Origin of the sequence: Ketogulonicigenium vulgare WSH-001 (genome assembly GCF_000223375.1) — a bacterium.
Lineage (GTDB): Bacteria > Pseudomonadota > Alphaproteobacteria > Rhodobacterales > Rhodobacteraceae > Ketogulonicigenium > Ketogulonicigenium vulgare.
Genome location: NC_017385.1, coordinates 57,672 through 173,014, shown reverse-complemented (window position 1 = coordinate 173,014; position 115,343 = coordinate 57,672). Strand labels below are relative to the sequence as shown.

General features: G+C 62.0%; 97 protein-coding genes and 1 pseudogene (2 of these 98 cut by a window edge). 37 read left to right on the top strand and 61 right to left on the bottom strand.

Going from position 1 to position 115,343, the window contains the following annotated elements; all coding sequences use genetic code 11:
• The 7 genes in view from KVU_RS15740 to KVU_RS15710 are tightly spaced (at most 49 nt apart) and all read right to left on the bottom strand, a layout consistent with a single transcriptional unit that may run on beyond the window.
• Positions 1-1,716, bottom strand: partial view of a hydantoinase/oxoprolinase family protein gene (locus tag KVU_RS15740; RefSeq protein WP_013385793.1) — the 5' portion only. 318 nt of this gene lie to the left of the window's left edge; only the first 1,716 of its 2,034 coding nucleotides appear in the window; it begins with the start codon at positions 1,714-1,716; its stop codon lies off the left edge, out of view.
• Entirely contained in the window at positions 1,703-3,526 is a 1,824-nt protein-coding gene (locus tag KVU_RS15735; protein WP_014538197.1) for a hydantoinase B/oxoprolinase family protein, read from the bottom strand. Before KVU_RS15735 ends, KVU_RS15740 begins: the two co-directional genes overlap by 14 nt.
• Entirely contained in the window at positions 3,526-4,539 is a 1,014-nt protein-coding gene (locus KVU_RS15730; RefSeq protein WP_014538196.1) for an ABC transporter ATP-binding protein, read from the bottom strand. Before KVU_RS15730 ends, KVU_RS15735 begins: the two co-directional genes overlap by 1 nt.
• Positions 4,536-5,549, bottom strand: coding sequence for an ABC transporter ATP-binding protein (locus KVU_RS15725; protein ID WP_014538195.1), 1,014 nt, complete (start codon positions 5,547-5,549; stop codon positions 4,536-4,538). The genes KVU_RS15730 and KVU_RS15725 overlap by 4 nt, the downstream gene beginning before the upstream one ends.
• Positions 5,550-5,552: 3 nt before the next feature.
• Positions 5,553-6,500 (bottom strand): ABC transporter permease, encoded by a 948-nt coding sequence (locus KVU_RS15720; protein ID WP_013385788.1) that lies wholly within the window; start codon positions 6,498-6,500, stop codon positions 5,553-5,555.
• Positions 6,484-7,461 (bottom strand): ABC transporter permease, encoded by a 978-nt coding sequence (locus KVU_RS15715; protein ID WP_013385787.1) that lies wholly within the window; start codon positions 7,459-7,461, stop codon positions 6,484-6,486. The genes KVU_RS15720 and KVU_RS15715 overlap by 17 nt, the downstream gene beginning before the upstream one ends.
• Positions 7,462-7,510: 49 nt before the next feature.
• Positions 7,511-9,187, bottom strand: coding sequence for an ABC transporter substrate-binding protein (locus KVU_RS15710; protein WP_013385786.1), 1,677 nt, complete (start codon positions 9,185-9,187; stop codon positions 7,511-7,513).
• Positions 9,188-9,388: 201 nt separating this feature from the next.
• Here KVU_RS15710 and KVU_RS15705 point away from each other — a divergent pair, with 201 nt between their 5' ends.
• Complete coding sequence (locus KVU_RS15705) at positions 9,389-11,098, top strand: M28 family peptidase (RefSeq protein WP_013385785.1); 1,710 nt, start codon at positions 9,389-9,391, stop codon at positions 11,096-11,098.
• A gap of 27 nt (positions 11,099-11,125) precedes the next feature.
• Here KVU_RS15705 and KVU_RS15700 read toward each other — a convergent pair whose 3' ends face one another.
• The 5 genes from KVU_RS15700 to KVU_RS15680 form a co-directional block, all read right to left on the bottom strand.
• Entirely contained in the window at positions 11,126-12,772 is a 1,647-nt protein-coding gene (locus KVU_RS15700; protein WP_013385784.1) for a hydantoinase B/oxoprolinase family protein, read from the bottom strand.
• Positions 12,765-14,831, bottom strand: coding sequence for a hydantoinase/oxoprolinase family protein (locus tag KVU_RS15695; protein WP_014538193.1), 2,067 nt, complete (start codon positions 14,829-14,831; stop codon positions 12,765-12,767). The genes KVU_RS15700 and KVU_RS15695 overlap by 8 nt, the downstream gene beginning before the upstream one ends.
• Positions 14,828-15,934: a M20 family metallopeptidase gene (locus tag KVU_RS15690; RefSeq protein WP_013385781.1), complete on the bottom strand. Its 1,107-nt coding sequence runs from the start codon at positions 15,932-15,934 to the stop codon at positions 14,828-14,830. Before KVU_RS15690 ends, KVU_RS15695 begins: the two co-directional genes overlap by 4 nt.
• Entirely contained in the window at positions 15,924-17,315 is a 1,392-nt protein-coding gene (locus tag KVU_RS15685; protein WP_014538192.1) for a M20/M25/M40 family metallo-hydrolase, read from the bottom strand. The genes KVU_RS15690 and KVU_RS15685 overlap by 11 nt, the downstream gene beginning before the upstream one ends.
• A gap of 121 nt (positions 17,316-17,436) precedes the next feature.
• Positions 17,437-18,216: an IclR family transcriptional regulator gene (locus KVU_RS15680; protein WP_013385779.1), complete on the bottom strand. Its 780-nt coding sequence runs from the start codon at positions 18,214-18,216 to the stop codon at positions 17,437-17,439.
• Between the two features lie 106 nt (positions 18,217-18,322).
• Here KVU_RS15680 and KVU_RS15675 point away from each other — a divergent pair, with 106 nt between their 5' ends.
• Positions 18,323-20,002, top strand: coding sequence for a M28 family peptidase (locus tag KVU_RS15675; protein ID WP_013385777.1), 1,680 nt, complete (start codon positions 18,323-18,325; stop codon positions 20,000-20,002).
• Positions 20,002-20,979: an alcohol dehydrogenase catalytic domain-containing protein gene (locus KVU_RS15670; protein WP_044008269.1), complete on the top strand. Its 978-nt coding sequence runs from the start codon at positions 20,002-20,004 to the stop codon at positions 20,977-20,979. Before KVU_RS15675 ends, KVU_RS15670 begins: the two co-directional genes overlap by 1 nt.
• Here the strand turns inward: KVU_RS15670 and KVU_RS15665 are convergent.
• The 17 genes from KVU_RS15665 to KVU_RS15585 all read right to left on the bottom strand — a co-directional run bounded on the left by KVU_RS15665 (position 20,965) and on the right by KVU_RS15585 (position 41,617).
• Positions 20,965-22,395 (bottom strand): UdgX family uracil-DNA binding protein, encoded by a 1,431-nt coding sequence (locus KVU_RS15665; protein WP_014538190.1) that lies wholly within the window; start codon positions 22,393-22,395, stop codon positions 20,965-20,967. The genes KVU_RS15670 and KVU_RS15665 overlap by 15 nt on opposite strands.
• The gene (locus KVU_RS15660; protein WP_013385774.1) at positions 22,392-23,615 is read right to left on the bottom strand and encodes a putative DNA modification/repair radical SAM protein; all 1,224 of its coding nucleotides are present in this window, start codon (positions 23,613-23,615) and stop codon (positions 22,392-22,394) included. Before KVU_RS15660 ends, KVU_RS15665 begins: the two co-directional genes overlap by 4 nt.
• 40 nt (positions 23,616-23,655) lie before the next feature.
• Positions 23,656-24,660: an ABC transporter ATP-binding protein gene (locus KVU_RS15655; protein WP_013385773.1), complete on the bottom strand. Its 1,005-nt coding sequence runs from the start codon at positions 24,658-24,660 to the stop codon at positions 23,656-23,658.
• Positions 24,657-26,237 (bottom strand): ABC transporter permease, encoded by a 1,581-nt coding sequence (locus KVU_RS15650; RefSeq protein ID WP_236953185.1) that lies wholly within the window; start codon positions 26,235-26,237, stop codon positions 24,657-24,659. The genes KVU_RS15655 and KVU_RS15650 overlap by 4 nt, the downstream gene beginning before the upstream one ends.
• 2 nt (positions 26,238-26,239) lie before the next feature.
• Positions 26,240-27,235 (bottom strand): iron ABC transporter substrate-binding protein, encoded by a 996-nt coding sequence (locus tag KVU_RS15645; protein WP_013385771.1) that lies wholly within the window; start codon positions 27,233-27,235, stop codon positions 26,240-26,242.
• Between the two features lie 137 nt (positions 27,236-27,372).
• Positions 27,373-28,026 (bottom strand): response regulator, encoded by a 654-nt coding sequence (locus KVU_RS15640; protein WP_013385770.1) that lies wholly within the window; start codon positions 28,024-28,026, stop codon positions 27,373-27,375.
• On the bottom strand, positions 28,023-29,357 hold the full coding sequence (locus KVU_RS15635; RefSeq protein WP_164928163.1) for a sensor histidine kinase: 1,335 nt from the start codon (positions 29,355-29,357) through the stop codon (positions 28,023-28,025). Before KVU_RS15635 ends, KVU_RS15640 begins: the two co-directional genes overlap by 4 nt.
• A gap of 98 nt (positions 29,358-29,455) precedes the next feature.
• A complete protein-coding gene (locus tag KVU_RS15630; protein WP_014538186.1) occupies positions 29,456-30,802 on the bottom strand; it encodes an MmgE/PrpD family protein in 1,347 nt (448 codons plus the stop codon).
• Positions 30,803-30,810: 8 nt separating this feature from the next.
• Complete coding sequence (locus KVU_RS15625; protein WP_013385769.1) at positions 30,811-31,794, bottom strand: serine hydrolase domain-containing protein; 984 nt, start codon at positions 31,792-31,794, stop codon at positions 30,811-30,813.
• Positions 31,795-31,798: 4 nt separating this feature from the next.
• Positions 31,799-32,569 (bottom strand): ABC transporter ATP-binding protein, encoded by a 771-nt coding sequence (locus tag KVU_RS15620; protein WP_013385768.1) that lies wholly within the window; start codon positions 32,567-32,569, stop codon positions 31,799-31,801.
• Entirely contained in the window at positions 32,566-33,438 is an 873-nt protein-coding gene (locus KVU_RS15615; RefSeq protein WP_044008282.1) for an ABC transporter ATP-binding protein, read from the bottom strand. The genes KVU_RS15620 and KVU_RS15615 overlap by 4 nt, the downstream gene beginning before the upstream one ends.
• Positions 33,431-34,354: a nickel transporter permease gene (nikC, locus tag KVU_RS15610; protein ID WP_013385766.1), complete on the bottom strand. Its 924-nt coding sequence runs from the start codon at positions 34,352-34,354 to the stop codon at positions 33,431-33,433. The genes KVU_RS15615 and nikC overlap by 8 nt, the downstream gene beginning before the upstream one ends.
• Before the next feature lie 7 nt (positions 34,355-34,361).
• Positions 34,362-35,420 carry an ABC transporter permease gene (locus tag KVU_RS15605; RefSeq protein WP_013385765.1) on the bottom strand — a complete coding sequence of 353 codons (1,059 nt, stop codon included), beginning with the start codon at positions 35,418-35,420 and terminating at the stop codon, positions 34,362-34,364.
• Positions 35,421-35,481: 61 nt separating this feature from the next.
• A complete protein-coding gene (locus tag KVU_RS15600; RefSeq protein WP_014538185.1) occupies positions 35,482-37,089 on the bottom strand; it encodes an ABC transporter substrate-binding protein in 1,608 nt (535 codons plus the stop codon).
• Between the two features lie 64 nt (positions 37,090-37,153).
• Positions 37,154-38,584, bottom strand: coding sequence for a M20 family metallopeptidase (locus KVU_RS15595; RefSeq protein ID WP_013385764.1), 1,431 nt, complete (start codon positions 38,582-38,584; stop codon positions 37,154-37,156).
• Positions 38,585-38,613: 29 nt separating this feature from the next.
• Positions 38,614-40,440, bottom strand: coding sequence for an alpha/beta hydrolase family protein (locus KVU_RS15590; RefSeq protein WP_014538184.1), 1,827 nt, complete (start codon positions 40,438-40,440; stop codon positions 38,614-38,616).
• A gap of 244 nt (positions 40,441-40,684) precedes the next feature.
• Complete coding sequence (locus KVU_RS15585) at positions 40,685-41,617, bottom strand: LysR family transcriptional regulator (protein ID WP_014538183.1); 933 nt, start codon at positions 41,615-41,617, stop codon at positions 40,685-40,687.
• Between the two features lie 146 nt (positions 41,618-41,763).
• On the opposite strand from KVU_RS15585, the gene KVU_RS15580 reads away from it, so the two are divergent.
• The gene (locus KVU_RS15580) at positions 41,764-43,275 is read left to right on the top strand and encodes a serine hydrolase domain-containing protein (RefSeq protein WP_014538182.1); all 1,512 of its coding nucleotides are present in this window, start codon (positions 41,764-41,766) and stop codon (positions 43,273-43,275) included.
• A gap of 75 nt (positions 43,276-43,350) precedes the next feature.
• Complete coding sequence (locus KVU_RS15575; protein ID WP_013385761.1) at positions 43,351-45,642, top strand: NADP-dependent malic enzyme; 2,292 nt, start codon at positions 43,351-43,353, stop codon at positions 45,640-45,642.
• 67 nt (positions 45,643-45,709) lie between these two features.
• On the opposite strand, the gene KVU_RS15570 is transcribed toward KVU_RS15575, so the two are convergent.
• The 6 genes from KVU_RS15570 to KVU_RS15545 form a co-directional block, all read right to left on the bottom strand.
• The gene (locus KVU_RS15570; protein ID WP_013385760.1) at positions 45,710-47,728 is read right to left on the bottom strand and encodes a DEAD/DEAH box helicase; all 2,019 of its coding nucleotides are present in this window, start codon (positions 47,726-47,728) and stop codon (positions 45,710-45,712) included.
• A gap of 196 nt (positions 47,729-47,924) precedes the next feature.
• Positions 47,925-49,754: a glucose/sorbosone family PQQ-dependent dehydrogenase gene (locus KVU_RS15565; protein ID WP_013385759.1), complete on the bottom strand. Its 1,830-nt coding sequence runs from the start codon at positions 49,752-49,754 to the stop codon at positions 47,925-47,927.
• A 201-nt stretch (positions 49,755-49,955) separates the two neighbouring features.
• A complete protein-coding gene (locus tag KVU_RS15560; RefSeq protein ID WP_014538180.1) occupies positions 49,956-50,333 on the bottom strand; it encodes a PRC-barrel domain-containing protein in 378 nt (125 codons plus the stop codon).
• Positions 50,334-50,395: 62 nt separating this feature from the next.
• On the bottom strand, positions 50,396-50,956 hold the full coding sequence (locus tag KVU_RS16335) for a PRC-barrel domain-containing protein (protein WP_236953177.1): 561 nt from the start codon (positions 50,954-50,956) through the stop codon (positions 50,396-50,398).
• 409 nt (positions 50,957-51,365) lie between these two features.
• A complete protein-coding gene (locus KVU_RS15550) occupies positions 51,366-51,539 on the bottom strand; it encodes a DUF1328 domain-containing protein (protein ID WP_044008265.1) in 174 nt (57 codons plus the stop codon).
• A gap of 79 nt (positions 51,540-51,618) precedes the next feature.
• Positions 51,619-52,467 carry a response regulator gene (locus KVU_RS15545; RefSeq protein ID WP_013385755.1) on the bottom strand — a complete coding sequence of 283 codons (849 nt, stop codon included), beginning with the start codon at positions 52,465-52,467 and terminating at the stop codon, positions 51,619-51,621.
• A 148-nt stretch (positions 52,468-52,615) separates the two neighbouring features.
• Between KVU_RS15545 and KVU_RS15540 the strand changes: the two genes are divergently transcribed.
• From KVU_RS15540 to KVU_RS15470, 15 genes are all read left to right on the top strand, one after another.
• Positions 52,616-52,822: a hypothetical protein gene (locus KVU_RS15540; RefSeq protein ID WP_162467629.1), complete on the top strand. Its 207-nt coding sequence runs from the start codon at positions 52,616-52,618 to the stop codon at positions 52,820-52,822.
• Positions 52,819-53,409 (top strand): sigma-70 family RNA polymerase sigma factor, encoded by a 591-nt coding sequence (locus KVU_RS15535; RefSeq protein ID WP_013385752.1) that lies wholly within the window; start codon positions 52,819-52,821, stop codon positions 53,407-53,409. Before KVU_RS15540 ends, KVU_RS15535 begins: the two co-directional genes overlap by 4 nt.
• Before the next feature lie 27 nt (positions 53,410-53,436).
• On the top strand, positions 53,437-53,982 hold the full coding sequence (locus KVU_RS15530; RefSeq protein WP_013385751.1) for an MgtC/SapB family protein: 546 nt from the start codon (positions 53,437-53,439) through the stop codon (positions 53,980-53,982).
• 152 nt (positions 53,983-54,134) lie between these two features.
• Positions 54,135-54,452 carry an H-NS histone family protein gene (locus tag KVU_RS15525; protein WP_013385750.1) on the top strand — a complete coding sequence of 106 codons (318 nt, stop codon included), beginning with the start codon at positions 54,135-54,137 and terminating at the stop codon, positions 54,450-54,452.
• Between the two features lie 327 nt (positions 54,453-54,779).
• On the top strand, positions 54,780-56,030 hold the full coding sequence (locus KVU_RS15520) for an Nramp family divalent metal transporter (protein ID WP_013385749.1): 1,251 nt from the start codon (positions 54,780-54,782) through the stop codon (positions 56,028-56,030).
• 228 nt (positions 56,031-56,258) lie between these two features.
• A complete protein-coding gene (locus tag KVU_RS15515; protein ID WP_013385748.1) occupies positions 56,259-56,588 on the top strand; it encodes a hypothetical protein in 330 nt (109 codons plus the stop codon).
• A gap of 118 nt (positions 56,589-56,706) precedes the next feature.
• Complete coding sequence (locus KVU_RS15510; RefSeq protein ID WP_013385747.1) at positions 56,707-57,633, top strand: MYG1 family protein; 927 nt, start codon at positions 56,707-56,709, stop codon at positions 57,631-57,633.
• Between the two features lie 63 nt (positions 57,634-57,696).
• On the top strand, positions 57,697-58,710 hold the full coding sequence (locus KVU_RS15505; RefSeq protein ID WP_013385746.1) for a LacI family DNA-binding transcriptional regulator: 1,014 nt from the start codon (positions 57,697-57,699) through the stop codon (positions 58,708-58,710).
• Between the two features lie 69 nt (positions 58,711-58,779).
• Entirely contained in the window at positions 58,780-59,448 is a 669-nt protein-coding gene (locus tag KVU_RS15500; RefSeq protein WP_013385745.1) for an amino acid ABC transporter permease, read from the top strand.
• A gap of 1 nt (position 59,449) precedes the next feature.
• Positions 59,450-60,106 (top strand): amino acid ABC transporter permease, encoded by a 657-nt coding sequence (locus tag KVU_RS15495; RefSeq protein WP_013385744.1) that lies wholly within the window; start codon positions 59,450-59,452, stop codon positions 60,104-60,106.
• A 22-nt stretch (positions 60,107-60,128) separates the two neighbouring features.
• On the top strand, positions 60,129-60,926 hold the full coding sequence (locus KVU_RS15490) for a transporter substrate-binding domain-containing protein (RefSeq protein WP_014538179.1): 798 nt from the start codon (positions 60,129-60,131) through the stop codon (positions 60,924-60,926).
• A gap of 51 nt (positions 60,927-60,977) precedes the next feature.
• Entirely contained in the window at positions 60,978-61,706 is a 729-nt protein-coding gene (locus tag KVU_RS15485) for an amino acid ABC transporter ATP-binding protein (protein WP_013385743.1), read from the top strand.
• Positions 61,703-62,623, top strand: coding sequence for a 2-hydroxyacid dehydrogenase (locus KVU_RS15480; RefSeq protein ID WP_014538178.1), 921 nt, complete (start codon positions 61,703-61,705; stop codon positions 62,621-62,623). The genes KVU_RS15485 and KVU_RS15480 overlap by 4 nt, the downstream gene beginning before the upstream one ends.
• Before the next feature lies 1 nt (position 62,624).
• Positions 62,625-63,551, top strand: coding sequence for a sugar kinase (locus tag KVU_RS15475; protein ID WP_013385741.1), 927 nt, complete (start codon positions 62,625-62,627; stop codon positions 63,549-63,551).
• Positions 63,548-64,294 (top strand): fumarylacetoacetate hydrolase family protein, encoded by a 747-nt coding sequence (locus KVU_RS15470; protein WP_014538176.1) that lies wholly within the window; start codon positions 63,548-63,550, stop codon positions 64,292-64,294. Before KVU_RS15475 ends, KVU_RS15470 begins: the two co-directional genes overlap by 4 nt.
• Before the next feature lie 262 nt (positions 64,295-64,556).
• Here KVU_RS15470 and KVU_RS15465 read toward each other — a convergent pair whose 3' ends face one another.
• The 4 genes from KVU_RS15465 to KVU_RS15450 are packed head-to-tail and all read right to left on the bottom strand — an operon-like array spanning position 64,557 to position 70,357.
• On the bottom strand, positions 64,557-66,347 hold the full coding sequence (locus tag KVU_RS15465) for a TniQ family protein (protein WP_013385738.1): 1,791 nt from the start codon (positions 66,345-66,347) through the stop codon (positions 64,557-64,559).
• A 4-nt stretch (positions 66,348-66,351) separates the two neighbouring features.
• Positions 66,352-67,359: an ATP-binding protein gene (locus KVU_RS15460; protein ID WP_236953178.1), complete on the bottom strand. Its 1,008-nt coding sequence runs from the start codon at positions 67,357-67,359 to the stop codon at positions 66,352-66,354.
• 5 nt (positions 67,360-67,364) lie between these two features.
• Complete coding sequence (locus KVU_RS15455; RefSeq protein WP_014538175.1) at positions 67,365-69,614, bottom strand: TnsB C-terminal domain-containing protein; 2,250 nt, start codon at positions 69,612-69,614, stop codon at positions 67,365-67,367.
• On the bottom strand, positions 69,611-70,357 hold the full coding sequence (locus KVU_RS15450) for a hypothetical protein (protein ID WP_013385735.1): 747 nt from the start codon (positions 70,355-70,357) through the stop codon (positions 69,611-69,613). The genes KVU_RS15455 and KVU_RS15450 overlap by 4 nt, the downstream gene beginning before the upstream one ends.
• 211 nt (positions 70,358-70,568) lie before the next feature.
• On the opposite strand from KVU_RS15450, the gene KVU_RS15445 reads away from it, so the two are divergent.
• Positions 70,569-71,150, top strand: a complete 582-nt coding sequence (locus tag KVU_RS15445) for a hypothetical protein (protein ID WP_148225676.1) — start codon at positions 70,569-70,571, stop codon at positions 71,148-71,150.
• Between the two features lie 66 nt (positions 71,151-71,216).
• On the opposite strand, the gene KVU_RS16330 is transcribed toward KVU_RS15445, so the two are convergent.
• The 7 genes from KVU_RS16330 to KVU_RS16155 form a co-directional block, all read right to left on the bottom strand.
• Complete coding sequence (locus KVU_RS16330) at positions 71,217-71,834, bottom strand: hypothetical protein (protein ID WP_236953179.1); 618 nt, start codon at positions 71,832-71,834, stop codon at positions 71,217-71,219.
• A 208-nt stretch (positions 71,835-72,042) separates the two neighbouring features.
• Positions 72,043-74,328 (bottom strand): AAA family ATPase, encoded by a 2,286-nt coding sequence (locus KVU_RS15435; protein ID WP_013385733.1) that lies wholly within the window; start codon positions 74,326-74,328, stop codon positions 72,043-72,045.
• Between the two features lie 97 nt (positions 74,329-74,425).
• Entirely contained in the window at positions 74,426-77,665 is a 3,240-nt protein-coding gene (locus KVU_RS15430) for a type I restriction endonuclease subunit R (RefSeq protein ID WP_013385732.1), read from the bottom strand.
• A complete protein-coding gene (locus KVU_RS15425; RefSeq protein WP_013385731.1) occupies positions 77,662-78,588 on the bottom strand; it encodes a GIY-YIG nuclease family protein in 927 nt (308 codons plus the stop codon). The genes KVU_RS15430 and KVU_RS15425 overlap by 4 nt, the downstream gene beginning before the upstream one ends.
• A complete protein-coding gene (locus KVU_RS16325; protein ID WP_236953180.1) occupies positions 78,585-79,823 on the bottom strand; it encodes a restriction endonuclease subunit S in 1,239 nt (412 codons plus the stop codon). Before KVU_RS16325 ends, KVU_RS15425 begins: the two co-directional genes overlap by 4 nt.
• A complete protein-coding gene (locus KVU_RS15415) occupies positions 79,820-81,841 on the bottom strand; it encodes a type I restriction-modification system subunit M (protein WP_013385729.1) in 2,022 nt (673 codons plus the stop codon). The genes KVU_RS16325 and KVU_RS15415 overlap by 4 nt, the downstream gene beginning before the upstream one ends.
• Positions 81,842-81,876: 35 nt before the next feature.
• A complete protein-coding gene (locus tag KVU_RS16155; RefSeq protein WP_013385728.1) occupies positions 81,877-82,047 on the bottom strand; it encodes a hypothetical protein in 171 nt (56 codons plus the stop codon).
• 187 nt (positions 82,048-82,234) lie between these two features.
• On the opposite strand from KVU_RS16155, the pseudogene KVU_RS16320 reads away from it, so the two are divergent.
• The 3 genes and pseudogenes from KVU_RS16320 to KVU_RS15400 all read left to right on the top strand — a co-directional run.
• A pseudogene (locus KVU_RS16320) lies at positions 82,235-82,943 on the top strand (transposase); the annotation flags it as partial.
• 281 nt (positions 82,944-83,224) lie between these two features.
• A complete protein-coding gene (locus tag KVU_RS15405; RefSeq protein WP_060486321.1) occupies positions 83,225-84,160 on the top strand; it encodes a hypothetical protein in 936 nt (311 codons plus the stop codon).
• A 7-nt stretch (positions 84,161-84,167) separates the two neighbouring features.
• Entirely contained in the window at positions 84,168-84,713 is a 546-nt protein-coding gene (locus tag KVU_RS15400; protein ID WP_254660357.1) for a hypothetical protein, read from the top strand.
• 510 nt (positions 84,714-85,223) lie between these two features.
• Here KVU_RS15400 and KVU_RS15395 read toward each other — a convergent pair.
• The 7 genes from KVU_RS15395 to KVU_RS15365 form a co-directional block, all read right to left on the bottom strand.
• Positions 85,224-85,631 (bottom strand): hypothetical protein, encoded by a 408-nt coding sequence (locus tag KVU_RS15395; RefSeq protein ID WP_013385723.1) that lies wholly within the window; start codon positions 85,629-85,631, stop codon positions 85,224-85,226.
• Position 85,632: 1 nt separating this feature from the next.
• Positions 85,633-86,451 carry a metallophosphoesterase gene (locus KVU_RS15390; protein ID WP_013385722.1) on the bottom strand — a complete coding sequence of 273 codons (819 nt, stop codon included), beginning with the start codon at positions 86,449-86,451 and terminating at the stop codon, positions 85,633-85,635.
• 1 nt (position 86,452) lies between these two features.
• Positions 86,453-86,926, bottom strand: coding sequence for a DUF6634 family protein (locus tag KVU_RS15385; protein WP_013385721.1), 474 nt, complete (start codon positions 86,924-86,926; stop codon positions 86,453-86,455).
• Positions 86,927-87,023: 97 nt separating this feature from the next.
• Positions 87,024-88,133 carry an AAA family ATPase gene (locus KVU_RS15380; protein ID WP_013385720.1) on the bottom strand — a complete coding sequence of 370 codons (1,110 nt, stop codon included), beginning with the start codon at positions 88,131-88,133 and terminating at the stop codon, positions 87,024-87,026.
• Between the two features lie 76 nt (positions 88,134-88,209).
• Positions 88,210-88,998: a metallophosphoesterase family protein gene (locus KVU_RS15375; RefSeq protein WP_014538170.1), complete on the bottom strand. Its 789-nt coding sequence runs from the start codon at positions 88,996-88,998 to the stop codon at positions 88,210-88,212.
• Between the two features lie 230 nt (positions 88,999-89,228).
• Positions 89,229-89,579 (bottom strand): IS66 family insertion sequence element accessory protein TnpB, encoded by a 351-nt coding sequence (gene tnpB, locus KVU_RS15370; RefSeq protein ID WP_013385717.1) that lies wholly within the window; start codon positions 89,577-89,579, stop codon positions 89,229-89,231.
• Positions 89,576-90,142 (bottom strand): DUF6634 family protein, encoded by a 567-nt coding sequence (locus tag KVU_RS15365; RefSeq protein WP_162467631.1) that lies wholly within the window; start codon positions 90,140-90,142, stop codon positions 89,576-89,578. Before KVU_RS15365 ends, tnpB begins: the two co-directional genes overlap by 4 nt.
• Before the next feature lie 538 nt (positions 90,143-90,680).
• Between KVU_RS15365 and KVU_RS15360 the strand changes: the two genes are divergently transcribed.
• From KVU_RS15360 to KVU_RS15350, 3 genes are read left to right on the top strand one after another with little or no spacing between them, the layout of a single operon-like run.
• Entirely contained in the window at positions 90,681-93,764 is a 3,084-nt protein-coding gene (locus KVU_RS15360) for a response regulator (protein WP_060486327.1), read from the top strand.
• Positions 93,761-94,636, top strand: coding sequence for a CheR family methyltransferase (locus KVU_RS15355; RefSeq protein ID WP_014538167.1), 876 nt, complete (start codon positions 93,761-93,763; stop codon positions 94,634-94,636). The genes KVU_RS15360 and KVU_RS15355 overlap by 4 nt, the downstream gene beginning before the upstream one ends.
• Complete coding sequence (locus KVU_RS15350) at positions 94,629-96,455, top strand: response regulator (protein ID WP_014538166.1); 1,827 nt, start codon at positions 94,629-94,631, stop codon at positions 96,453-96,455. The genes KVU_RS15355 and KVU_RS15350 overlap by 8 nt, the downstream gene beginning before the upstream one ends.
• 143 nt (positions 96,456-96,598) lie before the next feature.
• Here KVU_RS15350 and KVU_RS15345 read toward each other — a convergent pair whose 3' ends face one another.
• Positions 96,599-97,897 (bottom strand): type II toxin-antitoxin system HipA family toxin, encoded by a 1,299-nt coding sequence (locus KVU_RS15345; RefSeq protein WP_014538165.1) that lies wholly within the window; start codon positions 97,895-97,897, stop codon positions 96,599-96,601.
• Positions 97,897-98,148: a helix-turn-helix domain-containing protein gene (locus KVU_RS15340; RefSeq protein ID WP_044008278.1), complete on the bottom strand. Its 252-nt coding sequence runs from the start codon at positions 98,146-98,148 to the stop codon at positions 97,897-97,899. The genes KVU_RS15345 and KVU_RS15340 overlap by 1 nt, the downstream gene beginning before the upstream one ends.
• A 306-nt stretch (positions 98,149-98,454) precedes the next feature.
• Here KVU_RS15340 and KVU_RS15335 point away from each other — a divergent pair, with 306 nt between their 5' ends.
• Genes KVU_RS15335 through KVU_RS15305 form a run of 7 tightly spaced genes read left to right on the top strand, consistent with a single transcriptional unit; the run spans position 98,455 to position 106,399 of the window.
• Positions 98,455-100,029: an ABC transporter substrate-binding protein gene (locus KVU_RS15335; protein ID WP_014538164.1), complete on the top strand. Its 1,575-nt coding sequence runs from the start codon at positions 98,455-98,457 to the stop codon at positions 100,027-100,029.
• Between the two features lie 18 nt (positions 100,030-100,047).
• Positions 100,048-100,998, top strand: coding sequence for an ABC transporter permease (locus KVU_RS15330; RefSeq protein ID WP_013385705.1), 951 nt, complete (start codon positions 100,048-100,050; stop codon positions 100,996-100,998).
• A gap of 9 nt (positions 100,999-101,007) precedes the next feature.
• The gene (locus KVU_RS15325; protein ID WP_014538163.1) at positions 101,008-101,859 is read left to right on the top strand and encodes an ABC transporter permease; all 852 of its coding nucleotides are present in this window, start codon (positions 101,008-101,010) and stop codon (positions 101,857-101,859) included.
• Positions 101,856-103,481 (top strand): dipeptide ABC transporter ATP-binding protein, encoded by a 1,626-nt coding sequence (locus KVU_RS15320; protein WP_013385703.1) that lies wholly within the window; start codon positions 101,856-101,858, stop codon positions 103,479-103,481. Before KVU_RS15325 ends, KVU_RS15320 begins: the two co-directional genes overlap by 4 nt.
• Positions 103,478-104,494 (top strand): ketopantoate reductase family protein, encoded by a 1,017-nt coding sequence (locus tag KVU_RS15315; protein ID WP_013385702.1) that lies wholly within the window; start codon positions 103,478-103,480, stop codon positions 104,492-104,494. Before KVU_RS15320 ends, KVU_RS15315 begins: the two co-directional genes overlap by 4 nt.
• 2 nt (positions 104,495-104,496) lie before the next feature.
• Positions 104,497-105,537, top strand: a complete 1,041-nt coding sequence (locus KVU_RS15310; protein WP_236953183.1) for an LLM class flavin-dependent oxidoreductase — start codon at positions 104,497-104,499, stop codon at positions 105,535-105,537.
• 25 nt (positions 105,538-105,562) lie between these two features.
• On the top strand, positions 105,563-106,399 hold the full coding sequence (locus KVU_RS15305) for a sulfurtransferase (RefSeq protein ID WP_013385700.1): 837 nt from the start codon (positions 105,563-105,565) through the stop codon (positions 106,397-106,399).
• A 3-nt stretch (positions 106,400-106,402) separates the two neighbouring features.
• On the opposite strand, the gene KVU_RS15300 is transcribed toward KVU_RS15305, so the two are convergent.
• Entirely contained in the window at positions 106,403-107,116 is a 714-nt protein-coding gene (locus KVU_RS15300) for a GntR family transcriptional regulator (protein ID WP_014538160.1), read from the bottom strand.
• Positions 107,117-107,256: 140 nt separating this feature from the next.
• Between KVU_RS15300 and KVU_RS15295 the strand changes: the two genes are divergently transcribed.
• Complete coding sequence (locus tag KVU_RS15295; RefSeq protein ID WP_013385698.1) at positions 107,257-108,504, top strand: NAD(P)/FAD-dependent oxidoreductase; 1,248 nt, start codon at positions 107,257-107,259, stop codon at positions 108,502-108,504.
• A complete protein-coding gene (locus tag KVU_RS15290) occupies positions 108,501-109,502 on the top strand; it encodes a 4-hydroxyproline epimerase (RefSeq protein ID WP_013385697.1) in 1,002 nt (333 codons plus the stop codon). The genes KVU_RS15295 and KVU_RS15290 overlap by 4 nt, the downstream gene beginning before the upstream one ends.
• 43 nt (positions 109,503-109,545) lie before the next feature.
• Here KVU_RS15290 and KVU_RS15285 read toward each other — a convergent pair whose 3' ends face one another.
• The 5 genes from KVU_RS15285 to KVU_RS15265 all read right to left on the bottom strand — a co-directional run bounded on the left by KVU_RS15285 (position 109,546) and on the right by KVU_RS15265 (position 114,434).
• A complete protein-coding gene (locus KVU_RS15285; protein WP_013385696.1) occupies positions 109,546-110,478 on the bottom strand; it encodes a dihydrodipicolinate synthase family protein in 933 nt (310 codons plus the stop codon).
• A 553-nt stretch (positions 110,479-111,031) separates the two neighbouring features.
• Positions 111,032-111,679: an aspartate/glutamate racemase family protein gene (locus KVU_RS15280; protein WP_013385695.1), complete on the bottom strand. Its 648-nt coding sequence runs from the start codon at positions 111,677-111,679 to the stop codon at positions 111,032-111,034.
• Entirely contained in the window at positions 111,679-113,136 is a 1,458-nt protein-coding gene (gene hydA, locus KVU_RS15275; RefSeq protein ID WP_013385694.1) for a dihydropyrimidinase, read from the bottom strand. Before hydA ends, KVU_RS15280 begins: the two co-directional genes overlap by 1 nt.
• Positions 113,133-114,059, bottom strand: a complete 927-nt coding sequence (locus tag KVU_RS15270) for an N-carbamoyl-D-amino-acid hydrolase (RefSeq protein WP_014538159.1) — start codon at positions 114,057-114,059, stop codon at positions 113,133-113,135. Before KVU_RS15270 ends, hydA begins: the two co-directional genes overlap by 4 nt.
• Before the next feature lie 33 nt (positions 114,060-114,092).
• The gene (locus tag KVU_RS15265) at positions 114,093-114,434 is read right to left on the bottom strand and encodes a P-loop NTPase family protein (protein ID WP_014538158.1); all 342 of its coding nucleotides are present in this window, start codon (positions 114,432-114,434) and stop codon (positions 114,093-114,095) included.
• A gap of 476 nt (positions 114,435-114,910) precedes the next feature.
• Between KVU_RS15265 and KVU_RS15260 the strand changes: the two genes are divergently transcribed.
• Positions 114,911-115,343 carry the 5' portion of a response regulator gene (locus KVU_RS15260; protein WP_014538157.1) on the top strand. 239 nt of this gene lie beyond the right edge of the window, so 433 of the gene's 672 nt are visible here — the first part of the coding sequence; it begins with the start codon at positions 114,911-114,913; its stop codon lies beyond the right edge, outside the window.

The following is a 115,343-nucleotide window of genomic DNA, read 5'->3' as shown; positions in this document are numbered from 1 at the left end:
GGCGGCGATAAAGGCCGCCTCGGTCACCTTGCCGTCGGATGTATAGGGCACGGCGATCTCGCCGCCTTGGCCCTTGAACCGCATCAGCGCGACCGTGCGTGCGTTGCGCAGGTCTGGCGCGACGTTCTCAGTGGCAAACCAGGCATCGGCCTGCGCCGAAAGTTCCGCTATGATCGGATCGCATTCCGCCGGATCGACCGCGCCGGGGCGGCCAAGCGCGCGCGAGAATTCGGACTTCAGATCCGCGACCATCAGCCCATCGGCACAAAGCACACCGGGCGAGGGCGGGATGACCACCGTATCGGTGCCCAGCGTTTCCGCCAGCGAACAGCCATGCAGCGGCCCCGCGCCGCCAAAGGGCACAAGGGCAAAGCTGCGCGGATCATGGCCACGCTCGACCGAGATGACGCGCATCGCGCCGACCATATTATTGTCGGCAATGGTCAGAATGCCGCGCGCGGCTTGCTCCATCGACAGGCCCAAGGGGGTCGCGACGCTGTCGCGGATGACGCGCTGTGCCGCCTCGCGATCCAGATGCATCGTGCCGCCCAGCAGGCTCGCGGGCAGATGGCCCAGCACGATATGCGCATCGGTGACAGTCGGCAGCGTGCCGCCGTGGCCGTAACCGGCAGGGCCGGGGCGTGCGCCCGCTGACTGCGGCCCGACCGAGAGGCGACCGGCATCGACCTTGGCAATAGATCCGCCGCCCGCGCCGATGGTGATCATATCGACAATCGGCAGCGCCAGCGGCCAATCGCCCACCGCGCCCGATTGTGTCAGACCGATATGGCCATCTTTGATCAGGCAGATATCGGCAGACGTGCCGCCGATATCACAGGTAATGATATCGCGAATGCCGCAAGCCTCGGCCATGACGCGCGCACCGACCACACCTGCGGCGGGACCAGAAAGCGCGGTCAGCGCGGGAGCGGTGCGGATTTTCGCAGCGCCCGCAATGCCGCCGTTTGATTGCATCAGCATCAGCGGCGCGGGCGCATTGGCGCTGGTCAGGCGGTCTTCCAGCCGCGCGATATAGGTGGTGACGCCCGGCATGACGCTGGCGTTCAGCACCGTGGTCAGACCGCGTTCATATTCGCGCACCACCGGCAGCACATCGGATGAGATGGTGATGTAAAGATCGGGCAGATGTTCGCGCAGGATCTCGGCCACGCGGCGTTCATGCGCGGGGTTTGCAAAAGCGTGCAACAACGAGACGCCGACCGCCTGCACCGGCAGCTTTGCGATAGCGCGGGCCGCCGCAACGACCGTTTCTTCGTCAAGCGCGACCAACACATCGCCGCCGGGGGCCAGCCGCTCGCGCACCTCGAAAATGCGCGAGGCGGGGACCGGGGGCTTGGGCTTTACCCATGTATAAAGGTTCGCCTTGCGCGGGATATCCTGCCGTCCGATGGCAAGGACATGGCGGAACCCTTCGGTGGTCAGAAAAGCAATCGGCGCGCCTTTGCCTTCCAGGATCATATTGGTCGCAACCGTGGTGCCATGCAGCACGCGCCCCAGCGCCGCGGCAGGCGCGCCCGCCTGTTCCAGCGCGATGGTGATGCCGCGCAAAAACGCCTCGGATGGATCGCTCGGCACGGATGGGGTTTTGGCGCGCCAGCGCTGGCCGGTCACGCGGTTCAACAGCGAGATATCGGTAAACGTGCCGCCAATATCGACAGCAACGGTGTAATCAGTCGCCAGATCAGACGAGTTCATCAAGATATTCCTTACGGTGGAAGGCACGTGTGGCGGGACGCATCGCGCGTAGGGCGGCGGTTGCAGCATCATCCACCGCATCATCGGTGATTTTCACGCCATAGTATTTTTCGGCAGCCTCAGCCGTGACGAAACCGCCCAACACATCCTCGAGCACATCTGCGGGGGCGCGGTCATGCGGGTGGCCATAGCCGCCGCCACCGCCGGTCTCGATCCGCAAAATATCGCCGTAATGCAGCTTTGTGCCCTCGGACAGGGGCGGCAGTTTACGCTCGTTCGCTTGGCCGGGGTTGACGGTTGCAGCGCCGACGCCGCCGCTCATGCCGCCGCCGATGCCCCATGGCGGGTTCTGCACGCCGTCGATGCGGATGGCGATTTGCGCCTCGTCGGCAAGGATCTCGTATTCGCGCACAATGCCGACGCCGCCGCGAAATTTGCCGGGGCCGCCGCTGTCAGGCAGCACGCCATAGCGCAACAGGCGCACCGGATAGCCCATTTCCAAAAACTCGACCGGATAGTTTTCCTGCGCGACGAAATAGACCGCATCAATGCCATCGGCATTGGGGCGCGCGCCATAGCCGACGCCGATGCCATCGGCCAGCAAGAACGGCTCGGATTCCCCTGCCGGATTGGTATAGGTGCCGCGCATGATATTGATCACATAGGCAGAATGCGAGGCGGGTGCACCGCCCCCTGCCACATTCACCAGCCCGTTGATCACCGCCAGCGTGCGCATCATCGTCAGGCCGCGCATCCCCAAAGGCGCAGGAAAGCGCGGCTGCACGATGGACCCCTCGCGATAGATCACATTGTCCAGTGACAGCGGCCCGCCCGCGTTACAGACCTGCGAGGGATCGCCGCCAAGATAATAAAGCCCCAAGGCCATGCCCGGAACGCCCTTGTTCATCAGCAGATTGACGGGGCCGGGGGCCTGATCATCACTTTCAGAGGCATCAAAGGTAAAGATATCCGCGCCGTCCGCGTCCCGCTCGCGCGTCAGGCTGAAGGTGATGCGGAAGGGACCGTTGCCGTGGCCATCGGTGTCGATACTATCGGTGAATTTATACGTGCCGTAGTCAAAGGTCTCGGCCAGTTTACCGCGCACCATCAGGCGGTTACGCTCCAGCAGCTGCGCCAGCGCGTCCTGCACCACATCCGCGCCGCGCAGGGCGACAATCTCGGCCACGCGCACCGATCCCAGCGCTACGGCGGCCATCAGTGCCGACAGATCGCCCTCGGATTGCGCCGGAAAGCGCGAATTGCGGTGAAAAATCGCCAGCGCCATCTCGTTCACGACGCCTGCATCGACCAGTTTGGTCGGGGGGACGATGATCCCCTCTTGATAGATCGAGGTCGCATCGGGCGAGATCGAGCCCGGGTAAATGCCGCCGATATCGGCAAAATGCGCCCAACACATGACAAAGGCGCACAGCCGGTTGTCGTGAAAGACCGGTGCCAGCAGCACTTGGTCATTCGAATGTGTCACCGCGCCCTTTGATCCATAGCAGTCATTATACCAGTAAAGATCGCCCGGACGCATCGAGGCGCGGGGGAATTTCTCGATCACCGGCGTCGTCAGATCGCCAAAGATCGGCACCATCGAGCCCACGGCCATCTTGCCCTTGTCATCGAACAGCGCAGTGTAGAAGTCCTTCTTCTCGCGAATGAAGGCGGAAATGGCGGTACGCTCGATCAGCGCCTCCATCTCTTTTTGCGTCGCGACAATCGCGCCGCGCACGATTTCCAGCGTGATGGGATCGCAGGTGCCCGCAGGCACGTCGATATCAATCAGCGTGTGTTGGTCTGTCATTACTGCACCTGTGCTGTCGTGAATGCGGGCACTTTGAAACAGGCGACGCGGCGGCCGGGGCCGACAGGTCGCAAGGGGGGCCGGGCCGCGCGGCAGCCATCATCGGCCAGCGGGCAACGGTCGGAAAAGCGGCAGCCCGCGGGCGGATTGCGCGCATCAGGCATCGCGCCGATCAACGGCAGCGGATCATGCGACTGATCGACATTGGGCACTGGCACAGCCTGCACCAATGCGCGGGTATAGGGGTGCAGCGGGTGCGCGATGACATCTTTGGTCGGGCCGTCTTCGACCACCGCGCCCAGATACATGGTGATCGTCCGCTCGCACACATAGCGCACAAGGGCGAGGTCATGGCTGATGAAAACGGCGGCAAGGCCCATCGTGTCACGCACCTCGCGCAGCACGTTCAAGATCCCGGCGCGCACCGACACGTCGAGCATCGAGACCGGCTCGTCCGCGACGATGAAATCGGGTTGCAGCACCAGCGCCCGCGCCAGCACCACGCGCTGCAACTGCCCGCCCGACAGTTGGTGCGGATAGCTGTCGAGCAAGTGCAACATGCGGTCAAGCTGCACGCGCACCATCGCCTCGCCCACCATGCGGTCGTGTTCGGCGGCGGGGACGCGGGTGTTCAGCAGCGGTTCGTACAGGCTGCGGCGAATGGTGAAATGCGGGTTCAGCGCATCGAACGGGTTCTGGAACACCAATTGCGCGCGGCGCCGAAAGGCCAGTTCGGATTCGCCCGATAGCGCATTGATATCCGCCCCGTCAAAGCGGATCGCGCCGCCCGTGGGCGTGATCAGTTTCAGCAGCATGCGCCCCAGCGTGGTCTTGCCACAGCCGGATTCGCCCACGATCCCAATGGTTTCGCCGCGCTTTAGGGTAAAGCTGATCTCGGAGACCGCATCAACTTTGGGGTGGCGGCCATTGAACACGTCGGACAAAGAACGGCTGAGGGTAAAGCTTTTCGAGACGTTCTCGACCGAGACCAGCGTGTCGGATTGGGTGGTCATTGTGTGACAACTCCCTGCCAGATTTTCGGATCGCGCGCGGCGGCGCGCAGCGCTTCGGCCTCATGCGCGCGGTGGCACATGGCGGTGTGGCCCGCGCCGACCTGCACTTCGGGTGGCTCCTGGGCGCAGACGGGCAGGGCAAAGGGGCAGCGCGCGCGAAAGCGGCAGCCCGTCGGCGGGTTCAGCAGCAAGGGCGGGCCGCCCTCGATCGGGGATAGCTCGCGCGCGGCATCCTCGGACAGCTCGGGGAAAGCGTTATAAAGGCCGATCGTATAGGCATGGGACGGCTGGGTCAGCACGTCGCGCACGGGGCCCTTTTCGACGACCTTTCCCGCATACATCACGACGACATAATCGCAGACATAGGCCACGACCGAGATATCATGCGTGACCATCACGACGGAGATCCCGGTCTCGCGTTGCAGGCGCAGGAATGTGTCCAGCACCTGGCGTTGGATGATCACATCAAGCGCGGTCACCGGCTCGTCCGCGATGACAAGGCGCGGGTTCAGCGCCAGCGCCAGCGCGATCGAGGCGCGTTGCCGCATCCCGCCGGAAAACTGGTGGGGGTAGTCGCGCAGGCGTTTGCGTTCCAGCCCGACCATCGCGAACAGCTCTTCGGCGCGGGTGCGCGCGGCGGGCTTTTTCATGCCGCCGCGTTTCACCAGCACTTCGATGATCTGATCGCCGACGCGCCAGACGGGATCAAGCGCGTTCATCGCGCTTTGCGGGATATAGGAAATATCGCGCCAGCGCAGCGCGTTCATCTGGGATTCGGACAAGGACAACAGATCCTTGCCGTCAAACAGCACCTCGCCGCCGGCAAATTTCGCGACCGAGGGCATGACGCGGGTCAGGGCTCGCACGGCGGTTGTCTTGCCGCAGCCAGACTCGCCCACGACGCCGACGACCTTGCCCTCGGGCACGTCAAAGCTGATGCCGTCGACGGCCTGCACGGTGCCGCGCGGGGATTGATAGTGGATTTTCAGATCTTTGACCGAAAGCAACATGGGTCAGCCTTTCAGTTTCGGGAACAGGACTTCTTCAAAGCCCCGGCTGATGAAAAAACCCGCCATGACGACCAGAACGATGCAGAGGCCGGGCGGCACAAACCAATTATATTGGCCGCGTCCAAGGGCTTGGCTGGCATAGGCGTCTTGCAGCATATAGCCCCAGCTGACGGTATTGGACGGGCCAAAGCCCAAGAAGCTGACCGAGGCCTCGGTCAAGATCGCCCAGCCCACCGCGACGGATGTGTAAAGAAACGCCAGCGACAGCACATTGGGCGCGATATGGACGAACAGGATCTTCCATTGTCCCGCGCCGGTGACGCGGGCGGCCTCGATAAAGGCGCGCTCGCGTAGCGACATCACTTGCGAGCGGATGACCCGGGCCGAGTTTGGCCACAGCAGCAGGGCGATACCGATGATGACATTCATCTGACTGGCGCCAAGGAACGAGGCAAGCACGATGACAAAAGGCAAAAACGGAATGCCAAGCGCGATATCGGACAGGCGCATCAGCAGGTTATCGGCCCAGCCGCCGAAATAGCCCGAGATCAGCCCGACCACCGTGCCAATCGCCACGACGCAGACCGCGGCGGTGACCCCCACCAGCAGCGCCGAGCGCGTGCCGATCACCAGCTGCGAATAGATATCGCGCCCGCCATAGGTGGTACCCAGCAGATGTTCTGGGCCGGGGGCGATATTGCGCGCCAACTGATAGCTGTCGGTGAACAGAATCTCGAGTGGGCGATGCGTCATCAGCACATCGGCAAAGACCGCCGTCAGGATAAAGATCGCATAGATGATCAGCCCGATCATCGCATAGGCATTCTGGCGCGGCACCGAAAGAAAGGTGTTGATGCCGCGCATAAAGCGGGGCCACAGACCGGAATTCAGTTTGCCTTGGCTTAGATCAGGCAGGGCTTTGCGCGGGGCGTTTTCAATTGCTGGCTGCAAGGCGAATCCTCGGGTCGAGAAGGTGATAGGTCATGTCCGCGATGAAATTCATCGCGATCAGCACAAAGGTGATGAGCAAGAAGGCCCCCTGCGCCAGCGGATAGTCCGAGGCGGAAACCGCATTCACCAAGAGGCGCCCGATGCCGGGCCAGCTAAAGATCGTCTCGACCACCACATTGCCGCCGATGGCGCCGCCAACCCCCAGCGCAAAGGCAGTGGCGACCGGCAGCAGCGCGTTGCGCGCGGCATGGTTCAACACGATGGTGCGCGGGGTCAGACCCTTCATCTTGCCCATGGTGATGAATTCCTCTTGCAGGATCTCGATCATATTGGATCGCATCAGCAACAGCGGCAGGCCTTGCAGATAGATGGCCAGCGTCAGTGCGGGCAGGGCGAGGTGGCGCAGGAAATCCCATGAGAAGACCCGCTGCCATTGATTGTCATAGGTCATGCCAACCGAATTCGCGCCGCCCGCCGGGAACCAGCCCAGTTGAAAGCTAAAGATGGCCAGCAGCACCATACCCAGCCAGAACTCGGGCGCGGCGCGGGTGGCAAGGGTGATGGGGATACCGATCGCCTCGGCCACACTGCCGCGTTTCCACGCGAGGTAAGCCCCCGCCAGCACGCCAAAGATATAGGCGACGACCAGACCGGTCATGGTCAGGATGATCGTATTGGGCAGGGCCTCCATCACCACATCCATCACGGGACGTTTGTGGAAAAACGACTGGCCCAGATCCCCCTGCGCCAGATTGGCAAGGAAGGACAGGTATTGCTCGAACAGGCTACGGTCGAGGCCGAACTGCGCGATGATCGCGTCTTGTTGTTCCTTGGTCGTGGTATTGTCGATGAAGGCCGCAAGCGGCGTCCCCGGCATTAGCCGAAACATGAAGAACAGGATTGTCGCCACGATCCACAGGACCACGAGCGAATAGAACAATCTGGACAGCATGTATTTCATGCCGGGGACTCCTTAGGCTTGCATCAGGCTTGCTTGCGGGCAGGCTTGCTTATTGCAGGGTTTCGGTCTGCCCTGCGGGATAGTGCAGACGGCCGTTCACGATGGAATAGCCGGCCTCCTCCAGCATCTGGATGGCGACCTCGGGGCCGACGGGGATCTCCTCGGTCCGGGTGTCGTACCAGAAGGGCAGCGCGGGCGAGACATGGCTGTTCGCCGGAACGCCAAAGCCGTTGTACGCCGCGCCCAGGATCAGGCGGCGGTTGATCGCAAAGGACAGCGCGCGGCGGAAAGCCGGGTCACTGAACGGCGCGCGGCGCAGGTTATAGCCCAGGAACTGGAAGCCCATATCGACGACATCCACCACCTCGATATCGCCATCGGCGGCGGCGGCATCCAGCAGCAGTTGCGGATCGCCCGTATAGTCGGTCAGGAAGTTCAGCTCGCCCGAACGCAGCATCCCCAGCGCGGCTTCGACGTTCAGGACGACGCGCATGATCACGCGATCCATCTTGGGCGCGGCGAAGTGGTCTTTGACCGACGACAGCACCACTTCGGATTGGTTCCAGCGGTCGAATTTGAACGGGCCCGAGCCGATACGGCTTTCTTCCAGCACGCTTTCGGCGGTCTCACCTGCCGACAAACGTTCCAGCAGCGGCGACCAGACATGTTCGGGGACGATGTTCATTTTCGACAGGGTCGAGGTCTCGAACGCCGCATTGGGCTGGTCCAGCGTCAACGTCATGGTGCGGTCATCGACCTTGGCCATGGCGGTGATGGGCGTGACAAAGGGACGATACATCGGCGCGACGTTTTCGCCCTGCGGCGCCTCAAGCGAGAAGATCACATCCTCGATCCGCACCGGCTGGCCGTCGTGGAAGGTCATGCCGTCGCGTAGCGTGATGGTGGCGGTGGTGCCGGCCTCGTCCCAGACGACCGATTCTGCGGCCCATGGCTGCGGCAGGCCATCCTCGCCGATGCGCATGACGCGGTCCCAGATACATTCGGTGATCCAGCTATCGCCGCCGCCCGAGATATAGAACGGGTTGATGGCGTTCAGCTCGTTCGCGGTGTTGGTGATCAGATCGCGCTGCGCGCCCAGCGGTTCGACCGCGACATAGGACAGGAAGTTGCGGATGCCGAGGCCGGGCTGATTGACCATGGTCGCGCCATCCAGCACGGTTTTATCAAAAGCATAGGATTTCGTCGGATAGACAAGGAAGGAATAGGGCTGGTCGGCGTTCACCAGCTCTTGCGCCTTGATGATCAGGGCGTGGCGGGCGTCGCGGTCGACCGCCAGACGCTGCTGTTCAGCGGCGGCATCATAGTCGGGGTTGTTGTAGCCGACAAAGTTATAGCCGGTCTCGATGTTCGACGAATGGAACAGGTTCATCACGAAATCATCGGGGTCGGACCGCTCGGGGCGGCCGACCATCTGCCACATGGTTACATCCCAGCTGTTGCGGTTGTACCAGACGATATCCGACAGCTGGTTTTGCGGCAGACCGTTCACCGTGACCTGCAGGCCCAGATCGCTCCAAGCTTGGGCGATCAATTCGGCGGATTGATACTGCTGCGGGTTCGCCGCCTGGGCGCGGCTATAAAGGGTGATCGGGCGGATCGCACTGGTGTCTTGTGCCAAGGCGATTCGCGGCAAAGTCGTGGAAAGTCCTGCGCCAAGGGCAGCATAAGCGCTGCCGCGCAGCAGAGCGCGACGTGTAATCGACATAATTTCCCTCCGTTAACGCCTGGGGCGGTTTTGCTGCACCCGCAGGCAGAGTTGGACCCGTTTTCTTCGTTTTTGTTTCGCTAGCCGAAAACTATTTTTATTCACTATTACAAAGGCCGGACGTCAGGTAAACATGAATCACCTACAGGAAGGGAAAACTTCACCATGTTAGACAAAGAATTCTCAATAATTGAGCAAGTCGTGCCTGAACACGCTTGGGATTTGGTCACAACCTTTGCTGGCCGCGAACGCTGGCGCCCCGAGGACGTCAATAGCGCCGGCGAATTGATCGGCGCGCGGCTGCGCGCGCTAGGGCTGCCGGTGGTGATCCATCGCCCCATCGTGGCGCTGTCGATCCCGCTATCGGCCAGCGTGACGCTGGACGGTGAGGAGATGTTCGCCAAGCCCCCCTCGTCCTCGAAAAGCTGCCCCGAGGGCGTCAGCGCGGAACTCTTCTATATCCCCGCCAACAAATCCTCGCTGCGGTCCTATAATAAAAAGGCGATCGCCTTTTTTGGCGAGGGCGTCGGCACCGATGACGAGATGCGGGCGCGTGTCGCGGGCAAGATCCTGATCACCGAAGGCTTTGGCAATCCCGCGCTGGCGGCGATTGCGATGGAATGGGGTGCGGTCGGGCTGATCGCGGTGAACCCGGGCGTTGATACGCATTGGGGCACCTGCACGACGGTCTGGGGCTCGCCCGATCTGGATGACTTTGGCCGCAAGCCGACGATTCCGGTGATCGCTGTGAACAAGCTGGTCGGCGGCAAGCTGATTGAACGTGCGAAAGCGGGCGCAACGACGGCGACGATCAAGACCGAGATGCAGGAAGGCTGGTTCGAACAGGCCATCCCGACGGTCGAGATCCCCGGCACGGTCGAGGCCGAGAAATTCGTCTTTCTACATGGTCACTATGATAGCTGGGATGTCGGCGTCGGTGATAACGCCACCGGGGACGCCGCCATGCTCGAGATTGCCCGCGCTTTGTGGGAAAATCGCGACAAGCTCTATCGTTCGGTGCGGATCGCATGGTGGCCGGGGCATTCGACCGGGCGTTATGCCGGATCGACCTGGTATTCGGATGCTTTCGCGCTGGATCTGGACGAGAACTGCGTCATGCAAATCAACTGCGACAGCCCCGGTTGCCGCTGGGCGACCTCGTATCACGCAACGACCGCCATGCCCGAGACCTTCGCGCTGGTGAAAGACGTAATCGAAAAGGTCGCAGGACAGACGCCGATCTTTGACCGCCCACATCAGGCGGGGGATTATTCCTTTAACAATATCGGGATTTCGTCGTTCTTCATGCTGTCCTCGACCATGCCAGACGATCTGCGCGCGGAAAAAGGCTATTATGCCGTGTCGGGCTGCGGTGGGAATATCGCATGGCACACGGAAAACGACACGATGGATATCGCCGACAAAGATATCCTGATGACCGATATCAAGATCTATCTGGATGCGATCTGGCGCGTGGCGAACACGCCGCTGCTGCCCGTCGATTGGCGCGAGACGACCAAGGAATTCGCCGCCAGCGCAGCAACCTATACCAAAGCGGCCGGCGATGCGGTCGATCTGTCGGCGGTTGTCAGCAGCATCAAGGCGCTTGATGATCAGTTGGCGGCTTTTTATGCAGCGATTGCGGCGGGTGCCATTGCCACGCCCGATGCGAACGAGGTGCTGATGCGCCTTGCCCGTATCTTGATCCCGGTGAACTACACCACCGCGCCGCGTTTCACCCATGATCCGGCGATCACGCGCGCGCCCTTGCCGTTGATCGAAAAGGTCATCGACCTGCCGCATGTGCCCGAGGCGCTGTATCCGATCACGGTGAACCAGATCATCCGCGGCGCAAATCGCACCGCAGGCGCGATGCGCGAAGCGACCCGGCTGATCAAAACGGTGATGTAAGCGAAAGGGGCCCCGATGGGGCCCCTTTTATTCTGGCTGGTAGGTATATACGGCCTTTGCCGCTGCCTCGGTGACATAGCCCATCGCGATATCATGGGCGATGGCGGCCGGGTCGCGTTGGTCGGGGGGGCCGAAACCGCCGCCGCCGGGTTGGCTAAAGGTGACGATATCGCCCTTTTGCATCACACCGCGCCCGCTGCGCTCGAAGGGGGCCTCATCCCCGATCCGGATCACGCCTTTTGCGCCCGCGTCGGCGCCCTCGCGGCCCAAGGCAGGCTCGACCAGCCGCCCGCCGCTGAAGGCGACTTGCACTGCGGTGGCGTTCAGGCATTCCATCACGGTTTCCTGCCCCAGCCCGCCGCGATATTTACCGGGGCCGCCGCTGTCGGGGCGCAATTCGCGCGAGAGGATGCGGAACGGTGCCTCGAGTTCGAACAGCTCGACCGAGGTGGTGGCGATATTGCCGGGGAACACCACGGCCGATACGCCATCGCGGTCACGAAACGCGCCTTGGCCGCCTTGGGCATTGTAATGCGACAGGAATTTCGTGCCGTCATCCGCCGTGCCCGAGAATTTCTCGGTCCACAGCGGATAGGTGCCCGAGGGGGCCATCGCCAGATCGGGCGCGATTTTATAAAGCGCGCCCATCAGCGCCTCGACCGTGAAGTAGGACAGCAGCGAGCGGTACATTCCCGGTGCGGGGAAGGTCGGGTTCAGCACGGTGCCTTCGGGGACATGCAGAACAACGGGCCGGAACGCCCCCGCATTCATCGGCAGATCGGGGCAGAGCGTCGCGATAAAGGGGAACAGGCAATAGGCGCGGGTGATGTTCAGCACTGCATTGACCGGCATATCCACCTGCGCCGAGGTACCGGTGAAATCCAGATGTACCGCGCCTGCGTGCACCTGCATCCTGAGGTTGATGCGCAGCCGCGCACCTGACGCATCGCGCAGTTCGTGGAACACTTCGCTGTCGGCGCTGCCCTCGGGCAGGCGGGCAAGGGCACGGCGGAACATATCTTCGGTGCGGTTGGTGATCAGATCGGCCAGCGCGTGCAGATCGGGCAGGGCGAAATCATCCAGTAACTGGCAAAGGCCCTTGGCCCCCACGCGGTTCGCGGCGATCTGGGCGTTGATATCGCCCAGCACCTTTTCAGCCATACGCACATTGCGCGCCAGCAGACGGTGCAATTCGTCATTCTTGATTCCGGCACGGTAAAGCTTGCTGACCGGGATGATGACGCCTTCCTCGTAAACTTCGCGCGCGTCGGTCGCGCCAAGGCGGCCGCCCATATCGGCGTGATGGGCGCAGGTGCAGGCAAAGCCGATCAGCGCGCCGCGATGGAAAACCGGCGTTGCGACAAAGACATCGGGCGCATGGCCCGCGCCGACCCAAGGGTCGTTGCAGATCAGGATATCGCCATCTTCCAGCGTCTCGGGCGGATAGGTGGCCAGCATCTCGGCGATGACGGTCGGGGTCGATCCGGCCTGACCGGGCGTGCATTGGCTGGACTGCGCCAGCATCACGCCCCGGCTGTCATAAAGCGCGCAGGCATAATCCTGGTTGTCGCGCACGATCAGCGAAAAAGCGGTGCGCTCCAGCGTGGTTGCGATCTCATCCGCGACCGAGATCAGCCGCGACCAGATGACTTGCAGGCGGATGTCGTCAATCATGGGGCACCTCTTGGGGCAGCGAAATGTCCAGCCAGCCGGCGGGGTTGCGGGTGGCGGTCGCGCCTTGGCTGACGTGAATGGTGGCGCCGGGTTGGTTGATCAGCGCGGGGCCGGTGATCTGGCCCTTCATGGTGGCAAAGGCCACGACCTGATGCGGCACCATCGCGCGGGCGATGGGGTCCCAGGCGAGGCGCGTCGGCCTGACCGCGCCGATCCCTGCCAGCGGGCGAAAGGTGGGGCCGGTGCTGCTGGCGTGAACCTCGGCCCGCAGGGTCACCAGTTCAACCTCCATATCGTCATAGGCATAGCCGTAGCTTTGCAAATAAGCGGCACGGAAAGCGGCGGTGATGGCGCCATGGGACAGATCATCCAGCGGCACGCGCAACTGGTGACCCTGACCGAAATAGCGCAGATCCGCGAACAGGCTGGCGCCTTGGGGGGCATCGGGGGCGGCGGCGGCCACGACGCTACGGGCCTGCGCCAGCAGATCGTCAAGGATCGCTTGCAGCTCTGGCGCGGTGGTGGCCGACAAGCGCCGCGGGTGCGAGCGGGCGACCTCGTAGCGCGGCGTCGCCATCAGGAAACCCATCGCGGAAAAGACGCCAGCCGCCTCGGGCACCAGAATGCGCGGCACGCGCAGGCGGCGCGCGACCTCGGCCCCGTGCAGCGGCCCACCGCCACCAAAAGCGACCATGGTGCTGCGGGTCAGATCGCCCCCGTTTTCTGCCGCATAGATGCGCGCGGCTTGCGACATGTTTTCATTCACCACCTCGATCATGGCGGCGGCGGTGCCCAGCACTGACAGGCCAAGCGGGACTGCCAGCGCCGCGACCGCAGCCTCGGCCGCCGCGCGGTCAAGCCTGATGCCGCCCGCCGCGAATTCGGCGGGGTCCAGATAGCCCAGCAGCAGGTTTGCATCGGTGACGGTGGGCAGCGCTCCGCCGCGCCCGAAACAGGCGGGGCCCGGGTCGGCGACCGCGCTTTCGGGGCCGACACAAAGCCGACCCAGCCCGTCGATATGTGCGATCGAGCCGCCGCCCGCGCCGATCTCGATCAGATCGACCGTCGGCACCGCGAGTGGCGTGCCCGAGCCGCGTTTGAAACGGTGCACGCGGTCGACCTCATAGGCGCGGGTGACGGGCATCTCGCCCTTGCGGATCAGGCAGGTCTTGGCGGTGGTGCCGCCCATATCAAAGGCGATGGCATCATGATAACCCGCCGCCAGCGCCAGATCGCGCGCGGCCAGAACGCCGCCGACCGGCCCGCTTTCGGCAAGACGCACGGGCGCGGCACGGGCGGTTGCGGCGGTGACAATGCCGCCGCCCGATTGCATCAGATAGACCGGCACGGCAAAGCCATCGCCGCGCAGGTTTTCCTCGAGCGCACCCAGATAGCGGTCGACCTTCGGCTTGACATAGGCATTCAGCGCGGTGGTGGAAAAGCGTTCGAATTCGCGCACTTCGGGCAGGATATCCGCCGACAGCGACAAGGACAGCGTCAGCGGCAGGTCTTGCGCGATCTTGGCGATCTCGCGCTCATGCGCGGGATTGGCATAGGCATTGATCAGGCACACCGCGACGGATTCGACGCCCTCGTTCGCCAGTTCCATCAGTGCCGCGCGCACCTTGGCGGTGTCGAGGGGGGCCACGATCTGGCCGTCATGGCCCATCCGCTCGGGCACCGGACGGCGCAGATTGCGCGGCACGATGGGCGAGGGGTAGGTCTGGCGGATATCATAGATGTCATAGCGGATTTCACGCCGCGTCTCGATGATATCGCGAAAACCTTCGGTGGTGAGCAGGGCGGTTTTCGCGCCTTTGCGTTCCAAAATGGCGTTGATGACCAGTGTTGTGCCATGGATGAACGTGTTCAGATGCGCGGCAAGATCCGGGTGGCGGGCCGCCAGTTGCGATAGGCCCTGCATGATCCCTTGTTCGGGCGCGGCGGGTGTGGTTGCGACTTTCAGCGTCTCGAGCGCGCCGGTCGCCGCATCGAACAGGATGAAATCGGTAAAGCTGCCGCCGACATCGCAGCCGATCCGGTAATCGGGGGTGGTCATGTCAGGCGCTCCATCAGGCCTTGCAGTAGGCGCAGGCGCTCGGTCAGGGAAGACACGCGGATATATTCCTCTAGCGTATGGCCGCCCGCGCCATCGGCCCCCAGCCCGTCAAGGGTCGGTGCCAGCGCGGCGGTGAAATTGCCGTCCGATCCGCCGCCGGTTTTCAGGCCTTTCAGCGTGAACCCAATGTCTTGCGCGATTGTCGCGGCGGTTGTGAACAGGTCTTGGATGGCGGGGCTTGTCTCATAGGGGGGACGGTTCAGCCCGCCTGTGATCTGCAGCCTGACATCGGGGTCATGCGGGCGATAGCCGGCGACGAAATCCTCGACCGCGCGGGCGGCGGCCAGATTGTCGACGCGCAGATCAATCTCGGCATAGGCATGGGCCGGCACGACATTCGCCGCCGTGCCGCCGCCGATCATTCCGACATTGACGGTCGTGCCGCTGTCGTAATCGGTCAGCGCCTCAAATGCCAAGGTCAGCCGCGCGATTTCCGCAATGGCCGAGCGGCCATCTTGATGCCGCGCGCCTGAATGGGCGGGACGGCCAAAGGCGTCTGCCCGATAGCGAAAGACGCCCTTGCGCGCGATGACAATCTGCCCGCCCTCGCGCGCGGGCTCGGTGACCAGCACGTATTTGGAACGCCGGGCCAAATCCTCGATCAGCGCCTGCGAGGTGGGCGAGCCGATCTCTTCGTCCGAGACGAAAAGATGCGTGATCGGCAGGCTGAGCGTACCGCTGCGCGCGGCTGCCCCTGCCGCCTGCATGGCGATATAGGCCCCCGCCTTCATGTCATAGATGCCGGGGCCAAAGGCGCGGTCGCCCTTGATCTGAAAGGGAAAATCGGCAAGCGTGCCAACGGGATGTACCGTATCCAGATGGCTCAGGATCAATATGCCCGCATTGCTGGTGCCGGCATTCAGCCGTGCGATCAGATGGGGGCCTTGGCCGCCCGTGCCCGCGATAATCTCGGTCTCGGCGCCAATGGCGGCATAATCGGCCGCGACCATTTGCACCAATCGCGTCAGTCCCGCGACATGGCCGGTGGGGGTTTCAACCTCGACCCAGTGGCGGATCGCATCCAGCAAGGTGTCATCCGTCATCGCGCGCTCCTAAATCCCAGAACAGCCCCGCCATAATGCCTAGACCCTCACGCATCAGCGGTTGCAGCACATGCTCGTCCGGCCCGTGCTGTTTGCAACCGCCATAGGAATGCGGAATCCAGATGACCGGGCAGTTCAGATGGCGGGCGAAAATTTCCGAGGGCAGACCGCCTGATGAATTGGGCATCAGCGTGGGCGCATAGCCGATGGTCGCCGCGATACTGTCCAGCACGCGGTCAACCCATGGGTTGTCGGGGTCGGTGCGCCAAGCGGGAAAGCGGTTCAGCGGTAGATTGGTGATCTCGACCTGATGAAAGCCATGCCTGTCCAGGTGTTCGCGCAGCGCGGGCATGAAGCGCGCCTCGTCGACATCGACGGTATAGCGCAGCTGACAGCGGGCATAGGCCTCGGGTTGGACGCCGTTGATCGGCTTTTCCGGCGTGCCGGTGACATAGGCCAGCACGATAAACGATGTCCAACCATACATCTTTTCGCCGCGCGACAGGCGTGCCTCGCCCCAATCCTCGGGCATGATCAGCGTCGGGTCCGAGGGGTCGACATGGATCGCTTGCAGTGCGGCGGTGACGCGCGGGGGCACGGATTTGGGCAACCAATCGTCAATCAAGATGCGCCCGCGCGGCGTGGTGATCGAGGCGAGCGCATGGGCGAGGATCAGGCCGGGGTCTTCCAGCACGCCGCCCCAATGACCCGAATGGCGGCTGCCTTCGCGCAGTTTCACGCTCAGATCAAAGGCATAGGCGCCGCGATTGCCCAGCTTGATATCCACCTTGTCGCGCAACATCCGCGGGCCATCGGACGCCAGCAGCAGATCGCAGGACAGAGCCTCGGCCTCGGCCTCGAGCAGCAGGTCAAGCCCGACCGAGCCGATTTCCTCGGATGTCTCGACGATGAATTTCGCGTTAAACCCCAGCGATCCGCGCGCCGCCAGCACTTCGCCAAGGGCGGCCAGCCAGATCGCGTGCTGGGATTTGTTGTCGGCGGTGCCGCGGCCGTACCAGCGCTCGCCCTCGACAGTGATGGTCCAAGGGTCCAGACCCTCACGCCATTGTGCGGGGATGCCGCGCACGACATCGCCATGACCATAGCCAAGAATGGTGGGCAGGGCCGCATCCTCGATCCGCGTGGCGATCAGGAACGGGCCGCCGCCTGCGATCGGATTATCCACCACGCGATAGTCAAAGCCCATCTTTGCGACGGCGGGGCCGATCTCGTCATGCAGATAGCGGTAAAGGTCGGGCAGGCGTTCGGCGTTCTGGCTTTCGGTCGCAATTGCGACGCGGGCCCGCAGGGTTTCCAGAAAGCGGCCGTCATCTGCCAATGTTTGCGCGGCCAAAACAGCCGCAGCGCGGGAAGGAGTCATGTTTCACCTATCGAAACGATATTTTAAAGGTAGAAACAATCAGCCAAAGTGGCAATGGGATTTGGCGCTAAAAATGAAAAAACCCGCCCAAGGGGCGGGTTTGGCACTTTTGCAGGCAAAGCTAGATCTCGTCCCGCTCGGGCGGGCTGCCGTAATTGCCGATCAGGCCTGCAATCTGGCGGGCGGCGTCGCGCAAAGCATCCAGCACCGCGCCGCGCTTTTCCGGCGGCAGCAGGGCGACAGGACCGTTCACGGCCATGGTCGCAATCGCCTCGCCCGCGCCATTGAACAGCGGCACGGCGACCGAACAGGTCGAGTGATCCAACTCGCCCTCGGTGATCACCCACCCGTCGCGCCGAATGATATCAAGGGACGCGTTCAAGCGTTCGGGGTCGATCACGGTGTTTTCGGTATAGCGCGGCAGGGCGCTGGCCAAGACGCGGGTGCGGATCGCCTCGGGCGCATAGGCCAGCAGGATTTTCGGGCCAGCCCCCGCGTGCAGCGGCCCTTGGCGCCCGACATCGCCAAATACGCTATGCGAGGCACGGGTATGCAGCATGGCCACGGTCACCGAATGCAGATCATCGCGCACCTGCACCAGCACATTGCATTCGGTCGCATTTTGCAGCGCGACCATATGCGGTGTCGCCGCCGAGATCAGCCGCGATTGTCGCCGCGCCTTTGCCCCCAGCAGCACCGCTTGCCAACTGAGGCTATAGGTGCGCCGCACCGGGTCTTTCGAGACGAAGCCGCGTTCCTCCAGCGTGTAAAGCAGACGGAAAATCAGGCTTTTGGTAAAGCCGGTGCGCTCGGCCAATTCCGAGATGCCGGACTCGGGGCTATCTGCCAAAGCTTCCAGCAGTTGCAACGCCCGATCAACGGCAGAGATCGTATAGCTCAACCGAACCCCCAAAAAACACTAGCTTTATCGGGGAATACGGCCCTAGATCGGAAAATACAACTGAAACAGTTTTTCACTGTTCGAAAAATTACCCAAGGAGCCGCCGATGCTGTCGTCCAATGAGCTGAACCGCGTCACTGATATCGCCTGGACTTTGGTCAATCAATTCGCGTCCCAGGACCGCGAGGTGCCGGTCGAGGCCAACCGCGGGGCGCAAATCATCGCAGATCATCTGCGCGCAGCGGGTCTGCCGGTTCAGATGCATCAGCCAGAGCTTTACCTGTCACTGCCAAAAACCGCGCAAGTTCAGATTGTTGGCGGAAAAACTCTGCGGGCAAAGCCGCCTGCCTTCACGCTGCACTGCCCCCAAGGGATTACGGGTGATCTGATCTATCTGCCCGACGCAGGTGGCGGCACGCCGCTGGACCGCTCGCCTGCGGCACTGGGTGCATTGGCGGCGGCGCGCGGAAAAATTGCGGTTATCGAGGGGTTTGCCCTGCCCAATTTCATAGCAGGGCTAGAGGCAGCGGGCGCCATTGGCGCGATTGTGGTCAATCCGGGCGTGGATATTCACTGGGGCACAGTCTCGACCATCTGGGGCACGCCCGAGCTGCCGGATCTGGCGCGACTGCCCAAAATTCCATCGGTTGCAGTCAATCAGCCCGATGGACAGGCGCTGATCGCATTGGCGCAGGCCGGCGGTCAGGTGGTGATCCGGACCGAACTCGAGACTGGCTGGTTCCCGCAATATCTGCCGGTCGTCGAAATCCCCGGCAAGGACAGCGAAGATTTCGTGCTGCTCCATGGTCATTACGACAGTTGGCGCGAGGGCGTGGGCGATAATGGCACCGGCAACGCCTGTATGCTGGCCGTCGCATTGGCACTGTGGCAGCAGCGCGGGACGCTAAAACGGGGGGTGCGGATTGCATGGTGGCCGGGGCATTCGACGGGGCGCTATGGCGGCTCGGCCTGGTTCGCCGATACATTCGCGCGCGATCTGGATCGCCACTGCGTCGCGCATCTGAATTGCGACAGTCCCGGTTGCCGCTGGGCGACCAGCTATGCCGAGATCGCCTGCACCGCCGAGGCGGCCCCCTATGTGAGCCAAGTGGTTGCGGATGTGGCCGGGCAGGTTGCATGCGGCAAACGCCCGCAGCGCAACTCTGATTATACGTTCAATAATATTGGCGTGACGGGCCTGTTCAATGCCTCGTCCAACCTCCCGCCCGAGGTTCTGGCCGAAAAGGGCTATTACGTCGTGGGCGGTTGCGGCGGCAATATCGCCTGGCACACCGAGAATGACACGATCGAAATTGCCGACCGCGATGTGCTGCAAAAGGATATCGCGCTCTATTTCGCCGCCGTGGCGGGGTTGGCGCAGGCGGATCAACTGCCGTTCGATTGGCGGCTGAGCGCGGCTGAATATGTTGAAACAATTGCGCAATATCAGGCGGCTTGCGCATTCGATCTGACACCGGCGGCGCAGGCGGCGGGGACATTGGCGGCTGCGATTGACGCGCTTTATGCGCAAGATCTGCCGCCCGCTGTGTTCAATGATAAGGTGATGGCGCTGTCGCGCCTGCTCATCCCCGCGCATTTCACACGGGGGCCGCGATTCTCGCATGATCCGGCGTTGAATGTGCCGCCGCTGCCAGCGATTGCCGATGCGATGCTGTGGCACCAGATCCCGGCGGATCAGCAGGGCTTTTTGCGCGCGCAGCTTATGCGCGGGCAGAACCGGCTGGTCGATGTGTTCGCGCGCGCGGCGCAGGCGGTCGCGCTGTGATGCGGGCGGTTGGCTACCGCCGCCTTGGGCCTGCGGCCGAGGTGCTGCACCTGGAGATCCGCCCCATACCAGAGGCGCCAGGCGCGGGTGAGGTGATCATCCGCCTGCACGCCAGCGGCATCAACCCCCATGACACCAAGGCCCGTGCGGGCTGGACGGGTGGCACGCCGCCCGAAGATTTCTTTATTCCCCATAGTGACGGCGCGGGGGTGGTGACAGCGGTGGGTGCGGGGGTCGATCTGGCGATTGGCGCGCGCGTTTGGGTGTTTGGTGCACCCCATGGCGCGGGCACGGCGGCAGATTATCTGCGCATCCCCGCGTGGCGTGTCCTGCCCTTGCCCGATGCGTTGGACTTTGCCGAGGGTGCAAGCCTTGGCGTGCCGCTGTTGACGGCGTGGTTGGCGGTTCTGGCCGACGGGCCGGTGATGGATCAGGTGCTGCTGGTGCAGGGCGGCGGCGGCGCTGTGGGCGAAGCGGCGGTCGCGCTTGGCGTGGCCTTTGGCGCGCGGGTCGTTGCCACGGCACGCAGCGCAGATTCCGCGGCGCGGGCGGCGGCACGCGGGGCGTTGGCCGTGCGCGCGCCCGATGATCCGGCGCTATCCCAGTTCATCGCCGATATGACTGGCGGCGCAGGCGTGCCGCGGGTTGTCGAAGTGGATTTCGGCGCCAATCAGACCCGCAATCTGGCGATGCTGGCTGACCACGGCACGCTCGCCAGCTATTCCGCAACCAGCGATAAATTTCCGACCCTCGACTATTACGGCTTTGCCCGTAAAGGCGCGCGGATCAGTTTTGTGCAGGGGATGAAGTTGACACCCGCGCATATCGTCCGCGCCCGCGCCGATCTGTTGCCACTTCTGGCACAGGGACAGCTTCGCCCCACAATCGCCGCGCGCTTTGCGCTGGACGAGGCTGCGGCCGCGCATGAGATGGTCGAACGCGGCGCGGGTGGCAATGTGGTCTTAATGCTGAATTAATTGATGCGCGTGTTGAAGATCATGCAATAACTCGCTGTATACGCGGTCTTTATCTGCGACATGAGGCAGCCGCAGAATATACGAGGGATGCCACGCGATCAGCACCGGCCCGCCATGCAGGCCGGTTTCGATCGCGCCGCGCCGCGCCGCCAGTGGCGATGTGTCGCCGGTCAGCGCGGCGGCGGCGGTTGCGCCAAGGGCCACGGTCAGACGCGGTTTGATAAAGGCCAGCTCTAGCCCCAGCCACCAGCGGCATTGCGCGATCTCGGGGCCATCGGGGCTTTTGTGCATCCGCTGTTTGCCGCGTGGGGCGAATTTGAAATGTTTGACGGCATTGGTCAGCCAGACCTGATCTGTGGCAAGGCGGGCCTCGGCCATGGCGCGGTGCAGGACTTGGCCGGCAGGGCCGACAAAGGGGACGCCGGCCAGATCCTCGTGATCGCCGGGCTGCTCGCCCACGATCATCAGCGCGGCATCGGGGGCACCGCGGCCCCAGACGGTTTGGGTCGCAGCCTCGCACAGATTGCAGCGACGGCATTGCGCGGCGGCGGCCTCGGCCTGTTCCAGCGTCTCGGGTAAATCGGGCGCGGCGGGCATCGCGGCGCGATAGCGAGCGGATATGTTCTGCGCGCCCAGATCCGGCATTGATCCGGCGGCCTCGTGCATCTGCCGCACGCGCCGCTCGGCATCGCGTAGCATGGCGGGGATCAGGCGCGTCTCTGGCATGTTATGCCAGTATTTCTTTGGCATCTCTGAACGCATTGCCTGAAGTTTGATGCGGGCAGGGTTGAAAATATTGGTAAAATAGGTGCCCCAAAGTGCCTCGGATGCGTCATCGGGCAGGTCGGGGCGCGGCTGGCCCTGATGGAAATCCAGCGCGCCATCGGTGAAATGCGCCGACAGATCCGGCGTGAAAATCGCCCAATCCATATCGGCAAAGCGCTTGGCGAAAAAGGAACTCGCGGGCTCGAGCGTCAGATGTTCGGGCTCGAACCAAGCGGCAAAGCGGCGACGCGGGCCGGGTGCGGGCAATTCGCGAAAACGGACGAAAGCATGCATCTTATGGATGTCGCGCCCCACCGATTTCGCCATCAGTTGCAGCCTGCGCCCCAGCGGATCGGCCTGCGAGGTCGGATCGCCCGCACCGCTGTCCAGCCGCCACAGCGCCTGATACATCAGATCAAACCGCTCGGGCGCGCGATGCCACAGCACGGATTTTGCAAAGCGCAGAAAGTCTTTGCTGACGCGGGCCTGATGTGGGCCATCGTCATCTGGCAAGGCGCGGGCGCTAAACAGCCCGTCCTGCGGCGCCCAATCCAGATCGGCGGGCGCGATGCGGTGGCTGATGGCGCGGCGGGCGGCGCTGCGCCATGCGGCGAAGACGTCGCGCGTGGGCAGGCGCACCGCATAGGTCACAGCAGTTGCAATTGCTGGGGCGGCGGCGCGAAACGGGCACGCAGATCCGCTTGATCGGTCAGGGCGCGCGGCGACCAGCCGGGCAGGCTGACGAAGGCCTGCGCCTTTTTCATCAGCGCGCCCATGCGCACCAGATCCTCGTAGCGCAAGGTATGGGTGCGGCGCGTTGCGATGATACGATCTACGGTGCGGGTGCCAAAGCCGGGGACGCGCAGCAGCATCTCGCGGCTGGCACGGTTCACATCCAGAGGGAACAGCCCGCGATGCTGCAACGCCCAGGCGAGTTTGGGATCGAGGTCGAGGTCAAGATGCCCGCCCGTCGCGCCGGTTGCGATTTCCTCGGCGGTAAAGCCATAAAAGCGCAGCAGCCAATCGGCCTGATACAGGCGATGTTCGCGCAGCAGGGGCGGCTGCACCAGGGGCAGCGCCGCCGAGGCATCTGGAATGGGCGAGAAGGCCGAATAATACACGCGCCGCAGGTGATAGCCGGTATAAAGGCGGCTGGCACTGTTCAGGATCGTCACATCATTCGCGCCATCGGCACCGATGATCATCTGGGTGCTTTGCCCGGCGGGGGCGAAACGCCGCGCGGCGCGTCCCTTATGGGTCTTGTCCTTTGCCGCCTCGCCCGCAAGGCGTACCTGCGCCATGGCCGTGCGGATCGTTTCGGGCCGCTTTTCGGGGGCCAGTTGGCGCAGCGTGCTGTCCTGCGGCAACTCGACATTGATCGATAGCCGGTCGGCCCACAGGCCCGCCTCATGGATCAATTCGGGCGCAGCGTCGGGGATGGTTTTCAGATGGATATAGCCGCGAAAGCCGTGATCTTGCCGCAACGTGCGGGCAATGCGCACCATATCCGCCATGGTCTGATCGGGCGAGCGGATAATGCCAGAGGACAGAAACAGCCCCTCGATATAATTGCGGCGATAGAATTCGAGGGTGAGGGTCACCACCTCTTCGACCGAAAATCGCGCGCGCTGCACATTGGATGAGACGCGATTGATGCAATAGGCGCAGTCGAAAATGCAAAAATTCGTCATCAGAATTTTCAGCAGCGAAATACAGCGCCCGTCCGGCGTATAGGCATGACATATGCCCGCGCCGCCCGATGAGCCGAGGCCGCCCTTTTTCGCATCGCGCTTTTCCCCGCCCGACGAGGCGCAAGAGGCGTCGTATTTCGCAGCATCCGACAGGATCGCCAATTTTTCATTCAGGGACATTTTTGACATGGCCCTGTTATAAATGTTCACACTTTGTTCGTCAATTGCCCTGATATTGATCGGGCGAGAGTGGCGAGAATCGGTGCATTTGGTCGAGGGCAATGAACAGGGGATCGGGCAAAGGATAGGCGGCAGAGAGGGTCATTTGTAAATCAATATCAGCCACTTGCAGGCTGTGGTGGCATTGGCCGCCCGCAAAAGTGCTGGTGATCAGCCGTGCGGGGGTGCCATTGGGATCGGGCAGGATATGGTGCGGGCGCAGCGCAAGTGTGACGGGCCCCTGCGCGGGGCTGGCAAGGCGGCAGGGCCCAAGGGGGGTGGCGCAAGCGTCGCCATCTGCAATGCCGTCGATCAGCATCACAGGCCCGAGGGCGCGGGCGGCGATCGCGCTGATGGGGTGGTCATAAACGGCGCGGGCCGTGTCGATCTGGTGCAACCGGCCGGCCTGCATGACGGCGACGCGGTCGGCAAAGCCGAGGGCTTCTTCCTGATCATGTGTGACCAGCAAAATGGCGCAGCCGGTCTCTTTCAGCAGGCGCCGCATCTCGGCCCGCGCGCGCTGGCGCAGGCTGGCGTCGAGGTTGGAAAACGGCTCGTCCAGCAGGATGATATCGGGTTTCACCGCAAGCGTACGGGCAAGGGCGACACGCTGCTGCTGGCCGCCCGAAAGCTGATCGGGAAAGCGCTGCTCGAGGCCCGTGAGGCCAACCAGCGCGCAGAGGGCGGCAAGATCAGCGTCCGGCGCGCCGAACAGGATGTTTTGCGCGACGCTCAGATGCGGGAACAGCGCGTAATCCTGGAACACGATGCCGATGCCGCGCCGCTCGGGCGGCAGGGCGGTGATCGGCTGACCCGCGCGCAGGATCTGGCCGCTGCCCGGCACCTCGAACCCGGCGATCAGGCGCAGGGTTGTGGTCTTGCCGCAGCCCGAAGGGCCGATCAGCGCCAAGATCTCGCCCGCGTGCAGATCCAGCGACAGGTCATGCACGGCGGCGGTCGGGCCAAAGCTTTTGCTGATGTGGTCAAGGCGCAAAAGGGGGGTCATCGGCGGGCGGCTCCGGATTCATATTTCAGGAAAAGCCCGACGAAACAGGCGCAAAAGATCAGCAGCAGCAGGGCAAAGGGGGCGGCATTGGCCATCATCCCTTCGGAGGTCCAGGCAAAAATACTCATGGCAAGGGTGCGGGTGCCGGTGGGTGCCAGCATATAGGCAAGGGGCAGGTCTTTGACGATCATGACAAATACCAGCACTCCTGCGGCCAGCGCGGGACGGCGCAAGCGCGGCAGGGTCACGCGGGCAAAGGCGCGGGGGGCGGTCTTGCCAAGGGCGCGGGCGGCTTCCTCTTGGCGCGCGGGGATCTGCATCAGCGCAAGGCGTAGCGGCCCAAGGGCGATGGCGGCAAAGCTGATGACATAGGCAAAGATCAGCACGGCATGGCTTTGATACAGCATCGGCACCAGCGCCAGCACCATGAAGACCATCGCCAGCGCCAGCGGCAGTGGCGGCGTCGCATAGCCAAGATAAGCGAGCCGTCCCGTCAGGCGCGGCAGCCAGCCGGGATAACGCAGCGCCAACAGACTGACCGGCAGCGCCAGCGCCACCGCGATCGCGGCGGCGGGCGCGGCCAGCAGCGCGGTCGCGGCCATGGCGCGGACCAGCAGGGCGGCGTTGAAATCCGGCAGTCCCAGACGCATCCAATGCCCCAGCACCAGCAGCGGCAGGCCGAGGCTGCACAGCGCGATCAGCGCAATCGCGCCCCAGGCCGACGCCTGCCAGCGGCCCAACCGCAGGGCCTGCGCGCGGCGCAAAGTGCCACTGCTAAAGCGGCGATTGCGCGTAACGCGCGCCTGCGCCCAAAGCGCGATCAGCGTGAGGCCCAGCAGGATCAACGCCAGCCACGCCGCCGTCGTGCGATCAAAAGCGCCGGCATATTGAGTGTAGATGGCGTAGGAAAAGACCTCGTATCGCATCAGGGCGATCGCGCCGAAATCGCCGATCACATATAGGCCGACGATCAGCCAACTGCTGACCAGTGCGGGCCAGAGCTGCGGCAGGATGATGCGCAAAAACGCTTGCAACGGCGAGAGGCCGAGGCTGCGGGCGCTTTCGACCAAAGAGCCATCCATTCCAAGGAAAGCCGCGCGTAAATGCAGGAAAATATAGGGGAATGTATATAAAGTCAGCGCAAGGCCCGCGCCCCATAGCCCGCGCAAGGGCGGCAATGTGATCCCGAACCAATGGCTGAGAAAGCCGTAATACCCCGACATGCCGATCAGCGCATAGGCCATGACATAGCCGGGCACGGCCAGCGGCAGCACCATCAGCCATGTCGCAATCCGGCGTCCGCGCAGGTTCGTCTGCGTCACCAGCCAGGCCATCGGCAGTGCGATCAGCGTCCCGAGCAATAGCACCAGCGCCACAAGTTGCAGCGTGTTGCCCAGCAGCAGCAAGATGCGCGGGCGCAGGATGATCTGTGCGATCTGGTCCGGTCCCGCGCCAAAGGCACGGATCAGCAGGTAGATCACCGGCAGGCAGGTACCGACGGCCAAGATCACCGCAGGCAGCACCAGAATAAGCGGAGGGCGGCGCTTGCGCACCGCCCCCTGTCCGTTATCCGTCACGATTACAGCAGGCCGACATCGCGCAGCAGCGACAGGGTGCCTTCCAGATCGCCAATATCATTGACGTTCACAGCGGGGCTGATCTCTTGCACGGTTGCCAGCGGCTCAAGCGTCGCTTGCGGGATGATGCCTTCGCGCACGGGATATTCGTTGCCCGACAGGGTGATATATTGTTGCGCGGCAGGGGACAGCAGGAAGTCGATAAAGGCCTGCGCATTGTCCTTGTTGTCCGACACATCGATAACGCCCGCACCGGCGACCAGAACAAGGTTACCAATATCGCCCGCGCCGAAATGGGTCTGATCGACAGGGTATTCGGCATCGGCGGCCGTGTAGCGGCCAAGGTAATAGTTATTCACCAGACCGAAATCGACCTCGCCATTCGCGATGCCTTCGATCTGGGTGCCGTTGTTGCGGTAGACCTTGGTCTCATTCGCGATCATGCCTTCCAGCCAGGCTTTGGCCGCATCATCGCCATGGGTCAGGCGAAACGCGGTGACAAAGGCCTGGAACGAGCCATTGGTCGGCGCCCAGGCAACGCGGCCGCGATAGGCCTCGTCCGTCAGATCGGTGATGGCGGCGGGCAGGGCGCCTTCCTCGACGCGGTCGGTCGAATAGACCAGAACGCGCGTCCGGCCCGAGGTTGCGACCCATTTGTTCGACGGATCACGGAACACCGGCAGCACGGTTTCATTGACGCCGGCCGCCAGATCCGAGAAATGCGGCGCGAGCGCACCCAGAGCACCGGCATCTTGCGCCCAGAACAGATCGGCGGGGGTGTTTTCACCCTCTTCCATCAGCAGGGCGGCCATTTCGGCGGTCGAGCCATAGCGCACCTCGGCGTCGATGCCGGTCTCAGCCTCGAACTGGGCGACCAACGGGCCGATCAGCGCCTCGCCGCGACCCGAATAGATCGTCAGGCTTTGCGCGCTGGCCATGGTTGCGACCGAGGCAAATCCAAGGGCAAAAGCCACACCAGCAAGATATGCATTCTTCATCATATATCCTTTCGCCGCCAAGCGATTGGCGGGGTCAATCTGTTGAATAGCTTGCCGATAGGCACCGGCTGGCGAGCGATGCCGCAGCTATAATTGACTAAAATACTCGGTAGAACCGGCCTAGGACCTATGCCGCCTTAGATACGACTTTGGTCTGATCGCGTGCCGTCGCGCAGCAGCAGCGCGGCTTCGGTGCGGTTGCGCGCCCCCAGCTTGTGCAGGATGCGGGTCATATGATGTTTGACGGTCTTTTCCTGCATATCGCCAAGGCGGGCGATTTCCTTGTTGGAATGCCCGGCGGCGACCATATTCAGCACCTCGGCCTCGCGCGGGGTCAAAAGGTCAAGGCTGGCACTGCGCTGGGGGCTCAGGCGTTCCTCGACACGGATTTCGGTCAGGATGCGGGCGGCAAGGGTGGGGGTGATATACCCCTCGCCCGCCGCAATGCTGCGCACGGCGTCGATCAGGGGCGCACCGCCGATCCCTTTTAGGATATAGCCACGCGCGCCGGTGTTGATGGCGGCCATCACATCGTCGCAGGCCTCGGAGGCGGTCAGCACAGCGACATTCACCCCGTCAAGCGCAACCAAATCCGGCAGAACATTCAGCCCGCCGCCCGGCAGCGACAGATCCAGCAGCACCACATCGGGGCGCAAATCGCGGGCCAGGGTCAGGGCGGCGGCGGCGGTATCGGCTTCGCCGCAGATCTGAAGATCGGGGCTTTCGCCCAGCGACAGGCTTAGCCCGCTGCGAAAGATCGGATGATCATCGACAATCAAAACGCGGATCATTCAGCGCCTTTCTGCATCTGTGGCAGCCACATGCTGACCGATGTGCCGCCTTTGGCAGTGCTGTGCAATGTAAACCTGCCGCCAAGACCCAAAACGCGTTCGCGCAAGCCCCGCAGACCCAGGCCGTCGGTCGCCGCATTCAGATCAAAGCCCGGCCCGTCGTCAAGCGTGTCGACCTGAAGGCCCCCCTTGGCTGCGGCCGCGCGCAGGCTTTGCCGCGCGCCGGGCGCATGATGCGCGCCGTTGTTCAGCGTTTCTTGCACGAAACGATACAGGCAGTTCTTCTCGTGCAAGCCAAGGGGGGGCAAGGGGCCCGCGATCTGCACATCGACCGGCGCATCCGTGCGGGCAAGGTGGGTCGCCGTCGCGCGGTGGATAATCGTTTCGCCATCCAAATCCCCCAATTCGGGCAGAACAAGGCCGCGGCAGATATAACGCAGCTCGCGCAGGGCCTCGTTCACGGCCAATGCGACGGGTTCTTGCCCCGCAACGCCGTCCAGACGCATGGCCGCAAAGGCAAGGTGCTGGGCGGGGCCGTCGTGCAGTTCGGCAGAGAGGCGCTGCAAGGTCAGATCGTTGATCTCGGCAATGCGGCGGTTGGCCTGCTCGATCTGCTGCGTCAGCGCGGCATTCGCGGCCAAGGAGTGCGACAGCACCTGCACCTGATCGGCAAGGCGCGCGCGCTGTTGGCGAATGGTGCGGTCGCCGCGCAGGACGATGGTGCACAGGGCGGCGAACATCGCCAGCGTCACCAGCGCGACCACGATCCAACTGGCAAGGCGGCTTTGCCACAGATCTTCGCGTAAATCCGCGCTATCCGTATAGAATTCAGCGACCGCGATGATCTGTCCCGTGCGGGACGAGTGGATCGGGCTGTAAACTTCGGCCAATTGCTCGCGCGTGCCATCGGTCTGGGTGACATTGCGCAGCGAGGCATAGACGCGGCCCGACAGTGCGGTATTCAGGCGCGGGTTGTCCTGCCGGATCTGGCCGATCCGCTCGGGCCGGGTGCTATATAAAATACGCCCGTGGCGATCCCACAGGTTAAAGGTAGATACGGCGCGGCTGAGGCCACCTTGCCGCACGATCTGGTCAAGGCGGGTCTGATCCTCGGGTGTCAGATCATCGACCTGCGCCAGTTTTTGCGCGACGGGTGCAATCATCGCATCGACATAAAGCGCTGTAATCGCGCCGGAATTCGTCACGACGATCCGTTCGATCTGGGCACTGACCCACAGGCCGGTGCCGGTCATGCCAAGGGTCAGGACGACCCCCGCCAGCAGCAGGAACTGCCGCATCAAAGGGCTGGAGTTGTCATTTTTCGCGCGCATGATCGGCCTTTCGCGGTTTGGCCGATCATGGCGGGCATCGCGGCGGATGGTCAACCAGCCGCGACGCAAGGATCAGGCCCAGGGATCAGGCCCAAGGATCAGGCGTTGAACAGCGGATCAATCGCCTTCAGATCGCGCTGCAGGGCGATGGTTTCGCAGGTGACGAACAGGCCATCGACGGAGGCATTCGTCAGACCCGTGCAGCAATCGACGAATTTCTCCATCCGGTCGGCATCATTGAACGCATCGCCAAGATTGCCTTTGGCAACGCTGCGCGCGCCTTCCAATTGGCCGCCATTCTTAAGCCACAATGTGACCTTATGCGGATGTAGCGCCTTTTTGCTGTTTTCCTCGCCGTAATGTTCCATCGTGATCACGGCCATCAGCGGATCTTGGGCATACTGGTCGACGGCGCTTTGGGTAAAGTCCGACAGGCTGAGGACGCCTTTGCGCAGCGCACGCGCGACGCAATATTGCATCGAGAAACGGGCCTGCATCTCGTCCACCGGCGCGGGATAGGCCAGGTTGCGCCAGTTCGCGACGCCCACCAGCGTATCGACGCGGGCGATGTCATCTGCCGTAAACCCATGTTTCGCCTGCAAATCAAGGATCGCATCGATCACCATATGGGTCGAGCCGCAGCAGGGATGACGTTTTGGCACAACGCCCGTGGTCTCAATGACATGGGGGCCGTCGATGGGGGTCTTGTCCCAAAAATCGGTGATGATGCCGCCGGAATATAGCTCGCGCAGACCCTGCTCACCCTCAAGGATGTCCATCTTGCCCGACAGGCCTGCCTGCGCCAGCAGCGCCGCCTCGACCGCATTGCGGGCGGCCATGCCGGCGTGGAACGGTTTGGCCGAGGTGCCGAACTGCCCCTTGACGCCCGAGGCCATGCTAACCCCCAGCGTCAATGCGCGGGCGATGCCATCGGTATCAAGGCCCAAAAGCCATGCCGTGCCTGCGGCGGTCCCGACCGAGCCGATGGTCGAGGTGCCATGCCAACCGGCGACATAATGGTTATACCCCACGCCCCAGCCGACATAGGCCTGCGCCTGCAAGGCAATCAGATAGGCTTTGACGAAATCCTCGCCGCTGGCGTCAACCAGATCGGCAATGGCCAGCAGCGCCGGTACGATCACGGCCGAGGCATGGCTCATACCAGGGCGGAAGTTGTCATCGAAATCAAGGGCATGGGCAGCGGTGCCATTGATCAGCGCCGCAACAGCGGGGGCGGCGCGGCCACCGCCGACGATCCGCGCGCCGCTGGCGCCGATCTGGCTTTCCATTGCACGGCGCACGGCCAGCGTCGCGGAATCGGCGCGGCCCGCGACGATGCAGGCCAGCGTGTCGGTGATCGCCTCGGCCGCGAGGCGTTTGGCGGCGGCGGAAAAGTCGGTCTGTGCGCCGCACCACGCGGCGATGTTCTGGATAACGGTCGTCATGCTTTACCTCAGGCCGCAGTCGCGGCGAAAACGGCTTTCAAGAATTTGCCAAAGCCGAATTTGGACAGTTCGGTGCCGGGTGTTTCAGTATCGACGCGGTGGATGATCACCATGTCATGTTCGGGCACGACCATGCAGTAATGGCCGCCCGCGCCATTGGCGGAATAGCTGCCTTTTGGCGTTTTCACGCCGGGCGCAAAGACGCCGTCGCGTTCCAGCCAGAACATATAGCCATAGCCGCCGCGGGCGCCGGCGTGGGAATACAGCATGACGCATTCCTCGGCCCAGCCTTCGGGCAGGATCTGCTGATCGCTCCAGCGCCCGCCTTGCAGGTAAAGCTGGCCAAACCGCGCCAAATCGCGCGAGGACATGCGGAACGGATAGGCATCATGGCGCGACTGCTGGAAGCTCTCTCGCCAAGCATCGGGGGTGTCACCCGCAAGCGAGAAATCCTCCATTCCGACGGGACCGGCGATGCGCTGCTGGAAGGCGTCTGCAACAGACAGGCCGGTTTGCTGCACAAAGACCGTGCCAAGCGCGTTGAAATCCCAGTTGTTATAGCACCAAAAGGTGCCGGGCGCGTGGGAATGGCGCTTTTCCTTGATGCGCTGCATCCATTTCGTCTCGTATCCGGCGGCGTGGTACACGCCGGAACGGGCGGTCAGCAGATCATAGACCTGCGCCTGCAATTCGACGTCGGACAGGCCGTCGTTGTCGTCGATGTTCAGGTCTTTCATCGTGGCATTCAGGTCGATGGTGCCATCCGCGACATCCTGCCCCATCAGCGCCGCCAGAAAGCTTTTGCGGATCGAGTGGCACAGGTATTTGCGGGTCGTATCACCATAGGCATACACGATTTTGCCGCCGATAATGACCAGCGCGGCATCAGTGTTCTGGCTATCAGCAACGGCGGTGATCGCGGCTTTGGCGGCGGGGCTAAAGGCGCTGTCGTCGCTTTGCCATTGGCCGTTGGGGTTGGTGCAGGGGGTCATCGGATTACTCTTGTGAAGGAATGGCGTCGAGGCTGGCTTGCAAGAAGGTGCGGGTATAATCCGCCGTTGCCCGTCCAGCGCGGATGTCGTCTGCGGTCATTTCCTCGAGGACGCGGCCGTGCTGCATGATGCCGGCGCGCTCGCAAATATGGGCAATGACGGCAAGGTCGTGACTGACCATCAGATAGGTCAGGCCGCGTTCCTCGCGCAGGGTTTTCAAAAGGTTCAGGATTTCCGCCTGCACCGAGACATCCAGCGCCGAGGTTGGCTCGTCCAGCAGCATCAGCGTCGGCTCGATAATCAGCGCGCGGGCAATGGCGATACGTTGGCGCTGACCGCCAGAGAGTTCATGCGGATAGCGGAAACGGAACTGCGGCCCCAGACCCACGGCCCGCAGCACATCGTCAATGCGCTGGTGGATATTGTCAAAACCATGGACTTTCAGCGGCTCGGTCAGCACATCCTGCACCAGCTTGCGCGGATGCAGCGAGGCATAGGGGTCCTGAAACACCATCTGCACGCGGGAAAAGAACGGCTTGCCGCGCTTGTTGCCGACGGTTTCGCCGTCGAACTGGAAGGTGCCGGAAAAATCGGTGTTCAGCCCGGCCAGCGCGCGCAGGATCGTCGATTTGCCGCAACCCGATTCCCCGATCAGGCCGTAAGCGCCGCCTTTGGGGATCTGGAACGACACATCGCGCACGACCTGACGGCGCTTGCTGCCGGTGCCGAAAGAAATCGTCATTCCGGTGACATTGACAAAGTTCTGGTCACTCATGCGGATGGCTCGAATTTGGTTTGCAGGGTCGGCTCGGTCAGCCATGCGGGATCGCGGGTGGGCACGACAAGGCGGTCGGTCGGCTTATCAAGGCGGGGCAGGCTTTGCAGTAGGGCGCGGGTATAGGGGTGCTGCGCCTTATGCAGGTCGCGGGCGGGCAGATCCTCCATGATGCGGCCGGCATACATGACCAGCACGCGGTCGCAGAAACTGGCCACCATGTTCAGATCGTGGCTGATGAACATGAGGCCGGTGCCGCGCCGGGTGACCAACTCGTCCAGAATGCTCAGGACCTGACGGCGCACCGTCACATCGAGGGCCGAGGTCGGCTCGTCCGCGATGATCAGATCGGGTTCGGGGATCAGCATCATCGCGATCATCACGCGCTGGCCCATCCCGCCCGACACTTCGTGCGGATAGAGGTTAAAGACATGTTCAGGGTCGCGGATATGGACGGATTCCAGCATCTCGATGGCGCGGGCCTTGGCGGCGGCCCCTGCAACCTTGTGGTGGACGCGATACGCCTCGACAATCTGCGGCCCAATCTTGACCAGCGGGTTCAGCGAGAATTTCGGGTCCTGCAGGATCATCGAGATATGGCGGCCGCGGATTTGACGCATCCGCCGCTCGGACGCGCCTTGCAGGTCCTCGCCCATGAATTCCAGCTTGTCGGCGGTGATGGTTGCGGTTTTTGGCAGCAGCTTTAGCATCGAGCGCCCGGTCAGCGATTTGCCCGAGCCGCTTTCGCCCACAATCCCGACCTTTTCCCGCCCGATATCGAACGAGATGCCGCGCACCACATCGACGGGGCCGCGCGCCGTCTTGAACGAGACGCGCAGGTTTCGGACATGCAACAGATTATCAGACATTGCGGGGATCCAATACATCGCGCAGGCCATCGCCCAGCAGGTTAAAGGCAAGGCTGGTGATCAAGATCGCACAGCCGGGAATGGCGGCGATCCACCAATGGGTGAACATGAAATCGCGGCCCACCGACAGCATCGCGCCCCATTCCGGGCTGGGCGGTTGCGCGCCAAGGCCCAAAAAGCCAAGTCCCGCCGCCGTCAGGATAATCGCGGCCATGTTCAGCGTGACGCGCACGATGACCGAAGGGATGCACATCGGTGCGATATGGCCAATGATGATGCGCCAGGCAGGTGTCGCCTGCAGGCGGACGGCGGCGACGTAATCGGAATTGCGGATCATCAGCGTCTCGGCCCGCGCGAGGCGCGCGATCGGCGGCCAGGCGGCCAGCGAGATAGCGATGACCGCGTTTTCAATCCCCGGCCCCAGTGCGGCCGAAAAGGCCATGGCAAGGATCAGGCTGGGAAAAGCCATGAACAAATCAACGACCCGCATCAGAACCGTATCGACGAGGCCGCCGAAATAGCCGGAAACGGTACCGATGATCAGACCGACCGGCCCGACAATCGCAGCCGTCAGAAACGCCATATAGAGCGTGATGCGCGAGCCATAGAGCAGGCGCGACAGCACATCGCGGCCCAGCTCGTCCGTGCCCAGCCAATGCGCCGCTGATGGCGGCAGCAGACGCGCCTGCAAATTCTGGCTGAACGGGCTATAGGGCGCAATCATGGGCGCCAGCAGGGCGGCCATGATAATGACCAACAGCACGCCAAGGCCGATCATCCCCGAAGGGTTCGCCAGCATCTGTTTGATCTTGCGCCAGATATGCTGCGCGCGCGCCTGCCGCGCGGTTTGCGGCACCGGGGCGTGCAGCCATGCGCGCAGGCCCGTCGGGTTGGATGTGTCAGGGGTAGATGTCATGGCAGCCTCAGCGCGTGCGCGGATCAAGGACCCGGTAAAGAAGATCGCAGATCAGGTTGATCACGACGAAAATGATGCCGACAACCAGCGTGCAGCCGACGACAGCATTCATATCGCCCGCCATCAGCGCGGTGGTCAGATAACGGCCAAAGCCCGGCCAGACGAAAACGGTCTCGATCAGCACGGCGCCTTCCAGCAAGAAGGCATAGGACAGCGCGACCACCGTTGCCAATTGCACCGCGATATTGCGAAATGCATGGCCCCAGACGGTGCGCGCCCAGCTCAGACCTTTGACACGGGCGGTGATGATATATTCTTGCGAGAGCTGCTCGGTCATAAAGCTGCGGGTCATGCGGCTGATATAGGCCATGGCGCCAAAACCCAGCAGCGAGGCGGGCAGGATGATATGGCTGAACACATTCTTGAACGCGTCCCAATTGCCCTGCAACGCCGTGTCGATCAGCAAAAATCCGGTGCCCGGCGCGACCGAGAATTCATAGACAAAGCCGATCCGGCCCGGCCCCGCGACCCAACCAAGGCCAGCGTAAAAGACCATAAGGCCCATCAGACCCAGCCAGAAATTCGGCATGGAATAGATCACAAGGCTGAACAGGCGGATCATGTGGTCAAAGATCGAGCCGCGATACATCGCGGCCAGTACGCCGGCGGGAATACCCAGGAATGTGCCGATGAAAATAGCCACGGTCGCCAGCTCGATCGTGGCGGGAAAGACGCGGGCGATATCCTCGACCACGGGACGGCTCGATGTCAGCGACATGCCAAAATCAAGCGTCAACGCCTTGGTCAGATACATCCAATATTGCACCCAGATCGGCTGATCGAGGCCAAGCTGCGTGCGCATACGGTCATAGGCCTCTTGGCTGACATTGTCGCCAAGGATCGCCAGCACCGGGTCCAGCGGCAGCAAGCGACCGATGAAAAAGGTAAGCGTAATCAAGCCCAGCAGCGTCACGGCTACGGAAATAATAAGGCGTAGGGCGCGGGTGACAAAGGCGCGCCGATCGGCGCGGCGCTCGTCATCTGTTGTAACCGGCAGATCGGTCATGCGGGCTCCTGTGGGAAAAGAGGCGCGGGAGGATGAATGTCACCCCCCGCGCCCGCAGGTTTTACTTGGTGACAGCGTCGTAATAGACGCGGAAACCATTGCGCGGATAGGCGGTGATCGTGGTGCGCAGCGCAGCGGGGTCCATCGTTTGCATGATGAACGCCAGCGGGCCGTTTTCCATCTGGTCACGTTGCAGCGCGTGATACAGCTCGATCCGGCGGGCGGGGTCGCGCTCCATCATGGCTTCTTCGACGCGGGCATTGGCATCCTCGTCGAAATAGGCCGAACGCCAGCTCGGATATTGGCCAAGGTTCGCTTCGGCGGCGTTGTCGGGGTTAAACACCATGCGCGAGGACATCATATGCGCATCGGGGATCGAGGCGCCAAAGCCCAGCAGCGCGGTCTCGAACTCGCGGCCACGGGTGCGCGAGAACAGCTGCGAATTCGACATACGCTCCATGTTCAGCGTGATGCCGACCTGGGCTGCGGTCTCTTGCAGCGCTTGACCGATGGGCGAGCCATAGGGGTGCGAGCCGATCAGCAGCGTGGCGGTGAAACCATCGGGATAGCCTGCCTCGGTCAGCAGTTCGCGGGCCTTATCCAGATCCAGCGAGAAGGGTTGACCTTCCTCTAGATCCAACGCGCCAACGGCGGGGTATTGCACGTAGCTGGCGCGCGGCACGCCGACACCGCGCATAACCGTATCGCCCAGACCCTGATAGTCGATCAGGTAGCGCATCGCCAGACGCACGCGGCTATCGTTCAGCGCCGGGTGATCCATGTTCATCGCAAGGTAGAACATCGACGGCTTAAGCACTGTTTCGATTTTGATATTTTCGTTCTGCTCAAGATCAGCCAGATCTTCGGCATTCAGGTTGCGGGCAACATCGACATCGCCGCGTTCGATCAGCAGACGCTGGCTGCCGGTTTCGGCCACATGGCGGATCAGGATCTGGTCAAGGCCGGGGGTGCGGCTGCCGCCCGCGGTTTCATTCGCCTGCAGCATCACGACTTCGCCGGGGTTCCAGCGCACAAGGTTATAGGGGCCGACGCATTCCGTGCGGGTCGCAAGGTACGCATTGCCCAAATCGTCGCCCGTCGCATTCGCCTCGACCACCTTGCGGTCCAGCAAGCTGGCGACGCGGTTTGCAGCGATCGAGCCGAGGATCAGGCTGGCCGGATAGGGCCGGTCCAGCGTCAGCACCAGCGTGCGGTCATCGGGCGCGGTGATGGTCTGTTCGATATTTGCAGCCGTAAAGCCGTATTCGATCAACGTGGCGGCATTGCCAAAGCCGAGGCGTACGACGCGCTGCATCGACCAGGCCAGATCACCCGCCGTTGCGGGCGAGCCATCGCGGAAGGTCAGGCCTTCGCGCAGGTGAAAGGTCATGGTCAGACCGTCTTCCGAGGTCTCCCAGCTTTCGGCCAGCGCGGGGACATAGTTCGACTCGTCCGCGACGTCGAAATCGACAAGGCTTTCGCAGGCGTTGCGATAGATCTCGTCGGTGACGACTTCGGCGATTTGGGCGGGGTCAAAGGTGGAAATCGCGTCGATATTCCATGCCATGACCAGCGCGTTCGGCGGAGTCTGCGCCAGTGCAGGGGCGCTGACCGTGGCGGCAAGCGCCAGCGTCAGCGCGGAATTGCGCAAGAACGACGTCTTTTTCATTATAGTCTCCCTGTGGTTGGGCGGAATTTAACGGCGGGCGGGGGCCCGTCCGGTAAAGTGCGGTTTAGCCAAGATCTGCCGGGCGCGGTTGCAGCGGCGGGTTGACCTCGGTCGGAATGGGGCAGGTGTAGGGCGTTTTCGCCAGACGGCGGGCGTGGTCGGCCTTGGCCGCCGCCAGTTGATCGGCGTCGAGCAGCATTTCCACACCCGTGCCCGCCATGACTTTGGCGGCATAGATCATGCCCTTGTGGGCGGCAGGCATTTTGCCCTGCGCGGTGATCTGCCAGCTATGGCCGGGGGTGCCGATGGCATGGGTGGCGACGCGCGCCTGTACGGTCGGCACGACCCAGCTGATATCGCCAAGATCGGTCGAGCCGATCATCGGCTCGCCGCGCTGGTCAAAGGGGATGACGCCTTCGTGCAGCGGCAGTGCGGGGTCGGTTTCAATGCCGACGCGCAGGAAATCGTTCTCGATATCCTGATCCAGCAAGGTCGCCTGAATTTCGCGGGCAAAGGCGCGGTCGGCTTCGTCAAACGGCACACCGCCGAGGCGGTCCATGCAGCCCTGCATCGCCTGTTCCAGCGGACCGTTGCCCAGCAGGTTCGAGACGGCGGAAATGGTGGTGATCTCGACCTCGGTCTCGGTCATCATCGCGGCGCCCTTCGCGACTTTCTTGACGCGCTCGAGCAGGTGGAACATCGCCGGCAGCGTGGTCGAGCGGATCGCATAGCGCACTTTGGCCTTGGCCTGCACCACGTTGGGCGCAATGCCACCCGAATCCAGCATCGCATAATGGATGCGGCTATCGGCGGGGACGTGTTCGCGCAGGTAGTTGACGCCGACATTCATCAGCTCGACCGCGTCCAGTGCCGAACGGCCCAGATGCGGCGCGGCCGCCGCATGCGAGGCGCGGCCCGTAAAGGCGAAATCCATGCGGGTATTGGCCAGCGACAGGGCTTCATCCACGCGTGTGAACGAGGCGGGGTGCCACGAGATGGCGATATCGACATCGGCAAAAGCACCGGCGCGCGCCATAAAGGATTTCGCGGCGCCGCCTTCTTCGGCGGGGCAGCCGTAATAGCGCACGCGGCCTTTGAAACCGCTGGTGGCCAGCCAGTCCTTGATCGCGGTCGCGGCCAGCAGCGCGGCAGAGCCCAGCATATTATGGCCGCAGCCGTGGCCGTGACCATTGCCCGGAATCGGGCGGTATTCGGCAACGCCCGCCTCTTGGCTCAGGCCCGGCAGCGCGTCATATTCGCCAAGGATCGCGATGACGGGGCCCTCGGTTCCAGCCTCGCCCATAATGGCGGTCGGGATATCGGCGACGTTTTCGGTGATGCTGAAACCTTGGGCCTCCAACATCTTCTTGTGCTCGGCGACCGAGCGGTATTCGGTATAGGCAATCTCGGGCATGTCCCAGATCACATCGGAGAACTCCGAGAATTCAGCGCCTTTGGCGTCGACATAATCCCAGATGATATCGCTGTTCTTCATTATTCGGCCTGTGTCAAAAGGGCTGTTGGTCAGAGGTTGCGCTGCACGAAAGCGGCAATCGTGCTGAACGCGTGGATGCGGTTTTCGCGGCGGGCAAAGCCGTGCCCTTCGGCGGCGACGCGCAGAATCTCGACAGGTTTGCCAAGGCCGCGCAGCGTGGAATAGACCTGCTCGCTTTGCTCCATCGCGACGCGCGGGTCTTCGTGGCAATGCACCAGCAGCAGCGGGGCGCGGATCTGGTCCATCTTGTGGATCGGCGACAGGCTGTCCAGCAGCGCAGCATCGGTGCCATATTCGACCGCGCGCAGCACTTTGCGCCACGGGCCGGTGGTTTGCATCATCGTGGTGAAATTCGAGATGCCATAGAGATCGATGCCGCATTTCCACAGATCGGGGCGCGTCGTCAGCGCCGCCAGCACCATGAAACCGCCATAGGATTGGCCCTGCACGCCGATACGGCTGGCGTCCACATCGGGACGCGCGGCGATGGCATCGGCGATCGCGTTCAGATCCGCCACGCTGTCATAGCGTTTTTCGCGGTCATCGCTGGCATGATAGGAGCGGCCATATCCGGTCGAGCCGCGCACATTCGGCGCCACCACCATCACACCTTGCGACAGGTGATGCTGTACATCAGGGCGCCAGTTATGGCTCCATTGCCCCTCGGGGCCGCCATGGACAAGGAACAGCACAGGCCAGCCCTTCGCGGGCGGCGTGCCAGCGGGGCGGTAAACCAGCGCGGGCACCGACAGGCCGTCAAAGCTGGTGAAACGTTCCAGCACCGGCGCGATCAGGCTTGCCGCGCTGATACCGCCTTTGGGTGCATCGGTCAGTTGCGTAAAGGTGCCGCTGGCCAGTGTATATTGCCAGACATCGCAGCTATGCGTCGTGCTATCGAGAGACATCAGCAGCGCCGCGCCATCGGGGGTGAAGCGTAGTGAATTCACGCAGCCGATAAAGGGCAGGGCGACCTCAATCCGGTTGTCGCCATTCAGATCGCTCAGCACAAGCTGCGTTGCGCCGTCGATATTGATCGCACATGCCGCCTGCTGTTGGTCGGGTGTCAGCGCATAGGCGTCGATATCATGGCCATCCGCCGCGATGCAGGAGACGAGCGCGCCGCTGGCCAGATCGCGTTGTTGCACCTGATGGAAATCGCTGCCCTGATCGCACAGCAGAAAAACCGTCGCCCCGTCTTTGCGCAGGCGGGCATTCATATAGCGGGCAGGGCCGTCATGCGGCATGATCGCAGCGCAAGCGCGCGTCGCGATATCCAGCAACAACAGGTCCTGATCGCCCATGCCGCGCGCGCTATCGCGCAAGATCAGCGCGCTGCCGTCGGGGGTAAAGGCGATCGCCTCGATAAAGCCGTTGCCCTCGAGCAGCGTGGTCACCGCGCCGCTGGCGACATCCATCAGATGCACATCCATCAGATGCGGTGCGCGGGCGTTGCTGGAATAGGCGATCTGGCTGCCATCCGGGGACCATGCGCCCCATTGATGCACCACCGTCGGGGCGGCGGTCAGCGCCACGGGCGCATCCGCACCCGCGCGCAGCAGCAGAAACTGGAAACGCTCATCGCCGCCGGTATCGGTGACGATCAGGATATCGTTCGATTTGGGGTTAAAGGCAAAGCTGCTGACGCGCTCGGCCAGATCGGTCAGGCGCAGGGCGGGGCCGCCCGCAAGTGATTGCGACCAGATCTGATTGGTCCCGCTGGCATTGGACAGATAGACAAGCGATGCGCCATCGGTCGAGACAGCCTCGGCCCGCGCCTCGCGCATGGCGGTCAGGGCGGTGATGCCAAATGACGTCATGCCGGGGGGCGTGTCGGTTTTAATCACAGTATCGGCCACACACTTGTCCTTTGATTGTCACATCCTTGAAACCTTCTGCGGCAATACGGAGATCGCGCATTCCTGCACGCTGGCCCACGGCGGGGCGGCGGCTCCAGTGCGTTATTGGAAAGCGCTATTCCGTTTTGGAATGAGGCGCGGGCGCGGCGCGGGCCCTGTCCATGAAATCAAGGCTTAAGCCTGAAAACAGCGCCGGATGGCAATGTCGTCGGGTCAAGGCGCGGCGACTAAAATTTGGTCGTTTTCACGATTTGAACGCCCAATCCATGCTATTGCAGCGGGGAAAGCTCGCCCAGTTTGCGCCAGAATCTGTTCTTGATCCGCGAGCCATCGTCCATGGGACGATAAAGCCGCACGTCGACCAACAGGTCATATTCGGGCGTGGCGGCGCGCAGCAAGCGCCCCGTCGCAAGGTCGTCTTCCAGCAGTTTTTCGGGAATCCACGCACCCCGAGGCCGACCCGCACCGCCGCCAGCAATGCCGCAGACAGCGCGTTTTCATAGACGGTGTTCAGGCGAAACCCGCCGCGTTTGATGATGCCGGGCAAGGCATTGGCGAAAAAGGAGTGGTTGCGATAGCTGAGGTAATCGACCGGGCGATCTTGCTGCGTCAGATCATAGCGTGGCCGCCCGCCCGTGCCGGGCACCGAGACGGGGATGCAGCGCTCGGTTCCCACCGTCAGATATTCGAATTCGTTCAACGTGTTCAGCACGGCGACGCTGCTATGGGCATAGGTCAGCAGGAAATCGGCATTGCCGCTGCGCAGCAGCTCCACCCAATCAGGCATGGTGGTGCGGCTATCGGCAAAGCGGAAACGAAACTGCTCGCCCCGCTGTTCCAATTGCGCGACGAGGCGAGGAAAGGTGGTGATGGACAGCGTGCTCATCATGCAGACGGTCAGCACCTCTTGCGCCGCCATATAGGGCGCGCGCAATTCATCGCGCACCGACAGGATCATATTGTACATTTCCTCGGCCCGCGGCAGGAATTTCTCGCCCGCCTCGGTCAGGCTGATCGGATTTGTACGGCGCTCGATCAGGGGCGCGCCCATCCAGCCTTCCAGCAATTTGATGCGGCGCGACAGGGCGGATTGGGTGATGTTACGGGCCTCGGCGGCACGGCAAAAATTCTTGTGCAGGGCCAGTGCCAGAAAATCCTCAAGCCACTTGCTTTCCATCGCGGCCCCCCCGTTGACACCGTGCCTATATAGCGCCCGCTGCGGCGGCATCCAAGCGGCAGCGCTTGGCTTTGCGGGGTAAATGGCCCAAGAAAAGCAAAAGTTTGCGTACGAATCGCGGCAAAAACGTCAAGGGGACAATAAAGATGGCAATGCTGAACTGGGATGCCGCCGCCGAAATGGCGCGAAACGCAGCGGGCTGGGAGGCTGATCAACCCGGCGGCGCGATCATCCTGTTCGACACCGCCGGCCTGCGCGATAGCGCGGTTGCAGGGGTCGAAAGCCTGGCCACAATGAGCCCGATCAGCGTCGACAGCATCATGCGCTATGCCTCTGTCACTAAACATGTTTTTGCGAGTTTCGTGCTGGCACATCCCGCGGTGATCAGCCTTGACGATCCGCTGTCAAAACATCTGCCGCAGCTCAATGCGGTGACAGGCGCCGTGACAGTGGGGCGCGCGCTGGACATGTCCGGCGGCATCCCTGACACGCGCGAGGCCCTCAGCCTGTTGGGGCTGTCGATGTTCAATCAGACCCGCGCGCCGCAACTGCTGGATTTTCATGCGGCGATGCCCCGCCTGAACTATGAAACCGGCACCGAGGTGCATTATTCGAACGGCGGCTATCGTCTGGTCGAAGAGGCGATGCGCAGCCACGGCCTGCTGTTCGACGATTTCCTGCGCGCGACGCTGCGCGAAAAACACGACCTGCCGCTGCATGCCTCAGAGATGTGGACCGATCCGGTGCGCAACCTCTCGACCGGCTATTGGCACGATGGCACGGGCTGGAAAATGGGACTGCAGGGTATGCATCTGTCGGCGGCGGGCAGCCTGTCGGGCAGCGGGCGCGCGCTGGCCGAATGGGGCCGTCTGCTGCTGCGCGGCGAGGGCGATTTCGCGGGCCGCTTGGCCGCGCTATCGGCGCCGCGTTATCTGACGGACGGCCGCCCGACGGGCTACGGTCTGGGCCTGCGGCAGCAGGCGGTCGGGGCGTTGACGCTGGTCGGTCATGGCGGCTCGCAGCCCGGCTATCGCAGCTATCTGCTGTTGGACCCCGCCACCGGCACCGGCTGCGCGATTGTTGCGAACCGCGATGATGTGAACCCAACCTGTATCGCGACCGACATCATGGCCGCATTGTTGGGCGAAAAAAGTCAAAGTCCCGAAAGCACCCTGACCCCCGGCCTTTATGTCGCAAGCGAAGGCGCCGATTGGCTGGCCGTCAGCGGCAATTCGGTAACGCGGCTGGATGATGCGGTTTCGGTCTATCCCGACGGCACCGGCGGCGTTGATAGCCTGTCGCCCACCTCACGCCTGCAATTGCGGATGGAGGGTGATGATATCGTGGGCCTCGTCGGCCATGCGTCCAAACGCTATCGCCCTGTGGCCGCCTCGCCTGCGCCGTCGGGCCTTGCCGGCATCTGGCGCAGCCATGCCTTTGGCGCGGTGCTGGAAATCGCCGGTAACGCGGTGATCATGGGCACCGGCCCCCTGCGCCGTGCGATGCCGCTGCATCACCTTGGCGGTGGGCGGTTCCTGTTCACGCTGGAAGATGGCCCCTCGCAGCGGAAAATTTGCCTCCATTATCGGGGGGATGGGCGGATTGACCTCGCCCTCGCGCGCGCACGTATGATTGAATACGAGAAAGCGCCTGCCTGAGGCAGATACGCAACGGCGATATTGGCGCGGGTGGCAAACTAGGCTAGGCCCGGCCCAAATGAAAAGGAGAGGGCGATGACCTCGGGCATGCAGGACGAAGCCGCACAGGCCGCGCGACAGGCCGCGCTGAACTATCACGAATTTCCCCGCCCCGGTAAGCTGGAAATCCGCGCGACGAAACCGCTGGCCAATGGGCGCGACCTTAGCCGCGCCTATTCGCCGGGCGTGGCCGAGGCGTGTCTTGAGATTAGGGACGATCCCTCGACCGCCAGCCGCTATACATCGCGCGGCAATCTGGTGGCGGTGGTCTCGAACGGCACCGCTGTTCTGGGCCTCGGCAATATCGGCCCGCTGGCGTCAAAACCGGTGATGGAGGGCAAGGCGGTCCTGTTCAAGAAATTCGCCAATATCGACTGTTTCGATATCGAATTGAACGAGAGCGACCCCGAAAAGCTGGCCGATATCGTCTGCGCGCTTGAGCCGACATTTGGCGCCATCAACCTGGAAGATATCAAAGCACCCGATTGTTTTATCGTCGAAAAACTGTGCCGCGAGCGGATGAACATCCCCGTTTTCCACGATGACCAGCACGGCACCGCCATTGTGGTCGGCGCGGCGGCAACGAATGCGCTGCTGGTGGCCGGCAAGGCGTTTGATCAGATCAAAGTCGTCTCGACCGGCGGCGGCGCGGCGGGCATCGCCTGCCTCGAGATGCTGGTGAAACTGGGCGTCAAGCGCGAGAATATCTACCTCTGCGACCTTGAGGGGCTAGTCTATAACGGCCGCACCGCGCAAATGACGCCGCAAAAGCAGGCCTTTGCCCAAGGCGACAGCCCCGCGACGCTGGGTGATGTGATCACCGGTGCAGACCTGTTCCTTGGCCTGTCCGGCCCGGGCGTTTTGACCGGCGAGATGGTCGCGAAAATGGCCCCCGCGCCGATTATCTTCGCCCTCGCAAACCCCACGCCCGAGATCCTGCCCGACCTTGCCCGCGCCGCTGCCCCGAATGCGATCATCGCCACTGGACGGTCTGATTTTCCCAATCAGGTCAACAACGTGCTGTGCTTCCCCTTTATCTTCCGCGGGGCGCTGGACGTGGGCGCGACCGAGATCAATGACGAGATGGAGCTGGCCTGTATCGCAGGCATCGCGGCACTGGCGCGCGCTACCACCTCGGCCGAGGCGGCTGCCGCCTATCAGGGCGAGCAGCTGACCTTTGGCCCCGATTACCTGATCCCGAAGCCTTTCGATCCGCGCCTGATGGGCGTCGTCGCATCCGCCGTGGCGCAAGCTGCGATGGAGACGGGCGTCGCCACCCGCCCGCTGCCTGATATCGCCGCCTATCGCGCGCAGTTGGACAGTTCGGTGTTCAAATCGGCGCTGCTGATGCGCCCCGTGTTCGAGGCCGCGCGCCAGACCACGCGCCGCATCGTCTTTGCCGAGGGCGAGGATGAACGCGTGCTGCGCACCGCCGCCGCGATGTTGGAGGAAACCACCGATGTGCCGATCTTGATCGGTCGCCCCGATGTGGTCGAGGCTCGCTGCGAGCGTTACGGCCTGCCGATCCGTCCGGGCCGCGATTTCCACATCGTGAACCCGCAGGACGACCCGCGTTATCGCGATTATTGGGGCACGTATCACGAGTTGATGGCCCGGCGCGGCGTCAGCCCCGATACCGCCCGCTCGATCATGCGCACCAATACGACCGCGATCGCCGCCGTCATGGTGCACCGCGACGAGGCCGACAGCATGATTTGCGGCACCTACGGCCAATATCACCAGCATCTTGATTTCATTCGTCAAATTCTGGCGCGCGGCCAATTGCGACCGGTTGCCGCCATGTCGCTGATGATCATGGAAGACGGGCCGCTCTTCATTGCGGACACGCAGGTGCATTCGGACCCGACGCCCGATCAGATCAAGGAAACGGTGCTGGGCGCAGCGCGTCACGTGCGCCGCTTTGGCCTGACCCCGAAAATCGCGCTCTGCACCCAAAGCCAGTTCGGCAATATGGACACCGATGCGGGCCGCCGGATGCGCGGCGCGTTGGAAATGCTGGACGATATCGCGCCCGACTTCCTTTATGAGGGCGAGATGAACGTCGATTCCGCGCTGGACCAGTCTTTGCGCGAGCGCCAACTGCCCAATGCGCGGTTCGAGGGTTCGGCAAATGTGCTGGTCTTTGCCTCGACCGATGCGGCCTCGGGCGTGCGCAATATCCTGAAGGCCAAGGCAGGCGGGCTGGAAGTCGGCCCGATCCTGATCGGCATGGGCAACCGCGCCCATGTGGTGACGCCATCCATCACCACGCGCGGGCTGCTGAACATGTCGGCCATCGCGGGCACGCCGGTCGGCCATTACGGCTAAACCAGCCGATAGGCATAGAAAAAGGGCGGGGTTTTCACCCCACCCTTTTTGCATTCGGCCTTAAATATCAGGCCTTGAACTTGCTTTTGCGCGGCGCGCCGCCGGTGGTGTTCGCGGCATAGGGCTTGCCTTTGAACGCGGGCTTTGCGCCATCACGCGGCTTGGCCGGTGCGCCTGCGGCGCTGGGGCGCTTGGCCTTGAAGCTGGGCTGTTCTTCGGTCCAACGCGGCTTGATCCGTGCGGTTTTGGTCGCGGCGGGGGCGTCATCGAAACGCGGCTTGCGCGGCGCTGCGGCGGGTGCATCGGCCATGCCGGCCTCAAACTCGCCCTTGCGATGCTTTTTCGGCGCGGGCTTGTCGTCCCAGCCGTCGTTCTTGCGCTCGACCCAGCCGGTCTGCTTTTTATCGCCCCAGCTCTCACCGCCCTTGGCGAATTTACCGGGCTTGCCTGCGCCGAATTTCTTCGGGCCGCTGCTGCGCTGTTCCAGGTTCGGCTCGCCGTCGATTTGCGTCAGCGTCAGGCCAGGCTCGATTTCCGAGACATTGGCGAAACGGCCCGCTTCATTGGCCGCGATCTGCACAAAGGTCTCGGACTCGCGCACGCGGATCGCACCGATCGCATCGCGGGTGATACCGCCCGCATCACAGATTTTCGGCAGCAGCCAACGGGCTTCGGCGCGGTCGACGTGACCTGCCGACAGGCTGAACCAGACCGACGCGCCAAATTCGCGCGGCGAGGTACGCGGCTCGCGCGGGGCGGGGGCGGCACCGGGGGTGGGCGTGTTCACGACGGTCAGCGCCTCGGGGGCGGGGCGACCTTCGCGCCACAGTTGGACGAATGCGGCAGAGATTTGCTCGGCACCAAATCGGGCCAGCAGATCATTCGCGACAGTCATATCATCCAGCTTGGTGGTCAGGGCCGGATGCTCGACCATGCGCAGATCGTCGCGGGCGCTGACTTCTTCGGCCGAAGGCGCCTTGCCCCATTCCGCGGTCACTTTGGCAAAGCTCAGCAAACGCTGCGCTTTTTTGAAATCGCCGGGGGTGACGATCAGCGCCGAGACGCCCTTGGCACCCGCGCGGCCGGTACGGCCCGAGCGGTGCAGCAGGGTTTCGGCATTGGTCGGCAGATCGTAGTGGATCACCAGCTCGAGGCCCGGCAAGTCAATGCCGCGCGCCGCGACGTCGGTCGCGATACAAACGTTGGCGCGGCCATCACGCAGCGCTTGCAGCGCGTTGGTGCGTTCCTGTTGCGACAGCTCGCCCGACAGGGCCACCACGCGGAAGCCACGACCGCTCATCCGCGACAGCAGATCATTCACATTGGCGCGGGTCTTGCAGAAGATGATCGCCGTGCGCGATTCATAAAAACGCAGCATGTTGAAAATGGCGTTTTCGCGATCGCGCATGGTGACCGACAAAGCTTGGTAGCTGATGTCGTTGTGCTGCTTGGCCTCGCCACGGGTTTCCAGACGCAGGGCGTCATTTTGGAAGTCGCGGGCCAGTTTTTCAATCTCGCGCGGCACGGTGGCCGAGAACATCAGCGTGCGGCGATCTTCGGGCGCGGCTTGCAAGATATATTGCAGATCATCGCGGAAGCCGAGGTCGAGCATCTCATCCGCTTCGTCCAGCACGGTCACGCGCAATTCGGACAGGTCAAGGCCGCCACGGTCGATATGGTCGCGCAGACGGCCGGGCGTGCCGACAACGATTTGCGGCAGACGTGCAAGGGCGCGGCGCTCGGTGCGGTAATCCATACCGCCGACGCAGGTCGCGATCTGGGCACCTGCATTGGCGTAAAGCCAGGTCAGTTCCTGAGCAACTTGCAGCGCAAGCTCGCGCGTGGGGGCGATGAACAGCGCAACAGGCGGCGTGTTCAGCGGCAGGATATTGTCGTCGCCCAAAAGGTCGGGCGCGACTGCGATACCAAAGGCCACCGTCTTACCCGAACCGGTCTGTGCCGACACCAGCAGGTCGCGGCCATCAGCCTCGGGCGCAAGCACAGCTTGCTGCACGGCGGTCAGCGTTTCATATCCACGTTGCGAAAGGGCCGCGGCCAGAGGCGCGGCGATATTTTGATGAGTCAAAACTATTCTGCCTAAATGGGCCCTAAATAGGGCGGGAGGGACTGAACCGTCTCTCTTATCGGGCAACACACCCGCTTAGACCCAGAACAGCCGAAGGGGCCGCATTAACCGTGATAGCGGCACATGTCAAAGGCAGATGTGAAAATAAATGAAATACCCCCGCCTGATGTGCAGGCGAGGGTGGTTTTTACAGCATTCAGCGGGTGGCAGCGGCCTCGGCCGGGGTCAGGATGCCTTCGTCATTGCCCCAGCTGTTGCGGATAAAGGTCGCGATGGCGGCAACCTCCTCGTCATCCAGCCGAGTCGCAAACGACGGCATATAGCCAAAACCGTGGATGATGGTGCGGGCAAGGTAGTCCTTGTCACCCGTCACATCCGGCACGCCCACAAAGGTCGGGCCCTGCGCACCTTGGCCAGCGGCACCATGGCACGCGGCACATGCGCTGCCATAAAGGGTCTGGCCTTCGGTGAACAGCGTGTCGTAATCGACATCCGCAACCTCAGTCGCGCCCGCGCCTGCACCCTCGGCGGGCACTTGCGTGTATTGCGTCTGCGGTGCGGGCGCGGTCATCATTCCGGTCTGACCCGCAGCATCCTCGCCGACATAGCTAAAGACAAGGATCGCGCCGGGGTTATGCAGCACGTTGGTAAAGCCGGTCTCGCCATATTTCTGCGCCGAGGTGCCAAAGTTGTCGGTCGCCACAAAAACATGGTTATCGGGGCTGATCTCGATATCGCGATAGCGGTTCTGGGTGCTGAACCACAGCTCGGGCAGGCCGTCGACAGATTGGCCATCATCGCTGAGGTGCTGCACATAGATGCCGCCATGTTTCAGCGTCGGGATCAGGATCGAATTATCCCAAGCCGCGATACCGCTCTCGCCCGCCGCATAGTAATAGGCAGACGAAGGCGCGATCGTCGGATTACAGATCCAGCCGCAATTGGCGGTGAAATCGTAATCATTATCCACCGTCCAATAGGTTGTCAGCGGATCGACCATCTCGGGCGCGAATTCCAGCTCGGGGAATTGCGGCACGGTGTCGGGGATACCGGCGCGACCGGTGTAACGCTGGTCAGCGGGCGCTTGGCTCCAATCAGCGTAGACATAGGATTTGCCATCGCGATAGCCGGCCACATTCGGCCACCCATAGTTGCCACCGCCGGCGATGATGTTCAGCTCGTCATCCGTATCGGGGCCGTGTTCGGTGGCATAAATGGTGCCGTCGGGGCCAAAGGTGATGCCCTGCGGGTTACGGTGGCCATAGGTAAAGATATGGCTACGCACGCCCTCGATCTCGGGGTTGTCTTCGGGGATCGTGCCGTCAAGGTTCACGCGCAGGATCTTGCCCGAATAGGCGACCCAATCGCCCGCGTCGACCTGCTCTTGCGTCGGCAGCAGTTGCGCGTGGTTCGGACGGCGGAAGTTACCGCCAAAGTTCGCGCCTTGCTCGCCCAGCGTGTAAAAGATGTGTTGGCCATCGGGGGCGAATTTGATGCGACCGCCATTGTGGTCGTTGCCTGCGGGAATGCCTGCGACCAGATCAACCGGATCGACCAGCTGCTGCGCGGCAGCGTCATAGGCATAACGCACCAGCTTTTGATGCGGATCGGGCGCTTCTTCGGTGCCGGTGTTATAAGTGTAGACGATATAGACGTAGTCGTTGCCGCTCTCTTGCATAAACTCAGGATGCAGCGCGAGGCCAAGTAGGCCCTGGTGTTGCACATCGACGCTGAAATCGGTCAGGGTCAGCAGGACCTGCTGCTCGCCGGTATTGGGGTCGACGCGCGTCACTTCGCCGGAAGATCGCTCGGTCACCCACAGCATATTGTCGGGGCCCCAGGTGATTTCCCAAGGGTTCGACAGGCCGGTGGTCAGCACGCGCGAGGTAAAGGTCTCGTTCGCGCCCACCGGCACTTCGACCGGGTTTACCTGCGCATGGGCACCCGCGCCGATCATCAGCGCAAGGGTCGAGGCTGCGACAAGGCGCATGGCGCCATTCTTATGTTTCAATGATTTGGGTAACATCTACGTCTCCTTGCGTCGGGCTTGGATCTGGGACTGGCATCCGCATTCAGCAGCATGACCGCGACAATTTGTCACGTCAGAACTGACAAGGGCGGATGTGGAAGTAAAGATGTGACCTTAGGTTACGACAGCACCTCGGCGGGGTCTAGCGCAAAAAGCCGGCCCCCGCAGGGGCCGGCTGATGGTGGCTTACTGGATCAGTTAGATCCAATAGGGCGGCAGGCCATAGTGGTCATAGTTGCGCTGCTGCCAGTCGCGGTTGGTACGCCAATCGTCGCTATAGGCGGGCGCGCCTTCCAGCTGTGCCTTGGTCAGATCGGTGACATAGCCGTGGCGGGCATGGTCATAGCGCAGCTTGCCAAACGGGATCAGGTGATAATCCGAGCCGAGGCCCAGAAAACCGCCGAACTCCAGCACGCCGTAAACAACTTTGCCGCTGGCGGCATCGATCATCACGTCGTCGATATGGCCCAGATCATCGCCTGCGGGGCTGTAGACCTTGGTGCCCTTCACTTCATCCTTGCCGGACAACAGATTGCTGGTCTCGGCGGGATTATACGAGGTTACAGGATTGCTCATCGGTCTTCTCCTTTATAGGCCCCGCAGCGGATGCTGCGGGGGAGGCATCAGGGCGAATGGGTTTACTGGGTCACGTGCTCGGGCATCGCTTCCAGCTGCTCGCGCGACATGCCGACTTCGACGTGCAGCACAGTGCCATCAGCATCGCGGATCACGTCGATCTGCTCGACCGGGATCAGCACGGGCTTCGCGCCAAGGCCCAGGAAGCCGCCGACATTGATGATCACGCCGGTCACGGCATCACCGTTCAGTTGCAGATCACTGATCGAGCCGATGCTGGTGCCTTCCAGATCCTGCACATTCGCGCCGGTCAGCTCCTCGGCAGTGGCAACGGCACCGCCTTCAGCCATCGGGGCTGCGGTGGTGGGCGGCTCGGCCGGGACCATCGGGTCCGCAGGGGCCGGGATGGCCGGATCAGCGGGGGCCGGGATGGTCGGGTCAGCCGGAGCCGGGGTCACCGGATCGGCAGGAGCCGGAATAGTGGGATCGGCCGGTGCAGGCGTTACCGGGTCCGTCGGCGCGGGCATTGCCGGATCTGCAGGTGCAGGCGTTGCGTCTTGCGCATAGGCCGCAGTACCGGCGGTCATCAGAACGATAGCTGAGGTGAGCATGAGGTTTTTCATGACTAACTCCTTTTTCGTGTTCAGCGCCCCGTCTTGGGCATGCTTATACAACGTGCAGATCGGGGAAGGGTTCCAATATTCCCGCCTAAAATTTAGATTATTTATTTATTTATCAAGGCTTTAAGCGGATAGCCGTCAACGCATTCAGGCCGCAGCGCCATGGGCGGTGCGGAGCTTTGCGGGCATCCAGACAATCGCATATGCGACGCGCGCCCTGTGTGAATGTAACAGACCGGAGGGGCGCGGGTTCCGCCCCCGCACCGCTCTGCGGAGCAATCGGCGCCCACCCGCCAGATTGGACAAAGGTGTCGGCGGAAATATGCGGCTGACGTGTCGCCATGGATATCCACAACGAAAAAGGCCGCCGCTTTTCAGCGACGGCCTCGGGTATTTTTGTTTCCTTATCGGATCACATCGGCGGGCGCCCTCGCAGGGCGCGGGCGATCATCGCCACCACAAAGAATACGATGAAGATAAAGAACAGAACCTGAGCGATCGAGGATGCTGTTCCCGCAATACCGGTGAAACCCAGCGCCGCCGCGATCAATGCCACGACGAGGAATGTAAGAGCCCAACCTAACATGTCGTCACCTCTTGTTTCTTGTTTCGTCTGCCAAAGAAACGCCCCGAAATCAAAACGGTTCCGGGCGTTTCACGAGATCTTAGCTGGAAAGCGTCTCGGTCGAGGCAAAGAACATCGCCTGCGACACGGCCGAGCGGACGCGCTCCTCGGTAAAGGGTTTGGTGATCAAGAAGGCGGGTTCGGGCCGCTCGCCTGTCAGCAGTTTTTCCGGGAAAGCCGTGATAAAGATCGTCGGGATCGCGCCCAGTTCAGCCAGCAGCGTATTGACCGCATCAATGCCCGAAGATTTGTCGGCAAGGTTGATATCCGACAAGATCAGATCGGGCTGCGCATCGCGACCCAAAGCCTCGGCCTCGGCACGGGTGGTGGCGACGCCAACGACCTCATGGCCCATTTCCTCGACAATGGCGCGGATATCCATTGCGATCAGCGGCTCGTCCTCGATGATCATGACGCGGCCCTTGATCGTATCGAGCGTCTCGACATAGGCGGTCTTCAGCAGCGCATCGGCCTGATCAGCGTCGATCTGCATAATCTGGGCGATATCCTCGCGCGAGAATTCCTCGACCGTGAACAACAACAGCGCCTCGCGCGTGTTCGAGGTCAGCCCCGCCAAACGCGCCAGCGCCCGCTTTTCCGCCATCGTGGTTGCCGCATCGGCCAAAATACGGCCCGAGGATTGCCACACGCTGTGAAAGGTGCGGAACAGCACGATGCGCGGCGACAGGGCAGGATCAAGCAGCGAGCGGTCTTCGAGCAGCGCCTCGATCGTGACGGCGGCATATTTATCGCCGCTTTCTTGGCTACCTGTCAGTGCGCGGGCATAGCGGCGCAAAAAGGGCAGCTCTGCCGCCACGCGCATCGCCATGCTGTTTTCAACACGCGGCGCCTCGCGCGATGTGCTGGTGGTGTGTTCTGGTTCGCTCATACTGGCACACTTCTTTTTAAAAATTTGTATTTCCACTGGAACCAAACGCCTGTGGCCGCATTAGGTTCCCAAGAAATCATACAGTTTTACTGTGAACGTCCCATGCGCCCTACAGGCACCGTTTCGGCGCAGCACATCGAGTGACAATATGCCAGATAAAAACGCGGCTTCAACCGCACAGGCCCCTTTGACAGATCGCGATGCGATTGATCATGCCGCCGCATTGGATCCGGCGCTGCAGCGCCAAGTGGATGAAAACCTGCAACTTCTTTATCGCTCGAAATTGAACGACGATTTGCCAGATTCGCTGCAAGCGCTGGTCAAGAAGCTGTTGGAAGACGGGAGGCCCAGTTGAACGCAATCGCAAAGCCGCCGCAGCCGCCGAAGTCGGACGTGCCCCCTCTGCCCGATCCGCGGCAAGAGATCTTGCTGCACCTTCCCGCCCTTCGCGCTTTCGCCCTGACACTCAGCCGCGATTCCGTATTGGCGGACGATCTGGTGCAAGAGACTTTGATGAAAGCCTGGTCAAAGTTTCATCTTTTCACACCCGGAACGAATTTGCGCTCATGGCTCTTTACAGTGCTGCGCAACAATATGCGCAGTATGCTGCGAAAGCGCAGCCGCGAAGTGGCTGATGTCGATGAAAAGATGGCGGCGCGTTTGGCGAGCAAGCCCAATCAAGAAAGCAATCTCGCCCTCAAAGAGGTTGAACTCGCTCTTGATAAGCTGCCCGCCGAGCAGCGCGAAGTTTTGATCCTTGTCGGCGCGATGGGATTTTCCATCGAGGAAGCCGCCGAAACCTGTGGTTGCGCGCCCGGCACGATCAAAAGCCGCGCCAATCGCGGACGTTTGGCGCTTGCCCGTCTGTTGGGTCTGGCGCCGGGTGAAAAAATCGACATTTCGGATCAGGCCACTTTGGCCGTCATGTCGCAGCGCCCGTAACCTTTCCCCGATCTTTGCCGCCATTTTTTGAACGAGGTCGACGTGTCCCCCGATTTGCAAAATCTATGGCAATCCGAATTCGGCGATCCCTTTCTTGCGCTGAGTATCGAGGTGGTGCTGCTGCGCCTTGCCTTTGCCGCGCTGCTGGGCGCGGCGATCGGGTTCGAGCGCGAGCTGCACGCCAGCTCGGCCGGCCTTCGCACCCATATGATGATCGCACTGGCCGCCTGTCTTTTCGCGATCATCGCCGATGAAATCATTATTCGTCAGCTCGATAGTGGCCAGCAATTGAATATGGACCCGCTGCGTCTGATCGAGGCTGTCACCGCAGGCGTTGCGTTTTTGGCGGCAGGTTCGATTATTACCTCGGGCGGACGGATCACCGGCCTCACCACAGGCGCAGGCATGTGGATGGCCGGTGCGATCGGATTGGCTTGCGGCACCGGCCTTATCCCACTGGCGATTCTGGCCTCTGTTCTGGCTTTGATCGTGTTGTGGTTCCTGCGCCGACTGTCCCATGCCATCGCACGCGGCGGCAATCAGGCTTCCGAAGAAAACGGAAGCGAACAATAGCCGGATAGGTTTTATTGTCCTGATGGTAAATCTTATAGGCCTAAAACGTGGTTTTTAGCGGCGGCAATTTTTTGCTTATTCCTGTAAAAGGAATAGATGCACCCTTTATGATTATAGGCTAATGCTAGCAAAATTGATCGGAGGGATCACTTATGACTGATATTAACCTGACCGCGCTTTCCCTAGTTGAGCTAAAGAAACTGGAAAAAGACGTTGGCAAAGCCATCGCCTCTTTTGAAGACCGCCAGATCGCCCAGGCTCGCCTGGAAGCCGAAGCCGTAGCCCGCAAATTCGGCTATTCGCTGGAAGTGCTGGCCGGAACCGGAAGCGCCAAGAAATCAACGCCTGTTGCTCCGAAATACCAACACCCCGAAAACCATGCCCTGACCTGGAGCGGTCGCGGTCGCAAACCGGGTTGGCTGGTGAGCCTGCTCGAAAGCGGCAAATCAATCGAGGACTTTGCGATCTAATCCAGCGATCGCGGTGATCCAAAGAAACGGTGCGGGGATGTCTAATCCCCGCACCGTTTCTATTTGTGGTGATCGTTATATGGAAAGCGGCCTATATGTTTATATATACGCCATTATGCATATTGCGGGTTATTAATATTCTTCGATCCTGTTTGCTTTAAGTAAACGAATACATTGCGATAAAACGATAATGTCGCCACGCGCGATTTATGAACGGGCGCAGCCGGATGCGCGCTGAACCCCGTTTTTGCGACCCGATGCTGTAAGTCTTTTTATTTGCCGATAGGTCCGTTAGGCTGACCCAATATCTATGCGTGGAGGGGAAGCATGAGCGAAAAATCAACCGATACGCCCAAGTGGAGCATTGTCGGGCCGGGCCTTGTGGTGGCCGCGACGGGTGTGGGCGCGGCAGATTTGATCGCGACGACCGTGGCGGGTAGCCTTTATGGCTATGCGCTGCTGTGGTCGGTCATCATCGGCTGCATTATGAAAGTGGTGCTGGTCGAAGGGGCAGGGCGCTATACATTGGCCACGGGAAATACGATTTTCGAAGGCTGGGCCAGCCTTGGTAAATGGACGACCGTCTATTTCGGCCCCTATATCGTCATCTGGGGTTTCGTTTACGGCGCTGCGGCAATGGCAGGCACGGGCCTCGCGCTTTATTCGCTGTTTCCGCAACTGAGCGTTGCGGTCTGGGGCATCATCTCGGGCATCCTCGGCCTGATCATGGTTTGGAGCGGGCGTTACGACCGTTTCGAAAAGATCCTGACCTTTTTTGTACTGCTGATGTTCGTGACCATGGTCATCGCCGCCGCCTTTACCCTGCCGAACTTGGGCGAGGTTCTCTCCGGTCTGGTGCCGATCATTCCCGAAGGCTCGATGATCAATATCCTGTCGGTCGCGGGCGGCGTGGGCGGCACGATCACATTGGCGGCCTATGGCTATTGGCTGCGCGAAAAGGGCTGGGAGACACCGAAATTCATGCGCGTCATGCGCATCGACAATCAGGTCGCCTATCTGGTCACCGGCATTTTCGTCGTCGCGACGCTGATCGTCGGGGCCGAGCTGCTGTATTCTGCGAATATCGCCATCGGCGGCGGCGATCAGGGCATGGTCGATTTGGCGAATGTACTGGCCTCGCGCTATGGCGATTTCATGGGCAAGCTGTTCCTGTTCGGCTTTTGGGCCGCCGCCTTTTCCTCGCTGATCGGCGTGTGGAACGGTGTCAGCCTGATGTTCGCCGATTTCGCGGGCCAGATGCGCAAGCTGCCCCATGGCCATATCGAGCGTGGCTCAAAGGGTAAGGCCTATAAGGCCTATATCCTGTGGCTGACCTTCCCGCCGATGGTCATGCTATTCCTAGGACAACCGGTTTATCTGATCCTGGCCTATGGGGTCTTGGGCGCGCTGTTCATGCCGTTCATGTCGGTGACGCTGCTGTGGATCCTGAACACCGACCGCGTGCCGCGCGAATGGCGCAACGGGCCGATCACCAATATCCTGCTGCTGCTATGCACGCTGGCCTTTGCCGCGCTGGCGATCAATCAGGTCTGGAGCGCAATCGCCCGCGTCTTCTGATCACGCCACAGGCACGAGACTGACAGGCCCCGGGGGAAACCTCGGGGCTTTTTCCATATGGTCAATTTTGCACAGAGCCTGTGCGTTTGGGCGCCTTTAAAGCCGCGACCTTCAGGCCCAAATGTCTTTCACACGAAGGCGAATGGCACCACCGGCAATAACGCCAGCGCCCATCGCCCGCCAATTTTCCCAAACGGCCAAGCGCCCGGGACATGAAGGACCAAGAGAATGAAAAACCTGTTTGCAATCGCCACCGCTACCGTTCTTGCTGCCGCTGTCGGCACCTCGGCTATGGCTGCCAATGACTTTGGACATATCTATGTCAGCCCCAAAATCGAAGCTGGCAAACCGCTGAACATTGACCTGATCAACGTCTCCTCGCCCGCTCAGCTGGAAATCTATGGTGCCCGTGGCCAACTGGTCTCGACCCAAGATCTGAACGCTGGCGTCACCACCGACCTGCGGATCCAAAGCACCCAAGTCCCCGGCGGCGCCCTGACCGCTGTGCTGAAAGTCGACGGCCAAACCGTTGATACCCAAAGCATCACGCGCAAATAATCAAACGCGACCATGCAAGTGATGGGCCGGCCCTGATAAAGGGCTGGCCCAAAGCTATTTGCAACCGCCCGATCTGCCGCTATGGGGCAGTGAACAGATTGACCAAAGGCGGCCCGCGATGACGATTTCCTATCTTGTAACCCATTCGGGCAGCTTCCACGCAGACGAGCTGATGTCCTCGGTCGTGCTGACGCGGCTTTTTCCCGATGCGACCATTCTGCGCACGCGCGATGCGCAGGCGATTACCCCCGCAGATGACCGCATCATCTATGACGTCGGCCGCGCCTATGACGCCGATCAGCGCATTTTCGACCACCACCAGCCCGATGCGCCGCGGCGCGAGGATGACCAGCCCTATAGCTCGTTCGGGCTGATCTGGAAACATTTCGGCGCGGATTACCTGCGCGCTATGGCCGTGCCCGAGGGCGATATCGAGGCGATCCACCTGTCGATGGACCGTCATTTCGCGCTGCCCGTTGATCTTGTCGACAATGGCGCGCTGGACCCCGCCACGGCGGGCGCGCTGGTCGGTCTGACGCTGCCGGTGCTGCTGGAAAGCCTGAAGCCGGTGTTCGACAATGACGATCCCGCCGCCGAAGATCAGGCCTTCCACGCCGCCCTTGCCATCGCCCGCGCGTTTTTCGAGGCCTCGGTGGGTCGCAAAGCCGCCAAGGCGCGCGCCGAATCCATGGTGCTTGACGCCATCGCCACTGCCGGCGAGGGCAAAGTGCTGGAATTGCCGCGCGGCATGCCGTTCCGCAGCGCGATTGATCAGGCGGGCGCGGATCATCTGCTGTTCGTCATCACCCCGCGCGGCACCGACTGGTCGCTGGCTGGCATCCGCAAAAAGCCCGACGGGTTTGAACAACGCGCCGATCTGCCCGCCGCTTGGGCCGGTCTGAATGATGCCGCGCTCGAGGCGGCAAGTGGCGTAAAAGGCGCGAAATTCTGCCACAATGGCCGCTTTATCGCCGTCGCAGATTCGCGCGAGGCGATTGTCGCCATGGCCGAAATCGCCGTGCGCGAGGCTGCCGCGCAAGTGTAACGCATATTTGACGGGCGCGGCGGCAAAGCCTAGCATCCGCGCCAGTCCATACCGCAGGCCCGCATGTCCCCCAAACGCCCGACATTAGAAGATATCGCCAAGATTGCTGGCGTCTCGCGGGCGACGGTGTCGCTGGTGGTGCGCGGCTCGCCCCTTGTGGCCGAAGCCACGCGCGCCCGGGTCGAGCAGATCATGGCGCAGCAGGATTACGTCCGCGATATTGGTGCCGCGCGGCTGCGCAATAACAGCAGCAATACCGTCGGCGTCATCGTTCCAAACCTTGTGAATGCGTTTTTCACCGAGTTCCTCAGCGGGGTCGAGCAGGTCATGGGCACCCATGACCGCGTTGTACTGCTGGCGAACAGCAAGGACAGCGTGGCCCGCCAGACCGAGATTTTGCAGCGCTTTCGTGGCCATGGTGTCGATGGCGTGATCCTGTGCGCGGCCGAGGGCACCACCCCCGACCTGCCCGAACGCATTCGCGGCTGGGGTATGCCCGTAGTGCAGGCCCTGCGCGAGGTCGGCACAGATGTAAGTGATTACGCCGGCGCCGATTACAGCGAGGGCGTTTGCATCGCCATGCGCCATCTGGTGGCGATGGGCCACAGGCGCATCGCATTCCTGTCCGTGCGGGCCCGCACCTCTGCGCGCGAGGATCGACTGCGCGGATTTGCGCGCGGCCTGGCTGAGACCGGCGCCGAGAATGCCGGCATTGTCGAGGCGGATCTGGCATGGACAGGTGCCGCTGCCGCCGCCGATGCGGTGCTAGCCCTCGATACAAAACCCACCGCCATTTTGTGTTTCAACGATGTGCTAGCGGCGGGCCTGATGCTGGGCCTGCGCCGTGCCGGGGTCAGCCCCGGCAAAGATCTGGCGGTGGTCGGCCTTGATGATCTGCCACTGGCGGAAATGACCTATCCGCCCTTGACCAGTATCGCCGTCAGCCCCGCCACGATCGGGGCGGGGGCCGCACGCCTGTTGGCGCGCCGTCTGTCCCAGCCCGATGCGCCGTTCGAGCGCTTCATCAACACGCCCTTATTAGTGATCCGTCAATCTGTGCGAGCGTTAACAGTTTGACAGCGGCGTTCCTCCTCATTTAGATCGTTCTATATTCGAGGAATCGACACATCGAGCAGGGGAGGGCTGATGTATCAATTCAATTTCAGGCCAGTATTCGACAATCTAGACATGCTGTTTTACGGCGCATGGCTAACGGTTCAACTGTCGTTTTCGGCCATGGTATTGGGCCTGATCGTTTCGATCTTGGGCGCAGTTGCAAAAACATCGGGCGGCCGCGTGCTGCGGTTCATCGTGGACATCTATGTCGAGGCGATCCGCAATACCCCGTTCCTGATCCAGATCTTTTTCATCTATTTCGGCCTGCCTGCGATCGGCATCAGCATGTCGCCGAACACAGCTGCACTGGTCGCGCTGGTGATCAACGTGGGCGCCTATGGCACCGAGATCATTCGCGCCGGCATCGAATCTGTCCCGCAAGGTCAGGTCGAGGCAGGCCGCGCGCTGGCGCTGAACAAGGTGCAGATCTTCCGCTATGTGATTTTGAAGCCCGCTTTGCGCAATATCTATCCCTCGCTGACCAGCCAGTTCATCTATCTGATGCTGACCTCCAGCGTGGTGTCGATCATCTCGGCAAATGATCTGGCCGCCGCCGGTGCCGACCTCAGCGCGCGCACCTTCGCGAATTTCGAGATCTATCTGGCGCTGACGATCATATATTTCCTGCTGGCCTTTGGCTTTTCGACCCTGTTCGGTGCGCTGCGCCGCACCTTCTTCAACTATCCTGCGAGCCGTTGATATGATCCGTGAATTCTCGCAGGCTGATATTTTCTTCATCGTCTCGGCGATCCGCTGGACGCTGCTGCTGTCGCTGATCGCCTTTGTCGGCGGTGCGATTGGCGGGATGCTAATCGCACTGGCGCGCACCTCGCGCAATGTGGTGTTGAACCGCTTTGCCCGCGCCTTTATCGAAGTGTTCCAAGGCACGCCGCTGCTGATGCAGCTGTTTCTGGTCTATTTCGGCCTTGCGGTGGTCGGCCTGCCGATCAACCCGCTGCTGGCCGCCGCCGTCGCGCTGACCCTGCATGCCAGCGCCTATCTGGGCGAGATCTGGCGCGGCGCGATCGAGGCTGTCCCCCAAGGCCAGTCCGAGGCCGCGACCGCCCTGTCGCTGTCCTATCCCGACCGCATGCGCCATGTGATCTTGCCGCAGGCCATGCGCGTCGCCACCGCGCCCACCGTCGGCTTTTTGGTGCAGCTGATCAAAGGCACCTCGCTCGCCTCGATCATCGGATTTACCGAACTGACCCGCGCAGGCCAGATCGTCAATAACGCCACATTCCAGCCCTTTTTGGTGTTTGGAACCGTTGCGGCGCTGTATTTCATCCTGTGTTGGCCGCTGTCACTTTTGGCCCGCCATATGGAAGCCCGCATGCGCCGCGCTATCACGCGCTGATTTCATAGGAGGAGGAGAAACTATGAAAACCACTCGTCGCTTGTTTACCGCTTTGTCGGCCGCCGCTTTGGCCTTTGGCATGACTGCACCCGCAAATGCCGCGGATCTCGAGGCGATCAAAAATTCCGGCACCTTGCGCGTCGGCATGATGGTCGATTTCCCGCCCTTTGGCATTTTGGACGCCTCGGGCCAGCCCGGCGGCTATGATGCCGATGTGGCCAAGGCATTGGCGGACTATCTGGACGTCACTGTCCAGATCGTGCCAGTCACTGGCCCGAACCGCATCCCTTACCTGCTGTCGGGCCAGGTCGATGTGCTGGTTGCCTCGCTGGGCATCACCGCCGAGCGCGCCGAGCGTGTCGATTTCTCGACCCCCTATGCGGGGATCGCCATCGGCGTCTATGGCGCGACCGATGTGGCGGTGACCGAGGCCGCTGACCTTTCGGGCGTGACCATCGCGGTTGCCCGCGCCTCGACCCAGGACACCGGCGTCACCGCCGTTGCGCCTGCCGATGCGCAAATCCGCCGCTTTGACGATGACGCGAGCGCCGTTCAGGCCCTGATGTCGCGCCAAGTGCAAACCATTGGCCTGTCGAACGTCGTGTTCTCGCAGATCTCGGGCGTGGCCGGTGGCCGCTTCGACAAAAAGTTTGATCTGTCCAGCCAATTGCAGGGCATTGCCGTCTCGCCGGATTCGGATGCGCTGCTGGCCGAGATCAACAGCTTTGTCACCCACAGCCGCACCGATGGCACGTTCGACGCGCTGTATCAGACCTGGCTGGGCGAGCCGCTGCCCGATTTCGTCAAGAACGCCGAATAATCTAGATGCGGCCGGCCCGTCCGGCCGCCTCTTTATCCAAGGGATTGCGACATGAGCCAACACGCCATCACCATGCGCGGTGTGAACAAATTCTATAATACCTATCACGCGCTGGTCGATATCGACCTGACCGTCGCCCCGGGCGAGCGGATTGTCATCTGCGGCCCTTCGGGTTCGGGAAAATCGACGCTGATCCGCACGATCAATCAGCTAGAGGCGATCCAGTCGGGCGAGATCGTCGTCGATGGCGTGGCGCTGACCGATGAAAACGTCGCCAAAGTGCGGCAAGAGGTCGGGATGGTATTCCAATCCTTTAACCTGTTTCCGCATATGACCGTGCTGGAAAACTGCATCCTTGCGCCGATGAAAAGCCGCAAAGTCTCGCGCGCCGAGGCCGAGGAAACCGCGCGTGCTTACCTCGCCCGCGTGCGCATTCCCGAACAGGCCGACAAATACCCCGCCCAACTGTCGGGCGGCCAGCAGCAGCGCGTCGCCATTGCGCGTGCGCTTTGCATGAAGCCCCGCATCATGCTGTTTGACGAGCCGACCTCTGCCCTTGATCCCGAAATGGTGAAAGAGGTGCTGGACACGATGATCGACCTCGCGCGCGAGGGGATGACCATGATCTGCGTCACGCATGAGATGGACTTTGCCCGCGCTGTCGCCGACCGCGTGATCTTTATGGATAAAGGCGCCATCGTCGAGCAGAACCCGCCCGAAGAATTCTTTGGCAATCCGCAGAACGAGCGTCTGCAGACCTTCCTTGGCCAAATTGCATGACACGGCCGATGGTTCTGGCGCTGGCGGCGCTAAAGCCCGCTGATATGGCGCAAAAGCTGCATGACACTTACGATGTTGTCACCGATATCGCGGCGGCATCACAGGCGCAGATCGTTCTGACCTCGGGCGCGGTGGGGCTATCGCCTGCGCAGATGGATCAATTGCCTGCGCTGCGACTGATCGCCGTCAGCGGCGTTGGCGTCGATGCGATTGACTTGCCCGCCGCCGTTGCGCGCGGCATCCGGGTGACCACCACGCCGGGCGTGTTATCGCTGGCGGTGGCCGAAATGGCGCTGGGTCTGGCGCTGGCGGCAGGCCGCCGCATCGCCGAGGGTGACCGCTTTGTGCGCGCGGGCGATTGGGCGAGTGGCCGTAAACTGGCCCTGGGTCGCTCGGTGCTGGCCGGTCGCGCGGGGATCTTGGGCTATGGCCGCATCGGGCGGCAACTCGCGGACCTGCTGCGCGGCCTCGGGATGCCGGTCGCCTACACCGCGCGCTCTGAAAAGAATGACAGCCCAGATACCTACCACCCCGATGCCGTGACCCTTGCGCAGCATTCGGATGTGCTGTTCGTCACCGCCGCCGGCGGGGCCGAGACGCGCGGGCTGGTGAATGCGGATGTGCTGGCCGCCCTTGGGCCCGATAGCATTTTGGTCAATGTCGCGCGCGGCCCTGTCGTGGATAGCGCGGCGCTCGCCGCCGCCTTGCAGGCAGGCCATATCGCAGGCGCGGGGCTTGATGTGTTCGACGACGAGCCGAACGTGCCGCAGGCGCTGCTGGATGCCCCCAATTGCGTGCTGACCCCGCATGTGGGTTCGGCGACGGATGAGGCCCGCCGCGCCATGTCGGCGCTGGTTCTGGATAATATCGCGGCCTTTGTTGCGGGCGGGCCCTTGCCCAGCCCTTATGGAGAGTAAGATGAAGTTTCTGTCGATTGGCGAGCCGCTTGCTGAATTCAACAACCCGCTGGACGCCCCCGATCAGTTCAACCGCAACGCGGGCGGCGATACGCTGAACACCGCGATTTACCTGTCGCGCCTGACACCTGCGGGCAGCGTCGGCTATCTGTCGCGCCTTGGCGATGACAAGATGAGCGCGTTTTTGCGCGGCGTGATCGTCGATGAGGGCATCACCGACCTGTGTGCAACCGAGATTGGCGGCCGCCCCGGCCTCAGCTTTATCACCACCGACGCCAACGGCGAGCGCAGCTTTACCTATTGGCGCGATCAGGCCCCGGCGCGTAAGCTGTTCCAATCGCCCGAGGATCTGGCCGTGTTGGAGCAGGCCGATGTGCTGTTCCTGTCCGGCATCACCCTCGCCGTGCTTTACCCCGAGGGGCGCGCGAACCTGCTGGCGGCGCTCGCGCAGCGCAAGGCGGCGGGCGCGCAGGTGGTGCTGGACACCAACTATCGCCCCCGTCTGTGGCCGAATGCTGAAACGGCTGCCGCGGTGATCGGGCAGGCGGCGGGCATCGCGACGCTGGTGCTGCCGTCGCTTGACGATATGGAGGCCTGTTTCGGCCAGCCCGAGGCAGAGGGCGCGATGGCCCTGCTGCAAGGTCTGACCGATGCGGAAATCGTACTGACCACCGGCGGTGATGATGTGCTGTATCGTGCGGCGGGCAGTGCGGATGTGCGCGCCATTCCCCTGCCGCCGCGCCGGCCCGCGCGCGACACCACCGGCGCCGGCGACAGCTTTAACGCCGGTTGGCTGTCCTCGCGGGCCGCAGGTCTCAGTGTCGAGGCCGCCATCGCCCGCGCCGCCGCTGTGGCCGCCGAGGTCGTGACTTATCCCGGTGCCATCATGCCCCGCGCCGCCATGCCCACGTTCGAGGCCCAGAATTGACGTCATCCTTTGACCCCGCCCTTGCCGCATCCCTGTTGATCGCGGCGCGGGCTGGCGGGCCACGGCCCGCTGCCTTGCCCAGCGTTCCGCCCGATATAGATGCGGCCTATCAGGTGCAGCATCTGGTGCTGGGGGACGGCGCGCCCGCATGGAAAATGGCGCTGCTGCGCGGCACCGCCCGCGAATGCGCCGCCATTCCCGCCAGCGACGTGCATGTTAGCGGCGCGGAAATTGCGCTGGACAGCGACGGCGCGATCGAGGTCGAGACCGCCTTCATCCTTGGCCGCGCCATCACCCCCGGCTGCACCCCGGCCGCGGCGCTGGATGCGGTCGCCGAAGTTCGCCTCGCCTTTGAATTCATCAATGCGCGCCTGCTGGACCGTCTCGCCCGCGACCCGATGGAGGCGATGGCGGATAGTTTCTGCTCGGCCGCCATTGTACTGGGCGATCCGATTGCGGATTGGGCGGAGGTGCTGCAACAGCCGCTGGAGATCCGCCTTGATCTGGACGGCCGCGCTGTCGCTGCCTCAGAACAGCCGCAACCCCTTGCCGAGACGGGGCCTTTTCTGGTCTGGCTGGCGGATCATGCCGCCAAATACGGCCTGCCGCTGGGCGCAGGATCGGTGATCATCTCGGGCGCGCGGATCGGCCCGCTGCAGGTCAATGGCGCAACCCATGCACAGGCGCGGATCGCGGGCGCGACAGTCGCGGCGCAGATGAGCGCTCCGCCCCGCCGCAGCTGATCGCACAAACCCACCGGCGCGCGTTGCAGAATAAGCCAAATCTGCAGCGCGCCAAACCGGCGAAACTGAAATGACGGCCAATAAGAGGCCATGGCCGTAAAATTTATTCAATGGAATCAATGACTATTTTCGAATTCGGCGGCGGTTCTGTGCCATTGCGAGGGCAAATAACGCCCATCGAAACTCGCCTGTGACCTCTGATACGCAACAAAAAAAGCCGCCCATGATGGGCGGCTCGCAAGGCTTCAGGCTTGGATAAGGGTCAGATGTCGGATCGGCGGAAGACTTGAGTCGCCAAGAGCATGCCTGACAGAATCGGCAAGATCCCGCGCTTCTGCAGGGATGCATGCATCTCGGCGAGCGTTGCACCCTCAGCTTCGGCCAGTTCGCGGATCGAGATATGGTCGAGCCGGAACTGTTCGAAATCGGGCTTCGCGACCTGATGGCGACGTTTCAGCGGGCCGGTGAGTGGGACAACGCGCCGGATGATCGGCGCTCCGCTCTCGTCGGGAATCCGCATGATGTTCTCGAGGATCTGCACCTCGACCCCTAATTCGTTGGCTGCATCTTCCTTGGACATTGCGGCCGTCATCGGTGGGGCCTCGAGGATGCGCAGCAGCTGGGGTTCATCGATCAGCAGGCCGTCGAAATCGGTTCGCCCAACCAGGCCATAGAGGTCGAGTCTCCCAGACAAGACCAGTCGGATGATCCGGTCGACCTGCCAATGGGCGTGGCGCGCGGCCGCGCTCAGGGTGGCGAACTGAACAGGGACAACCGCGATGGTGGTGGCGTTCTCAAAAAGAAGGGCCAGAAGGACATGAATGGAGTCCAGGCTGACCCGTTTCAGGGCATCCGCGTCGCGATCGACAATAATCCTGTCGCCCAAAACCCTCTCGACCAATCCCGCATTGAGGACCGCCGCTGCCGTCGTCATGTCGCAGCCAAGATGGGCGGAGAGCGCGTTGGCGGGGACTGATCCCCGCAGCTCGCACGCCACGGTTTCGCTTTCGACCGCATCGAAGGTAAGCGCATTCAAAGGTCGGCCGTTATCTGTCGACAACAGCCCCAGGGCGGCGAATACGTCTCTTACCTGCAACTTGGACATTCCGCACATCCCGGAGAGCGTCGCAAGGTCATGTCGACGCCGCGCGGGCACGACCTCCCCGAAGATGTCATCCCCGGCTGCGAGAGGGACATTATCAAGAAGGAACGAGCGCACCAGCGGGCGGAGGGGGGACAGATCCTCGTTCAGCCTGACTGCGTCATAGAGCCTGCCCAAGGCACGGGTGGGGGTGTTGACGCGGGCCTTTTGGCCCCGTTGGCACAGAATATCGTCGAGGGCCTTCAGGATGCTCGCCTTGCCCCCCCGCAGCGCTTCGAAGCCCGTCCGGCAAGCATCCCCGAGGTCGCCGGTCGTGTGATCCCGCATGGCGTTCCCCAGGCACCTCGAAATGCCCATGACCTGATCGAGACGACAACCGTCCGGCCACAGCGGTTCGCACGTGGAGCCGGACAACCGATCCTCGACATAGCGCTGCAAGGGTCCGGGTGTCATCGGCGTGGCCGCATCGCAAAGCTCTTGCAGCGCCGCCGGGTCCGGGAACGCGACAGACGGCACCAGCGCATCGAAATGGATTTCGGCCTTCGTCGTGGTCAGGGCAATATCGTGGCGATCGCAACAGACCGTGCTGCTGAATTGCCACGATACACGGCTGTGCTGGAAGGATCCGTCGTCGAGCAGACACATAGGGCAGAATGCCGTCACGCGGCGGCAAAGCATGGACGGTTTGAACACCTCGTGCCGAAACCGCCTCATATTCCCATCATGCCTGAAGATCGCGGAAGCTTCCAAAGCCGGCGCCTCGCCGCCGAAGAGATCTGTGAGACGGGCAAGCACCGCCAAGTCCTTCACCGGTTCGACGTCCTTCTGAGGGAAGCCGACGACCCTCAGGAGCTCCGGCAGACAATGCCCTGCTTGAGCCTGGGCGGAACGATCCGCCCAGGAAAGAATGGTTTCACCCGGAATGATCGGGATATGAGGCAACATCGGCATGGGATTAGCCCTGACGCAAAGCGCGGCGTTGCCGTGCCGTGCGCGACGCGTCGAACTCGGCGGCTTGCGCATCAAGCTCGAACTTATGCCAGTCCGGCGAAACGAAGACGTTGCGGTCCCAGGCACACATCTCCTGCATACCCCAGGCTTCGGCGAAATGTTGGCGCCCAAGGATGGTATCACCCTCGAAGAGCGCCCGTTCGATGGCATTGATCGTGGTTTCCACCGCCCGGCCGAACCGGTGCCGACTGCCGTAGATCAGGCGACTGACGACCGAACCGGAACCATCGAAGGTCAGCCCCGCCGCCGCGCAGTAGTCGCAGATCACCTCGGTCAGACCAGCATTGTCGGCCCCGATCTGCAGATCGCCCGGAATGATCTTGGTGAACCGGCGATTGACCTGCGGGTCATAGCCGGCAATCTCGATCAGGCGTTCGGTGCCGCTGAGGATGACCACGACCGAATTCGGACCTTTCATCAAGCCCTTGATCATCTTGAGCATGTCGTCGATTTCCCGGGTCGATCGGGACAGGAACAAATCCTGCGCCTCATCGAGCCAGATCGTTGTTGCCCCGGTCACCGCGATCCGGTTCTTCACCAGATCGAGCAGTTCCCAGGCGCTGGTCCGGGACGATACCTTGGTCAGGCCCATCTCCCGCAGAAGGGCACGCAGGATGCTGCGCAGGGTTGCGGGACTTTCGACCTGCACCTCAAGGACACGGGGTGCCCCGGTGTCGGGATGGGTGCCCAAGGCCGGGAATTCCTGCAAGACATTGCGGATGGCGGTGGTCTTTCCGCCGCCCGCCGGCTCGATGAGGATGATGCCGCGGCTTTCCAGTCCCGCCGTGAAGCGGACAGGTTCGGCGGTGATCTGCCCGGTCCTGTCGACGTGCAGAAGGCGGCAAAGTTGGGCCTGAACCTCCCGGTCGCGTTCGGTAACGACATGGCGCGCGCGAAGCTGCGCCATAAGGGGGGCAATGGCGATATAACGGGTCTGGGTATCGGTGTTCATCATCGTCATCCTTTTGCCTTGCCATCGAATTTCGGGCCGCGATCGGGCTTGGGAAGCGCGGCCGCCTCGCTTCCGACGTTCTCCATGGGCGCACGCGGCTGAATGGTCCGGCCGTAGTCGTCAGCGGTTTGATGGGTGCGCGGGGTATCGGGCCGCACGTCGAAGCTCATCATCACCTCCTCGCGCGCGAGGACGCGCTCTTTCGACCAGTCCTGATTGATGACCTGGTATTCCAGCTGCTGGCGGTGGTTCATCGCCTGGATATCCTTGATCGCGGCATGGACGACGCCTTCATCGAAGGCCTGGCGCTTCGGATCGCTTGCACGCAATGCCCGAACCGAGGCGTCCCATTCCGCGGCGCTGAGGCCATCGAGCGCCTGGCCAAGCAGGCCATTGCGATGGACACTGCGCGCTTCGATCCAGCGGTTTTCGACGCAGACAGCGATCCTGCCGATATCGGTATGGTCCCAGCGGACCTCGACATCGTGATCCCCATAGGACAGGTGCCTATGTGCCAGCACTTCGTCGTGATAGCGAATGCCGCCGACGGTGATGCCGGTCTTGCTCAGCTGTCGCACGATCGGAACCCCGAAGGCGATCCGGGTGGTGGCGCGGGTTGGCAAGGCGTGAAGCGGATAGTTGCCGTCCTCCATGTCACGGCCCCACTGCTGCAGCGGCGTCAGGCCTCCAAGCCCTTCGTGCGGCGTGTTGTGATAGATATCGACGACCCAACGCACGATGGCGTAGGCCAGCTGTTCGATGGTCAGGCAGGCCCGCTCTTCCGAAGGATGATCGCCGCGCTCGAGGACGTTCGAGAAAACCCGACCGGACAGACGCGAAAACAGGCTCATGATGGCGGTGCGGAACAGCCTCTCGATCATCCCCCGCATGCCCGGAGCGCCGGCAACGGTCCGCAGGAGGCCGATACCGACATTGGCACAGGTGTCCGTAAACTCAATGGACCGGAATACGCCATTGTCCGTCACCAGACTTTCGGGCTTGCCGCGATGCGACCACGGGGTCAACGCGCCTACGGCATCTGCAAACTCACCCTTGTCCTCCAGGACCATGCGCAGGCATTCGCTTGCGGCGGTCGTCTTCGGCTCGTTGGTGAGCTTCATCCCAAGGATCATGCGGGTGCGGCAGTCGATTGCGAATACCAGCCACCAGCGGCGCTTCTTGTTGTTCAAGCCCATTTTTTCCAGTTCTTCCGGCGTGAAGAGCTGCAGAAGGCCGGCCTGCGCCATGATCGTGATGAGATCGATTTTACACTCGTCCATCTCGACGCGTTCCAGAGGGCGGCTGACCTCCAGGCCCCTGGTCACGGGTTTCATCCGCTTCAGGGCCTCACGGTGGCCATAACGCTCGAAAAGTCCGGTGAGCTCATCGATGCCCTTGATGAACGATCGGACGGCGTCGCGGCTCGGAATCCGCATCTCCGTCAGGCCTTGTTCCCGCCGCACTGCATTCTTCTCCAGAAATACGCGCCGGACCTCCATCACCGTCTGCGCGACGCTTGGACGGTTTAAGTCGAGATAGAACTCGCGGATGACGTTCGACAGCAGCCCCTGCTCGTCGGTGGTGAAGTGTCCGTTCTTGTTGCCGCGGTTGCAGCACTTGTCGCGAAGCGCCCACTTGCCGCCCACCTTCATCGCCGCCGACCATTTGCGAAGCGTCCGCGGCGCAACCGCCTCCGGACGGGCCGCCGTCTGGCCACCTTGAGGTTTGCGGCCACCATTCTCGCGGTATTCGCGCACACGTTCGACAAAATCGGGGGTAGGCCCGGTTTTGCTCAGATATTCCGCCGCGGTATCGCGGATCAGGTCCATATTGGCTGCGATGCTTTCATCGGTGCGCTTGATTCTGGCCGCACCCGCGTCGTTGTCCGACAAGACGTCGAACGCCATAACCAGGGCATAGCGGGCGTCGACGCGTCGACGTTCCGCATCAGACATAGCTGGCGCAATACCGTCGAGTTCGTTGCGCAAGGTCGCGCTGCGCTGCGCTACGGGCAGATAGAACTCCGGCTCATGGTGGATTTCCCGCGCCGCATTCATCCGACGCAGCTGGGCATAGCTGAAGGTTTCGGAAGGGCCGGCACCATCGGCGGGTTGGAGCACCACACCCTCATCGGTGGCGTAAACCAGACGCATCGATTTTCCAGGCATACCAGGCAACATCCCAAAGGTCGGGAATGTGATCCTGTCATGCTTGCCGATAATGAACTGGGGCAGGTGACGGTCGATTGCGGTCATTGGATGGTTCCTTTCCGGAAAATGAGGATGTCAGGGGTAAGTTGATGGCCCGGTTGGCCAACGAGTGCGCCCATGCGGACCAGGCGCAGCAAGGCGCGATAACCGCGCTCGGCCAAGCCGAGATCGCGTGTGAGATCGCGTAAGCTGCGACCGCCCAAGAGGTATCTCGTCAACTCCCGGGCAGCAGCGTCGGCATCGGGGTCGGGTTCACGAAATGCCGCCAGAATACGGGCGTTGTGCAGCTCAACGGGATCGATGTCTTTCTCGGTGAGCAGACGGACTTCGTCCGCAAAGTTCCGCTCCTGCACCCAGAAGGAGACCGTCTGCATATGCGTGATGAAATCCTGTCCCGGCATCTGACCCTCGCCGCGCTTACGGGTCAGGGGATCGGGCTTCACCGTGCATGCGATCCGCCTCCCGTCGAGTTCGGTCACGTAGAAGTCGAAGATGTGCCGCGTCTTGCTGTCCGCGAACGGATACGGGAATACGACCTGTTCACGAAGGTCATGAGTCTGGGGCCTGGCATTGATGATATAGGCATGGTCGCGTTCCAGCGCGGACTCGCACTGGATGCGGAACCCCGCGCCGTGACCCAGAACGTCGTGGGCCGTGCAGTGGCGGTTCGAGGCAATCGCGATATCGCGACCCGCCCTGGACGGCGCAGGCAGGGCCACTGCGCTTTCGAGGCCTGAAGCAGCAGGGGGTAGCGCGAGCATGGGCTCGATCGGAATATTCATAGTCATGGGATGGTTTCCTCATGTGGGATCGGTCTCCGCCCGGTCGGGCGGATGCGGTCTCGTGCCGCGATGGCCAGGGGCCGATCGGGATGAGGTCTCCTGCCGGGATGCAGGCATGGCGGTGCCGTCCTCGCCCCGCCGGATTTACGGACGGGCAAGGTCGGCCTGTCAGCCGTTCCCGAAAAGAAGCCTGCTATGTTGAGGAGGATCGTCGCCCATGACAGATCCTTGCGGCGGACCGCTGAATCTGCTAAAGAACCAGTATGACAGCTGGTGGACTTCGGTCTTCCTGACGATCACGTCGGAATGCGCCAACATTCCGGCGTTTTCGTATCTGGGGTCATCAGGTTTTCATCGTTTCATCCTTCCGAAAAGCAGCTTGTCTGTCGCCCGGACAATATTCCGTCGTCTACCGAATTGGAATAAGTCGCGCCTTATCAACGGGTTGACCTCGACACTAAAGAGGTGTCCGTTTTTCACATACTGTCTGACGCCCGGTGAGGGCAGGTCTTGTGGACCGGCCACCGCAAGCCGCGACAGACAGTTCTTCCGCTCCGGTCCGGATCGGGCTTCGTCGGTGCGAAAAACACTCGGCCTGACTGCCGAATTTCGTCTGCCGCAGGAAAGCGTGGGGGTGGATGGCCCTTTGAATGGTCCGGGCGGCCCTGGAACGGCTTGTCTGGTGACAGGCGATTCGTGGTCGTTTCCGGCGATCAACGGAGACATCAGACTGAGCAATACCCTGCGCCCGATCCAGATGGATCAGTGTATCAGGCGGAAGGCCGCAAGGGCGATATGAGGGATCATGTTCGGAACCAACTGTCTGAAGGCGATACTTCGGGAGCGCGAAGGGCGGTTGTGTGGATCAGGCCTCAACAATTTGCACCAGCTTGCGGAAAAGGTTTCCGCGCAAAATGATCCGGCGCTCCCAGTCAGGCTCGGCCCTCGGATCCACCCCTTGCGCGGCAAAGCCGAGTTCCAGTCGATTGCCCGCCCACTCCAGAGTAAAGTCAGCCCACGGACCGCTCAGGCCAACTTCAAGGTTGGCAATACCCTCATCCTTCCAAGGCAATGTCGCGTCGAACAGGCCGTCGATCCAGTTGCCCATAAACGCGCCGAGGGTTGAGGTGACCTCAACGCCGGGCAGCAGATCCTGCTTCACGAGGCCAAGCGTTGAACCTCGGGGCGGCTGACTTCCCGGTGCCCATACGACCTGCTCTCCCTGCAGGAGAACACCGCTCTTCAGCTCCATATCGATGACGTTGCGGACGAAGGCCGGAGCGGCGGTCATGCCTACACCAGCGGCAAGAACAATCGCCAGGTTGAACGTATCCTGTCCCACCATGTTGCTTGCCCCACGCCCCTTGCCGCCATCGGTTCGCAGACCGGCCTGTTTAAGGGCCCGGCTGAGTCCCTCGACACTCGTCAGGGTCTGGCCGAAGATGGCCGCGAGCGCGACTGCCATGTTGGTCGAGTTTGCCATGCCGGTCTCCTTCCGTCTTGAGGGGAGGGTGTATGCGAGGCTCCGAAACGAGTCAACTTTTTTCGCAAATTTAACGGATAATAATATCGAAAAAATAGACGGCCGCGGAGGACCACGGTCCCAGGGCCGTCAACGACGGTGCAGCTCACCCGCCAGATTCACGACTAAGCAACGCCCCCGCAGGACGCAGCGCGTCCGTCGACGAAACCTACCTGCGGGAAGCAAATAACAAGGTTCGCTCGACAAAGTCGGTCAACTCAGCATCGTTGATTGCGGCAACCTGCCAAGCAGGATTCGAGTCGTGGTGGAACCGATTTGCATAATCCTTCAGCCTGTTCAGTTCTGTTATATCTGCCGCTGAGAGAATCTCATTGGCCCCGCCAACTCGCTGCTCACATGTTCGGATGAACGGGCCTAGCAGCGTGCCTGGAGGGAAATATTCCGGATAGGCTATGCGCATAAAGGCCTCCAAAATCGGCCGAAGTGCGGTGGCAACCGCTCGCTCTTGATTTGGATCGGCGGCCCGGAGATATCCGCGAACAAGCTCATGGCGCTTGTCATGCTCGGATATACTGTCATTCCGCACATCCCAGCCAGCGATATCAGAGCCGATAGCGGCCCTGTTTATGCGCAGCGCAACGGCCGCGTTCCTATCGGCCTGTTCCCACAAGTGACAAAGAAACGCCTTCGAATGGGATAGGACAATAACCTGCTGAACCCGCCTGCCCATGGCTAATATCTCCTCGCGGGTGCGCAGCGTGCGATGTTCATCCAGACTGGTCATCGGATCGTCGATGACGACGATCTTGTTGGCAAGGTTGGGATCCTGTTCAAGCGAAGCGAAGAAGAACGCGAGCGCCAGCGTGTTCCGGTCCCCGGCGCTCAAGGTGTTACGGAAGGAAGGTCCTGCCTCGGCCGTCAGGTTGACGTTTTGCTGGTTGATGACCACGCAGTAGGATGCAGAAGAGCCTGAGCGCATGTTGACTGATTGGACCTCGCCCAGCCGGAACGAGGCACCAAAGCGGCGCAGAAAATCGTTGATGGCCGCTTCATAGGCCGGGAAGATCTGCTCCCGGTATTGATCGAGCGCTGTGCGGGCCTGCGTGCGAAGGAGCTCGGTCGCCCCTTTTGCTTCCTTTTCAGCGAGATAAGCGTCGCAGCACTGCGCAACAGCAGGGTTAAACCTTACCTTTTGCGCATTCAGCTTTGCCAGATCACTTGTCAGCGCCGCGAGATCATCGGCCTGTGCCTGTTCCTTGACGATATCGAGCCGCGCATTCGCACCCACCACGCTGGCAGAGAGAGCGGCAACCTCGGCAATCCGTGCGCGGTAGCTCTGCACCGCCTGGCGAGCCTCCGGCGTTAGGCGCGTCTGATCCAGCGGCGCAGCAGCCTTTTCCCGAAGCTGCCCAAGAACGGTGTCACGCGCCGCGCTCCAATCACGGGCAATGGCTGCGGTATCAATCTCAATTTCCGGAAGTTCGGTGAAATCCTTCCAGAATTCATGCGTTTGGGCGGCCGTGCGGATGTTGCGCTCAAATGCAGAAGGGATGTCACCGCCATGCGTATCCCGAACACCGATCCCGGTCTGGCGAATGACGGCCTTCAAGTCCTCATAGGCTTGCGAGAAATAGGCGCGATAGTGTGCGATGATGTCGGAGCCTGCAAGGTCCTGGGCACAGAATGGGCAGATTTCACCATCTTGTCCTTGGGATGCTCGCTCTATCCGGGGCATCCCATCTGCAACCCAGCTCTCGCCGCCTTGACCCAGTTTGGCGATATGGGCCCGAACGCGGGCAGCCGCATCCGCTTCAAGGCCGGGCAATCCACGCCCCAGAATCTGGTCAATGGCATCAAGATCAAAATCCGGAAGGCCAAATTCCTGAAAACCGGGACGCTGACGGATGGCATCGGATGCGCGGGCAGCGGCCAGGCGGCGCTCTGCTTCCTGAATTTTGGCATCGATGGCCTCATCCGGCGGCAAGGCACAGAACGGATCGACTTTGTAGGGACCGCGCGCGGCGGCGGGAATGGCATCGGCCAGCTCGCGGAGCGCGGTATTATGTCCCTCGATCCGAAGCACATGGGCTTGAAGAGCTGTGCTCAGCGCAACCCCCTGCGCTCCAAGAATAAGCTCATGCAGGCCCTGACGATGAGCTGCCTGGATTTCGATTCCGGAGCATACATTGGCGGACACAAACGCGTCATCGAAGATTGTGATATCGGGGAGAGGTCGGTTCCAGACACCATTTTGAAAGATGGCATTCCCGGCGGCATGAGAGATGACAACATGCGGCGGATGCGGCGAACCCAGCCGCTGACGCTCTGTCACTAGAACCGGGTCATTTGTCGCAAGAGAACGAAGAATTTCCGCAACGGTTGTCTTTCCGCGCCCGTTTTCACCATAGATTAAAGTGAGGGGCGTGAACTGTTGCTGCGGGCTGACATTGTCGAACTGCCCAACATTCCTGAGAAGATGAATGCGATCAATCATTTATTGAAACCCCACATTGACGCCAAGACACTGGTGCCGAAGCCTATACCATCCTGATCAATAAACTATTCGAGGGAGTAGACCGCCCTGGAGTAGATCATTGGCCAAGTTCGATCTGTCCGCCCTGCTTCAAAAGGTCATATATCATGGGGATCAGCAGCTTGATCGCCTGGCGGTCGGATTTGAGGAGCAAGGTGGCGAGGGTCGCGTGGGATGACATGGCCCGCGCAATTGCAGCCTCGACCGCTCCGGGAAGATTCCCTTTCATGGCGCTGGTTTTATCATTGCGTTCGACCTGCGCCATGACCACCGCGTTCTCCCTTACGATCGCAACAATCTGATTCACAAGGCTGAACTGATCATTGAGGGGGGTAGCTTCGCCGAAGATGCTGTTCAGCTTCGAAATGATTTCCTGAATATAGACGGGAACCGAACCAGGCCTTGCGGCACCGCCGGAGCCCTCCGGCTTGAGGATGAGGCCCTTTTTATCCCCGCTTCCCCCATCTTCCCCGTCGGTGCCTTCCGGAGGACGGGTCTTGATATCATAGCCGGTCAGGGTGATTCCGCGGAGATCCACGTTCTCCGGCGGAATGCCGTTGAGCCGGTTTTCCAGGAGCTTGGCGAAGGATGCAAAATTCTCCAACTCCGGATCGCCAAGATCAATGAGCTGGGCGATGTAAGAGTAGGTTCTGGCAAAGCGCCCCAGACCCTTCTTGAACTCCATCATTTGCCCGATAGCCTCGGCGACTCGGGCGCGGTCATGATCCGCCTTCTTCATACCGGCGTCATCACCATCCAGACTGGCCCTTTCGAAGGCATTTTCGGCGGCCTGCGCAACATCACGCAGCCCCCTCAGCCTCTCATTGAAGGTGTCCGTAGGTTCCTGGGTGGCCGCAAACATGGCCCTATGCTCGGTTTGGCCACCGGTGTTGAAGGCCGCGGCGGTCTGGTATCGGGCGGTCATAAAGTTCAGAACATGCCCGTTGTCATAGACTCCCTCAGCGTCCAGCCTGTCCTTGATGTCATAGATGACATTCAGATCCTGGACCTGCTCGATCTTCGCCCCACTGTCATATTGCGCAAAGGCGGCCTGGATGCTGCTCGGATCATTCACGAAGTCGATGATGAAGACCTGATCCTTGCCCGGGAAGGTGCGATTGAGACGCGACAGGGTCTGCACGATCTCGACCGCGTTGGCGATCTTTTTGTCGATATACATCGCCACCAGCTTAGGCTGATCGAAACCGGTCTGGAATTTGTTCGCCACCAGCATCACGCGGTATTCCGGGCGGTCAAAGGCGATCCGCAGATCCTGGCCGCCGATGCCGGGGTTCATATTGTTCTCGGTGAACTCCACATCCTCATCGACGGTGAAGATGTCATTGCTCAGAAGGTCGTCGTTAGGATGCATGACCTCCTTTCCGGTCAGCTTGCCGGAAAATGCCACCAGGGCCCGGATTTCCTGATAGGCCGGGTTGACCTCGATGAAGGCGTCAAAGGCCTTCTTGTAGCGCACCGCGGCCGCGCGGGAGCTGGTCACAACCATGGCTTTGGCTTTCCCATCCAAGCGGTGTGCCACGTTCTTCGAGAAATGCTCCATGATGAACTGGACTTTCTGGGTCACGTTCGTCGGGTGGAGCGCCATCCAGGCGGCCAGGGCGCGTTTCGCGGCCTTGCCGTCCACGCGCTTCTCATCGACCATCTCCTTGCCGAGATTGAATGCGGTCTTGTAGGGCACATAGCCCTCCAGGACATCGAGGATGAAGCCCTCATCGATGGCCTGACGCATCTCGTATTTGTGGAACGCCATCGGCAGGTTGTCGTCCGACGCAGGCCTGGTCGGATCGGCCGGGCGAGCAAAGAGCATCATGGTCGAATGCTTGGGCGTCGCGGTGAAGGCAAAATGCGAGACGTTCGACGGCCGCTTCCGCGAGCTTTGGATTTCCATCAGGATATCTTCGACCGTCATGTCGGCCATATCCTTCTTCGAGGACAGGGCCAGTGTTGCCTGCAGCTTCGAGGCGGTATTGCCGGTCTGTGAGGTATGGGCCTCGTCGATGATCACCGCGAAGTTCTTATCCCGCAACGACTTTTTCGTCAGGATTGCTTCCATGGCGAAGGGGAAGGTCTGAATCGTCACGACGATGATCGGGGTGCCCCTGGTCAACGCCTCCGTCAGCTGGTCGCTCTTCGACTTCGAGGATTTTTCGCGGTCGATGGCGGCAATTAGCCCATTTTGATGATCGATCTGCTGCACCGCATCCTGCAACTGTCCATCGAGAACATTGCGATCCGTCACGATGATGGCGGCGTCGAAGATCGGCATGCCGTCCTCCTTGCGCAGCTTGATCAGATCGTGGGCGGTCCAGGCAATTGTCGAGGTTTTGCCGGAACCTGCGCTGTGTTCGCACAGATATGCCTGCCCGGGCCCCTTCGCCCTGGCGTCCGCGATCATCGAGTTCACCGCATCGAACTGGTGGTAACGCGGGAAAATCAAGGTTTCCTTGACGGACCAGTTGCCTTTCAGGTCAACGACGTTCTTCTTCTCCACATAGACGAAGCTGTGGAAGATCCGCAGGAAGTTGTCGGGCCGGCAGATCCGCTCCCAGAAATAGGCAACCGGGTATTCCCCATCCGGGCGGGGCGGGTTGCCGCCGTGGCCATCGAAGCCCTGGTTGAAGGGCAGGAAGAACGTATTCTCGCCGGCCAATTTGGTTGTCATCCAGATCTCGCTGTCCGACATGGCGAAATGCACCACGGCGCCGCGCTTGAACGTCAAGAGCGGGTGCTTGCGTTTCGAGACCGGATCGACCGGCAGGCGGTCATTGCGATATTGGTTCTTGGCGTGTTCGATCGATTGGGTGAAATCCGTCTTCAGTTCGACCGTGGCCAGAGGCAGACCGTTGAGGAAGAACCCCAAGTCGATCGCCAGTTCCCGGCCAGGATGGTATTTGAGCTGCGGCACCACCCGCAGGCGGTTCGAGGCATAGCGATGCAACACATCGGCGTTGCGCTGGTCCTCCGGCGCGGCCTCGGACAGGTCCAGATGACCGCAGCCCGCGATCGAGAAGCCACGCCGCAGGACATGCATCAGGCCGTCCTTTTCCAGCGCGGCCTCAAGGCGCTTCATCACCACCTCGCGCGTCTTATCGCCATTCATGGCGGCAAGCTTGTCCCATTTCGGGCCTTGGGTGGTCTTCAGCCAGGCCTCGAGGTCGTCGGGATAAAGGGCGTAATCCGGATCGTATCCGGCGCTGTCGCCCACCAGCCAGCCTTGGGCGGCCAGTTTCTGGACGATGTAGGACTCGAGATGTTTTTCGTGGTGCAGATCGCTCATGCGCTCTCTCCCTGCACGGCGGCCTGCGCCTGCTGCCAGTCGTGATAATTCTGTGACGATCCGCGAACCTTCCATTCCAGACGCCCATTGCTGTTGCGGTCGAGGACCACCGCGGCAGCGGCAGAGGGGCTGTTGAACGACCAGGGGCACGAAAACCGCATACGGCCCTCACCGCTCGGGACCAGAACCCCGTCGGCAATCAGCTTCTCCTTGAGCCCGCCATAGCTCTGCTGGACATATCCAGTTCCGGTCAGCGCCTCGGAACCCTCAAGGACCACGAATTCGCCCTCTTCCTCGACGGCGGTCGCCCGGACGCCGCTTTTATGGCGGATCTCGAAATGGACCTCCGCTTCGGTTCGCGCCTCGGGCGGCGTCGCCATCTGGGTCACCGCTTTCGGTTGGGGCTTCAGCATATCCACGCCGATCACCGGCAGGATGATCCGCAGGTTGGCAAGGAATTGTTCCATATTCGCGACATCGGCCTCGGGCAGACGGCGACGGCCTGAGGCGGGTTGGGTGCCGTTGTCCAGAACCACACGACCAGCCTGTGCGGCCAGAGCGATCAGCCTGCATTCCAGATACTCGGCGTGCCCTTTGGAAAGGTCATCGTCACTGGTGGTCACCGCGATCGCGGTCTCCCAGAAATCACGCTTCTTGGCGCTTTGCTCGATCCGTTCGGAGACGGCGTTCCCCGAGCCGATATAGACGCGGGTCACGCCTAGATTATCCGTGTCCGGCCCGGCCAGGATATAAACGCCGGTCCGGTCAACCTCGATACGCTTGGTAAGATCGCCAAAGGCGGACGCCCCGCTGACAAACAACAAGCCGGTCCAGCCGTGAATGGTCGCCTTGCGCAGGCCCGTGGGTTTGCCATCCACCAGGAAAAGCTGAATGGTGCGTCCGAAAGACTCAGCGGTGCTCATGCCGCATTCCTTACGTCAATCTTGCCGGTCACGGCGGCGGTGATCAGGGTCGAGCGTTTCTCTTTCAGAAGCTCGATGCTGCGATCCGTTTTGGCAACGAGGCCGTCGATGCGGGCGGTTTCACGGTCAATGTGATCGGCAATCCGAATTTGCTCATCCACGGGAACACGTGGCAACTTGACCTTTCGGAAATGGCTGAAGTTCATGTCCTGACCATCTCGGATGAAGCTAGTGGTCAGGCGCAACGCCTGAATATATAGGCTCGATTTCAACAAGTATCCAAAGAATCGCCCTTCGACTTCAGGACCACACCTCAGGACGGAATAGGATGAACGCACGCTACCCACAGCACGGGCCCGCTCAAGTCCGCCATCCATGCTACGCATTGAAATCACGAAGTCACCAATTTCAGTGTGCTTACGCTTGTCGAGATTTGTAACGGCCATAGTGACTTGGCGCTGTTCCAATGCTTCGAACTCTTCCAGCGGGATCACACCGTATTTTTGCGTGGCCGAAAGCATTTGATCACCTTCATGGGCACGCTCTTTGCTTTCGGTGAACAAAGCTGTCGGCGGAACCGTATCCCAGTGTTCAGGGATCTGTCCCAACCAGTCCTGCCCCGAATCCTTCATCGGCACACCGGCATCGATCCCCTTTGTCACCGCATGGGTGATCAAGGCGGCGCGCTTTTCTTTCAGAAGCTCGATGAACCGGCCCTTCTTTTTGATCAGCCCATCAATGCGCGCGGTCTCGCGGTCGAGGAAGATCGCGATGGCGGTTTGCTCTTCGAGGGGTGGAGTTGGCACCTTGATTGATCCGACAAAACCCCATTCCGCCCGTGGCATCTTTGCACCTGTCGTAGAGCCATTCACACGATCGATGAAACCCGGTTCCAGCAATTGATACGCCGCAAAGCATGGGTCAACGTGTTTTTGGTGGCGAAGTGCCCAAAGATCTCCAACCGCTTCCCCATCTGTTTCAGTAAGGTGAACCTTAGCCAAGTAGGGGCGAAGTTTACCAAACAAGATGTCACCTTTTTTGAAGGCAACTCCTTCACCTTCGAAGGTAGACGCAGTCTCGATTGCACGGCCCGTCCAACTTTCGATGTTCTCAAGGGCCATAACTTTGCCGCCTTTGGGAAACTTATCTGAGAGCCGGCGGAGATTGTGCTTGAGCGGGACGCGTTTCCAACCTGCCGGCAATCTGTCGTTGGATATCACAGTCATGTCGTTCATGCTGTCACCTCCGCCAACATCCCGGCAATCTCGGCCTCCACCGCCTTCAGCTCGGCGTCGATGTCTTCCAGCTTCCGCGGCGGCTGGTATTCGTAGAAATGCCGGTTGAAGTTGATCTCATACCCAACAATGCCGATGTCCCCATCGGTTTCATCCCGGTAGGTTTCGTCGATATAGGCATCCTCGGCATGGGGCAGCACCTCGGAGGCCAGATAATCGTGGATATCCGTGGTCAGCGGCACGTTCTCGTAATCGGTCAGGTCATCATCCGGGATGACGTTGCCCTTTTTGTCGGTCACCGGATCCATATCCGGGTCATGGACCGCAAAGGCCTTCTGAAACGCCTTGATCAGCCCGACATCGACCTTGCCCAAATCATCATCGCACTTGGCCGCATTCTTGGCAAAGCTCTCGATCCAGTGCCAACTTTCCGTGCGGCCCAGATTTTCGCGGAAAAGACCAAGCCAACCGGCCTGTTGGCCTGCGCTGCGCTTTTCCCAAGCCTTTTCATCGGCCAGGGCCGCGATGCCCTCCTCGGAAATGATCATCTTCTTGCGCAGCGGGCGCAAAACCCGAATACGGCGATAACCGAAATCGGTCGCTTGAAGGATCAGGCTTTCCTTGGTTTGGACGAACTCGGAATACATCCGCACGATCTCGGCGGTCTGGTCCTCGCCCACGCGGCGACGCTTGTTGCCCTCGCTCTTGCGCATGGGCTCATAAAGCCCGGTCGCGTTGATCAGCTGCACCATGCCCTTGCGGTGCTTCGGCTTCTTGTTGGACAGGATCCAGATGTAGGTGCCAATGCCGGTGCGGAAGAAGATCTCGGTCGGAAGGGCGATGATGGCCTCGACCACGTCCTGCTCCAGCAGATAACGGCGGATCTCGGACTCACCCTGACCGGCATTGCCGTTGAAGAGCGGCGAGCCGGACAGGACGATCGCCGCACGGCCGCCGCCCTTGATCGGATCCTCAAGCTTGGACAGCAGGTGCAGCAGGAACAGCATGGAGCCATCCGAGACGCGCGGCAGCTTCGGGCCAAAGCGCCCCTCGAACCCCTGTTCAAGATGTTCCCGGGTCACCGCGTCGGCATCCATCTCCCATTTCTTGCCGAAGGGCGGGTTCGAGACGCAGTAATGGAATTTCTCACCACGGTGCTTATCCGCCGAGAGCGTCGAGCCAAGCTTGATGTTCTTCGACAGATCCCGGCCTGGATCGGATTCCAGCGTTTTCAGCAGCATACCTGCCAGGCAAACCGCGTGCGTTTCCGGTTCAAGCTCCTGACCATAGGGAACGATCACCGGAGCGATGGAATAACGGTCCTGCAGGCTGCGAACATGTTCCATGCCGTCAGACAGAAAACCGCCCGTGCCGCAGGTCGGGTCATACAGGGTGCGGATGAGACCCGGGTTTTCGATGAACAGCTGGTCATCCGGATCCAGCAAAAGCTCGATCGCCAGATGGACCACGTCGCGGGGCGTCATGAAGTCCTCGGCCGCCTCGTTCACCTCGGCGCCGAAGCGGCGGATCAGGTGTTCATAGACGTTGGACATGACCCGTTCGGGCACCGCATCCGGATGCAGATCGATCGCCGAGAAGTTCAGGCAGATCTTGTAGAGCACCCCGGCCCGGTCCATGCGGGCAATGGTGTTGGCGAAATCGAATTGCTCGAAGATGACCCGGGCATTTTCCGAGAACTGCGCGATATAGTCCTCGAGGTTCTGACGTGTCCGGGTCGCGCCCAGGCTGGCCAGGGAGTAATTCGAGGTGTTGTAAAACGGGAAGCCGGTCTGCTGACGCAAGATGACGTCCAGGTCGATCCCGCTGTCCTTCAGGGACTTCACGGTTTCCCGGACCTGTTCCCGTGTCGGCTCGAGGACGCATTCTAGACGACGCAGCAGGGTGAAGGGCAGGATGATCTTGCCGAATTCGACATGCTTGAAGTTGCCCCAGAGATCATCCGCGTTCTTCCAGATGAAATCCGCAAGGGATGTGTTCTTTACCTGCGTCTCGCTCAATGCCTTCGTCCTTCGAAAATCAGCACGCCCGTGCCTCAAGGTTCTTCGCTTTTGCTCTCAAAATGCTGTTTCATAAGGCTGAAAGCCAAGCGGAAACCGTCAACCTGGCTCATCCGGTTACGAACGCAGAACTCCTTGAAATCCCAGCGTTCATCCTCCGTGATCTTCAGGTTCAGGTTGGCCAGCTTTTCGGGCTCTTGGGGCATTTTTCCTATCCTTTCAGGAAATATAAGACGCTTTCGTTATTTCGTCAATGGAAGAAGGAACGAAAGTATATTTTCTGGGTCACTTCACAAAGAGCAGGTCTCGGACAGAATGTAAAAGGCAAGTCGACGTTGACGATGCAACTCTGCCTTGGCGCAGCTGGGGGCGCCGCTGGTGAAAGGCTGAGGCGCGATAAAGAGCTTCCGGTCAAGGCCAGAGGGCACACCGCCCGACGACGACCCGGGAAGCCCGCCCGGATCCGAGGCCACCCCCGAAGATCAACCCGCACCAACTGAACCCGAGACCGACCCCATGCCCACGACCGCTGCCAGAACCGCACCGCCGAAGTCGATTTCCGGCGCGAGAAACGATCCAATGCCACCCATTTGTCCATGACCGATTCTGACGCACGGCTCTACAAAAAAATCTCCGGGCACCGGGACGATGCTGTGCTTCATGGACCATGCGCTGATGGAGAGCCGCTCGGGCCTGATCGTGCAGGGTGACCCGACGGTAGGTCGACAGCCATGTCGAACGGCGCGCGGCATTGGACATGACCCACCACCACTCTTCCGGATCGACCCGACAGCTGACACTGGGCGCCGACAAGGGCTTCAACGCGACCGAGTTCGTCGCCGACCTGCGCCAAGCATGCGTTACCCCATATGTCGTGAAGACGTCGAGATATTCGGCGATTGACGGCCGAACGACCAGGCACGAGGGCAATGCCTTGTCGATCAGGAATCGCAAACGGATCAAGGAGGCCTTCGCTTGGGCCAAGACCGTCGGCAGAATGGCACACACCGTCTATCGCGGCGTCGAGCGGGTCCGCTCCCGCTTAGTCCTGACGATGGCCGCCAACAACCTCGCCGGTCTGCCGAGGCTGCTGGCCGCATGACGATGCGAAACCGCCTCAGCCACTCATGCCTCCCGCGGCCAACCCGCCGAAGTTGAAGGGCGCACGTCGTCTAAGCGGGGGATCGTTCTTGCCCAGAGACTTCTTCAGCGGCCAGCTAAGGCCCTGGGCCCGCAACGTCGGCGAGAGCAAGTTGTTCGCCGGCAACGCGGCGAGATGCTAGCTATGGTGATATAATTGCGGGATGAAAGCCTATTGTCTATTGCCTCGCTCTAAACGATTGAAACACTATCGATCAAGAGAGACAGTCACGAGGCTTCAACTTGCCACAGATTCACAAGACCCTTGAGTATCGCCGCGCCCGCTTCAACGTAGCTGGACAAAACCTTGAACAACTGACGCGGCAAGCATGGGGTCAGTTTGCAACTCATGTGGATCGCGCGGTTAACGGCAGCAACCACTCGACGATTGCAGGGATGCGTGGGCGCGATGGCGGCGCAGATGGATTTTATGTGCATGGCGCACGGTTCAACGACGGTCAGGGTGTCGGCACTATCCCTATGGTCCCGGCCGCAGAAGTTGACCTTGGTGAGCGCCAACCCAACGCTGGCGAGAATTTCGTGAACTCGGATTTCCTCGCTTTGATACGAGGCAATCACGTCATTTGCCTGAATTGTGGTCGGAATGGTGGGGCGCTGCGCAGCTATCTGTCCGCCCTCTTCAAGAAAGCAGGGCTGCCGGTTGATGCCCAGCAATTCGAACTGGTTCGGGTTGAAAATCCGAAGAACCTCGCGGTTATCGAGGCGGTTGGTGTCAAAAGCATTGACCTCAAGGTCAGCATTGCAGAGGCGACCGCCGACGAGATCATCGACAGCCCGGCTGCCGGCGGGACATGGAAGAATGCCGTGAAAAAGATCGGAGAAGCCTTCCTCGGCTTGACCGAAAAAGATGCCGAGTTACGGCAGTTGCGCGAAGCGGAGCAGGGTTCAGTTACCGTATCGATCAATGTGGACAAGCGCGATGCCACCTCTGCGCCTCACGGCCTCGATCACTTTGCAAGCGAGTTCGTAGAGGACGAGGAAGCTGAAGGCTATATCATCCATCTGCGTAACAATACCAAGATCACACCGCACGAAATTACTGTCAGAAAGCCTGTGAAGCTGGAAGCCCATGCAAATTCAGTCAGCGTCATCCAAGCGTGGGATGCCTTAAGAGAATTCATGGGCGAACTTGCGGAAAACGGCCAACTGGAGGCGTAGGGCGGGGATGGTAGCCAAGTCTGGCAATCGCGACTGGTGGCGACTGGGTAAACTTGCCGGAGCCACAATCGTGTCCGGTGTTGTCGGCTACTATTTTCAACCGATGGTCGCCAATAACACCAATGCGGTGAACACGGTTGTCACGATCTTTTCAATCCTTGCGGGGTTTCTTATTGCGGTGATTACCTTGATTGCCGAACCAACCCTGAAACAGGCGAAGAGCTGGCAGGAACTGCAATTGATGAAGCACACGGTCCAGCGAAAGCTGTTCCGCCAGAAACTGCTCTTCTTCCTCTATCTGATTACGCTTGGCGTGGCCTTGGGCACGTTTCTTGTGCCTGATGCGCAGGCCGAATTGCGACGGTGGCTTGAAATGGTATTTCTTGGCCTCGCCACGTTTGTTTTCCTCGCGTCATTCGATCTTCCCGGATCGCTCATGAGAATCCAGATGGAGCGATATGAGGCTGAATTGGATGCGACGAAGCCGCAGGTTTTGAAAGATGCCGCGCAGGCCGCTGTGGATGCCGTGAAAAGGGCGGATGCGCCAAAGTAGCATTCCGTGCAGGGTAATGGCATCCGGCATTGGGACAAGGGCGGTGGTGGTCTGTCGCTTATGCAGGAGCTGGTAAGGCTTACCTTGCCAGCCACGGGCCAACTGGGCGCTTGGCACATCCAAAAAGGCCGGGATCGGGTAGGTCAAGCGCGGCGATCTGCGCTGCTAGCAGTTGATCAAGCTGCTGGAAAAGCGGGACTACACCTCGGTTGAGCTTGGCCTGGGAGCGGGACGAGATTTGTTATTTGTCTCTTTAATTGCGTGATTTAATCAAGCCTATCTGAGCCCACACTGGGGTCATGCTCCTCTTTTAGGCTCCAGACTCATTAACTTCAGAGCCAGAAGAGGACGGTTGCAGCGAGAGCTATTGCCGACCCTAGAGGGAGATCTGAACTACACCGGCACGGAAAATGCCTGGAACTGAGGCGTAAAGACGGAGGTTTCTCACGGTTGCCGACCGGCTTTCGACCAACGAGGGTGCGTGAGCTTTTACGAGGAAGCTGCGGCCTGTTAGCCATGCCGAACCGGCTCGATATATCGCCGGAATGCGGCGACGATTGCCGCGTCCTCATGGCCAAACCGCTGCGTCGGCGCACAACCGAAATCGACGTGGCCGCGGTTCAGCCAGTAACACAGCCTCAGGTTGCTGACGCAGGCTGGTCTGAGATTCAGGATAGCGCCGACCACATCGAAAATCCGGCCGTTCGCCATGTCGAACTGGAACTGCGGCAACATGGTCTTGCCATTCTGAACCACGGCGATGATGCCATCACTGCTGGCCAGGCCGCAGACGGCACCCTCCGGATCATCTGTTTCGATGCGCAGCAGCGCGCAGCCCTGCGACGCATCCATCAGCTTGATGCTGGCGAGGAGGCGCTCCTCGACGCTGGTTTTGTCCGTGGAATTTTCCGGTGGCATCCTATTTCCCCTTGGGAACGGCGCGGTTCCGCGTCTCATCGAAGCTGAATCCGGCTGGAAGCGTAACCTCGCTGACGGAGAGGTAGCCGCCAATGCATTCCGGGCAGACACGCCGGCCCTCCGGCAACCATTTGCGCATGGCCTCTCCCATGAGGACGATCGTCTCGTTCGTCGCGGTCATCACGATCCGCCCCTGGCGCACCACGGCATGGCCGGAGACCAGGGCCGGATCGAGGATCCGGCCACAGCCCGCACACAGCGCCTTGGGCCAGGCGCGGCCCGGCTCGACCTGATCCCAATGCGCATTGACCGGTAGGCGCGCGGCCCGCCGTTCGATTTCCTGCAGCTTGACCGGCCGGAAATCCCAGACGTCCACGCCGACGTTGACGCTGTTGCGCGACCCTCGCCAGTTCTGGTGGACATGGCCGAAGAGCTGCAACCCCTGGTGCCGTGCGCCGGGCCAAGTGATCATGGGATAGTGGCAGAGAAACAGCCGCCGCTTGTCCACGACGATATCGGCCGTTTCCGCCACGCTGTCCCAGGGCAGATCGCAGACCCAGTCCTGATCGTGATTGCCCCGGATCAGGTGCTTGCGGCCCGGCAGGGCATGATAAATGGTGCGCACCTCGCGCCGTTGCGCATCGGTGGATCTTCCCGCGATGAAATCTCCTAGAATCCAGAGATCATCGTCGGGCCCAACCCGCTCCCGGCATTCGGCCAGCAGGTGCGCGCTCATCGCGGCCACGTCCGGGAACGGACGGTCGCAGAAACCGATGATCCGGTCATGGCTGTAGTGCGGATCGGCGGTGAACCAGTGCATGTCAATCCTCCTCACCGGAGGCGGCACGGTCCGCCGCATCGATCCCGCGCACCCGCGCGATATATGTGGCCAGAAGCTTCTGAAGCAGCTCCGGGTCGTCGATGTTGGCGAATCCCGGCAGGGTGAACTGGACGGAGCCCGCGAGTTTCGCCTTTCCGTTCATGGAATCAGCCAGTTCCGCTGCGAGCGCGTCGATGGACCGGCCGAGCCGATACCAGCGCGACGCGGTCCGGGCCCAACCGGCCTCGGGATCGATCGCAATGAGCTGCGAGGTGTGGATGCTTGCATTGCCGAGGAGGGGGTGATCGGACACCTCGCCCCAAAGCATCACATGCCCGCCGGGCGAAATCGCCGCCTTCCAGTCCGACAGCAGCGGCGCATGCGCGAGGTCCGCCTCGGACGGTCCGGCCTCGGCTGCGGCAATAGCGCGTAGAACCTTGTCGAACCATTCGCGGTCGATGGGTGAAAGTTTCATGATGGTTTCTCCGGTTTGATGGCATGAAGAGGGCGGCTGCGGCGATGCCGCAGGCGCGTTGGATTCAGGGGAAGTATGGAAAGGTGGATGGGCCGGCTCAGTGGAGCGTCGGCCCTTGTTCCAGATCGGCGGCGCGCTCGAGCATGCGGGCCGCGACCCGCAGGCTGAGCCGATCCCGCTGCAGGGTTGGATGGGACAGGATCTCGCAGATCGTCTCGACGCTCGTCTCGGACAAGGCGCGCTTCGCGCCCTCGCGGCGCACGAAGGCCTGCAGTTCCGGAAGGGTGAGATGACGCAGCCGGATCGGCGGGCAGCGGCTGAGCAAGGGCTCGGGCAGCAGCTGGAAATCGTTCGAAGTCAGCACCCAGATCACCCAGCTCATGTCGAACTTCACCTGGTAATAGGGGCAGCTCCAGCGCTTCGCGGTCAGCGGTTCCAGCAGGGGCAGCAGACCTTCGGCCAAACCGAAGGCCTGACCCTTGGTCGAGACGGCACGCCCGGCCTTTTCCACCTCATCCACGACCATGACCGGGTTGGCGATGCGGCTTTGCAGCACCGTTTCGATCAGGCGGCCCGGATGGGACCCGCCCCAGCCGCGCTGAGAACCGACCACCCCGAAACTGGCATTCTCGCCGGTGGCCTCGATCACCGTGGTCGGCGTGGCCAGAAGCTCGCCGAGGCGCCGCGCCAATTCGCTTTTGCCAATGCCGGGTGGGCCGTCGAGCAACAGCGGCGGGATCTTGAGGCCCGGCAGACCTTCACGCACCGAGCGGCGCATCGCGTGCCAGACGATTTCGGTGGCCGGCGCCATCCAGGGCATCTCGGCATGAAGCATTGCAGCGAATTCGTCGGCGTGATGCTCGCTGGGGATGGAGATCAGCCGGGCGCCGTCTTTCAACACCTCAAGCCGCGCCCGATCATCCGATTTCAGGTGTTCGAGGCCGGAAGCGGCTTTGCGCAGCTCCAGGATCCGCCTCACCCGGCGCTTGATGCGCGCCTCGTCGTCATCGCTGAACCTGATGATCCCCATCAGATCCGCGTCAGAGATCTCGCCTGGCGCATCGGCTTCGTCGGGCGGGGCCGGAAGGTCCGGAGGGATCCTCTTGCAGCGCAGCTTGCGCAGATGCCGCATCAAGCGGGTTTCGAGTTCAATGCGGCCCTCGGCCGGGTTGAAGAAGCGGGCTTCTATAAAGGGGATGGTGGACATGGGAATACTCCGGGCATGAGGGGTCCGTCGGCCGAGGGAGACCCGGCCGGGAAAGACGCGTTGGGGGTGAAGGTGATCAGGCGCCGGGGAAGATCAGGCCGCGCAGCAGAAGTTCGGCCTCACCGCCTTCGGGCACCTCGTCGGGGTAGCCGACCGAGACGTTGATGACCGGCGCGCCGCGGATGCGGGCCGAGAGCGGACGATGCGTGTGGCCGAAGAACCAGTAGTCGGGCCGGTGCGCCTCGATCCAGCCGTCCAGATCCGAGGCGAAGGCCGGGCTGATGCCGGAGATCGGACCGGAGACCGCCGTGCCCGGGGCATGATGGGTGACGATGACGGTTTGGCCAGGCCAGGGTTTGGCCATTTCCCGCGTCAGCCACTCGAGGTGATCGCGGTGAATCGCGACGGTGTCCTCGGGCGTGATGAGATCCCCATCGAGCCGACGGATCCGGCCGTAATCCGGCATGACCATCCCGGCGCGCGCCATGGCCGCCTCCGGATCGCCGGTCAGCGCAAAGTCTGTCCAGAGCGTGCAGCACAGCAGCCGATAGTTGCCGAAGGTCAGAACCTGCTTCTGGGCAAGGTTCGCCCCGGTTTCCACTGCGATCCGGGCCAGAACATTGTCGTCGAGCATGGCCCCATAATAGTCATGGTTGCCCGGGATCACCCAGATCCGGGCGGGCGAGACCAGCCGCGTGATACGGGACAGCGCCCGAGGCCAGTTCCGTTTCGGATTATTGGCGAGGTCGCCCGCGATGATCAGCGCGTCGAGGTCGCGCAGCACCGGCAGGACGCCAGTGAACGGATCGCGCCCCGCGCGAACCCAGAGGTCGAGGTGCAGGTCGGCGGTGATCAGGATGGTCATTGACCGCGCGCCCCTGTGGTCAGATCGGGGTCGGGCGCCCTGTGCCCGGTGGGAACGAGGCCGTCCTTGGCCAGCATGATGATGGGGGGCGGAACGGAAATCTGGTTACGCGAATGTCCGGAAAGCATGGGTATATCCCTTGAAAGCAGGCATGATGGATCGGAGCCGTGGCACAACATGCCCGGGCTGTGTGGATGGAAACCGGAAGGGCCTTCCGGTCTGCGGGTTGGTCAGAGAAACGAGGGTTTGCGCACCGAGGCCGCCGTCACGGCCCGCCAGTCGATCCCCTCGAACAGGGCATCGAACTGCACCTTGCTCAGCACCCCTGGCCCGGTCTGCGGCTTCGGCCAAGTGAACCGCCCGCCGTTCAGGCGCTTCATGGTCAGCACCAAGCCGGTGCCATCCCAGGCCAGCAGTTTCAGCCGGTCTGCGCGGCGGGAGCGAAACACGTAGATGGCGGCATCGAAGGGATCGAGCTCGAAATGGTTGGCGACATGCGCCACCAGCCCGTCCATCCCCTTGCGGAAATCGACCGGTTCGGAGGCGAGGAAAATGCGGAAACTGCCGGCGGGGGAAATCACTGCGAGGCCCTCAAGAGAGAAGGGGGTGGCCGGCAGGCATGCATCAGGCGAACAGTCCGAGCAAATTCCGAAAGCAGACTTTCCAGCACCCTCGGGTCGATGGGCATATAGCCTGCGGTCTCAATCATGCCTATCTGGCGCGCGATGCCGTTCAAATGTGAGGGTGCCCGTGACCGTTGCTGGGCGAAGGAAAGACCCAGACGGATCAAGCCCTGCAAGCTGCGGGCCCAGCTGCCGGATCGGTCAATCGCCAGCAGTCGCGATGTCAACACGGGGCGGCACCCGAGGCGGGGATCATCCATCAGGACTCCCCAAAGCGCAGGAAACCCTTGCATGGAAAGGCAGGGCTGCCAAGCCTCAAGGACGATCGCGTCTGCGAGATCGTTGGGGCAGGGCGGATCTGCGCAAAGCAATGCAAGAATGCGCCCGAAATGCGTTTCGGTGATCGGCGCGGGGACTGTTGTGACCTTTGAGTGGCCGTGAAGGGATGACAGCAGCGGCTCGGCAGCCGGAGCGAGTGAATTCAAGGAACAGGACAGCATCTTCAGCGGACCTTTCAGCATAACCTGCTGTTCAGAGACAAAAGATTCTCCGACGCAGCAGTGGCGACATTGTAGCTGGCCAGCCTGTGCTTCGAGGCGGTCGCTGGTCAGTGCCTGAGGTGTTGCTGAAATGTTCCCGAGACGTCAATCGGGCCGATCGAGTATCGCAGTGGCCTGGACCGCTGGTTGGAAGGGGAAAGCGAGAAGATCGGTCTTGACCGTAAGGCGTTGAAATATATTGATATCAATCAGTTTAACGGTCCAATGGCAAACATTTGGCCAACCAGTGGTCGCCGAAACGGACAAAATGGCTTCTTTTTGGCCGTCGGTTCAGAAACCGAGGGCCAACACCGACAATCAGCCAAGATTTAGTTCCATTTTGGAAATTCGTATAATCCTGATTATGTAATCCTAAATTATCGCTGTAAATTTGCATTTTAATGGGAACCAAATCAAACCCCGCGTATTAGGTGCCGATAGGCCCAATTTCCGTATGCCGGAACATTTCTGGGCTGCGCGCATGGATTGGCCGCATAGCGAGCCTGAGGAAGTGGAACGAATGACCGAAAAACGGCAAGGGCTGCAGGATACACTCGCGCTGGTGGGGGTCGCCGTGATCGTCGCGGTGACATTCGTCGGGGATGTGATCTCGCCCGTCATCTATAACGTCTGGCTTGCCTATTTCTTGGCCTTGGTGCTCAGTTTCAGCACCCGTTACATTTGGCTGCCGATCGTGGTCGTCGGGATCGTCGCGCCGCTGATGTGGATGGGGATCGTGCTGACGGACAGCACCTCTATTCCCTATGTCACGGTGCTGAACCGCTCGCTTGCGGTGGGTGTGATGCTGGTGCTTGCGGGCGTTGGCGCGCTGACGGTACGGGCACGGCGTATGGTGAACGCCCATGACTGGGAACAGCGCACGCAAATGCATCTGGCCCGCCGCCTGCTGGGCGATCTGACCCGGCAGGAAATCGGCCAGCGCAGCGTTAATCTGCTGGCCTTGGCGCTGGGGGCCAAAGCCGGCGTCGCCTATGAATTGCGCGGCAATCGCCTGGAATTTCTGGCCGGCTTCGGCCTTGCCGCTGATCGCCCGCCCGTACATGGCCAGGGTCATCTGTGGCGCGCCGTCCATGACGATCAGGTCATCCACCTCAAGGTCGCGGGGGAACATGCTTTGGGCTGGGGCACCGGGCTTTTTGCCGGTAAGTCGGCGCAATCCTTGATTATTCCGCTGCACGAAGGTGGGCGCGTCAACGGCATTTTGGAATTCGGCCTCGATGTGATGCGCCGCAATCTGAGCACCGAATTTCTGGAACAGGCCGCGCGCAAGATCGGGATCGAGCTGCGCTCGGCCAGCTATCGCGAAGAAATGGAGGCGCTGCTCGAGGAAACCCGCCGTCAGGCCGAAACCCTGCACAGCCACACCGAGGAACTCGCCGCCAGCAACGAGGAGCTGGAGGAACAGTCCCGCGCCCTGATCGAGAACGAAGCCCGTATGCGCGAGCAGCAATCCGAGCTGGAGGAACAAAACGCCCAGCTCGAGCAGCAAACCTCGCAGCTTGAGGAGCAGCGCGACGCGCTGGCAGCCTCGCGCCAGCAACTGGCGGATCAGGCGGGCGATCTGGCGCGCGAAAGCCGGTATAAGTCCGAATTCGTCGCCAATATGTCGCACGAGCTGCGCACCCCGCTGAATGCGCTGCTGATCATGGCGCGGCTGCTGTCGGAAAACCGGCCGCACAACCTGTCGCCGGAACAAATCCAATGGGCCGAAACGATTGAAAGCTCGGGCCGTGATCTGTTGGGGCTGATCAATGATATTCTGGATCTGTCGCGGATCGAGGCGGGCAAGGTCGACGTCGACCCCGAAGTCACCCAGCCAAAGGACGTCGCCGCACGCATGATGCGGGCCTTTGCGGTCCAAGCCTCGGAATCGGGACTGAAATTGGTGTCCGAGGTTGCCGATGACGTGCCCGAAATCACCACCGACGTCGGCAAGCTGGAACAGATCCTGCGCAACTTCCTGTCTAATGCGCTGAAATTCACGCAAAAAGGCAGTGTGACCCTGTCGGTCGCCCGCAGCGGTGCCGAGACTGTGACCTTTAGCGTGAAAGACACCGGGATTGGCATCGCCGCCGAACAGCATGACGCGGTGTTCGAGGCCTTCCGTCAGGCCGATGGCTCGATCTCGCGCCGCTTTGGCGGCACGGGACTGGGGCTGTCGATCTCGCGTGATTTGGCGGGGATTCTGGGCGGCGATGTGATGCTGGAAAGCACGCCCGGTAAGGGCAGCACCTTTATCCTGACGCTGCCGCTGCACTTAACCGCCCCGGTGCCCGAGGCTGACATCAACCCCCGACCCGCCCGTTCCGATCAGGCCATGCCCGTGATCGACGGCCCGCTGGGTGGGATTTCCGGCGTCAGCGATGACCGCGGTGCCAGCCTTGATCACCCCGAAGAACACACGTTGCTGATTGTCGAGGACGACGCGGCCTTTGCACAAATCATGCGCGACCTCGCGCGTGAATTGGGCTTTCATGCCATCGTTGTCGGCACGGCGGATGACGCTGTGCGTGCCGCGCAGCGGCACCGCCTGAACGGGATCGTGCTGGATGTCGGCCTGCCTGACCATTCGGGGCTGACCGTGCTGGACCGGCTGAAACGCGACCCGAAAACCCGCCATATTCCGGTGCATATCGTCTCGGCCCAGGATCGCCTGCGCGAGGCCTTGGCCCAAGGTGCCGTCAGCTATCTGCACAAACCCGTCGCGCGCGAGGCTTTGGCCAAAGTGCTGGAAGGCATCAGCAAACAGCTGGACCGCCGCCCCCGCCAATTGCTGATCGTCGAGGATGACCCGACCCAGCTCAGCGGGTTGAAAGCACTGCTAGGCTCGGATGACGTGATTACCCGCGGCGCCGCCACAACCGCCGAGGCCATCGCCGCCTGCCGCGAGACGGTGTTCGACTGTATCGTTCTGGATATGACGCTGCCCGATGGCTCTGGCTTTGACCTTTTGGAAAAGCTCAGTGCGGACGAAAATGCCGCCTTCCCGCCAGTCATCGTCTATACGGCCCGCGCCCTGACCGAGGCCGAGGAACAGCACCTGCGCCGCTACTCGCGCTCGATCATCATCAAAGGCGCGAAATCGCCCGAGCGGCTGATCGACGAGGTCACTCTGTTCCTGCATCAGGTCGTCTCGGATCTGCCGCAGCGCCAGCGCGAAATGCTGGCCGCGTCGCTGAACCGCGATGCGCAGCTGGAAGGTCGCCGCATTCTGGTGGTCGAGGATGACGTCCGTAACATCTATGCGCTGACCGGGGTGTTCGAGCCGCACGGCGTCCATGTCCAGATCGCCCGCAACGGCCGCGAGGCCCTCGAGGCGCTTGGCCGCAGCGCCGATAGTGCCAGCCCGAAAATTGATCTGGTGCTGATGGATGTGATGATGCCCGAAATGGACGGGCTGACCGCCACGCGCGAGATTCGCCGCATCCCGCAGTGGAAAAACCTGCCCATCATCATGCTGACCGCAAAGGCGATGGCGGATGATCAGGCCCAATGTCTGGCGGCAGGCGCGAATGATTACCTGTCCAAGCCGCTGGATGTCGACAAGCTACTGTCGCTGACCCGCGTCTGGATGCCGCGATGAAGGCGCGCGCCGATGCCGAGGCCGACGCCGCCGATATCGAACTGGATCTGTTCCTCGAGGCTTTGAACCGCCGCTATCATTATGATTTTCGGTCCTATTCGCGCGCCTCGCTGACCCGGCGCGCGAATGTGGCGCGCGAGCGGCTGGATTGCGTCACCCTGTCCGAGCTGCAAGGCAGGTTGCTGCGCGATCCCGACGTGCTGCACGAGGTGATCGACGCGATGACGGTGCAGGTCAGCGATCTGTTTCGCGACCCGGCCTATTACCGCGCGCTGCGCGAGCAGGTCATTCCCCATCTGCGCACCTTCCCCTCGCTTAAGGTCTGGGTCGCGGGCTGCGCCAATGGCGAGGAGCTTTACTCGCTGGCGATCCTCTTCGAGGAAGAGGGCCTGCTCGATCGCACCATGTTCTACGCGACCGAGATCAACCGTCGCGCGCTGGGACGGGCCAGCGCGGGCATCTATGATATCGGCCGCGTCCCCGGCTTTACCGCCAATTACCAAAACGCGGGCGGGCGCGGCTCGTTGTCGGATTATTACACGGCCGCCTATGGCAGCGCCGCATTCAACCGCCGTCTACGCCAGCGCACCTTGTTTTCCGAACATGATCTGGCCACCGACGAGGTCTTTTCCGAGGCCCATCTGATTTCCTGCCGCAATGTATTGATTTACTTTGACAATACCTTGCAAGATCGCGTCATCGGCCTTTTCGCGCAATCCTTGGTGCGCGGCGGGTTCCTTGGCCTTGGCGCGCATGAGACCTTGCGTTTTTCCAGCCATAGCGACGCCTTTCAACCGTTCAACGAGAACGAACGTATCTGGCGCCGTGCCGCCTACCCGCAATCCACTGTTCCGGAGACATCCGATGCCTAACCGTAATATCCGGTTCCTTTTGGTTGATGATATCCGCGACAATATGGTCGCGCTCGAGGCCCTCTTGCGCCGAGACGGGCTAGAGGTCGACATGGCTGGCTCCGCCCCCGAAGCGCTGGAAATGATGCTGCTGCGTGATTATTCACTGGCTTTTGTTGACGTGCATATGCCCGATATCAACGGCTATGAATTGGCGGAACTGATGCGCGGCACCGAACGCACGCGCGAAATCCCCATCATCTTTGTCACCGCCGCCGAGCGCAACGAAACCCGCCGTTTCCGCGGCTATGAGGCGGGCGGCGTCGATTACATCTTCAAGCCAATCGACCCGGTGATGCTGAAATCCAAGGCCGAAGTCTTTTATCGCATCGCCCGTCAGGCCAAAGAGCTCGAGGCGCAGCGCGACGAGCTGCGCGGCATCGCCCGCGACCGCGACCTTGCCATTGCCAGCCTGCGCGCCCATGCGAATAACTCGCCCCTCGCGCTGGTGGAATGCGACGCAGACCTGTCGGTGCGTGGCTGGTCCGAAGGGGCCGAGCGTCTGTTTGGCATCAAACAGGATGATGTGATTGGCCGCACGCTCAATTGCGCTGGCTGTTTCGACCAAAGCGCGCTGGATATGCTGCATAACTGGGTCGCATCGCTGGATCATCATGCGCGCCACACGGCGGAAATCCTTGCAACCAGCCCCGGCGGGCCGCTGAACTGCGAAATTTACGGCTCGGTTCTGACCGATCCCGCGCTGGGGCGCACCTCGCTGTCGCTGCAAATTCTGGATGTGACCGAACGCCACCGCGCCGAAGAAGTCCGCTCGCTGCTGGTGGGTGAATTGAACCACCGCATCAAAAACACCTTGGCGAATGTGCAGGCAATCATGCGGCAGACGCTGCGCACCTCTGGCGATCTAAAGGAATTCGGCGGGCGGTTTTCGGGCCGTTTGCAGGCGCTTGCGCGCGCCCATTCGATCTTGTCCAATGTGACATGGTCCAGCGCCTCGATGGACGAGGTGATCGACGATCAGATCAAGGCCGGCACGCTGGACAATGACAGCCTGCACCGCGAGGGGCCGAAAATCGCCCTCTCGCCGGAAAACACGCTGCGCCTTGCGCTGGTGCTGCACGAACTCGGCACGAATGCCACAAAATATGGCGCGCTTTCGACCCCCGATGGCCATGTCACCCTGAAATGGCAGATCGAGGGCGAGGATCTGGTGCTGGAATGGCGCGAAAGCGGCGGCCCGCCTGTTTCCCAACCGCAGGGCAAGGGCTTTGGCTCGTCCTTGATTGCCACCGGATTTGGCGACAGCCGCGCCAGCGTCGATTGGCGGCCCGAAGGCGTGGTCTGGACAATCAAGGTCGCGCGCGGCTTTGAGCGGATGCACAGCCCCCGCGCTATTGCCGTCCCGCATCAGCAGCCCGCCCCGACCCGCGATGCCGCCATTGCGGGCCTGCGCGTGCTGGTGGTCGAGGACGAGCCGCTGGTCGCCATGGATATCAGCCTCGGCCTCGAAGAAGGCGGCGCAACCATTGTGGCGGTGGCGCGCAGCCTCGACGAGGCGGTGCGGTCGGCCCAACTGGCCGATGTTGATGTCGCGCTGCTCGATGGTAATCTGGCGGGCGATCCGGTCGATCAGGTGGCGCGGATCTTGCATGATCGCGGCGTGCCGTTTTGCTTTGTCTCTGGCTATGGCCGCGAACATCTGCCGACCGGTTATCCCGACGCCCCGATCCTTGCCAAACCCGCCTCGCCCGACATGCTGCTGTCGACATTGCGCAAGATCACGTCGAAAAAAGTCCTCGCCAACGCTGTTTCGGAATAATTGCAAAAAAGGTGGGAACCACCGCCCGCCTCTTGCGTTCTTTCCATGTCGCTTAGATGGATATGAACTGCCAGATAAGCCGAGAACAGGGGTTGTCCCGGCCCCCGCGACCCGCATTGTCCCGTGCGGGTCGCCTCGTTTTTTCAGGTCATTGTCATCAGTCTGGGCAAGCGCTGGTCAAACCCCGCGCGGATCGCCGCGATCATCTCCTGGTCCTGCACTGTGTCTGATGCCGCCTCAAAGGCCGCGGCGGCGCTTTCGGCAATCTCAGCGCAAATCGCCAGGACCTGCACCCGCGACAATCCGGCATCCAGCCCGCTTTCCAGAATATGGCGGCCGGTGATATCCCCTATGCGATAATAGCGGCTTGCCCCCATCCGCATCGCGAGGCGCATATCCCCGGGCTGCATCTGCCCCGCCGCCAGCGCCGGTTGCAGGCTGATCACATCATACAGCGGTGCCAGCCGGAACCGCCCGCCGGGGGCCATGGACAGGCTGAAATTCTTGGCATGGCCATCGGTCGCGCCCATCAGCCAGAACAGGATATTCGCCTTGAAAAAATCCAACCGGTCCTGCACCGGCTGATCGCTGGCCTGCAACAGCGCGCTGATCTCGCGGATGCCCGGGCCGCCATCGCTTTGATATTTCAGGCTGGACGGCACGCCGAGGGCCTGACAGCAATCCTCTTGCGGCAGGCGGATCAACCGCCCATCCGCCGTCCACAGCCGGTCAAACCGGGTGACAACCAGCGTGCTGAGGCCATTGAAATCCGCAACCTGCGTGTCAGCCACGCGCAGACCGAAACCGGCCAGCAGGCGCAGACAGAAATGCTCGTTCTGGGGGGCGTTGCGCAGATCGACCCCACTGGGCAGCAGCCCGATCGCGGGTTTCAGGATATGGGTCGTAGGGGTCGCCCCGCGCGGCGCGAACCACTGATCGCCCTGCCGCAGCAGCGCCGTCTTTTCCTGCGCCCCAGCGACCGAAATGCGGAAGTCCCGCGTGCGGTCCAGCCCCAGCGGCGCGGCGCTCAGGTTCGATAGCAGCGCGCCAATCTGCGCCGCGCTCAGCGGATCGGCCTGCAGCCCCTGCGCGTCAGGCACCTCGCCCGCTGGCAGAAATTGCAGCGCGCCGACGCAATCGCGCCCAATCTCGGCCAGCAGGCTGAACGCATCCGCACCGCCCGCCCCGACCCGCGCCGCCAGACGGTCGCGGATCTGCGGGTGATCGGGCAGCAGGTTGTCAAAAACCGCAATCACCGCCGCGCCTTGATGGCGTGCGCCCTGCAATGGCAACGCCCGCGAGATCGGCAGCCGGCCCGGCCAGTCCAGCCAGCTTTGCGCATAGGTGAACAGATGCGCGCCCCCGCTTTGCCGCGCAAACTGCCCGACAAGACGTGCGTTCATATAGACATCCAATGGCGGATAGGCCCGGCGACGTCCCATCAGAACAGATCGGCAAAACTGTCGGGATCGGTGCGGCTGCGCGGCACGACCTGCAATTCCAGATCCAGCGCGGCGAGCAGATCAAACAGCGTTTCCAGCCTTGCATCCGCCGCGCCGGTTTCCAGCGTGGAAACCGTGCGCTGCCACAGGCCCGCTTTTGCGGCAAGGTCAGCCTGCGACAGCCCCCCTGCCTTGCGGGCCTGCCGCAGCACATGTCCGATATCTTTGGGTGAGCGAATGATATGGTCCATGTGCAGATCATGATCCAAAGATCATAATCTGTCAATATGATCTATAATTCATAGATGAGCCTTATGATCCATAGATCATGCGCGATGATTCGGACTTCAACACCGCAGCAGATGGCTGCTTTTGGCACTCTACCCGCATTGGAATAAAAAACGATAGGTTCGTTTTCTGCATGCCTTCGCAATCGCGCAGATCATTCTATGCGCTGTGATTGACCGGGATCGGCGCGCAGGCGTAATCTCTACCCTATTAGTCGTCATTCATTGCCGGGCCATCCGCCCCAAGACCCACCCCACAGGAGCCAATTCATGGTGTCTTACGTCAAGGCCGTCGCGGGTGCGTCGGCCATCGCTAGCCTATTGCCCGCCCTCGCCGCCTATGCGCAGCCTGCGCCCACCACCGGCGGCACCTATTACCATGCGCTGGAAGCGGCGGTGACCTGTATCGACCCGCCGACCCAGATCTTTCACGTCGCGCTGAACGTGGGCCGCCAATTGGTGGATTCGCTGGTTGACCAAGACCCGCAGACCGGCGCCATCGTGCCATGGATCGCCGAGCGCTGGGACATTTCCGAGGATGCCCAAACCTTTACCTTCCATCTGCGGCAGGGCAGCCATTTTGCCGATGGCGCGCCGATTGATGCGGCGGCGGTGCAGGCCAATATCGACCGCATCGCCGCGCTTGGCCCCCGTGCCGTGGGCGCCGCGCCGCTGCTGATCGGTTACACCGGCACCGAGGTGATCGACCCGCAGACCGTCCGCATCACCTTTGACCGCCCCGCCGTGCAATTCCTGCAAGCACTGTCGGGCGCATGGTTCGGGCTGATCTCGCCCAACGATCTGGGCAAATCCGCAGATGCGCTTTGTGCCGGTGACTTCGCAGGCTCTGGCCCCTTCATCACCGCCAGCTATCAGGGCGATACCGAGATCGTGCTGCAACGCCGCGACGGCTATGACAGCCATTCCAGCCTGGCGGGCCACACCGGCGACGCCTATGTCGATGCGCTGCATCTGGTCGTGATCCCCGAGGCCGGCAACCGCGCCGGCGCCGTCCAGACGGGCGAAGTGCATTCGGCATCGAATATCGCCTTCCAACATGTGCCGCTGCTGGAACAGCTGGGCCTGACGCTGCTGTCACCGCATATCCCCGGCATGACGGAATCGCTGATCTTCAACCGCGAGACCGCCATCGGCCAAGATGACGCCGTGCGCCAAGCCATCCAGCATGCCATCAACAGCGAAGAGCTGATCCGCACCGTCTGGGGCCCCAGCTGGACGCCGCGCACCGCCGTTCTGTCCGAAAGCACCCCCGGCTGGGCCGATTTCAGCGACCTGCTGACCTTTGACGAGGGCCGCGCCAACGCCATTTTGGACGAGGCCGGTTGGCTGCGCGGCGAGGACGGCTTCCGCAGCCGCGACGGCCAGCGCCTCTCCGTGCGGATCATCATGTCCAGCCCGGCCTCGGATCAGTTGGTGAAACAGCAGCTCGCTGCCGTTGGCATCGACTACAATATCGAGCGGCTGGATAGCGCGACCTCGACCGCGCGGGTGCAGGCGGGTGAATATGACATCTACAAATGGCAGATGACCCGCGCCGACCCCGCAATCCTGAACGCGGTCTGGAATTCGAACCGCACGTCGCAGGGCGTGGCGCGCAGCCCGGCCTCGGAGCTCGATGATCTGCTGCTGGTGCAGGAATCCGCGATTGATACCGCCGCCCGCGCCGCAGCCGCCGCAGATGTCCAACGCTATCTGATTGAAAACGCACTGGTTGTGCCGCTGGTTGATCGCGCCTGGACCTATGCGATCCATCCCAGCGGTCACGGTCTGCGTCTGGATGGCGAGACCAAGCTGGTGTTCTTCGACGTCTTCACCGACCGCTAACCCCGTCAGGATTTGGCTATGGCGATTTTGAAATTCTGGGCGGCGCGCCTTGGGCAATCAGCCTTCGTGCTTTGGGCCGCCTTCACCTTCAGCTTTGTGATCCTATATCTGCTGCCCTCGGACCCTGTCTCGCTGCTGCTGGGACAGGATGGCGCGGCAGGCGCGCCCGATGCGCAGACGGTCGCCGCGCTGAATGCGGAATTCGGCCTGGATCAAGGCTGGATCGCCCAGTATTTTCAGCGCCTTGGCCAATTCCTGACCCTCGATTTCGGCAATTCCATCCAGCACCGCCGCCCCGTCACCGACCTCGTGGCCGAGGTGCTGCCCGCCACGCTGCACCTCAGCCTGCTCGCGCTTGGCCTTGCGCTGGTGCTGGGGGTGGCGCTTGCGGTGGCCGCCTCGATGACCCGGATGGGGTGGCTGCGGCAAGTGCTGCAAAGCATCCCGCCGACCATTCTGGCCCTGCCGGGGTTCTGGATCGGGCTTGTGCTGTTGCAGGTCTTTGCCTTTCAGCTGCGCTGGGTGCCCTCGCTGCCCAATCGCGGCGCGCTGTCGATGATCCTGCCGGTGGTGACGCTGGCGCTGCCGACGGCGGCGATCATCGGGCAGATCCTGACGAAAAGCCTGCTGGGCACATGGCGGCAACCCTTCGTGCAGGTCGCCCGCGCCCGCGGCCTGTCGCAATGGGACATCCTGCACCGCCACGTCGCACGTAACGCCATCCTGCCCGCGCTGACCATGGCCGCGATCATCTTTGGCAACCTGCTGACCGGCACGATCATCACCGAAACCGTCTTCTCGCGCGGCGGGCTTGGCCGGTTGATCGAGCGGGCCGTCACCCAGCAGGACATCCCGCTGGTGCAATTCATGGTGGTGTTCTCTGCCTTTGTCTTTGTCGTCATCAACCTGCTGGTCGATGCTGCCTATCCGGCGCTTGACCCGCGCATCCGCCGCCCCCGCGCGGTCTGAGGGGGCCTTATGTCCGACCTGTCCATGCCCCGCGCCCGCAATGCGTGCCTGCCCGGCTTCACCCAAAATATCGGGATTATTCTGTCCCTTGCGCTGGTGGCGCTGATCGCGCTGGCGGCGGTGGTGCCCAGCCTGTTCACCCATTACGACCCGCTTTACGCCGACACCGCCGCCGCGCTGCAAGGGCCGTCGGCGGCGCATTGGTTCGGCACCGATCAATTCGGCCGCGACCTGTTCGCGCGGGTGATCTATGGCGCGGGGCCATCGCTTGCCGCCACCGCGCTGGCCGTCGCCATTGCGCTGGTGGTCGGCTCGCTGATCGGGTTGATCTCGGGCTATCTGGGCGGCTGGGCCGATGCGGTCATCATGCGCCTTGTCGATGTGCTGCTCGCGATCCCCGGCCTTTTGCTGTCGATGGCGGTCGTCGCGGCGCTGGGATTTGGCGCAACCAAGGTCGCCATTGCCGTCGGCATCGCCTCGGTCGCGGTCTTTGCCCGCCTGATGCGCGCCGAGGTCGTCCGCGTCGCCGCCAGCCGCTATATCGAGGCCGCGCGCCTGGGCGGCGCCTCGCGCCTGACGATCCTGTTCCGCCATATCCTGCCGAATGCGGCGGGCACGGTGCTGACGCTGGCCGCGCTGGAATTTGGCGGCGCAATCCTCGCGATTTCGGCCCTCAGCTTTCTTGGTTACGGCGCGCAGCCGCCGCAACCCGAATGGGGCTCGCTGATCTCGGGCGGGCGCGATTTCATCGCCGTCGCGCCTTGGCTAACGCTGTCCCCCGGCCTTGTCATCATTTCAACCGTGCTGGCCGCGAACCGCATCAGCCGCGCCCTCGACCCCGATCAGAGCCTTGTAAAATGAACGATCTCGCCCTCGACCTTAACGGCCTCACCCTGTCCTATCGCACAAAGACGGGCGAGAGCCGCACCATCTTGAACGATATCAACCTGCAGATCGGCGCGGGCGAGGCTGTCTCGCTGGTCGGTGAAAGCGGCTCGGGGAAAACCTCGCTGGGGATGGCGGTGCTGGGGTTGCTCGCGCCCAATGCCAGTGCGACCTATCGCAGCCTGACCATTGGCGGCGAGAAAATCACATCCTGGCGTGATCCTTTGTGGCGGCAGATCCTGGGCAACCAACTGGCGCTGGTGCCGCAAGATCCAAACGTCTCGCTGAATCCCGTGCGCAAGATCGGCGCGCAGATGGTCGAGAACCTGATCCTCCACCGCCTTGCCACCCCGCCCGAGGCCCGCGCGCGTGCCGCCGATTTGCTGGACCGCGTCGGCATCGACCGCCCCCTCCAGCGCCTGAACCAATTCCCGCATGAGCTATCGGGCGGCCAGCAACAGCGTGTGCTGATCGCAATGGCGTTCTCATCGAACCCCAAACTGATCGTCGCAGATGAGCCAACTTCGGGTCTTGATGTAACAGTGCAGCGCATCGTGCTGGATCAATTGGATAAACTGCGGCAAGAGTTCAATACCGCCGTCTTGTTGATCACCCATGACATCGGTGTTGCCGCCGACCGCACCGACCGCAGCATCGTCATGCAGCTCGGCAAGATGGTCGAACAGGGGCCGGTGCGACAGGTGCTGACACGCCCCAGCCATGCCTATACCCAAGCGCTGATCGCCGCCGCCCCCGCGCTGCATGGCGCGCGCCGTGCGCCGTCGGCGGGCCTATCCCCCGCCGCGCCGGGCGCAGCACTTGTGCAGGCGCAGGCGCTGACGAAACGCTTTGGCAGTCACCCGGTGCTGCATGGCGTCTCGCTGAATATTGCGCGGCACTCGACCGTGGCGATTGTGGGGGAAAGCGGCTCGGGCAAATCGACCCTCGCCCGCGCGATCACGGGGTTAGAGCGCATCGACAGCGGCATTTTGACATTCGACGGCGTGCCGGTGCCGCAACAGGGCCACCGCGCGCTGCGCCAGCATTTTCGTCGCGTGCAGATGGTTTACCAGAACCCTTACTCCGCCCTCGATCCCCGCTTTACCGTCGCCCAAAGCATTGCCGAGCCGCTGGCGAATTTCGATCGCCCGACCCGCGCCACGCTGCACCGCCGCACATCCGAGGCGCTGGATGCCGTCGCTTTGCCGCAAAGCTATCTGACGCGCCTGCCGTCCGAGCTGTCGGGGGGCGAGCGCCAGCGCGTCGCCATCGCGCGCGGGCTGATCTTGCGACCCGACCTTTTGGTGCTGGACGAGCCGGTCTCGGCGCTCGATGTCTCGGTGCAGGGGCAGATCCTGCAATTGCTGGTCGATCTGCAGGCGGAATTCCAGCTCACCTATCTGTTTATCTCGCATGATCTGGCGGTGGTGCGGCAAATATCGGATGAAGTTCACGTGTTGAACCAAGGCCGGATCGTCTCATCCGGCCCGACCGCGCAGGTCTTTGACGCAAGCACAGACCCCTACACGCGTCGCCTGCTGGCGGCGATCCCCGGACAATCCTTAAGCGGACAATCCCTAGATTTGGAGCGAATTTGACCCATCGTTATGTCATCATCGGCGGCGGCGCCATTGGTATGCAACTGGCGGGCCGCCTGACTTTGGCGGGCCTCAATGCCCTGCTGATCACGCGCGGCGCGCAATATCAGGCGCTGTCCACCGCCCCGCTGCACCTTCACCACCCTCAAGGCACCGATCAGGTGCAGATTGCGGTCGCCAATAGCCCCGAGGCCGCCCGCCTTACCCGCAATGATATTCTGGTCGTCGCGACCAAAACCCAAGATGTCGAACAGGTTGTGACCCAATGGGCCTGGCAGCCGCTAGAGGGCGACACATCCGGCGCGCCCGGTGCGTTGGCCGCCGATCTGCCCATCGTCATCTTGCAAAACGGCACCGCCGCCGAGGATATCGCCCGTCGCCGCTTTTCTCAGGTGATCTCGGTCGCCAGCATTGTGCCGGTCTCTTACCTTGAACCCGGCCATGTCACCTCGCGCGCGGCGCCCAAGAACGGCTATTTCCAACTGGGCCGCCTGACGGGTGCCAGCCTGCCCACGGATGACACTCTGGCGCAGATCGCCGGTGATTTCGAAGCCGCCGGTTTCGTCACCCGCATCCGCGACAACATCACCGCGCGCAAATATGAAAAGCTGCTGTTCAACGCAACCAATGCCGTCGACGTATTCGAAGGCACCGCCGATGAACGCCGCGCGCTGACCGCCGCCCTGACGGCCGAAACACGTGCCATCCTAAGTGCCGCAGGCGTGAACCTCGATCTTGGTGCACCGGATGTGGATATCGCGGTCGAACTTGGCACCAACCGCGTGCCCGCCGGCAACACCAACAGCGCGGCGCAGCGCTCGACCTGGCAAAGCTTCGCGCGCGGCAAACCCTCCGAGGTTGATTACCTGAACGGCGATATCGTCCTGCTGGCGCGCCAGCATGGGCTGGACGCGCCGCTGAATGCCCGCGTCCAGCGCCTTTTGGGCCTTGCGCAAACCTTGGGCGAAGCGCCCCAAACCCGCCACATTCGTGATGTGCTTTTGAAAGACTGATGATGACCACGACCATTCCGCGTCTGCGCCTTGGCTTTTTGACCAATGGCGCCTTTAGCGAACATGATGCAGGCGGCGCGGCCCAAGGCCACCGCGACGCCGTTGATCTGTTTCGCCTAGGCGAACAGCTGGGCTATGACGCGGGCTGGATCCGCAACCGCCATTTCGACAATTACGTCAGCTCCCCCCTGACGGTGCTGGCGGCGGCCAGCGCGGTGACCCAGCATATCACGCTGGGCACCGCCATTATCCCAATGGGTTATGAGCATCCGATCCGTCTGGCCGAGGATGTCTCGACCCTTGATCTGCTGTCCGGAGGGCGGGTCGAGCTGGGCATCGCGGGCGGCATTCCCAGCTTTGATGCGATTTTCAACGGCACAGACGGCCCCGGTTGGGCAAAGGCAACGCCCAAGAAAGTCGTGGATTTCCTCGATGCCATTCGCGGCACATCTTACGGGACGACGCCGCAGGGCGATGATCTGCACCTGCGCCCGCTCAGCCCTGGGCTGGCTGACCGCATCTGGTATGGCGCGGGCACGCCCGATAGCGCGCAGCGTGCAGCGGGGTTGGGCCTCGATCTGGTACTGTCGGCGATCGCGCCCAGCCTCGGCCTGCCGTTCGATGCGGCGCAAAAGGCGGTGGTCGATGCGCATCGCGCGGCATGGACCCGCACGGATCGCGCCCCGCGCTTTACAACCGCGCGCACATTCTTTCCGGCCCTCAATGACCGCCAGCGCGCCCTTTACCAAGGCTATGGCGATTTGCGCCAATCGCAGGGCCCCGCCGCCTCGCGCCCCAAAGGCGCGCTAACCCCGGCCGAGCCCGCAGGCCGCGCCAATTCCACCGGCGGCCTCATGAGCCCAGAAATCGTCGGCTCGCCCGCCGAGGTGATCGACTATTTGCTGGCCGATGTCGCGGTGCGCGAGGCGGGCGAATTGCTGATCTTCCTGCCCCCCGGTTTCAGCCATGCCGAGAATGTCGAGCTGATGGAAAACATTGCCACCCATGTCGCCCCTGCCCTAGGGTGGAGACCAGCGCGGTAATTCCGCCCCTAGAATGGACTGCACTATGACCGATCCGCTTATCTCGCCCGAAAAACTGGCCATCAGCCTGCATGATGTCGTGCTGCTCGATGCGACCTATTTCATGCCCTCCGACCCTGTTGCGGCCCGCGCCGCCTATGACGCGCTGCGCCTGCCCGGCGCGCGGTATTTCGAGATCGACAAGGTGGCGGATCATTCCAGCGACCTGCCCCATATGATGCCCGATGCCGTGACATTTGGCGCGGCGATGGCGGCGCTGGGGATCGACGGCAGCAAGCCGGTCGTGGTCTATGACCGCAGCGTGAACCATTTTTCTGCGCCGCGCGTCTGGTTCACGCTGACGGCCTATGGCGTCCCAGATGTGCGCGTGCTGGATGGCGGACTACTGTACTGGCAAAAACTGGGCCTGCCGCTGGAAGAAGGCGCACCGACCAATACCGCCACTGTTCCCGTGAAAGACTGGGTGCTGGATACCCGCCGCGTGCTATCGGGCACCGAGATGGCCGAGGTTGTTGCCGCAGGCACTCGCCCGATCATCGACGCCCGCGGCGCGCCGCGTTTCCAAGGCACCGCGCCAGAGCCGCGCGCGGGGCTCACATCCGGCCATATGCCGGGTGCGACGAATGTGCCCTTTGACCAGTTGACCGATACGACCACCGGCCAATTCGCCAGCGTGGATCAGTTGGAAACGCTGTTTGCAGAAAAATCCGGCACCGATACCGTGCTGACCTGCGGATCAGGCATGACGGCGGCGACGCTGACCCTTGGTCTTGCCCGGATCGGCCAGACCGGCACGATTTATGACGGGTCATGGACGCAATGGGGGCGCGGCACGCTGGGCCCCATTGTGACAGGCGCATAAGCCCTACAGGCCCATCTGCGCATTCTGCCGGTTATCCGCCGAGATATAGGACTGGATCTGCCGCACGATCTGATCGGCATGGGCGCGCGCCAATTCATCGGCGCGCGTCACATCACGCGCAATAATGGCGGCGATCATATCCTCATGCTCGTTCACATATTGGCGCGGCAGATTGTCGTTGAACGAGGAATAATACAGCCGCAGAATGCGCCGCCCCTCATCCAGCAGACGGGTGAACAGATCGATGTAATATTGATTGCCGCCTGCGCGCGCGATGGCCAGATGGAAATCGCGGTTGGTCAGGATCAGCGCCATGACATTCTTTGCCTCGACCGCCGCCACGAATTCGTCCTGCAGGGCGCGAATGGCGGGGATATCCTCGGGGCGGTGGTTCGCAGCCGCCAGCCGCGTCGTCACCCGATACATCAGCGTCAACGCATCAAAGAAATCCGGCAGGTTCAGGAAATCGATCTGCGATACGATTGTTGCGCGGTTGGTCAGCGTGGTGATCAACCCCTCGGCCGCAAGGCGCACCAACGCCTCGCGTATGGGGGTGCGCGACAGGGCAAAACGCTCGGCCAATTGCACTTCGTCAATCGGGGTGCCCGGCGCCAGCTTCAACTCGATAATTTCATTGCGCAGCGACTCGTAGACATAGGACACACCCGCGCCGCGTTTCAAAATGGAGGGCTCGAGCTTGTCGGGCGCTTTGCTCATGGCTGTGATCCTATCGAAAAAGGGCTGGCGCAGTCTTGCATGGTTCATGCATACAGAGCCATAGGTCTTGTTAAATTTTTATTGTCGACAGAGCGCATGCACAGTGTTAGCGCTGGGTTAAAATCGCAGCAGGGCAAGATATGCGCATTGGCGTGATCGGAGCGGGCATCATCGGCGCCACATCGGCGCTGGCATTGGCCCGTGCGGGACATGAGGTTGTAATTTTCGACCGCAAAGGCGTCGCGGCGGAAACTTCGCGCGGGAATGCGGGGGCGTTTGCCTTTGCCGATATCATCCCGCTGGCCACGCCCGGCATCCTGCGCAAAGCGCCGAAATGGCTGCTCGACCCGCTGGGGCCATTGTCGCTGCCGCCCGCCTATGCGTTGCGCATCGCGCCGTGGCTGCTGCGCTTTTGGCGGGCCAGTTGGCGCGACCGCTATGCTACGGCAGTGGCCGCGCAGGTCGCGCTGATGCAGGTCTCGCAAGCCGCGCTGGCGGATCTGCTGCGTGACTATCACCTGCAAGACCTGATCCGCACCGACGGGCAGTTACAGCTTTACGAGGGCGAGGCCGCCTTTGCCGCCGCCATGCCCGGCTTAAGGGTGCGGCAGCAGCATGGTATCGCCGTCGATCTGCTGACCGCACCTGCCGCCATTGCCGCCATTCAGCCCGGCCTTGTCCCGCGCTTTACCCATGCCGCCTTTACGCCCGCATGGTCGAATGTCACCGACCCCGCCATCTGGACCGAGGCCGTCCTGATCGAGGCGCAGCGCCTGCGCGCCAAACTGAAAATCGCCGCGGTGACGGCCATCACCCCCAGCGATGCCGGCGTGACCCTTGCCACCCCCACCGGCCCAGATCGCTTTGACCGCATCGTCCTTGCGACCGGCGCCTTTAGCAACCCGCTGCTGCAGGACATGAACTTGCGGCTGCCGCTGGATACGGAACGCGGCTATAACACCACCTTGCCCGCTGGCGCCTTTGACCTGCGCACCCATGTGACCTTTGCCGACCACGGCTTTGTCGTCACCCGTATCGGCGATGGAGTCCGTGTCGGCGGTGCGGTGGAACTGGGCGGGATGGACCTGCCGCCCAATATGGCCCGCGCCGATGCGCTGCTGGCAAAGGCAAAGCGCTTTATGCCCGATCTGGTCACCTCTGGCGGGACACAATGGATGGGCTTTCGCCCCTCGATGCCCGACAGCCTGCCGGTGATCGGGGCGCATCCCGATGATCCGCGCATCGTGCTGGCCTTTGGCCACGGCCACCTTGGCCTGACCCAATCAGCGGGCACCGCGCGCCTTGTGGCCGATCTGATCGCGGGTGCCCCGCCCCAGATCGACCTGACCCCCTATCGCCCCACCCGCTTTTTCGGATATCGCGCATGACAAACCATACGTTTCAATGCCTTGACGGCCATACCTGCGGCAACCCCGTCCGCCTTGTTGCCAGCGGCGGCCCGCAGTTGCAGGGCGCGAATATGATTGAAAAGCGCGCCCATTTCCTGCGCGAGTTCGACTGGGTCCGCACCGGCCTGATGTTCGAGCCGCGCGGCCACGACATTATGTCCGGCTCGATCCTTTATCCGCCCACGCGCCCCGATTGCGATGTGGCAGTGCTTTTCATCGAGACCTCGGGCTGTCTGCCGATGTGCGGCCATGGCACGATCGGCACCATCACTATGGCGATTGAAAACGGGTTGATCACCCCCCGCACGCCCGGCCGCCTGTCGATCGAGGCCCCCGCCGGCCGCGTCGATATTGAGTACCGCCAAGACGGCCGCTTTGTCGAAGAGGTGCGCCTGACCAATGTCCCCAGCTTCCTGCATGCCGAAGGCCTGACTGCCGAGGTCGAAGGTCTGGGCGAGATTGTGGTCGATGTCGCCTATGGCGGCAATTTCTATGCGATTGTCGAGCCGCAGAAAAACTTCCGCGACATGGCCGATTATACCGCCAGTGACCTTGTGACCCTCTCGCCGCGCCTGCGCCGCGCGCTGAACGCGAAATACGAATTCATCCACCCCGAAACCCCTGCGATCAATGGCCTCAGCCATATTCAATGGACAGGCGCGCCCACAGTGGATGGGGCCCATGCCCGCAATGCCGTGTTCTATGGTGACAAAGCCATCGACCGCAGCCCCTGCGGCACCGGCACCTCCGCCCGCATGGCGCAGCTTGCGGCCAAGGGAAAACTGAGCGTCGGCGATGCGTTTTGGCACGAGAGCATCATCGGCTCGATCTTTAAGGGTCGCGTCGAGGCAGCGGCCGAGGTTGCGGGCCAGCCGGCGATCATCCCCTCGATCGGTGGCTGGGCGCGGCAGACCGGCTTCAACACGATCTTCATCGACGACCGCGACCCCTATGCGCATGGCTTTGTGCTGATCTGAAAAGGGGGCCTTGCGGCCCCCCCTCATTTCGCGCTGCCCCGTCTTAGGCTGCCCAGTTGGCATACCAGTCTTTGAACAGCTGGTATTGCGTGGTGACAAAGGCCTGCTGCGATGGCGTCAGCGCGTCGCTCTCGTTGAAATGCAGCGCATATTCCGCATTGCCGTTCAGAACCAGCAAGTATTTGTAATACAGCACCAAATCGGGGCCCTCATCAAACGAGGACAGCACCAGCAGCGCCTGTTCCAGCTCATAGGCCTTGCGGCGCGCCTCGGCATCGCCCGCCGCCGCCGCTTGCGAGAGCGCCACCAGATGCAGCACTTCGCGCGGCAGCGCATTGCCGATGCCGGTGATCGCGCCCTTGGCGCCGCAATTGATGAACCCGTGGCAAACCTGCGTGTCCACGCCCACCATCAGCGTCAGGCCCGCATCGCCCGATGTGATATTCTGCGCCGCATAGGTCAGATCCGCACCGCCGCCAAATTCCTTGAACCCGATCAGGTTCGGATGCTCCGCGCGCAGCGCAAAGAACAGATCCGCGCGCGTGGCAAAGCCATAGTACAGGCTGTTATAGATGACAGCGGGCAGATCGGGCGCGGCGGCCAGCACCGCCTGAAAATGCGCCTTTTGCGCGGCGACAATCGGCCCGCGCGACAGCACGCGCGGGATGACCATCAACCCCTTGGCCCCGACGCTGGCGGCATGGGCGGCAATTGCCACCGCAGATTTCGTATTCACCGCGCCGGTGCCGACGATCACGGGAACGCCCGCGCCTGCCAAGCGCGCGACACCCTCCATCCGCTCGGCATCCGACAGCAGCGGCCAGTCGCCCATCGAGCCACAATAGACGACCGCCGACATGCCCGCCGCGATCAACTGCTGCCCCTTGCGCACCAGCGCATCGAAATCGGGGCTGCGGTCAGGCTTGCACGGCGTCATCAGCGCGGGGATGCAGCCGGTAAAAATAGTCTCGCTCATTCTCATTCCCTTTGGGTCACTTTCCCAAAGGTTATACGGTGATTATTTATCTTGTCGACAAATAGAATTCAAAAAGCGCGCGCCGCCAAAAGAAAAGACGTTCCGCGCCGCCTTTAACGCCCGCCCGTTAAGACCCATTTCCGGGGTGTCGGCGCCCATTCCCAAGGCAGTTCACGCCTGCTGCTGCGGGTGGTTTCAGATTATTGTTTCGATCCATGGCGTTCGGCGCACTCCATTACCGCCTCATCTCCGCCTCCAGAACCTGCTGTCGATAGGGCCCGCATCACTTCGCGTGTCGCATCTTGACCGGCAGAGCTGACGTGACATCGGTGTGCTGCCCGATCTGATCCGCAAACGCCCGCAACCATCCAGATCCTCAATCAGCGCCGGCACATCGAAATGCCCGCTGACCGCGGTTAGACTGAAGGTTTTCATACAGGCCGTGGTACCGCGCGGGATTGGTAAAGCCGATCTTAGCGACGGGAAATGGCGTGCGCTGTAACGCTGGCAGGGACCAAGGTTCGCAACCAGCCCCTGCTTTCCCGTCGCGGGCTTAGACGGCTTGCCGGGCGACCAGCGACCCAAGGGCCATGGCACCGGTCGCGATCACGGGGTCGATAATCGCAACACCGGTGCGATCCTCGAGCCGCGTGCGGATCGGCGCCATACCGGCACAGCCCAGCACGACAGCCCCTGCACCGCGATCTTTCAACTGGCCAACCAGATCAACCAGCATATCAAAGACGCGCGGATCATGCCCCGAAGCTACGGCCGAAACCCCCGGCAGCGCGAGTTCCCCCGCAAGACGGCGATCCACCCCCATCAGACGCAGCTTACGCAGATGGCGCTGGACCGAGGCGGGCGACAGCGCGACGATGCCAAAGCGATCCGCGACGGCCAGCGCCGAAAGGATCCCAGCCTCTTGAATGCCAAAGACCGGCTGCGGCACGCGGGCACGCGCCAGATCAAGGCCCGGGTCCGAAAAACAGGCCGTGACGAAAGCCGCCGCATCGGGCCGCCTCGCCGCAAGCTCGGCAAAGGCCAATCCTGCGCGGGCGACATGTTCCTCAGTCGCGACGGTCGCGGGCCCTTCGTCCATGCCGACCACCTCGAAATGATCGCCGAACGGGGCCAGCGCCGCGATAATGCCCGAGGTGACATCGACGCTGCTATTGGGGTTCACCACCAGAATACGTCCCATCAGCGCAGCTCCGTGCCAAAGTTCTGCGCCGGGTCGAATTCCGGCAGCGCCACACCTGGGCGTGCGCGCAGATCAACGGGCGCGCGGCCAAAGAACTGGCCCTGCCCCTCGGTGCCGACCAGCTTGCCATCCGCGATCACGCTGGCACCGCGCGTCAGCACATGCTCGGGACGGCCTGTGATCTGCAAGCCCTCGAACGGGGTATAATCCATATTGTCGTGCTGATCGGCCAGGGTAACGGTGCGGGTGACGTCTGGGTTCCAGATCGCGATATCGGCATCCATACCGGGGGCGATGCGACCCTTGGTCGTGCAGCCAAAGGTCTTGGCGGCGTTGGTCGCGGACAGCGCCACGAATTGTTCAAGCGTGATGCGCCCTTTGACCACACCTTCGGAAAACAGCCACGGCAGGCGCATGGCGATCCCGGGCATACCATTGGCGATCTTGGGATAGGCAACATCAAAGCCTGCGGTGAATTTCCCCGTTTCATCCGCGCGATAAGGCGCATGATCCGAGCTGACGCTTTCAAACGTGCCCATCGCCATATGGTGCCACAGCGCGTCCTGCGTCTCGCGTCCACGCAACGGCGGCGAGCACATGAATTTTGCGCCCTCGGTGCCCGGTCGATCCAGATCATCGCGCGTCAGCGCCAGATATTGCGGGCAGGTTTCCGCGAACAGCTTGGCCCCGTTGAACTTTTCGCGCCGCACAATCGCGGCGCCGCCGGCGGTCGAGACATGGACGATGAACAGCGCCGCATCGGCCAGTTTCGCCAGCTGGATCGCGCGGTTGATCGCTTCTTCCTCGGCCAGTTCGGGGCGCGAGATCGCGTGATAGCGCGGCGCGGTCAGCCCGCGCGCCGCAAGCTGGCGGTTCATCCATTTGACCATGTCGTTATTCTCGGCATGGACCATCGTGATCGCGCCATGTGCGCGCGCCACTGTCAGGATATCCAGCATCCCGCCGTCACCCAGGTTCATCAGATCATAGGTCATGAAGACCTTGAAACTGGTGATGCCTTGCTGAAACGCGCGCGGTAGCTGGTCTTGCAACACCGCCTCGGTCGGGTCCGAGATGATCAGATGCCACGAATAGTCGATGACAGAACGGCGCGCCCGTGCGCCATAGGTTTCCAGCACGTGATCAATGCTTTGGCCGCGATGCTGCGCCGCAAAGGGGATAAAGCTGGAGTTGCCGCCATAGGCCGCCGAGATCGAGCCGGACAGATAATCATCCGCCGTCATCACCCCGGCCGAGCTTTCCTGCGCAATATGGGCGTGCCCTTCGATGCCGCCGGGCATGACGATACGCCCACCCGCATCAATCCGGCGCTCACCGCCCGCGATCTTTTCGGCCACGGCGATAATGCGGCCGTCCTTGATGCCGATATCGCCCGCGAAAACCTGATCCGCCGTCGCGATCTGGCCGCTGTGAATGACCGTATCGAATTGCGTCATTGCGGCACCTCGACCCCCGTTTGCGTGGCGATCCGCGTGTAATGTTCGATCCGGCGATGCTGGGCAAAGTTGAACACGGTCGAGCGGCCAAAGGCGCATTTGTCGAAATCAGCCTCGGCGGTGATCAATTCATCGCCCTCACCCGTGGCGCGCGCGATCACAAAGCCATCGGGATCTACGATCATCGATCCACCGATCATGTGATAACCATCCTCAAGACCACATTTGGCGACCGCAATCGCATAGGTCGCGTTCTGATAAGCGCCGGCGCAGACCGACAATTCGTGGTGATAGAGACGTTTTTCCGGCCCCTCATCACGCGACAGGTTGTTCTGCGAGGGCGTGTTATACCCGATCGAGACCAGCTCGACCCCCTGCAGCCCCAGCACACGCCAGCTTTCGGGCCAGCGGCGGTCATTACAAATCGCCAGCCCCATCTGCACGCCTTGCGATTGTGCCACGTTAAAGCCGGTGTCGCCGGGCAAAAAGTAACGCTTTTCAAGGTGTTGGTGTGTGCGCTCTGGCTCGAACTCGGCATGACCGGGCAAATGCGTCTTGCGATAGGTCAGGACGATATCGCCTGTCGGCGACACGACAATCGCGGTGTTGAAATGCTGCCCCTCGGGGGTCAGTTCGCAAAAACCGAACGAGAAACCCATGCCATAGGCGCGCGCGCGATCGAACAGCGGCTGCACCTGCGGGTTTGGCATCTCGGTCTCGAACCAATGGTCGAAATCGGCGCGGGATTCGGCGTAATAGCGCGGAAAGAACGTGGTGAGCGTCATCTCGGGGTAGGCCAGATAGGACACGCCCGCCGCATGGGCCTGATCCATCAGCGCCAGCATACGCTGTACGACCTGTTCGCGTGTTTCAGCTTTTTGAATACCGCCCATTTGGGCGCCGCCGATGATCATTCGGGTCATATCATACCTTCCTATGTCTTGAATTTTCAATTGTCAGGCCGCGATGCATCGCCGCAAAGCCTTGAGCTGTTCGGGTTTCGGGACGCCAAATTCTGCTTTGGCCGCCCTGTTGGACGACAGTCGCCGGCTATAGGGGTCACAGGATCGGCTGGTCTTGTGCGCGATGCGGCTGCCGTGGATATAAATCTGCCCGCTGATCGGCGCCTCAGCTCGGTCGCAGCAGGGCCGCATCGGTGCGCGCTCGGCGCCGGATGCCCCGATCACACAGACCTGCTTGTCCTTTTTCAGGGTCAGATCGACGGACTTCAGGACCGTCACATCGCCAAGATGCTTGTCAAGCACGCGGACGCGCAAGACCTGTGGCTGCTGTTCCATCGCGATGCCCCCTTGGAAACGCGGCCGGCCTCCTGTGGCTGGCCTGTCGGTTCTGATTGACGGGTAAGGCCCGTGACTTCCAAGACGCGGCGCGGAATTGAAACATTAGTAGAAGTTATGATTTGGCGGCAAAATATCAGGTTCAGTGGCCCAAAATTCAATTTAATATATTATAAATCAGTTATTTAGTTGGGCTATATCGCGCGATTGGCCGCCCAGCAGGTTATGCACTGCGCGCGATAGTATTATGATCGCGCGCGGTGGATTTGCCGTAAGAATGAACGACGCCGCGTAAAAGTTCGGCTGGATCTAAACGCATGATCCATCGACCCCGATCCTTCGCGCACCGCGCCGCATGGGCTGCGCCTTGTCCGACCCCGCAACATCGAAAGCACCTGCCATTACCTTGACCCGCGCATCTCGATCTGCGACTGGGCCTGCATAATCGGATCGCCGCGCCGATGCGGAGGGGCAAAATGCGCTGTCTGCTGGTCGAAGATGATGAACAGCTCGCCGAATGGTTGGTCAAAGCCCTGCGCGCGCAGGGCATCCTTGCCGATTGGGAGGAGCGCGGGCTGCTGGCTGTAAACCGCGTATTGAGCGATGATTACGATGCGTTGCTGCTGGATCTGGGCCTGCCCGATATTGATGGCGGCGAGGTTCTGCGCCGCATCCGTGCCGCCGGCGCCAGCCTGCCCGTCATCATCCTGACCGCGCGCGATGATCTGAGCGAAAGGGTCAATCTGCTGCATATCGGCGCCGATGATTTCATGATGAAACCTTTTGCCGTGGCAGAGCTTGAGGCGCGTCTATCGGCCCTGCTGCGGCGACGCGCAGGCCATGCGCAGGGCATTTTCCGCTGTGGCAGCCTGACCTATCACCAGCACGGCCAAAGGTTCGAGCTGGGCG

Excerpts from the sequence above, each read along its gene's own strand:
- KVU_RS15300 (WP_014538160.1), bottom strand. The coding sequence starts at position 107,116 with ATGAGCAAAGCGCCCGACAAGCTCGAGCCCTCCATTTTGAAACGCGGC.
- KVU_RS15730 (WP_014538196.1), bottom strand. The coding sequence starts at position 4,539 with ATGACCACCCAATCCGACACGCTGGTCTCGGTCGAGAACGTCTCGAAA.
- KVU_RS15630 (WP_014538186.1), bottom strand. The coding sequence starts at position 30,802 with ATGACGACCGTTATCCAGAACATCGCCGCGTGGTGCGGCGCACAGACC.
- KVU_RS15385 (WP_013385721.1), bottom strand. The coding sequence starts at position 86,926 with ATGAAACTTTCACCCATCGACCGCGAATGGTTCGACAAGGTTCTACGC.
- KVU_RS15735 (WP_014538197.1), bottom strand. The coding sequence starts at position 3,526 with ATGACAGACCAACACACGCTGATTGATATCGACGTGCCTGCGGGCACC.
- KVU_RS15380 (WP_013385720.1), bottom strand. The coding sequence starts at position 88,133 with ATGTCCACCATCCCCTTTATAGAAGCCCGCTTCTTCAACCCGGCCGAG.
- KVU_RS15330 (WP_013385705.1), top strand. The coding sequence starts at position 100,048 with ATGGCGATTTTGAAATTCTGGGCGGCGCGCCTTGGGCAATCAGCCTTC.
- KVU_RS15485 (WP_013385743.1), top strand. The coding sequence starts at position 60,978 with ATGAGCCAACACGCCATCACCATGCGCGGTGTGAACAAATTCTATAAT.
- KVU_RS15675 (WP_013385777.1), top strand. The coding sequence starts at position 18,323 with ATGCTGTCGTCCAATGAGCTGAACCGCGTCACTGATATCGCCTGGACT.
- KVU_RS15715 (WP_013385787.1), bottom strand. The coding sequence starts at position 7,461 with ATGAAATACATGCTGTCCAGATTGTTCTATTCGCTCGTGGTCCTGTGG.
- KVU_RS15280 (WP_013385695.1), bottom strand. The coding sequence starts at position 111,679 with ATGGGACGTATTCTGGTGGTGAACCCCAATAGCAGCGTCGATGTCACC.
- KVU_RS15425 (WP_013385731.1), bottom strand. The coding sequence starts at position 78,588 with ATGAGCACCGCTGAGTCTTTCGGACGCACCATTCAGCTTTTCCTGGTG.
- KVU_RS15430 (WP_013385732.1), bottom strand. The coding sequence starts at position 77,665 with ATGAGCGATCTGCACCACGAAAAACATCTCGAGTCCTACATCGTCCAG.
- KVU_RS15615 (WP_044008282.1), bottom strand. The coding sequence starts at position 33,438 with ATGTCTGATAATCTGTTGCATGTCCGAAACCTGCGCGTCTCGTTCAAG.
- nikC (WP_013385766.1), bottom strand. The coding sequence starts at position 34,354 with ATGACATCTACCCCTGACACATCCAACCCGACGGGCCTGCGCGCATGG.
- KVU_RS15400 (WP_254660357.1), top strand. The coding sequence starts at position 84,168 with ATGGTAGCCAAGTCTGGCAATCGCGACTGGTGGCGACTGGGTAAACTT.
- KVU_RS15635 (WP_164928163.1), bottom strand. The coding sequence starts at position 29,357 with ATGCGCGCGAAAAATGACAACTCCAGCCCTTTGATGCGGCAGTTCCTG.
- KVU_RS15600 (WP_014538185.1), bottom strand. The coding sequence starts at position 37,089 with ATGAAAAAGACGTCGTTCTTGCGCAATTCCGCGCTGACGCTGGCGCTT.
- KVU_RS15565 (WP_013385759.1), bottom strand. The coding sequence starts at position 49,754 with ATGTTACCCAAATCATTGAAACATAAGAATGGCGCCATGCGCCTTGTC.
- KVU_RS15585 (WP_014538183.1), bottom strand. The coding sequence starts at position 41,617 with ATGGAAAGCAAGTGGCTTGAGGATTTTCTGGCACTGGCCCTGCACAAG.
- KVU_RS15695 (WP_014538193.1), bottom strand. The coding sequence starts at position 14,831 with ATGACCACCCCCGATTACCGGATCGGCTGCGATGTCGGCGGCAGCTTT.
- KVU_RS15515 (WP_013385748.1), top strand. The coding sequence starts at position 56,259 with ATGAAAAACCTGTTTGCAATCGCCACCGCTACCGTTCTTGCTGCCGCT.
- KVU_RS15350 (WP_014538166.1), top strand. The coding sequence starts at position 94,629 with ATGCCTAACCGTAATATCCGGTTCCTTTTGGTTGATGATATCCGCGAC.
- KVU_RS15435 (WP_013385733.1), bottom strand. The coding sequence starts at position 74,328 with ATGATTGATCGCATTCATCTTCTCAGGAATGTTGGGCAGTTCGACAAT.
- KVU_RS15465 (WP_013385738.1), bottom strand. The coding sequence starts at position 66,347 with ATGCCGATGTTGCCTCATATCCCGATCATTCCGGGTGAAACCATTCTT.
- KVU_RS15270 (WP_014538159.1), bottom strand. The coding sequence starts at position 114,059 with ATGACCCGAATGATCATCGGCGGCGCCCAAATGGGCGGTATTCAAAAA.
- KVU_RS15620 (WP_013385768.1), bottom strand. The coding sequence starts at position 32,569 with ATGAGTGACCAGAACTTTGTCAATGTCACCGGAATGACGATTTCTTTC.
- KVU_RS15285 (WP_013385696.1), bottom strand. The coding sequence starts at position 110,478 with ATGAGCGAGACTATTTTTACCGGCTGCATCCCCGCGCTGATGACGCCG.
- KVU_RS15295 (WP_013385698.1), top strand. The coding sequence starts at position 107,257 with ATGCGCATTGGCGTGATCGGAGCGGGCATCATCGGCGCCACATCGGCG.
- KVU_RS15345 (WP_014538165.1), bottom strand. The coding sequence starts at position 97,897 with ATGGGACGTCGCCGGGCCTATCCGCCATTGGATGTCTATATGAACGCA.
- KVU_RS15445 (WP_148225676.1), top strand. The coding sequence starts at position 70,569 with ATGACAGATCCTTGCGGCGGACCGCTGAATCTGCTAAAGAACCAGTAT.
- KVU_RS15640 (WP_013385770.1), bottom strand. The coding sequence starts at position 28,026 with ATGATCCGCGTTTTGATTGTCGATGATCATCCGATCTTTCGCAGCGGG.
- KVU_RS15550 (WP_044008265.1), bottom strand. The coding sequence starts at position 51,539 with ATGTTAGGTTGGGCTCTTACATTCCTCGTCGTGGCATTGATCGCGGCG.
- KVU_RS15310 (WP_236953183.1), top strand. The coding sequence starts at position 104,497 with ATGACCACGACCATTCCGCGTCTGCGCCTTGGCTTTTTGACCAATGGC.
- KVU_RS15495 (WP_013385744.1), top strand. The coding sequence starts at position 59,450 with ATGATCCGTGAATTCTCGCAGGCTGATATTTTCTTCATCGTCTCGGCG.
- KVU_RS15305 (WP_013385700.1), top strand. The coding sequence starts at position 105,563 with ATGACCGATCCGCTTATCTCGCCCGAAAAACTGGCCATCAGCCTGCAT.
- KVU_RS15335 (WP_014538164.1), top strand. The coding sequence starts at position 98,455 with ATGGTGTCTTACGTCAAGGCCGTCGCGGGTGCGTCGGCCATCGCTAGC.
- KVU_RS15575 (WP_013385761.1), top strand. The coding sequence starts at position 43,351 with ATGACCTCGGGCATGCAGGACGAAGCCGCACAGGCCGCGCGACAGGCC.
- KVU_RS15460 (WP_236953178.1), bottom strand. The coding sequence starts at position 67,359 with ATGAACACCGATACCCAGACCCGTTATATCGCCATTGCCCCCCTTATG.
- KVU_RS15490 (WP_014538179.1), top strand. The coding sequence starts at position 60,129 with ATGAAAACCACTCGTCGCTTGTTTACCGCTTTGTCGGCCGCCGCTTTG.
- KVU_RS15690 (WP_013385781.1), bottom strand. The coding sequence starts at position 15,934 with ATGACGGATGACACCTTGCTGGATGCGATCCGCCACTGGGTCGAGGTT.
- KVU_RS15475 (WP_013385741.1), top strand. The coding sequence starts at position 62,625 with ATGAAGTTTCTGTCGATTGGCGAGCCGCTTGCTGAATTCAACAACCCG.
- KVU_RS15560 (WP_014538180.1), bottom strand. The coding sequence starts at position 50,333 with ATGAGCAATCCTGTAACCTCGTATAATCCCGCCGAGACCAGCAATCTG.
- KVU_RS15355 (WP_014538167.1), top strand. The coding sequence starts at position 93,761 with ATGAAGGCGCGCGCCGATGCCGAGGCCGACGCCGCCGATATCGAACTG.
- KVU_RS16325 (WP_236953180.1), bottom strand. The coding sequence starts at position 79,823 with ATGAACGACATGACTGTGATATCCAACGACAGATTGCCGGCAGGTTGG.
- KVU_RS15710 (WP_013385786.1), bottom strand. The coding sequence starts at position 9,187 with ATGTCGATTACACGTCGCGCTCTGCTGCGCGGCAGCGCTTATGCTGCC.
- KVU_RS15645 (WP_013385771.1), bottom strand. The coding sequence starts at position 27,235 with ATGAAGAATGCATATCTTGCTGGTGTGGCTTTTGCCCTTGGATTTGCC.
- KVU_RS15605 (WP_013385765.1), bottom strand. The coding sequence starts at position 35,420 with ATGACCGATCTGCCGGTTACAACAGATGACGAGCGCCGCGCCGATCGG.
- KVU_RS16330 (WP_236953179.1), bottom strand. The coding sequence starts at position 71,834 with ATGGCAAACTCGACCAACATGGCAGTCGCGCTCGCGGCCATCTTCGGC.
- KVU_RS15450 (WP_013385735.1), bottom strand. The coding sequence starts at position 70,357 with ATGACTATGAATATTCCGATCGAGCCCATGCTCGCGCTACCCCCTGCT.
- KVU_RS15525 (WP_013385750.1), top strand. The coding sequence starts at position 54,135 with ATGACTGATATTAACCTGACCGCGCTTTCCCTAGTTGAGCTAAAGAAA.
- hydA (WP_013385694.1), bottom strand. The coding sequence starts at position 113,136 with ATGACGCAATTCGATACGGTCATTCACAGCGGCCAGATCGCGACGGCG.
- KVU_RS15390 (WP_013385722.1), bottom strand. The coding sequence starts at position 86,451 with ATGCACTGGTTCACCGCCGATCCGCACTACAGCCATGACCGGATCATC.
- KVU_RS15365 (WP_162467631.1), bottom strand. The coding sequence starts at position 90,142 with ATGCTGAAAGGTCCGCTGAAGATGCTGTCCTGTTCCTTGAATTCACTC.
- KVU_RS15580 (WP_014538182.1), top strand. The coding sequence starts at position 41,764 with ATGGCAATGCTGAACTGGGATGCCGCCGCCGAAATGGCGCGAAACGCA.
- KVU_RS15545 (WP_013385755.1), bottom strand. The coding sequence starts at position 52,467 with ATGAGCGAACCAGAACACACCACCAGCACATCGCGCGAGGCGCCGCGT.
- KVU_RS16335 (WP_236953177.1), bottom strand. The coding sequence starts at position 50,956 with ATGAAAAACCTCATGCTCACCTCAGCTATCGTTCTGATGACCGCCGGT.
- KVU_RS15660 (WP_013385774.1), bottom strand. The coding sequence starts at position 23,615 with ATGTCCCTGAATGAAAAATTGGCGATCCTGTCGGATGCTGCGAAATAC.
- KVU_RS15320 (WP_013385703.1), top strand. The coding sequence starts at position 101,856 with ATGAACGATCTCGCCCTCGACCTTAACGGCCTCACCCTGTCCTATCGC.
- KVU_RS15510 (WP_013385747.1), top strand. The coding sequence starts at position 56,707 with ATGACGATTTCCTATCTTGTAACCCATTCGGGCAGCTTCCACGCAGAC.
- KVU_RS15595 (WP_013385764.1), bottom strand. The coding sequence starts at position 38,584 with ATGAAGAACAGCGATATCATCTGGGATTATGTCGACGCCAAAGGCGCT.
- KVU_RS15520 (WP_013385749.1), top strand. The coding sequence starts at position 54,780 with ATGAGCGAAAAATCAACCGATACGCCCAAGTGGAGCATTGTCGGGCCG.
- KVU_RS15360 (WP_060486327.1), top strand. The coding sequence starts at position 90,681 with ATGACCGAAAAACGGCAAGGGCTGCAGGATACACTCGCGCTGGTGGGG.
- KVU_RS15505 (WP_013385746.1), top strand. The coding sequence starts at position 57,697 with ATGTCCCCCAAACGCCCGACATTAGAAGATATCGCCAAGATTGCTGGC.
- KVU_RS15325 (WP_014538163.1), top strand. The coding sequence starts at position 101,008 with ATGTCCGACCTGTCCATGCCCCGCGCCCGCAATGCGTGCCTGCCCGGC.
- KVU_RS15455 (WP_014538175.1), bottom strand. The coding sequence starts at position 69,614 with ATGACCGCAATCGACCGTCACCTGCCCCAGTTCATTATCGGCAAGCAT.
- KVU_RS15340 (WP_044008278.1), bottom strand. The coding sequence starts at position 98,148 with ATGGACCATATCATTCGCTCACCCAAAGATATCGGACATGTGCTGCGG.
- KVU_RS15685 (WP_014538192.1), bottom strand. The coding sequence starts at position 17,315 with ATGACTCCTTCCCGCGCTGCGGCTGTTTTGGCCGCGCAAACATTGGCA.
- KVU_RS15700 (WP_013385784.1), bottom strand. The coding sequence starts at position 12,772 with ATGATTGACGACATCCGCCTGCAAGTCATCTGGTCGCGGCTGATCTCG.
- KVU_RS15290 (WP_013385697.1), top strand. The coding sequence starts at position 108,501 with ATGACAAACCATACGTTTCAATGCCTTGACGGCCATACCTGCGGCAAC.
- KVU_RS15480 (WP_014538178.1), top strand. The coding sequence starts at position 61,703 with ATGACACGGCCGATGGTTCTGGCGCTGGCGGCGCTAAAGCCCGCTGAT.
- KVU_RS15395 (WP_013385723.1), bottom strand. The coding sequence starts at position 85,631 with ATGCCACCGGAAAATTCCACGGACAAAACCAGCGTCGAGGAGCGCCTC.
- KVU_RS16155 (WP_013385728.1), bottom strand. The coding sequence starts at position 82,047 with ATGCCCCAAGAGCCCGAAAAGCTGGCCAACCTGAACCTGAAGATCACG.
- KVU_RS15500 (WP_013385745.1), top strand. The coding sequence starts at position 58,780 with ATGTATCAATTCAATTTCAGGCCAGTATTCGACAATCTAGACATGCTG.
- KVU_RS15375 (WP_014538170.1), bottom strand. The coding sequence starts at position 88,998 with ATGACCATCCTGATCACCGCCGACCTGCACCTCGACCTCTGGGTTCGC.
- KVU_RS15625 (WP_013385769.1), bottom strand. The coding sequence starts at position 31,794 with ATGACCCCCTGCACCAACCCCAACGGCCAATGGCAAAGCGACGACAGC.
- KVU_RS15670 (WP_044008269.1), top strand. The coding sequence starts at position 20,002 with ATGCGGGCGGTTGGCTACCGCCGCCTTGGGCCTGCGGCCGAGGTGCTG.
- KVU_RS15540 (WP_162467629.1), top strand. The coding sequence starts at position 52,616 with ATGCCAGATAAAAACGCGGCTTCAACCGCACAGGCCCCTTTGACAGAT.
- KVU_RS15725 (WP_014538195.1), bottom strand. The coding sequence starts at position 5,549 with ATGTTGCTTTCGGTCAAAGATCTGAAAATCCACTATCAATCCCCGCGC.
- KVU_RS15265 (WP_014538158.1), bottom strand. The coding sequence starts at position 114,434 with ATGGAACAGCAGCCACAGGTCTTGCGCGTCCGCGTGCTTGACAAGCAT.
- KVU_RS15655 (WP_013385773.1), bottom strand. The coding sequence starts at position 24,660 with ATGACCCCCCTTTTGCGCCTTGACCACATCAGCAAAAGCTTTGGCCCG.